At 67.2% G+C, this 97,442-nt stretch carries 75 protein-coding genes; 23 read left to right on the forward strand and 52 right to left on the reverse strand.

Annotated elements, in window-relative coordinates; genetic code table 11:
• Positions 1 to 26: 26 nt before the first annotated feature.
• Complete coding sequence (locus ACWGE0_RS35065) at positions 27 to 803, reverse strand: hypothetical protein (protein WP_452265181.1); 777 nt, start codon at positions 801 to 803, stop codon at positions 27 to 29.
• Between the two features lie 424 nt (positions 804 to 1,227).
• On the opposite strand from ACWGE0_RS35065, the gene ACWGE0_RS35070 reads away from it, so the two are divergent.
• The 7 genes from ACWGE0_RS35070 (at position 1,228) to ACWGE0_RS35100 (ending at position 14,857) form a co-directional block, all read left to right on the forward strand.
• Complete coding sequence (locus ACWGE0_RS35070) at positions 1,228 to 2,529, forward strand: helix-turn-helix domain-containing protein (protein WP_452265182.1); 1,302 nt, start codon at positions 1,228 to 1,230, stop codon at positions 2,527 to 2,529.
• Between the two features lie 54 nt (positions 2,530 to 2,583).
• A complete protein-coding gene (locus tag ACWGE0_RS35075) occupies positions 2,584 to 3,540 on the forward strand; it encodes an AAA family ATPase (RefSeq protein ID WP_452265183.1) in 957 nt (318 codons plus the stop codon).
• Between the two features lie 110 nt (positions 3,541 to 3,650).
• A complete protein-coding gene (locus tag ACWGE0_RS35080; protein ID WP_452265184.1) occupies positions 3,651 to 4,814 on the forward strand; it encodes a DUF58 domain-containing protein in 1,164 nt (387 codons plus the stop codon).
• Positions 4,811 to 7,036 (forward strand): transglutaminase TgpA family protein, encoded by a 2,226-nt coding sequence (locus tag ACWGE0_RS35085; protein WP_452265185.1) that lies wholly within the window; start codon positions 4,811 to 4,813, stop codon positions 7,034 to 7,036. The genes ACWGE0_RS35080 and ACWGE0_RS35085 overlap by 4 nt, the downstream gene beginning before the upstream one ends.
• Complete coding sequence (locus ACWGE0_RS35090) at positions 7,033 to 9,627, forward strand: PKD domain-containing protein (protein ID WP_452265186.1); 2,595 nt, start codon at positions 7,033 to 7,035, stop codon at positions 9,625 to 9,627. Before ACWGE0_RS35085 ends, ACWGE0_RS35090 begins: the two co-directional genes overlap by 4 nt.
• Positions 9,628 to 9,635: 8 nt before the next feature.
• Positions 9,636 to 12,257 (forward strand): PKD domain-containing protein, encoded by a 2,622-nt coding sequence (locus ACWGE0_RS35095; protein ID WP_452265187.1) that lies wholly within the window; start codon positions 9,636 to 9,638, stop codon positions 12,255 to 12,257.
• Positions 12,254 to 14,857, forward strand: a complete 2,604-nt coding sequence (locus ACWGE0_RS35100) for a PKD domain-containing protein (protein ID WP_452265188.1) — start codon at positions 12,254 to 12,256, stop codon at positions 14,855 to 14,857. The genes ACWGE0_RS35095 and ACWGE0_RS35100 overlap by 4 nt, the downstream gene beginning before the upstream one ends.
• A gap of 210 nt (positions 14,858 to 15,067) precedes the next feature.
• Here the strand turns inward: ACWGE0_RS35100 and ACWGE0_RS35105 are convergent, their stop codons facing one another.
• From ACWGE0_RS35105 to ACWGE0_RS35135, 7 genes are all read right to left on the reverse strand, one after another.
• Positions 15,068 to 16,459: a toll/interleukin-1 receptor domain-containing protein gene (locus ACWGE0_RS35105; protein ID WP_452265189.1), complete on the reverse strand. Its 1,392-nt coding sequence runs from the start codon at positions 16,457 to 16,459 to the stop codon at positions 15,068 to 15,070.
• A 38-nt stretch (positions 16,460 to 16,497) separates the two neighbouring features.
• Positions 16,498 to 17,484 (reverse strand): hypothetical protein, encoded by a 987-nt coding sequence (locus tag ACWGE0_RS35110; protein ID WP_452265190.1) that lies wholly within the window; start codon positions 17,482 to 17,484, stop codon positions 16,498 to 16,500.
• Complete coding sequence (locus ACWGE0_RS35115; RefSeq protein ID WP_452265191.1) at positions 17,481 to 17,966, reverse strand: hypothetical protein; 486 nt, start codon at positions 17,964 to 17,966, stop codon at positions 17,481 to 17,483. The genes ACWGE0_RS35110 and ACWGE0_RS35115 overlap by 4 nt, the downstream gene beginning before the upstream one ends.
• Before the next feature lie 51 nt (positions 17,967 to 18,017).
• Positions 18,018 to 19,112: a serine hydrolase domain-containing protein gene (locus tag ACWGE0_RS35120; protein WP_452265192.1), complete on the reverse strand. Its 1,095-nt coding sequence runs from the start codon at positions 19,110 to 19,112 to the stop codon at positions 18,018 to 18,020.
• 88 nt (positions 19,113 to 19,200) lie between these two features.
• Complete coding sequence (locus tag ACWGE0_RS35125; protein WP_452265193.1) at positions 19,201 to 19,869, reverse strand: phosphoribosylformylglycinamidine synthase subunit PurQ; 669 nt, start codon at positions 19,867 to 19,869, stop codon at positions 19,201 to 19,203.
• The gene (locus ACWGE0_RS35130; protein ID WP_452265194.1) at positions 19,866 to 22,640 is read right to left on the reverse strand and encodes an AIR synthase-related protein; all 2,775 of its coding nucleotides are present in this window, start codon (positions 22,638 to 22,640) and stop codon (positions 19,866 to 19,868) included. Before ACWGE0_RS35130 ends, ACWGE0_RS35125 begins: the two co-directional genes overlap by 4 nt.
• Before the next feature lie 93 nt (positions 22,641 to 22,733).
• Positions 22,734 to 23,966, reverse strand: coding sequence for an extracellular catalytic domain type 2 short-chain-length polyhydroxyalkanoate depolymerase (locus tag ACWGE0_RS35135; protein ID WP_452265195.1), 1,233 nt, complete (start codon positions 23,964 to 23,966; stop codon positions 22,734 to 22,736).
• Between the two features lie 283 nt (positions 23,967 to 24,249).
• Between ACWGE0_RS35135 and ACWGE0_RS35140 the strand changes: the two genes are divergently transcribed.
• A complete protein-coding gene (locus ACWGE0_RS35140) occupies positions 24,250 to 25,614 on the forward strand; it encodes an alpha-amylase (RefSeq protein WP_452265196.1) in 1,365 nt (454 codons plus the stop codon).
• 31 nt (positions 25,615 to 25,645) lie between these two features.
• Here the strand turns inward: ACWGE0_RS35140 and ACWGE0_RS35145 are convergent, their stop codons facing one another.
• Together ACWGE0_RS35145 and ACWGE0_RS35150 are read right to left on the reverse strand one after the other, a co-directional pair.
• Positions 25,646 to 27,235, reverse strand: coding sequence for a pentapeptide repeat-containing protein (locus tag ACWGE0_RS35145; RefSeq protein ID WP_452265197.1), 1,590 nt, complete (start codon positions 27,233 to 27,235; stop codon positions 25,646 to 25,648).
• Between the two features lie 120 nt (positions 27,236 to 27,355).
• Positions 27,356 to 28,387, reverse strand: coding sequence for a LacI family DNA-binding transcriptional regulator (locus tag ACWGE0_RS35150; protein ID WP_452265198.1), 1,032 nt, complete (start codon positions 28,385 to 28,387; stop codon positions 27,356 to 27,358).
• Positions 28,388 to 28,620: 233 nt separating this feature from the next.
• Between ACWGE0_RS35150 and ACWGE0_RS35155 the strand changes: the two genes are divergently transcribed.
• From ACWGE0_RS35155 to ACWGE0_RS35170, 4 genes are read left to right on the forward strand one after another with little or no spacing between them, the layout of a single operon-like run.
• Positions 28,621 to 29,877 carry an ABC transporter substrate-binding protein gene (locus ACWGE0_RS35155; protein WP_452265199.1) on the forward strand — a complete coding sequence of 419 codons (1,257 nt, stop codon included), beginning with the start codon at positions 28,621 to 28,623 and terminating at the stop codon, positions 29,875 to 29,877.
• 11 nt (positions 29,878 to 29,888) lie between these two features.
• Positions 29,889 to 30,812 carry a carbohydrate ABC transporter permease gene (locus ACWGE0_RS35160; protein WP_452265200.1) on the forward strand — a complete coding sequence of 308 codons (924 nt, stop codon included), beginning with the start codon at positions 29,889 to 29,891 and terminating at the stop codon, positions 30,810 to 30,812.
• Positions 30,813 to 30,819: 7 nt separating this feature from the next.
• Positions 30,820 to 31,707 carry a carbohydrate ABC transporter permease gene (locus ACWGE0_RS35165; protein WP_452265201.1) on the forward strand — a complete coding sequence of 296 codons (888 nt, stop codon included), beginning with the start codon at positions 30,820 to 30,822 and terminating at the stop codon, positions 31,705 to 31,707.
• Positions 31,708 to 31,722: 15 nt separating this feature from the next.
• Positions 31,723 to 33,087 (forward strand): GH1 family beta-glucosidase, encoded by a 1,365-nt coding sequence (locus ACWGE0_RS35170; protein WP_452265253.1) that lies wholly within the window; start codon positions 31,723 to 31,725, stop codon positions 33,085 to 33,087.
• On the opposite strand, the gene ACWGE0_RS35175 is transcribed toward ACWGE0_RS35170, so the two are convergent.
• The 5 genes from ACWGE0_RS35175 to ACWGE0_RS35195 are packed head-to-tail and all read right to left on the reverse strand — an operon-like array spanning position 33,059 to position 36,834.
• Entirely contained in the window at positions 33,059 to 34,435 is a 1,377-nt protein-coding gene (locus ACWGE0_RS35175; RefSeq protein WP_452265202.1) for an alpha/beta hydrolase, read from the reverse strand. The two genes, ACWGE0_RS35170 and ACWGE0_RS35175, sit on opposite strands and share 29 nt — an antisense overlap.
• A 26-nt stretch (positions 34,436 to 34,461) precedes the next feature.
• Positions 34,462 to 34,947 (reverse strand): DUF6346 domain-containing protein, encoded by a 486-nt coding sequence (locus ACWGE0_RS35180; protein WP_452265203.1) that lies wholly within the window; start codon positions 34,945 to 34,947, stop codon positions 34,462 to 34,464.
• Entirely contained in the window at positions 34,944 to 35,993 is a 1,050-nt protein-coding gene (locus ACWGE0_RS35185) for a WXG100 family type VII secretion target (RefSeq protein ID WP_452265204.1), read from the reverse strand. The genes ACWGE0_RS35180 and ACWGE0_RS35185 overlap by 4 nt, the downstream gene beginning before the upstream one ends.
• Entirely contained in the window at positions 35,993 to 36,289 is a 297-nt protein-coding gene (locus tag ACWGE0_RS35190; protein WP_452265205.1) for a hypothetical protein, read from the reverse strand. The genes ACWGE0_RS35185 and ACWGE0_RS35190 overlap by 1 nt, the downstream gene beginning before the upstream one ends.
• Positions 36,286 to 36,834, reverse strand: coding sequence for a YbaB/EbfC family nucleoid-associated protein (locus tag ACWGE0_RS35195; RefSeq protein ID WP_452265206.1), 549 nt, complete (start codon positions 36,832 to 36,834; stop codon positions 36,286 to 36,288). Before ACWGE0_RS35195 ends, ACWGE0_RS35190 begins: the two co-directional genes overlap by 4 nt.
• A gap of 135 nt (positions 36,835 to 36,969) precedes the next feature.
• Here ACWGE0_RS35195 and ACWGE0_RS35200 point away from each other — a divergent pair, with 135 nt between their 5' ends.
• Together ACWGE0_RS35200 and ACWGE0_RS35205 are read left to right on the forward strand one after the other, a co-directional pair.
• Positions 36,970 to 37,848: an ABC transporter ATP-binding protein gene (locus ACWGE0_RS35200; protein WP_452265207.1), complete on the forward strand. Its 879-nt coding sequence runs from the start codon at positions 36,970 to 36,972 to the stop codon at positions 37,846 to 37,848.
• Complete coding sequence (locus ACWGE0_RS35205; protein ID WP_452265208.1) at positions 37,845 to 38,681, forward strand: hypothetical protein; 837 nt, start codon at positions 37,845 to 37,847, stop codon at positions 38,679 to 38,681. The genes ACWGE0_RS35200 and ACWGE0_RS35205 overlap by 4 nt, the downstream gene beginning before the upstream one ends.
• 3 nt (positions 38,682 to 38,684) lie before the next feature.
• Here the strand turns inward: ACWGE0_RS35205 and ACWGE0_RS35210 are convergent, their stop codons facing one another.
• The 19 genes from ACWGE0_RS35210 to ACWGE0_RS35300 all read right to left on the reverse strand — a co-directional run bounded on the left by ACWGE0_RS35210 (position 38,685) and on the right by ACWGE0_RS35300 (position 55,135).
• On the reverse strand, positions 38,685 to 39,332 hold the full coding sequence (locus ACWGE0_RS35210; protein WP_452265209.1) for a hypothetical protein: 648 nt from the start codon (positions 39,330 to 39,332) through the stop codon (positions 38,685 to 38,687).
• Positions 39,333 to 39,415: 83 nt separating this feature from the next.
• Positions 39,416 to 39,880 carry a MarR family winged helix-turn-helix transcriptional regulator gene (locus ACWGE0_RS35215; RefSeq protein WP_452265210.1) on the reverse strand — a complete coding sequence of 155 codons (465 nt, stop codon included), beginning with the start codon at positions 39,878 to 39,880 and terminating at the stop codon, positions 39,416 to 39,418.
• Positions 39,877 to 40,410 (reverse strand): hypothetical protein, encoded by a 534-nt coding sequence (locus tag ACWGE0_RS35220; protein WP_452265211.1) that lies wholly within the window; start codon positions 40,408 to 40,410, stop codon positions 39,877 to 39,879. The genes ACWGE0_RS35215 and ACWGE0_RS35220 overlap by 4 nt, the downstream gene beginning before the upstream one ends.
• Entirely contained in the window at positions 40,407 to 41,372 is a 966-nt protein-coding gene (locus ACWGE0_RS35225) for an LLM class flavin-dependent oxidoreductase (RefSeq protein ID WP_452265212.1), read from the reverse strand. The genes ACWGE0_RS35220 and ACWGE0_RS35225 overlap by 4 nt, the downstream gene beginning before the upstream one ends.
• Positions 41,369 to 42,358 (reverse strand): methyltransferase, encoded by a 990-nt coding sequence (locus ACWGE0_RS35230; protein WP_452265213.1) that lies wholly within the window; start codon positions 42,356 to 42,358, stop codon positions 41,369 to 41,371. The genes ACWGE0_RS35225 and ACWGE0_RS35230 overlap by 4 nt, the downstream gene beginning before the upstream one ends.
• The gene (locus ACWGE0_RS35235) at positions 42,358 to 42,915 is read right to left on the reverse strand and encodes a hypothetical protein (RefSeq protein ID WP_452265214.1); all 558 of its coding nucleotides are present in this window, start codon (positions 42,913 to 42,915) and stop codon (positions 42,358 to 42,360) included. The genes ACWGE0_RS35230 and ACWGE0_RS35235 overlap by 1 nt, the downstream gene beginning before the upstream one ends.
• 9 nt (positions 42,916 to 42,924) lie before the next feature.
• Positions 42,925 to 43,449 carry an NADPH-dependent FMN reductase gene (locus tag ACWGE0_RS35240; RefSeq protein WP_452265215.1) on the reverse strand — a complete coding sequence of 175 codons (525 nt, stop codon included), beginning with the start codon at positions 43,447 to 43,449 and terminating at the stop codon, positions 42,925 to 42,927.
• A 10-nt stretch (positions 43,450 to 43,459) separates the two neighbouring features.
• The gene (locus ACWGE0_RS35245; RefSeq protein ID WP_452265216.1) at positions 43,460 to 44,110 is read right to left on the reverse strand and encodes an SDR family NAD(P)-dependent oxidoreductase; all 651 of its coding nucleotides are present in this window, start codon (positions 44,108 to 44,110) and stop codon (positions 43,460 to 43,462) included.
• The gene (locus ACWGE0_RS35250; RefSeq protein WP_452265217.1) at positions 44,107 to 45,174 is read right to left on the reverse strand and encodes an acyltransferase family protein; all 1,068 of its coding nucleotides are present in this window, start codon (positions 45,172 to 45,174) and stop codon (positions 44,107 to 44,109) included. Before ACWGE0_RS35250 ends, ACWGE0_RS35245 begins: the two co-directional genes overlap by 4 nt.
• Entirely contained in the window at positions 45,171 to 46,289 is a 1,119-nt protein-coding gene (locus ACWGE0_RS35255; RefSeq protein WP_452265218.1) for an MFS transporter, read from the reverse strand. Before ACWGE0_RS35255 ends, ACWGE0_RS35250 begins: the two co-directional genes overlap by 4 nt.
• Positions 46,286 to 48,151 (reverse strand): SDR family oxidoreductase, encoded by a 1,866-nt coding sequence (locus ACWGE0_RS35260; RefSeq protein ID WP_452265219.1) that lies wholly within the window; start codon positions 48,149 to 48,151, stop codon positions 46,286 to 46,288. The genes ACWGE0_RS35255 and ACWGE0_RS35260 overlap by 4 nt, the downstream gene beginning before the upstream one ends.
• Positions 48,151 to 49,050, reverse strand: a complete 900-nt coding sequence (locus ACWGE0_RS35265; RefSeq protein WP_452265220.1) for an aromatase/cyclase — start codon at positions 49,048 to 49,050, stop codon at positions 48,151 to 48,153. The genes ACWGE0_RS35260 and ACWGE0_RS35265 overlap by 1 nt, the downstream gene beginning before the upstream one ends.
• Positions 49,051 to 49,068: 18 nt before the next feature.
• A complete protein-coding gene (locus ACWGE0_RS35270) occupies positions 49,069 to 49,836 on the reverse strand; it encodes an SDR family NAD(P)-dependent oxidoreductase (protein WP_452265221.1) in 768 nt (255 codons plus the stop codon).
• A complete protein-coding gene (locus ACWGE0_RS35275) occupies positions 49,833 to 50,075 on the reverse strand; it encodes an acyl carrier protein (RefSeq protein ID WP_452265222.1) in 243 nt (80 codons plus the stop codon). Before ACWGE0_RS35275 ends, ACWGE0_RS35270 begins: the two co-directional genes overlap by 4 nt.
• A gap of 10 nt (positions 50,076 to 50,085) precedes the next feature.
• Positions 50,086 to 51,279 carry a ketosynthase chain-length factor gene (locus ACWGE0_RS35280; RefSeq protein WP_452265223.1) on the reverse strand — a complete coding sequence of 398 codons (1,194 nt, stop codon included), beginning with the start codon at positions 51,277 to 51,279 and terminating at the stop codon, positions 50,086 to 50,088.
• Positions 51,276 to 52,535 carry a beta-ketoacyl-[acyl-carrier-protein] synthase family protein gene (locus ACWGE0_RS35285; protein ID WP_452265224.1) on the reverse strand — a complete coding sequence of 420 codons (1,260 nt, stop codon included), beginning with the start codon at positions 52,533 to 52,535 and terminating at the stop codon, positions 51,276 to 51,278. Before ACWGE0_RS35285 ends, ACWGE0_RS35280 begins: the two co-directional genes overlap by 4 nt.
• On the reverse strand, positions 52,532 to 52,858 hold the full coding sequence (locus ACWGE0_RS35290) for a TcmI family type II polyketide cyclase (RefSeq protein WP_452265225.1): 327 nt from the start codon (positions 52,856 to 52,858) through the stop codon (positions 52,532 to 52,534). Before ACWGE0_RS35290 ends, ACWGE0_RS35285 begins: the two co-directional genes overlap by 4 nt.
• Positions 52,843 to 54,348, reverse strand: a complete 1,506-nt coding sequence (locus tag ACWGE0_RS35295) for an FAD-dependent monooxygenase (RefSeq protein WP_452265226.1) — start codon at positions 54,346 to 54,348, stop codon at positions 52,843 to 52,845. Before ACWGE0_RS35295 ends, ACWGE0_RS35290 begins: the two co-directional genes overlap by 16 nt.
• Positions 54,349 to 54,415: 67 nt before the next feature.
• Complete coding sequence (locus tag ACWGE0_RS35300) at positions 54,416 to 55,135, reverse strand: response regulator transcription factor (protein ID WP_452265254.1); 720 nt, start codon at positions 55,133 to 55,135, stop codon at positions 54,416 to 54,418.
• Between the two features lie 44 nt (positions 55,136 to 55,179).
• On the opposite strand from ACWGE0_RS35300, the gene ACWGE0_RS35305 reads away from it, so the two are divergent.
• Positions 55,180 to 56,385: a cytochrome P450 gene (locus ACWGE0_RS35305; RefSeq protein ID WP_452265227.1), complete on the forward strand. Its 1,206-nt coding sequence runs from the start codon at positions 55,180 to 55,182 to the stop codon at positions 56,383 to 56,385.
• On the opposite strand, the gene ACWGE0_RS35310 is transcribed toward ACWGE0_RS35305, so the two are convergent.
• Both ACWGE0_RS35310 and ACWGE0_RS35315 read right to left on the reverse strand, forming a co-directional pair.
• Entirely contained in the window at positions 56,368 to 56,595 is a 228-nt protein-coding gene (locus tag ACWGE0_RS35310; protein WP_452265228.1) for a hypothetical protein, read from the reverse strand. The two genes, ACWGE0_RS35305 and ACWGE0_RS35310, sit on opposite strands and share 18 nt — an antisense overlap.
• A 41-nt stretch (positions 56,596 to 56,636) precedes the next feature.
• Positions 56,637 to 56,759, reverse strand: a complete 123-nt coding sequence (locus tag ACWGE0_RS35315) for a hypothetical protein (RefSeq protein ID WP_452265229.1) — start codon at positions 56,757 to 56,759, stop codon at positions 56,637 to 56,639.
• Between the two features lie 184 nt (positions 56,760 to 56,943).
• Between ACWGE0_RS35315 and clpX the strand changes: the two genes are divergently transcribed.
• The 6 genes from clpX to ACWGE0_RS35345 all read left to right on the forward strand — a co-directional run bounded on the left by clpX (position 56,944) and on the right by ACWGE0_RS35345 (position 62,412).
• The gene (gene clpX / locus ACWGE0_RS35320; protein ID WP_452265230.1) at positions 56,944 to 58,629 is read left to right on the forward strand and encodes an ATP-dependent Clp protease ATP-binding subunit ClpX; all 1,686 of its coding nucleotides are present in this window, start codon (positions 56,944 to 56,946) and stop codon (positions 58,627 to 58,629) included.
• Between the two features lie 84 nt (positions 58,630 to 58,713).
• Positions 58,714 to 59,049: a hypothetical protein gene (locus tag ACWGE0_RS35325; protein ID WP_452265231.1), complete on the forward strand. Its 336-nt coding sequence runs from the start codon at positions 58,714 to 58,716 to the stop codon at positions 59,047 to 59,049.
• Positions 59,046 to 59,933, forward strand: a complete 888-nt coding sequence (locus ACWGE0_RS35330; protein WP_452265232.1) for a WXG100 family type VII secretion target — start codon at positions 59,046 to 59,048, stop codon at positions 59,931 to 59,933. Before ACWGE0_RS35325 ends, ACWGE0_RS35330 begins: the two co-directional genes overlap by 4 nt.
• Complete coding sequence (locus ACWGE0_RS35335) at positions 59,930 to 60,373, forward strand: hypothetical protein (protein WP_452265233.1); 444 nt, start codon at positions 59,930 to 59,932, stop codon at positions 60,371 to 60,373. The genes ACWGE0_RS35330 and ACWGE0_RS35335 overlap by 4 nt, the downstream gene beginning before the upstream one ends.
• A gap of 279 nt (positions 60,374 to 60,652) precedes the next feature.
• Positions 60,653 to 61,537: a peptidoglycan-binding domain-containing protein gene (locus ACWGE0_RS35340; protein WP_452265234.1), complete on the forward strand. Its 885-nt coding sequence runs from the start codon at positions 60,653 to 60,655 to the stop codon at positions 61,535 to 61,537.
• A 53-nt stretch (positions 61,538 to 61,590) separates the two neighbouring features.
• Entirely contained in the window at positions 61,591 to 62,412 is an 822-nt protein-coding gene (locus ACWGE0_RS35345; protein WP_452265235.1) for a CHAP domain-containing protein, read from the forward strand.
• Between the two features lie 704 nt (positions 62,413 to 63,116).
• Here the strand turns inward: ACWGE0_RS35345 and ACWGE0_RS35350 are convergent.
• The 3 genes from ACWGE0_RS35350 to ACWGE0_RS35360 all read right to left on the reverse strand — a co-directional run bounded on the left by ACWGE0_RS35350 (position 63,117) and on the right by ACWGE0_RS35360 (position 65,866).
• Positions 63,117 to 63,674, reverse strand: a complete 558-nt coding sequence (locus ACWGE0_RS35350; protein ID WP_452265236.1) for a hypothetical protein — start codon at positions 63,672 to 63,674, stop codon at positions 63,117 to 63,119.
• Positions 63,675 to 64,603: 929 nt separating this feature from the next.
• On the reverse strand, positions 64,604 to 65,062 hold the full coding sequence (locus ACWGE0_RS35355) for a hypothetical protein (RefSeq protein WP_452265237.1): 459 nt from the start codon (positions 65,060 to 65,062) through the stop codon (positions 64,604 to 64,606).
• Between the two features lie 138 nt (positions 65,063 to 65,200).
• Positions 65,201 to 65,866 (reverse strand): hypothetical protein, encoded by a 666-nt coding sequence (locus ACWGE0_RS35360; protein WP_452265238.1) that lies wholly within the window; start codon positions 65,864 to 65,866, stop codon positions 65,201 to 65,203.
• 18 nt (positions 65,867 to 65,884) lie between these two features.
• Here ACWGE0_RS35360 and ACWGE0_RS35365 point away from each other — a divergent pair, with 18 nt between their 5' ends.
• The gene (locus ACWGE0_RS35365; protein WP_452265255.1) at positions 65,885 to 66,142 is read left to right on the forward strand and encodes a tyrosine-type recombinase/integrase; all 258 of its coding nucleotides are present in this window, start codon (positions 65,885 to 65,887) and stop codon (positions 66,140 to 66,142) included.
• Positions 66,143 to 66,769: 627 nt separating this feature from the next.
• Here the strand turns inward: ACWGE0_RS35365 and ACWGE0_RS35370 are convergent.
• The 13 genes from ACWGE0_RS35370 to ACWGE0_RS35430 all read right to left on the reverse strand — a co-directional run bounded on the left by ACWGE0_RS35370 (position 66,770) and on the right by ACWGE0_RS35430 (position 96,278).
• A complete protein-coding gene (locus tag ACWGE0_RS35370; RefSeq protein WP_452265239.1) occupies positions 66,770 to 67,201 on the reverse strand; it encodes a hypothetical protein in 432 nt (143 codons plus the stop codon).
• Complete coding sequence (locus ACWGE0_RS35375; protein ID WP_452265240.1) at positions 67,198 to 70,437, reverse strand: polymorphic toxin-type HINT domain-containing protein; 3,240 nt, start codon at positions 70,435 to 70,437, stop codon at positions 67,198 to 67,200. Before ACWGE0_RS35375 ends, ACWGE0_RS35370 begins: the two co-directional genes overlap by 4 nt.
• Before the next feature lie 193 nt (positions 70,438 to 70,630).
• Positions 70,631 to 71,065, reverse strand: a complete 435-nt coding sequence (locus tag ACWGE0_RS35380; protein WP_452265241.1) for a hypothetical protein — start codon at positions 71,063 to 71,065, stop codon at positions 70,631 to 70,633.
• Positions 71,058 to 71,216: a hypothetical protein gene (locus ACWGE0_RS35385; RefSeq protein ID WP_452265242.1), complete on the reverse strand. Its 159-nt coding sequence runs from the start codon at positions 71,214 to 71,216 to the stop codon at positions 71,058 to 71,060. The genes ACWGE0_RS35380 and ACWGE0_RS35385 overlap by 8 nt, the downstream gene beginning before the upstream one ends.
• Before the next feature lie 189 nt (positions 71,217 to 71,405).
• Positions 71,406 to 71,894, reverse strand: coding sequence for a hypothetical protein (locus tag ACWGE0_RS35390; RefSeq protein ID WP_452265243.1), 489 nt, complete (start codon positions 71,892 to 71,894; stop codon positions 71,406 to 71,408).
• A 1,280-nt stretch (positions 71,895 to 73,174) separates the two neighbouring features.
• Positions 73,175 to 79,654 carry an RHS repeat-associated core domain-containing protein gene (locus ACWGE0_RS35395; RefSeq protein ID WP_452265244.1) on the reverse strand — a complete coding sequence of 2,160 codons (6,480 nt, stop codon included), beginning with the start codon at positions 79,652 to 79,654 and terminating at the stop codon, positions 73,175 to 73,177.
• Positions 79,655 to 79,813: 159 nt separating this feature from the next.
• The gene (locus ACWGE0_RS35400; RefSeq protein WP_452265245.1) at positions 79,814 to 84,685 is read right to left on the reverse strand and encodes a LamG-like jellyroll fold domain-containing protein; all 4,872 of its coding nucleotides are present in this window, start codon (positions 84,683 to 84,685) and stop codon (positions 79,814 to 79,816) included.
• Between the two features lie 453 nt (positions 84,686 to 85,138).
• Positions 85,139 to 85,810, reverse strand: a complete 672-nt coding sequence (locus ACWGE0_RS35405) for a hypothetical protein (protein WP_452265246.1) — start codon at positions 85,808 to 85,810, stop codon at positions 85,139 to 85,141.
• 596 nt (positions 85,811 to 86,406) lie between these two features.
• A complete protein-coding gene (locus tag ACWGE0_RS35410; protein WP_452265247.1) occupies positions 86,407 to 87,690 on the reverse strand; it encodes a Wadjet anti-phage system protein JetD domain-containing protein in 1,284 nt (427 codons plus the stop codon).
• Positions 87,687 to 91,814, reverse strand: a complete 4,128-nt coding sequence (locus ACWGE0_RS35415; RefSeq protein ID WP_452265248.1) for a TIGR02680 family protein — start codon at positions 91,812 to 91,814, stop codon at positions 87,687 to 87,689. Before ACWGE0_RS35415 ends, ACWGE0_RS35410 begins: the two co-directional genes overlap by 4 nt.
• Complete coding sequence (locus tag ACWGE0_RS35420) at positions 91,807 to 93,021, reverse strand: TIGR02678 family protein (protein ID WP_452265249.1); 1,215 nt, start codon at positions 93,019 to 93,021, stop codon at positions 91,807 to 91,809. Before ACWGE0_RS35420 ends, ACWGE0_RS35415 begins: the two co-directional genes overlap by 8 nt.
• The gene (locus ACWGE0_RS35425) at positions 93,018 to 94,634 is read right to left on the reverse strand and encodes a TIGR02677 family protein (protein WP_452265250.1); all 1,617 of its coding nucleotides are present in this window, start codon (positions 94,632 to 94,634) and stop codon (positions 93,018 to 93,020) included. Before ACWGE0_RS35425 ends, ACWGE0_RS35420 begins: the two co-directional genes overlap by 4 nt.
• Positions 94,635 to 95,000: 366 nt before the next feature.
• On the reverse strand, positions 95,001 to 96,278 hold the full coding sequence (locus ACWGE0_RS35430; RefSeq protein ID WP_452265251.1) for a S1 RNA-binding domain-containing protein: 1,278 nt from the start codon (positions 96,276 to 96,278) through the stop codon (positions 95,001 to 95,003).
• A gap of 164 nt (positions 96,279 to 96,442) precedes the next feature.
• Here ACWGE0_RS35430 and ACWGE0_RS35435 point away from each other — a divergent pair.
• Positions 96,443 to 97,442, forward strand: a 1,000-nt coding sequence (locus tag ACWGE0_RS35435) for a hypothetical protein (protein ID WP_452265252.1), incomplete at its 3' end; no start/stop codon positions are given.

Genomic DNA, 97,442 nt, shown 5'->3' on the forward strand with positions numbered 1-97,442 from the left:
CCCCCAGTCAGCCCGCCGGATCGCTCCTAGCGCACGATCGGCCCTGGCAGGGGCTGGACCGGCAGCTTCTCGGCGGGACCGCTGAGGTCGGCCTGGAGCTGGAGATCCGGTGCCCCGGTCTTGGCGGCCGAGCTGAACACCGGCAGCCACACCTTCCAGTGGGCGAGCAGGTCGTCGATGGTCACGAAGCAGGTGAAGGACGTGCCGGCGGATCCGACGCTGACCCCCGCGGCATAGACGCCGTTGGCGTTGTGCACGAACACCGGCGCTCCGGCGGAACCCGGCGCGTTCGGGAAGTTGGCGCAGGCGAGTCGGGAGTCGTCCGGCCCTGCTGACCACCAGCCGCCGGCGATGACGCCGTACACCCGGCCACCACGCGGCGACTGCATCGCGATGGCGTTGTTCCTCGTCGTCGACCACTCGTTGCTCATCTTGCCCACGGTGCGCCCCAGATCGGGGATCTCCTGCAGGCCGTCGACGTCGGGCAGCGGAGCGACCAGCGCGGAGTCGAATCCCGCGGAGTAGTCGCTCTTCGCGACCACACCGAACCGGCCGGACGTGCCGTAGACGTCCTGGCCGGCCGAGAAACAACTACCCGCGGCGAGGAAGTATCCGACGTTGTTGAGGTTGGAACGGACGCCCCAGCCACCGGTGCAGTAGGTCTGGCCCAGTGGCAGCGCGGTGTAGTTCATCGGGTGCGACGGCCGGTACCAGTACGAAACGGCCGCGTTGGCTCCCGGCGCCATGACGACCACGGCGGCGACGGCGCACGCCATCGCCGCCGCCCTCTTGAGCAGCTTCATCGACAGATCCCCCATTGAGCAGCCACGGCCTCAGCCGCATTCCCGCCCTCACTCAGGAGGGCGCGCCCGTCCAGTCCCTGTTCATGCTTCCTCCCCCTTCACCCCTTTTGTTCGGTGGCGGCAGGACCAGGCCCCCAGCCCTGCCTGCCGCCACCGCCCCCCAGAACCTGACGGCGACCGACCAAGTCCCCGTCTGGAACCAGCATCGCCCGGCGCGCCCCCGCAGGGCAGGGGTCTCCCGTCTCCCAGCACAGGAGGCGACGGGAGACGCCTGGGCACCGGCCGCCGACCCGATCAGACTCGAATGCAGCCAGGCGTCCGCACTAGCCCGGCGTTCCCAGGGGCTGGGCCTGCGATCAGGCACTAAGTAGTCTGCAACGGTCGAATCACCGGTGCCTGGGGCGGCGGTCGAGGGTGGGGGCTCATGGCTGAACAGTCGGATGTCTTTGGTGTGGAACTGCGGCGACTCAGGACCGCGGCGGGCTTGTCGCTGGCGACGCTGGCGCAGCAGGTCCACTACAGCAAGGGCTATCTGGGCAAGATCGAGACTGGACTGAAGCAACCAGGTGTTGATCTGGCCCGGCGCTGTGACGCGGTTCTCGGAGCCGGTGGACGTCTGGCCTCCCTGGTGGACCAGCCCGCACCCGTGAGCGCGCCGGCAGCCGTCGCGGCCGATGGCGACGGCGAAGTGTGGGTGATGAGCATGGCACCGGATGGATCGAGCTGGATGGTTCCGATGCCTCGGCGCGAGGCGATCGCGACGGGCGCGGCCTCGTTGCTCGGGCTGACCCTGGGCGCTCCTCGCAGCGCCACGGCATCGGCGGCGCACGACGGGACGCTCGCGGCGTTCCGGTCGCTGTTCGCCCAGGTCAGGCAACTAGGGCAAACGACAAGCCCCAGCGTGGTGCTGCCGATGGTCACGGTGCACACCCACACGCTGCGCGGCATGGCGAACGGCGCGCCCACCCCGGTCCGAGAGGAGCTGCTCGGCCTGGCCGCCCGCTACAGCGAGTACGCGGGGTGGATGGCGCAGGAGGCCGGCGACGACCGGGCCGCGATGTGGTGGACCCGCAACGCCGTCGAGATGGGTGCCGCGGCCGGTGACACCGAGCTGGCCACGTACTCGCTGATCAGGCAGGCGTTGATCACGCTCTACCGCGACGACGCCGCGGGCACCGTCGACCTGGCCCAGCAGGCGCAGGCCGCACCGGGGACGTCCCCTCGGGTGCAGGGGCTCGCCGCGTTGCGTGAGGCACAGGGACACGCGCTGGCCTGCGACTACGACAACTGCCAGCGCGCCCTCGACCGCGCCGCCGCGTTGCTCGACCAGGCCGACGCGTCCAGCGGCATGACGATCGGCTCGGCCTCGGTCAGCGGCGCCGACCTGAACAGCCTGGTCGCGGCCTGGTGCATGCACGACCTGGGCCGGTCGCGCGAGGCGGCGGACGTCTTCGACAAGCAGCTGGCCCTGGTGCCCGGCACCGCCCACCGGACCCACGCGCGCTTCGGTGCGCGCCGCGCCCTCGCCTACGCCGCCGCGGGCGACATCGACCACGCGAGCGCACTGGCCGCGAAGGTCCTCGACGCCGCTGACCTGGTCGACTCGGCCACCGTCCGGCAGGACCTGAAGCGTCTGGCCCGCCTGCTCGGCCGCGAACGCGACCAGGCTGCGGTGCGCGAGGTCTACCCCCGGCTCAACGCCGCCCTGCGCGGCCCTATTCACTGACAGCCGAGTTGGGGCGGGAAAGAACTTTCATGCACGCACGATGGGGGCGATGAAGTGTCCGATGCGGCCATTTTCCAGCGTCGGTTCGAGGCGCTGGCCGCGAACGTCGAGGACTTCATCCGCGGCAAGCCGGAAGTGGTCCGGCTGGCACTGGTGTGCCTGCTCGCCGAGGGACACCTGCTGATCGAGGACGTCCCGGGCGTGGCGAAGACCTCGCTGGCCAAGGCCATCGCCCGGTCGATCGCGGGCGCCGAGGTCAAGCGCATCCAGTTCACCCCCGACCTGCTGCCCTCCGACGTGACCGGCGTGCAGGTGTACGACCAGGGCCGCTCGCGGTTCGAGTTCCGGCAGGGCCCGGTCTTCACCCACATCCTGCTGGGCGACGAGATCAACCGCGCCTCCCCCAAAACCCAGTCCGCACTCCTCGAGGTGATGGCGGAGGGCCAGGTGACCGTGGACGGCCGCCCGGTGCCCGTCCCGTACCCGTTCCTGTGCATCGCCACCCAGAACCCGGTGGAACACCAGGGCACCTACGCCCTGCCCGAAGCGCAGCTGGACCGCTTCATGATGCGCATCAGCATCGGCTACCCGGAAAACCTGGCCGACGAGGTCAGCATCCTGTCCTACGGCGTCACCCGCCGCCGCCCCGACGAGCTCAAGTCCGTGATGGAGCTCGACGACCTGCGCCTGATGATCCGCGCCGTCCGCGAACAACGCGTGGCCGACAACCTCCGCGAATACGTGGCCCGCCTGATCCGCGCGACCAGGGTGCACCCCGACGTGGAACTGGGCGTCAGCCCACGTGGCGGCATCGCCCTGGTCACCGCCTCCCAGGCCTACGCCCTCGCCGCCGGCCGCCCGTACGTGACGGCTGACGACGTCAAGGCCGTCGCGGTGCCGGTGCTGAACCACCGCATGCTGCTCACGCCGGAGGCCCGAATCCAGCGACGCACCACGGAGTCGGTGCTGACGGACATCCTGGCCGCCGCGCCGGTGCCGGCCGGCGGGTGAGCGCCGTGCCGACCGGATCCGAGCCGACCGCTGACGGGCCAACCACAACCAGGCCAACCACAGCCGGGCCGACCGGATCCGAGCCGACCACGACCCAACCGACCAGAACCGTGCTGGCCAGAGCCGGGCTGGCCAGAGCCGGGCTGACAGCGACCGGCGCCGCGATGGCCTGCACCGCTGCGGCCCTGGTGGCCCTCGGTGTGTGGGCCGACTACCCGGAACTGGTGACCCTGGGTCTGGCCGCTGCGGCAACCCTGCTGCTGGCGGCCGCCTGGCTGGTGGCCGCACCCCGCCTCACCGTCGTCCGCGAGGTCCGTCCGCACCGCGTCTTCGAGGGCAGCGCCGCCCAAGGCACCCTGACCGTCACGAACGTCGGCCACCGCGGCAGCCCGCCCTTGATGATCACCGAAACGGTCGGCGGCCTCCGCACCACCGTCCCGGTACCTGCCCTGGCCACCGGCGACAGCTGCACGGTGGGTTATGCCCTGCCCGTCACCAAACGCGGCCGCTACCTGATCCCCCCGGTGGAACTCGGCCACTCCGACCCGCTGCGCCTCCTGCACCGCGGCCGGGCCCGCGGCAGCGAGCTGATCGTGCACGTCTACCCCCGTGTGCACCCGTTGGCCATGATCACGACGGGCGGCCCGCAGGACGCCGAGGGCCCGACCAACGGCACCGCCCCTCTGGGCGGAGCCGCGTTCCACAGCCTGCGCGAGTACGTGCCGGGCGACGACTGGCGCCGCATCCACTGGGGCGCGACGGCCCGTACCGGCACGGTGATGGCCCGCCAGGTGGTGGTGCCCGACGAGCCGCGCCAGTTGGTCGTCCTCGACACGAGCACCGCGCCGTACTCCGCGTCGTCCTTCGAGGACGCCCTGCGCGTCGCCGCGTCGTTCTGCGTGGCAGCGGAAACCACCGACCTGCCGTTCCGCCTGCGCACAACCGACGCGGTGGAACGGGAATCGACCAGGGCCGCACTGGAACTGCTGTCCACGGTGGACAAAGGCGCGGCCGACAGCGGTCTCGCCGGTCTCCCCGACCAGCTGCGGAACGTGGTCTCCGACACCCAGGGCGTCGCGCTGACCGTGGTCACCGGCCGGATCGACGCCGCGACCGCGCAACTGCTTATGTTGCTGCGCCCCAGATTCCTCTCGATCAGCCTCGCCCAGCTGACCACCGCGGACCCGGTGGCGAGGCCGCGCGGGGTGCTCGCGGTGTCGGCGCCGACCAGCGAGCAGTTCGCCGTCGCCTGGAACCGGCTGGTGCTGCGATGAGCCGGCGGTGGAGGGCCCTGGCACCGAGTCCCGCGCTGGTCGAAGTCACGCTGGCGCTGGTGGCGTCGGCGGCCGGAGCGTTGGTGTACCACGACTTCTTCGCCACTCCGGGCTACCTGCCGACGTTGGGGCTCGCGTGCCTCGTCGGTGGTGTGTCAGCGGTACCAGGTCACCGACGCGCGTGGGCGACCCCGGTGCTGGCCGTCGCAGGACTGGCGCTGGTCATGGTCTTCGGCGTCTTTCGCGGCGCGAGCTCCGAGGTTCTCGACGGCATGCGCGGCAGCTGGAACCGCCTGCTCGCGGTGGTGGTGCCCGCCGACCCGTGGGGAGAGCTGCTGGTGGTGCCCACCCTGGTGATGTGGGCGGCGGCGTTCACGTCGGTCGTGCTCGTCCTGCGCACGCGCAACGTGCCGACACCGGTGGTTCCGCCTCTGGCCGGCTTCCTGTTCGCCCTGTTCGTGGTCGGCAACCAGGCCGGCGGGCACGCGATCGCCACCGTCGTCTTCCTGGCAGCGGCCCTGGCCCTGATCGCGCTCCGGGCCTACCGCGCCATCGGCACCGGCACGGTCCAGGTCGAGTGGCAGTCGTCCCGCAGCGCCGGCGCCCTCGCCGCGGTCGGCCTCATGGTCGCTGCCAGCGCCCTGATCGGCGTCGTGGGCGGTCACGTGCAACCCGTCGTGTCCGGCGAGCACCGCTTCGACGTCCGCGACGTTCTCGCACCACCGGTCACGAACACCGACACCCTGACCCCGCTCGCCCTGCTGAAGAGTCAGCTGGGTGACGAGCCTGCCCGCGAACTGTTCACGGTGCGGCTCGACCTCGACGCCTTCACCCAGGTCGACCGGATTCGCACCGCCGCGCTGGACGTGTTCGACGGCACCACCTGGACCTCCGAGGACACCTACCGCATCGCGGGCAGCCATCTCACCGGTGACCCCGCGCTGACCCTGGGCAAGCAGGTGAAGGCGCACATCGAACTGAAGGACCTCGCCGGCCCGCACCTGCCCGTCATCGGCTGGCCGTCCCGGCTGGAGGCGACCGGCGGCAACCGGGGCATGCTCGGGTTCGACCCGAACTCTGGCGTGCTGGTCAGCACCGCGCCGAAACTGCAGGGGCTCAGCTACGACGTGACGGGTGAGGTGTCGGTCAGGGACGAAGGCCTGGCACTGGCCGCCACGACGCCAGGTCCCTCGAAACCCCTTCCCGACGGCATGCCACAAGCCGTGCGCGACATCGTCACGAGTCCTTCCACCTTCACCGGTTACAACAGGCTGGTGGACCTGGAGAACTTCTTCCGGACCTTGTCCCTGAGACTGGACGGGCCGCCAGGGCACTCCTACGCCGCCATCGCCCGCCTGCTCACCGACGGGGACGACGGCCGCGGCTACGCGGAACAACACGCCGCGGCGTTCACCTTGGTCGCCAGGGCGATGGGGTTCCCGGCCAGGGTGGCCGTCGGCTACCGCCTGCGCGACTTCCGAGGTGGAGCCTTCCAGGTCAGCACCGCCGACGCCCACGCGTGGTCAGAGGTGCACTTCGTCGGCTACGGCTGGGTGACGTTCGAGCCCAGCGGATCCGAATACGCCGGAACCCCGACCCAACCGGCGGAGGCACCCCGCGTGGTCCCGCCGCAACCCGCCCCACCGGCCACAGCGCCGACCGAGGTACCACCGGCCGCGTCCCGCCTCTCCGAGACCACCGACGGCCAGGGGTTCGGCTGGGACAGCGTCCGCGACGGCACCGTGCTCATCGCGGCCGCCGCGGTGCTGCTGGTCCTGGTGCTGTGCGGGTTCGTCGTGATCGCAAAGGCACACCGCCGCAGGCGCAGGCGGCAGGACCCCTTTCTCGCCGCACGGGTCCTCGGCGCCTGGCAAGAGCAGGTCGACCGGCTGACCGAACGCGGCGTCACCCCACCGGTGTCACTCACGTTCCACGAGGTCGCCCAGCACGTCCGCGGCGCGCTCGGCGACGCCGCGGCACTGATCGAGGCATCCGCGGACCTGGCGACGACAGCGGTCTACGCGCCTGAATGTCTCGACGAGTCCGACGCCGCCGAGGCCTGGCGCCTGGTGGCGGCGCTGCGAGACCGGCTCCACCCTCGGCGGGTGTCCGCGGCTCGGCTGCGCGCGGCGATGGACCCACGTCCACTGTGGACGGTCTGGGTCACGGCACGGCAACGGCGGCAGGCAGGGGAAAGCCTGGAAGTGGGGCGGTACCGGTGATCACGGACGTCCGGCGGACCCGGATCCTCGTCGCGGTCGCGGCCGTCGCGTCGGTCACCGCGGCCGCGCTCGTCGCTGGGCAGGGCTACGACGCAGCGCGGGTGCGAATGTTCTCCGGCGCGGCTTGGCTCGCGTCCAACCAGACCGGGGCGGCGTCGCTGGTCGACGGCGCCACCGGCGAGGTGCGGACGCACGTGCCGGTCGCCCGGCCTGGCGCGGTACTCAACATCTCCCAGCAGGACGGTGCCGCCTTCGTCGCGAACCGGATGACCGGACAGCTCAGCCGCGTCGACAGCGCCACCGAGAAGGTCGTCCCGTCGGGAGCCGACCTTCCCGCGAGCACAGGGCTGGTCGTGCGGTCCTCACCGGACGCGGTCTACGGCGTGGACGTCCAAAGTGGACAGATTGCTGCCGTGAACAGGGACACGATGCGCTCCTCCGGCGACCGGACCCGGCTGGCCGAGCGGCTCGAACCGGACAGCGCGGTCGTGGACGGCGACGGCCGGTTGTGGGCCGTCGCCGCCGAGACCGGTGACCTGGTGTGGCTGGAGGAAGGCCAGCGGCGGTCCCGCCCCGCAGGAGCCCGCAACGGCCGCCTGACAGTCACCGGAGGACGGCCGGCCCTCGTCGATCCCGCGCGGGGTACGGCCGAACTCCTCCACCCGGGAACCGGCGTCGTCGCAGGGACCGTGCGGCCGAACCTGGGCAGCGGCGACGTGGTGACCGTCGGCGGTTCCGCCGACCGGCCCAGAGTGCTCATCGCCAACAGCACCCGCGGCCAGCTGGTCGTCTGCGCGTTCGACACCCGCTCCTGTGCCGAGCCCGTCCAGATCAGCGCTCCAGGGGCGGACCTCGGCACGCCGATCGAGATCGACGACCACGCCGTCGTCCCCGACCGCTCAGCCGGTCAGGCGACGATCGTCGACCTCAGCGGCACACGGGTGATCTCCCAGCGGCAGCTCTTCGACGGACCGGCGCGGTTCGAACTGCTCGTGCGCGACGGCTTCGTCTTCTTCAACGACCCCGAAAGCAACAGGGCCGGGACGCTCAGCCTCACCGGCGAGGTCCGGACGATCACCAAGTACACCGCGGACGGCACCCCGCCGGGCAAGCCCGATCCTCAGGGGCAGGCGGACCAGCCGACGAAAGCCGTCCAGCAGGAGCAAAAGCCGGGGCTGAGCCTGCCTGGGCAGAACTCACGTCCCACGCAGCCGTTCCCCACGCCGCCGGTCTCCGCAATGTCCATTGTGGTCAAACCGGGCAGCCGCGGTGAGGCGGGGACCGGGTTCGAGCTGACCGCCGTGTTCCAGCCGGCCACCGCCGCCACCGTTCGCTGGTCGTTCGGCGACGGTGCGGAGGCGGAGGGCACCACGGTCGGGCACACCTGGACCCGGCCGGGCGCCTTCACCGTCCAGGCCACCGCCACCACCAGCGTGGGGAAACAGCTTTCGGCGCGGACCACGGTGACCGTCGACCCGGCAGGAGCACCTCCCCGCATCACCCGGCTCAGCGTCCAGCGACCCAAGCCGGTCATCGGCGAGCTCGTGCACATCGGCGCGGACACCTCCGGCCAACCTGACTCGTGGGCGTGGACCATCACCAAACCGGGTCAGCACACACCCGAGGCCACCGGGAAGACGGCCGAGTTCGGTCACCGGTTCACCACGCCCGGCCGGTACACCGTCTCGCTCACCATCACGAAGGGGATCAGGACGGCCACCTCCTCCCGGGAACTGACCGTCGCCCTCGGCGCAGTCAAGGGCTGGGGCGCCAGCTGGGGCGGAGTGCAGCACCCACCCCCGGCAGCGGCGAGCGGCGTGATAGCGATCGACGCGGGGAGCAACCACGGCCTTGCGTTGAAGGCCGACGGTTCCGTGATCGCCTGGGGTGACAACGAGTTCGGGCAGCTGAACGTCCCTCCGGCGGCGACCAGCGGCGTGATCGGCATCTCGGCGGGAGGGGACTTCAGCCTCGCGCTGAAAGCCGACGGCTCCGTCGTCGCCTGGGGAAGCAACGACTTCGGTCAGGCGACCGTGCCGCCTGCCGCCGCAGGCGATGTGATCGCGATCGCCGCTGGTTACCTCCACAGTCTGGCGTTGAAGAAGGACGGCTCGGTGATCGCCTGGGGCCCTACCTCTGGGGCGACGACGGTGCCGCCAGCCGCCCAGTCCGGGGTGATCGCGATCAGTGGCGGAGGGGGGCACAGCATGGCGCTGAAAGCGGACGGTTCTGTCGTCGTCTGGGCCGACGAGGTGTCCTGGGGAAACCCCAACCTGCGGATACCGCCTGAGGCAGGCGCGGGCGTGATCGCCATCTCCGCCGAGTACGAGAGTTCGCTGGCGTTGAGGTCCGACGGCTCGGTCGTCTTCTGGGGCAACGACGACGGAGGTCTGCTCGCGCTGCCCCCTGAGGCCAGGAGCAGCGTGATCGCGGTCGACACCTTCGTCCAGCTCAGCATGGCGTTGAAGTCGGACGGCACCGTCGTCGTATGGGGAGAAACCGGTCTGGGCTCGGTCACGGTGCCGCCGGAGTACAACAGCGGCGTGCTGGGCATCGCGACCGGCTGGCTGGTCTGCCTGGTCGTGGTGTGAGCGGCCGGATGACATCCACGAGAACGCCGGCACGGGTCGCCGCCGTGGTGACCGCTGTCGCCGCGACCGTCGCCGCCGTTCTCGTAGCGGGGCCGGGATACGACGCCGCGCGGGTGCACATGCGTTCCGGGGCGGTCTGGCTCGCGTCCAACCAGACCGGAGAGGTGTCGTTCGTGGACGGCACTACCGGCGAGGTGCGGGCGCGCACGCCGGTCGCCGAACCGGGTACCGCGATGAGCGTCTCCCAGCAGGGAGGCGCCGTCTTCGTCGCGAACCGGAAGACCGGACAGCTCAGCCGGGTCGACAGCGCCAGCGAACAAGTCACCCGGTCAGGAGCCGACCTGCCCACGGGCGCGGGACTGGTCGTGAAACCTGGGCGAGACGTCGTCTACGGGGTAGATGTCCACAGTGGAACGGTCATGCCGTTCGACCCGGACACGATGAGGACTTCCGGCGAACAGACACGGCTGGCCGGTCAGCTCGAACCGGACAGCGTGGTCCTGGACGGCAACGACAAGCTGTGGGCGATCGACGCCGAGACCGGTGACCTGGTCTGGCTCGCCGACGGCCAACGCCGTTCGCGACCCGCCGCCGCCCGCAACGGCCGGCTGGCGATCACCGAGGGCCGGCCCGCCCTGGTCGATCCCGCGCGAGGCACGGCCGAACTCCTCCACGTGGGCACCGGTGTCGTCTCCGGCACCGTGCGGCCGGACTTGGCCGCGGGCGACGTGGTGGCCGTCAGCGGTTCCCCCGACCGCCCGAGGCTCTTGATCGCGAACGGCACTCGCGGCGAACTCGTCGTGTGCGCGTTCGACACCCGCTCCTGCGCCGATCCGGTACGGATCAGCGCTCCTGGTGCCGAACTCGGGCACCCTGCCGAGATCGACGACCACGCCGTCGTTCCCGACCACTCGACCGGTCAGGCCACGATCGTCAACCTCGCCACCGGCCGGATCATCGCCCAGCGCCAGCTCTTCGACCAGCCGGCCCGGTTCGAACTGATCGTGCGCGACGGCATCGTCTTCTTCAACGACCCCGACAGCGCCAGGGCAGGAGTCCTGGACCTCACCGGCGAGGTCCGGACGATCACCAAGCACCTCCCAGAGCCCTCCGCCGACGACAACCGCCCTGACCGGCCCGATGCTGACGGACAGGCGGACCTGGCGACGAAGGTCGGCCGGCACGAGCACAAGCAGGGCCTGAGCCTTCCAGGGCAGGCCGTTCGTCCCGTCGTACCCAACCCCGGGGTGCCGAGCCTCACAGCGCCCATCGCGGTCAAACCCGATGACCGCGGTGAGGTGGGGGACGAGTTCGAGCTGACCGCGGTGCTCCAGCCGGCCACCGCCGCCACCGTTCGCTGGTCGTTCGGTGACGGAGCCGAGGCGGAGGGCACCACGGTCCGGCACACCTGGACGCGGCCTGGCACGTTCACCGTCCGGGCCACCGCCGCCGGCGCGGGCGAACAGGTCTCGGCGCAGACAACGGTCACCGTGGACCCGCCCGGAGCGCCGCCCCACGTCGCCGCGCTCGCCGTCCGGCGTCCCAAGCCGGTGATCGGAGAGTCGGTGCACTTCAGCGCCGTCGTCTCCGGGAACCCGGACAGGTGGACGTGGACCGTCACCAGACCCGGTCAGCCGGCGCCGGAGGTCAGCGCTCAGACAGCCGAGTTCGACCACCGGTTCTCCACACCGGGCAGGTACACGGTCTCACTCACCATCGCGAGAGGAACCACGACGGCCACGTCGTCCCAGCAGTTCACCGTCGCACGCGGCGCCGTCGGGGGCTGGGGCCAGAACAGGCTCGGGGCGCTGGTCATTCCGCCAGCGGCGGCGAGCGGCGTGATCGCGATCGACGCGGGAACCAACCACGCTCTGGCGTTGAAGGCCGACGGCTCCGTGATCACCTGGGGTGACAACTTCTCCGGACAGCAGGAGTTGCCTCCGGAGGTGTCGAGCGGCGTGATCGCCATCTCTGCCGGGCAGAAGCACAGCCTGGCGCTGAAAGCGGACGGTACGGTCGTCGGATGGGGTGGCAGAGGCGAGAGCGGTCACCCCGGCGTACCGCCCGCCGCCCAGCACGAAGTGATTGCGATCGCCGCCGGTCAGTGGCACAGCCTGGCGCTGAAGAAGGACGGCTCCGTGGTCACGTGGGGTCGTGAGTCGGCGAGGATGACAGTGCCGATCGCCGCCAAGTCCGATGTGGTCGCGATCAGCGCTGGGGCGAGGCACAGCATGGCGCTGAGAGCGGACGGTTCTGTCGTCGCCTGGGGTAGTGATCCCTCTTGGCCGGACACCGCGGCTCAGGTGCCGCCCGAGGCCATGAGCGGCGTGATCGCCATCTCCGCGGAGTACTCGAGCTGCCTGGCGTTGAAGTCCGACGGCTCGGTCGTCCGGTGGGGTTCCGACGATGACGGACGGCTCTCGTTGCCTCCGGAGGCCCAGAGCGGTGTGATCGCGATCGACACCTTCGACCAGCACGCTCTGGCGTTGAAGGCGGACGGCTCCGTCATCGCCTGGGGATGGGACCAGTTCGGGCCGGTGACGGTGCCGTCGCAGTACAGCAGCGGGGTTCTGAGCGTGGCCGCGGGCAGAGGATACAGCCTGGTCCTGCTGGAAGCGGTCGACTCGTGAAACGACTGACACGACAGGCCGTGATCGCGATGACCGCTGTCGCCGCGGCCGTTGCCGCCGTTCTCGTCGCCGGACCGGGATATGACGCCGCGCGCGTGCGCATGCACTCCGGCGCGATCTGGCTGTCGTCCGTCCACACTGGACAGGTCACGCTGGTGGACGGTGCCACCGCCGAGGTGAAGGCCAGGGTTACGGTCGCCGAACCAGGCACGGCATTCAGCGTCGTTCAACAGGACGGCAACGCCTACGCGTTGAACCAGACGACCGGGCAGCTGAGCCGTGTCGACAGCGCTACCGAGCAGGTGTCCCGGCCGTCGTCCGTCATTCCGCCGAGCGACAGGCTCACCGTGAAACCCGCGCGGGACGGGCTGCACGTGGTCGACCTCCACAGTGGAACGACCGTATCCGTCGACCTGAAAACCCTGACGCCACAGGGTGAACCCCGGCGACTGGGCGACGCGCTCCGTCCGGACAGCGTCGCCATGGACGGCAACGGCAGGCTGTGGGCGGCCGACGAGAAGGGTGACCTGGTCTGGCTGGCCGGGGGTGACTGGCGGACGAGCCCGGCCGCTGTCAGGAACGGCCGCCTGGCGATCACCGAGAACCAGCCCGCGGTGGTGGATCCCGAGCGCGGCACCGTCGATCTGCTCTCCCCCGACTCCGGCGCTGTCGTCAAGTCCCTGCGAACGGACCTGCGTGCGGACGACGATGTGGCCGTCACCGGCTCCGCCGATCAGCCGCGCGTGCTCATCACGAACAGCACCCGCGGCGAGTTGATCACCTGCACGTTCGGCACCGGTACCTGCGTCAGCCCCGTGCGCGTCGGCGCACCCGGCGCCGATCTCGGCGCCGCGCTCGAGATCGGCAACCACGCGATCATCCCCGACCGCTCCACCGGGCAGGCCACCGTCGTCGACCTCGCCACCGCACGTGTAGTCGCGCAGCACGAACTCTTCCCGCAGCCGACGAGGTTCGAGCTCCTCGCCCACGACGGCTTCGTCTTCTTCAACGACCCCAACGGAAACGTCGCCGGAGTGCTGGACCTCTCCGGCGACGTCCGGACGGTCATCAAGTACGCGGAGGGGCCGACCCTGGCCGACACCCCGCCCGCACCCGACCCCCGCGCGCTGACGAACCAGACGCCACAGACCGGCCACCCCGGGCAGAAGCCGGCGCTGGGGATTCCCAGGAACACCGTTCAACCCGTCACCAACATCCCCGCTCCCCCACCGCCCGCTTCCGGGGCGTCCATCGCGGTCAGCCCGGACCACCACGGTGTGGTCGGCGAAGAGTTCGAGCTGACCATCGTCGTCCAGTCACCGACGAGCGATTGGGACACGCAGTGGACCCTCGGCGACGGTTCCGCCAGGTCCGGCCCGACGATCCGGCACAGCTGGCAGCAGCCGGGCGTCTTCACCATCAGGGCGACCGCTACTTTCCCCACGGGAGCGCGGGTGCTGGCGGAGACCGTGGTGACGGTGGACCCGCCGGAGGCACCGCCCCGCATCACCGCGCTCAACGTCCACCGGCCCAAACCCGTTGTCGGTGAGACTGTGCACTTCAGCGCCGACAGCACCGCTCCACCGGACAGCTGGGCCTGGACCGTCAGCAGACCGGGCAGCGCCGCGCCCGAGGCCATCTCACGCACACCCGAGTTCGACCACTCCTTCAGCGCTCAGGGCACCTACGTCGTCACGCTCACCATCACCAGGGGCACGCTGGCCGCGAGTTCCACCCGGCAGTTCACCGTCGCCCAGGGAGCGGTCAAGGGCTGGGGCAGGGAGTTCGAAGGTCTGACGACACCTCCGCCTTCAGCGGGAAGCGGCGTGGTGGCGATCTCCGGTGGTGCCGACCACGCCTTGGCGCTGAAGGCGAACGGCTCCGTGATCGCCTGGGGTAACGGCGACCTGGGACAGACCACGCTGCCTCCGCGAGCCGAGGAGGGCGTGATCGCGATCAGCGCCGGCAGGAGTCACAGCCTGGCGCTGAAGAAGGACGGCTCGGTGATCGCCTGGGGCGACAACTCGACTGGTCAGCTGCTCGTACCGTCCTCGGCCGAGCACGACGTGGTCGCGATCGCCGCCGGCTACTTCCACAACGTCGCATTGAAGAAGGACGGCTCGGTGATCGCCTGGGGTGACGGCGACGACGGTCAAACCACGGTGCCGCCCGCTGCCATGAGCGGCGTCATCGCGATCTCCGCCGGAGCAAGTCACAGCTTGGCCCTGAAGTCGGACGGGTCCGTCGTACACTGGGGCTACGTCGAGCCCGGTGTGCCGCGAGTGCCACCAGAGGCCATGAGCGGCGTGGTCATGATCTCCGTCGGGAGCTCGTACAGCCTGGCGGTGAAGTCGGATGGCTCGGTGATCGGCTGGAGTTCCGTCGTCCGCAACCGCACCGAGGTCGTCCCGCCACCGGAGGAGGTCCTGAGCGGTGTCGCCACGCTCAGCACGAGGGCACACGCGCTGGCTTTGAAAACGGACGGCTCGGTGGTCGGATGGGGCCTGAGCAGACCCGGCGCCTCACACGTGCCGCCCGAGTACCGGAACCACGTGCTGGCGATCGCCGCCGGTGGGGATTTCAGCCTGGTGGTGATGTGATGGCGGAAGCGGGGCTGTGCCGGACAAACAGCTCGCAGACGCGAGCGAAGGATGGTGTCGTCGCGGCCGATTCGAAGTATGTGGGGCCACGACAGCGGCGGAGAGGCGTCGGTACCGCCTCAGTTCGGGTCTTGGGCGTTGGCCGTCACTGCTGGCGACGGCTTCAGCATGGTCCTGCTGGACTCGGCCGTCGACTGACGGCGGCGACGCCTACGAATACCGGGCGCGGGTGGCCTGGCGCAGCTCACGCCAGGCCGCCGCGACCTGGGCCGGATCGCCGCCGAACGCCCCGGCACGCAGCAGCGCCGAGTCCGCGTCCAACCGCGACGCGTTGCGCTGGTAGATGACGGAGTCGTCGTGTTCGAGGCGCACGGCGAACTCGCCGAGCGACGAGAACGGCGCGTCGTGCAGTTCGAGCAGGCTGCGCAGGAACTCGTAGTCCGCGAAGGCCCAGTCGAACGCCGCACCGTCCACGACGTTGAAGAACACGCGGCTCAGCACCTGCCGCAGTTGCACGCTCAAGGCCTGATGAGGAGGCGCACCGCCCCATGCGGGAAGCGCCGCGGCGTGCCGCGGGTCGACCACGTTGCGCAGCACCAGGGCTCGCAGCACCGGCGTCGTGCGTCCGTCGGTTCCGGTGGCCGACGCCCGGCACAGCAGGCGGTGCACCAGGTCCTCCCGGCCCGCTGCGACCGCTGCCACGCCGATCACGTAGGTCAGCAGCAGCGCGGGGTACGCCGTGGCGTTGATCCACACGTCCTGCGCGCCGCGGTGCCGTGACTCGGGCCGCAGGAAGCGTTCGACCAGGGCGGTCCACAGCTCGTCGTGCCGCCGGTCGCCGGACCGGACCCCGATCGCGACGAGGCGCAGCAGTGGCGCCATGTCGTGCTCGTAGGCGGTGAGCCGCTTCTCCAGCGCGGCGGGAATCTCGCTCTCGTCCAGGTGGCCTGAGGTGGGGTACCGCGACTCGGTCAGCAGTTCGAGCACGGCGGAGGCCGCCGCCTGCACGCGTTCGTGCACGGTCTGGCCCACCGGCTCGGCCAGTGCCTGCCGGAACTCGGTGATGGTGCTGCGCAGCTCGCCCTCGGCCGGCCGGTCCGAGCGGACCGAGGAGGGTGCGGCGGGGCGGGCCGTGACGAGTTCCGGGACCAGTTCGACCAGTTCGTCGACCAGGCGGGGCAGGTCGAGGTCGTCGCTGCGGTGGTGGATGCGCAGGTACTGGCAGCGGGCCACGCGCTTCAACGCGTCGGGCAGGTCGGCCTCGCGCAGCGGGTCGATGCCGTCCATCAGGACCGGGATGACGCGCAGGCCGCAGTCGAAGGCCTCGAGGATCTCGCGGCGCACCCAGTCGTCGGGCTTGTCGAGGCGGCGGACGCCCTCGCGGTCCACGGCGCCGACCCAGCGGGGGCCGATCAGGGCCAGCAGCACCTCGCACCGGCGCAGGCCGCTGAGGATCTCGCGGGAGAAGTCCTCGCCGAGGCGGATCGACTGGCTGGCGTAGAAGACCTGGTCAGCGCCGAAGCGCGCGCTCAACTCCCGCTTCACCAGGGCAGCAGCCCATTCACCGTCTCCGGTGCGGTAGTTGACGAACACGCCAGGCATCGCCCAAACCCTCTCATGGTGAGGTTGTGGCGAGGAGATTACTGACCGCCTCCAAAGCGGTTTCCCACCCGGCGTTCTTCACGGGCCTGCTCGATGCGCTCCTCCAGCGCCTCGAACCATTCTTGTCCCTGGCGGCCGCAGTTGTCGCGGATCTCGTGCTTCAGATCGGACGTGTTCGCGTTCAGCGAGCGGACCATGTCGAGGCCCTGGTCCACCTGGGACCGCAGCTCGCCGTGTGAGCTGGCCAGATGGTCCGCGGCGGCCCGCATCTCGGCGCGGGCCCGCCTGCTGACGGTCAGCTGGAGCGGTGCTCTGCGGGCTCGGCGGACCAGGCTCGACATCGTGCGCATCGAGGTCTGCGCCGAGTGGTAGGCGATGTGGGCGGTGTCGGCGCACTGGTACGACTCGCGGTGGAAGACGCGCAGCGAGTGGAACTCGACGTCCGCACCACGGGCCGGGCTGCTGGCCTGGAGCTTCACCAGGCGTGCCTGCACCTGCTCGGCCTGGCGGCGCACCCGTGCGTTCTCGGAACGGACGCGCTGCAGCGCGCGGTCGGCTTCCGCTGCCGCCGCACGGACTTCCTGGACCGTCACCCGGCGCTCGCGGCGGTCCCACAACCGCATCACGACGAGCACGGCGAGGCCGGCCAGCGCCGCGCCGCCGAACAGGGTCAGGCCGTCGTTGATCACGTGGTCGCCGGGCTTCATCGCCACGAACGTGAAGACGTTCACCGCGGCCAACAGCACGAGGGCGCGCTCCAGCAGGCCCAGCCACCGCTTCGGCAACGACGACCTGCGCAGCCGCCCGCCGCGTTTGTGCGCGGACCGGACCACGAGCATGCCCAACGGCACCGCGGCGGCCGATCCCCACAGCCATTCCCGCAGGTAGGACGCCTGCTGCGGCAGATCGTCAACGTAGATGCGCGCCGCGACCGCGGGGGCCACCAGCACCATCGTCAGCGGCAGCCCGAAGAACACGGCGAACAGCAGGAGTGCGCACCCGCCACCACCACCACGACGGCTCACCGGCGCTTACCCCGGCGTGGGGCGAGGGCGGCCGCACCCGACCCGTTGAGCACCTTGTCGATGACGTTCGCGACGCCACCGGTGAGCTCGGAGTGGTGCTGGACGAGCATAGTGGTGAAGTGCCGGGTCAGGTCGATGTACGCGCGGCGTTCAGCCAGCTCCAGCCCCGGTTCGACGGTCGCGCGCTGCATGTTGACCATGCACTCCCGCAACGCCACCGCGCTCTTGTCCGCGCGGCCCAGCTCCTTCTGCATGCTGCGCAACGTCGCGCTGGACTCCCGGCGGCGCTGGTCCAGCACCGCCAGCTTGATCTCCTTGTCGTGCGAGGCCTGGGACTCGCCGATCCGGTCGATCTCGGCGCCCAGCGCGTACGACTCGGCAACACATCTGGCCGCGGGACCGAGCGGCCCCAGCGAGTCGGTGACCCGCGCCACCGCCTCGCTGAACCTGACGCCGTTGCCCTCGACAGTGACCAAACCCATGGCAGGTTCATCCACCGCGCCACGCGGAGCGTTACAGCCCGAACGACCCCGTCAGGGCGTGAGCGTCGCACGGCTGGTGACGGCGTTCACGATCCGCAGCGTCATCTGCTGCTGTGTGCTGTCACGAACCGTCGGCGTGAACGAGTACGCGATGCGCTGCTGCCGGTCCCGCGTCGAGAACACACCGGCGTTGTAGCCGTACCACTCCCCCGTCTTGCCCCACACCGTGATGCCGTTGACGGTGAACGTCTGCAGGCCAATGGCGTACGAGGCGGGCTTACCGTCCATCATGGACACGTTCGGCACGGTGAACATCTTCTCCAGCAGGTCTTCCCGCACCAGGAGCCCGCCGAACAACCCCGCGGCGAACCGCGTGAGGTCACCGGTCGTGGAGATCATGTCGCCCTCGCCGTGAGCCCTCGACGTGTTGAAGTCGCTGACGTCCACCACGCCCTGGCCGGGCACGTTCAGGTAGCCGTGCACGTGCGCGCCGCGGATCCGGGTCTCGTCGCGGCCCGGTACGTAGGTCCTGGTCAGGCCGAGCGGACGGGTGATGCGCTCCCGCACCTCGACGGCGAGATCCCGGCCGGTGACCTTCTCGATGATCATCGTGGCGAGCAGGTAGTTGATTCCCCGGTACTCCTGCCTGGTACCGGGCGTGAACTTCGGCTCTGTCGCCGGGATCAACGCCCTGAGCTGCTCGGGCGTCCACCGGTCGTAGCGGTGCGCGACGACCTTGTCCGGCGTGCCCAGGTCGGGGTAGCCGACCTCGAACGGGATTCCGCTGGTGTGGTTGAGCAACTGCCCGACTGTGACCTCGTTCAGCGTCGCCGGCAGATCGGGGAAGTAGTGCCTGATCTTCGTGTCCAGGCCGAGCTTGCGCTCCGCCACGAGCTGCAGGGCCACCGTCGCCACGAACACCTTGGTGACACTGCCGATCCGGAACCGGTCGTCCGGCCGGACCGCACGCCGCCCGTCCGCGAAGCCCTCGGCGCCGTACCAGCGGCCTGCCTGACCCGACACCCGCAGCTGCGCGGAGGTCACGACCGGGCTGTCCAGATCGGCGATGGCCGCGCGCAGCAGTTCCGGTTGCAGCGACGGCAAAGGCGAGGCGGCGACCAAGGCCGCTACGAGGAGTGACTTCATGATCACTACCGTGCCGTGCCGGCTGGATCACGGCCATGGCGCTGGCCCCCGCGCTCGCGGTAGGGCCAGCACCAAGCCGCACCACTCGCTAACGAACCGCGCGCACGCCGTTCTCGAAGAACGCCAGCCGCACCTCGCGGTCCACCGCGCGTTCCGGGTGGTCCATGAGCCCGAACGCCAGCCCGTCCAGGCTCGTGATGCCCGCGACGTCCTCGAACGACCCGTCCGGGTTGGAGTCCTTCTCGTACCGCAGTGCGACGCGGTATCCGGAGGTCTCGCTACCGGAGTCGAACCGGCCTTCGCCGTGCGCACAAGGGAAGGAGAGGGTCTGACCGCCGAGGCCGGTGAGCCACGGGCTGTCGTTGTCGCTGTCGACGACGTGCCGCTGGTTCTCCTCGTTGCGGAACGTGCCGGCGCTGTTGACCTTCAGACCCACCTTGCCGAAACAGCCTCCGCGCACGGCGATCTGGAAGCCGTTGCAGATGCCGATCAGCGGACGCGTGCGGCACGCCTCGAACTGGTCCGCGAGGTGGCTGCGCAGCAACGCACCCGCCACCGCACCGGCGCCGAGGTGGTCGCCGAACGAGAACCCGCCGGGGATGCACAGGATGTCGGCGTCGTCGAGCCGCTCGTCGCCCGCCAGCAGGTCGGCCGCGAACCTCATCCGCGGGGTCGCACCCACCTCCGCGAACGCTCGGACGGTCTCCTCCTGGCAGTTCGTGCCGGGCAGGTACAGGACGTTGACGGTCGGCTTCATGCGATCCTCGCCGTGAACGAGTGGAACCAGCCGTCGCGCGCGGCCGGGGTGAACAGGTCGGTGCCGTCGAGCGTGATGCCGGAGCCCGCCGCGAGCGTGCCGAGCACGACCGCGTTGAGCTCGGCGGGCAGGCGGTCCACGTCGTCCGGGGACACCTCGACGACCGCGCCGACGCGGTGCTCGGCGAAGAGCGACTCGGTGGTCGCGGACTCCAGCAGCACACCGGTACCGCTGGCCAGCACGCCCTGGGCGAGCGTGGCCGCGACGCCACCGGCGCCGATGCGGGCACCGCTGCGCAGCAGGTTCCTGCTCGCGGCGAGCGCGGCCAGGTAGCTGTCCACATCGGACAGTGCCAGGTCGTCCAGCCCGCCGGACGGCAGGCCGAGCTTGCGAGCGGCCACCGTGCCGACCGGAGACGAGGTCTCCAGGCCGACGCGCACGAGCAGGTTGCCCGGCGTGGTCCACTGCTCCGGCAGCAAGTCGTCGTGGTGCGGCACCTTGCCCAACGCGCTGAGGAACACCGCGGGCGGCACGCTGACCAGGCCCTCGTCGGTCTGCACCGAGCCGGCCGAGGAGTCCTTGCCCGAGATCAGCGGCACGCCGAAGTGGCGCACCAGCACGGCCAGCTCGTCGACCATGCCGACCAGCCACTCACGCCAGTTCTCGGACAGGTGCGGGGTGTAGAAGTTGTCGCACATGCAGATGTCCTGAACCGCGACACCCGCGAGCACCTGGCCCGCGATCGCGGAGCAGAACATCTGGCGGGTCGCGGCGACCGGGTCGGCCTCGAACATCCACGGGTTGAACGCGGTGTTCAGCACGGCGGCGGCCGGCGAACCCGCGACCGGCGTGCCCGCCCAGTACCCCGTGCGGACGGCCTGTTCGGTGCCGTAGTGCGGGCCGTACCAGGTGTTTCCCTGGACCGTGGAGTCGTACTGGGAGTCCGCGTGGTGCTGGGACGCCACCTCCGCGTCGGAGACGACCTGCTCCAGCAGCCCGGCGAGCTCCGCTGCCTCCAGCGCGGGCCACGAGGGCGCGCCGGACGGACGGGGCGGCGGGCCGACCTCCTGCCGTTCGACCTCGATGTCCAGCAGGTCGTACGACACGTCGAAGCCGGTCTCGCCCTGGTGCGCGGGCACCGCGTCGGGCGCGCCGGCGATCAGGGCGTCCTCGGTCAGGTCAGGGGCGTGGAACACGTGGTAGCGACCCGTGTCCGCGAACCGGCCGATGACCGTCGAGCGCACCATGTGCCGGTCGAGGATCTTCTTCGCCCGCTCCTGGTGCTCCGGCGGCACGGCGAGCAGCATGCGTTCCTGCGACTCGGACAGCAGGATCCGCCACATCGGCAGCGCCGCGGTCTTCAGCGGGACCAGCGCCGTGTTGATCCACACGCCGCACGCCTCGCCGATCTCACCGACAGCGCTGTTCAGGCCCGCGCCACCGACGTCGGTCAGGGCGCTCATGCAGCCCTCTTCGCGCAGCTCGATCAGCGCCTTGCGGAACTTGACCTGCTCCAGCGGCGCGCCGATCTGCACCGCGGCCGTGTCCATCGTGGCGCCGGCCGAGCTGGCGGACGCGCCGTGGATGCCCTCGTTGCCGGTCAGGCCACCGATCAGCACGACGAAGTCGCCGGGCCGCGGGGTGCCGCGCTGCGCCGCCGACACCGGCAGCAGGCCGATGCTGCCGCCGAGCGCGAACGGCTTGGCCCGGTACGCGGGGTGGAACGTCATGCGCGACGACATCATCGGCACGCCGAACGTGTTGCCGTACTCCTTGATCGCCCGGATCGTCTCCCCGGCGAGCCTGCGCGCGTCCGGCCTGCCCTTGATCGGCGCGGGCGCCTCCGGCTCGCCGATCGCGGTGTACTCGAAGCTGCCGATCGGGTCGGCGCTCAGGCCCGTGCCGAGGATGTCGCGCAGCACGCCGCCGAGCTTGGTGAGCTGGCCGAAGTAGCCGGAGATCGCCGACGGGCCGTTGTGCGTCTCGGCCTTGATCGCGATCGCGTGGCCGTCGTAGAAGTCCCAGACGCCCGCGTTGTCGTGGAACATGCTCAGCACGTTCGGGTTGTCGACGTCCTTGGCGGCCTGGACGAGCCTGCCGAGCAGGCTGCCCAGCGACTTCCACGTGGTGTGCGCGCAGTGGTCGCTCCAGCGCGCGTCCAGGGCCTCCAGCAGGACGTCGGTGACGAACTCGTCGCCGAGCGTCTCCTGGATGTGCTGCACGTGGCGCATCTGGGCGAGCGAGAGGTTGCGGCCGCCGGCCAGGCCCAGCTCGGTCAGCGCGGCGTCGTCGAGTCCGCGCAGGTCGTGCTGGACGGCCGACTCGTAATGCCCCTGCGGAACGAGGGTGTCGTAGCGCGGTTCCTCGTCGTGCAGCTCCTCGATCGTCGCGTTGAACCGCGTCGAGGCGATCAGGTCGCGCAGCCGGGGCGAGGCGGACCGGTAGGTGGTGGCGACCTTGCCCGCGCGCGCCTTGACGCCGAGCAGTGCGCACACGGTGATGATCGAGTCGCTCTCGTTGTCGACCACGCCGCGCTTGTAGGCGACCTGCACGGCGCCCGGCTCCAGCGGCTCGTCCAGGGTGACCTGGACGTCGAGCTGGTCGCCGAGCACCGCGGCCACGTCGCTCAGCGCGGACGGCTCCGGCGCGCCCTCGAACTCGACGTAGTAGTCGCGCCACACCTCGAGGTCGTCGAGCTCCCACGATCGGCCGAGCTCACGGATGTCGGGCTCCGCGATCCCCGCGGAGCGAACCGAGAACTTGTGGATCAACAATCCTCCTGGGCAGAACGGGGCGTCAGGAGAGATTGTCCTAAACGACGTCCGAGCACGTGGAAGTACCCCGCCAATCGGGCGAACCGTCGTTCAGCACTTCACCCAGTAGTTCGGTGAGGTCTGCCGGATGCTGCTGGTGGTGAACGTGTTCCACAGGCCGAGCGCCTGGCCGGAGCCGAGCGCGTACGTCTGTCCCAACGTGACGTAGGCGCGACCAGCGGTTGTGTGCGCGTAGTTGCTGGCGGTGACGCACTCCGCGACCGGCGGCGTCGTGGTCGTCGTGGTCGTGGTGGTCGGCGGTGGTCCGTCGGTGCTCAGCGCCTTGACCATGTTCACCACGGCCGTCATCTGCGGGCCGGTCTTGAGCGGGTACTGCGCCGACTGGTAGCCCCACCAGTCCCAGCAGCCACGCGGGTTGCCGGTCATCGTGGTGGCCTGCGGGTAGAGCACGATCATGTTGTTCGTGTCGGCGTACTCGTTGAGGTAACCCTTGTCCATCAACGCGTTGCCGACCAGGCCGTAGTACTGGTAGCAGCCGTGCAGCGTGACCATCAGCTTGCAGGGCCCGGTCTCGCACGCCCGTGGCACGTAGGCGAAGCCCTCCCGGCCCATGCTGACCGACGCCGGGTTGCCGCCGGGCACGTACCGGCCCTGGTCGAACTGGACGAGCTTGCCGGACAACGTCGACGCCGCCGCGTTGACCTGCCCGAACAGGTGCCCCAGCAGCTCCTTCACCGGATCGGTCGTGCCGCACCTGTTGACGTACGGCGACGACGTGGACCCGCAGCTGTTCGGCCCGATCGGACTGACCCAGGCGTGCCCGGCGGCGCTCGCGTTGTTGTAGGCGACCCGCGCGCCGAAGTCTCGGTAGTAGGTGGCGAGGTCGTCGTTCACCACCTGGGCGACGGTCTGGTCGGCGGTGCCGTGGAAGAGCCACACCGGGTCGCCGGACAGGTTCTGCACCGGGTCGACGGTGCCCGCCGCCGCCCGGCTCCTGGTCAGCTGCTCCAGCTCGGCCGGCGTCTTGCGCGCTTGGAGGGTGTCCATGCACGCGTAGAGGGCGGTGTTCAGGTTGTTCTGGGCGCAGTCGTAGGCACCGGCGGAGAAGATGCCCGCGCCCTGGAACACGCTGGAGTACGCCACGTGGAGCTGGTTGGCCATGAACCCACCGGACGACAACCCGCTGACGTACGTGCCGGTGATGTTGTACTTCGTGAGGGTGCCGGACTGCGGTGGCGGGACCGCCGCCGTCGACATCGCCAGTGAGGTCGCGGCCAGGCCGGTGGCCGCCGCGAGTGCCAGGAACACGTTCCTCAATCGCATGTTCGCCTCCGTCGTTGCAGGCAGGACAGCGTCGAGGCTAGGAACCGGAAGTGAGCCGCACCACGTGTGCAGCCTCCATCTTGTCGCGCCACATGACGTCGAACAGCACCATAGGATTGAGCGGCGACAGCTGATCGCACTCATCGCAGCCGCCACCACGACCACACAGGACTAGTCCGTACGGCCCCACGGCCCAATTGCGCGCGAAACTTCTTGCAACGCTTCCCGGTCCGCCCACCACCTGGTACGACCTGAAGAAGAACCCCTGCAGCAAGGAGACAACGTGGTTTCCTCGGCTCTTCGCGTCCTGCTCACAGCCGTGCTGGCCGTCGCCCTGTGCACACCCGTGCAAGGTTTTGCGACCCCGCCCGGCAGCAAGGACGTCACCGTCACCCTGTTCCAATGGCCGTTCGCCCGCGTGGCGTCGGAGTGTACGAACGTCCTGGGCCCCAAGGGCTACGGGTACGTGGAGGTCTCCCCCGCCACCGAGCACGTCCAGGGTCCCCAGTGGTGGACCTCCTACCAGCCCGTCAGCTACCGGATCGCCGGCCGCCTCGGCGACGAGACCGCGTTCCGGAACATGGTCACCGCCTGCCACAACGCGGGCGTCAAGGTGATCGCGGACGCGGTGATCAACCACATGAGCGCGGGCTCCGGCACCGGCACGGGCGGATCCGGCTACTCGAAGTACAACTACCCCGGCCTCTTCAGCGACTGGGACTTCCACTCCTGCCGCTCTGCCATCAACAACTACCAGGACCGCTACAACGTCCAGAACTGCGAGCTCGTCAACCTGTCCGATCTGGACACCGGCAGCGACTACGTCCGCGGCGCGATCGCCGGCTACCTCAACCGCCTCCTCGCCATGGGCGTGGACGGGTTCCGCATCGACGCGGCCAAGCACATCGCGTCCGCCGACATGTCCGCCATCAAGTCGAAACTGACCAACCCGAACGTGTTCTGGGTGCACGAGGTCATCTACGGCGCGGGCGAGGCGGTGCAGCCCGGCGAGTACACCGGTTCCGGTGACGTGGACGAGTTCCGCTACGCCTACGACCTCAAGCGGATCTTCAACAACGAGAATCTGGCCTACCTGCGCACGTTCGGCCAGTCGTGGGGCTTCCTGCCCAGCGGCCAGGCCAGGCCGTTCGTCGACAACTGGGACACCGAACGCAACGGCTCCACACTGTCCTACAAGGACAACTCCACCTACACGCTCGCCAACGTGTTCATGCTGGCGTGGAACTACGGCGCTCCCCAGGTGTACTCGGGCTACGAGTTCAGCGACAAGGACGCGGGCCCGCCCGGCAACTCCGTCTGCTTCAGCGGCTGGAAGTGCCAGCACCTGTGGACGCAGATCGCGAACATGGTCGCCTTCCGCAACACCGTCGCCGGCACCGACGTGAACAACTGGCAGGACAACGGCGGCGACGCCATCGCGTTCGGCCGCGGCAACAAGGGATTCGTCGCGATCAACCGGGAGACCTCCGAGATCACCCGCCAGTACCAGACCGCCCTGCCCGCCGGAACCTACTGCAACGTCCAGGAAAACGGCTGCGTCCGCGTCACCGTGGACTCGTCCGGCAGGTTCACCGCGACCCTGGGAGCGGGAACCGCGCTCGCGCTGCACGTCAACGCACGAGGCTGAGCGTCGGGCCCGCCCGCGCGGCGGGCCCGACTCACCGTTTGACCCTGCCACGCACCGACAGCGCAGCCAAGCCGAGTAGAACCGGCCCCAGGATTCGCAGCACCAACTCGGTGTAGTTGCCGATGCCGGTGAGCGGAATGGTGCCGGTCGGCCTGATCAGCGACGTGATGCTGTGCAGCGAATAGGAGATTGCGTCGAGCCAGCCGGGCTTGGGACCGGGTATGGCGGTCTGCACGTAGGTACCGCCAGCGTCCGGCACGTAGGTCGTGGTCGCGGTCCCGGCGAACCCGGCCGTCGCGAAGACCACGGTGGCGACGGCGATCGTCACGGCGAGTGCGACGAACGCCCGCCATGCGCGCAAGCCGTAGCCGGCGAGCAGCCAGTAGCAGTACAGCAGGAACCTCTCGCCGCGGGATTCGGTGCCGCGCCTGCGCATCTCCATCTCGCCGTAGTAGAAGTCGGCGCTGCCCGGTTCGTTCTTGAGGTCTTCGAAGGCTTTGCGGAGTGCGCGGTAGGTCTGCTCCACCTGGCGGGCCTCGGCACGACGGTCGCCAGACGACGAGCGCCAGAGATCCTCCTCGGCGACGACTCGTCGGCGAGTCCGGCCGAACTTCTTGTCTGGGAGCAAAAACTGGTCGCTGCTCCCCACTTTGATCTGGTCGAGGTTGTGAACCTGGGTGAACTGGCATCGACCCAAGTCCACCTGGTCGACGACCAGGTTGCACACATCCGCCTCGTTCAGCGAAACGACACGAGGCGTGGGCAAGGGCGTCTCGAAGCCCGCCGGGTCGGGGTACTTGACGAGGACCACACCAGAAGAACTCTTCTTCGTGCCTTCCACCGGATGCCGCCGGGTCAACAAGAAAGGCGCACCGAACTTCGCCCTGGAAAGGTTGATGTCGGTCCCCCAGGCACGAATCCTGCCGCCCGCGGTGAAGTCCGTCGCAAGAAGGTCCAGGTCTTCGCCCGCGAAGTCGATCTCGGCGTGGCTGCCGAACCGAGCGTTGGCGTAGGTCAGGATCTCGTGGCTGAAGGCGTTGAACCGGGCGCGGGCGCCGAAGGTGGCGTTCGTGAACATCCCTGGACCGATGAACAGGACCTTCCCGAAACTGAGGTCGTCCCCGAAGACCGCAGAGTCGAAGAAGGCGGCACCCTCGAACCTGACGAGCCCGACGAAGGACGCCGATCTGCCGAACGTCGCCTCGTCGAACGTCGCTCGTCCTCCGAACCTGGCGTTGCGGAAGTAGGCGTGGTCACCGAACTTCGCGCCTTTGAAATGTGATCGCCCGCTGAAGAACGCCCCTCGGAAGTTGGGACTCATACCGAACGTGGCTCCGACGAACGTGATGTCGTCACCGAAGACAGCACCCCGGAAGAAGGCGTGTCTGCCGAAGGCCGCTCCAGCGAAACTGCTTCCATCTCCGAACCGGGCACCGCCGAAGCCCGCCTTGTCCGGGAAGACAGCCTTGGTGAAGTCCACCCTGCGCGCCGGCCGCCCCTTCCGCGGGAGGTGCCGGTACACCTCGTGGATCAACTCTCCGGTGAAGCGCACGCCACGGCCGTCCACGAAACGAGCCCATCGCAGGTAATCCGTGCGATCAGCGGGATCGACGTGCAGCAAGCACCCTTCTCCCAAGGCCAATGCCGCGCCCGCACAGCCGTCGACCGGACACTCAGGCCATGCGTCGTCAGATGCCACGTGAGGAGAGTCGTCCGGAAGCGCTCGGACGTTTCAGCCCAATCAAGATCCGCAGGAACCCCTGACCACCAACCGGGTCGGCAGCACCACGGGCTCCGCGCGACCCGCGCCGGTGATCATCGCCATGATCGCCTTCGCCGCCGCCACCCCGAACCCTGGCTTGTCCTGCGCCACCGTGGTCAACGCCGGATCAACCACCGAGGCGATCTCGATGTCGTCGAACCCGACCAGCGCCAGATCCCCGGGCACGCTCAGCCCCGCGGCACGTGCGGCGAGCAACGCGCCGACCGCCATCTCGTCACTGGCCGCGAACACCGCGGTCGGCGGCTCGTCCAACGCCAGAAGTCGTTGCATGGCAGCGTTTCCGCTCGCCCGGTAGAAGTCCCCTGCGACCACGTAGTCATCACGCAACGGCAGCCCGGCGTCCAGCATCCCCTTGCGATATCCCGAAACGCGAGCATCCGACGGCTGGTTGCCCAGCGGCCCGGTGATCGTGGCGATCCGCGAGTGACCGAGCCCGACCAGGTGACGGACAGCGGACAACGCGCCACCCACGTTGTCCGAGGTCACGTAGGTGGCCTTGGGCCCGTCGACCGCGACGTCCACCGCGACGCACGGAACCCCTGACTGCGCAAAGGCTTCGAACGCCGCGGCATCAGACCCGCTGTCGATCAGGACCACCCCGCCCAGGTGGTGGCGGCGAGTCATGTTCACGTACCCGACCGGATCCGCGAGCGACGCACCGACCTCGCGGGCGTCGCCACCCGTCGCCAGCATCAGCAGGTGGTAGCCGTGCGCGCTGAGCGCCGACTTCAACCCGATCAACAGGTCCTGCAGGTACGGGTGCCGCCAGTCGGACCGGCGGTGGTCGGTGTCCCAGACCAGTCCGATCATCGTGGACTGCTTCATGGACAACGCGCGCGCGGCCTCGTTGGGCCGGTAGTCCAGCTCTTTCGCGATTCGCAGAACGCGTTCCCGTGTTTCCTCGTTGACCGTTTCCGGCTGGTTGAAGACACGTGACACGGTCGCCACGGACACGCCGCAGAGCTGGGCGATCTCACGCCCGGTCGCCATCTGGCCTCCGTTCACCGTAAGCGGTTACATCAACCTACGATCCGCACCTTACCTAGTCAAATCAGGTGAAGTGCTTCACCTGTTTATCATCTCGTTACTTGACGGACGCCCGGTAACCCCGTTGTCATAGGCCCCACACATCTTCGTCCGGCGATGCACAGCGACGCCGGTTCACCGTTCGAAGAACCACCTTTTGTGCTTCAACGCGCCCAAAAATCGACGGAGGCCTGGAAATGCGCCCCAAAGCACTCGCCATCGGCTGCGCCGTGCTGGCGACCGCCGTGGTGCTCAGCGGTTGCAGCGGCAACGCCGCGTCCGGCGGCAAGACCAAGCTGACCATCGGGTTGTTCGGCAACTTCGGGTACGCCGAGCTGCTCAAGGAGTACGCGAGCACGCACCCGGACATCGAGATCACCGACCGCACCGCCTCCTACCCCGACCACCACAAGAACCTCGCCGCGCACCTCGCCACCAACAGCGGAGCCGCGGACATCGAGGCGGTCGACACCGGGTACGTCAACCAGTTCAAGGCCACGCCGGACAAGTTCGTCGACCTCAACACCAAGGGCGGCAAGGAGCTCGAGGACCGCTGGCTGGCGTGGAAGTGGGAGGCCTCGCTCAGCAAGGACGGCCAGCAGATCGGCTACGGCACCGACATCGGCGGCCTGGCCATCTGCTACCGCCGCGACCTGCTGCAGAACGCCGGGCTGCCCGCCGACCGCGACCAGGTCGCGGCGCTGTGGCCGACCTGGCAGGACTTCATGGCCGCGGGCAAGACGTTCCAGGCCAAGGCGCCGGAGGGCGTGAAGTGGTTCGACGGCGGCCCGACCGTGCTCAACGCGATCGTCGGACAGGCCTCGGTCGGTTACTACGACAAGACCGACAAGATCGTCGTGGGTGAGAACAAGGAGATCAAGGCGGGCTGGGACCTCGTGGTCGACGGCGTGCAGGCAGGCCTGTCGTCGAAGCTGCTGTACTCCACGCCGGTCTGGAACACCGGGTTCAAGCAGGGCCAGTTCGCGACCGTGACGTGCCCGGCCTGGCAGATGGCCAAGATCAAGGACCAGGCCGGACCGGAGGCCGCCGGCAAGTGGGACGTCACCTCCGTGCCCGGTGGTGGCGGCAACTGGGGTGGCTCGTACCTCACGGTTCCCAAGGCGGGCAAGAACGTCGACAAGGCCGTGGAGCTGGCGGCGTGGCTGACCGCGCCCGAGCAGCAGGCCAAGGTGTTCAAGAGCTCCGGGCTGCTGCCGTCGATCCCGAAGCTGTACGACGACCCGTCGATCATCGACTACAAGAACCCGTACTTCAACGACGCCCCGATCGGCAAGCTGTTCACCGACGCGGCGAAGAAGCTCAACCCGCAGTACCAGGGGCCGAAGGCCGGCGACATCCAGACCGCGATCGGCAACGCCATGCAGCGCGTCGAGCAGGGCAAGCAGAACGGCGAGGACTCGTGGCGCCAGTTCGTCGGCGACGTCCAGAAGTGACGGACTGACACATGACCCTGGTCGACAAGACAGCCCGAAGGCACCGGTGGGACACCAAGTTCGCGCCGTACGGGTACGTCGCGCCGTACTTCCTGATCTTCGGCGTCTTCGGGCTGTTCCCCTTGCTGTACACCGTCTGGGTCTCGATGCAGCACCGCAACCTGCTCGACTCCGGCGGCGCGTACCTCGTCTGGTTCCGCAACTACCAACACCTGCTGTTCGCGGATCCGTACTTCTGGAACGCCATGGGCAACACGCTGAGCCTGTGGCTGCTGACGACGGTCCCGCAGATCCTGTTCGCGCTCTTCATCGCACAGCTGCTCAACCGCAAGGTCCGGACGCGCACGCTGTTCCGGATGGGCGTGATCCTGCCGAACATCAGCTCGGTAGCGGCGGTCACGATCATCTTCGCCCAGCTGTTCGGCCGGGACTTCGGCCTGATCAACTGGGTGCTGGACCTGTTCGGTGTGGGACACATCGACTGGCAGGCCGGCACGGCCAGCTCGCACATCGCGATCGCCGTGATGGTGGTGTGGCGCTGGACCGGCTACCACGCGCTGATCTTCCTGGCGTCCATGCAGGCGATCCCCGGCAACCTGTACGAAGCGGCCACTTTGGACGGCGCGAAGGGCTGGCAGCAGTTCTGGCGGATCACGGTTCCGCTGCTGCGGCCGCAGATCATCTTCTCCACGATCATCGCGACCACCGGCAACATGCGCCTGCTCGCCGAACCGCTGCTGTTCAACCCCGGTGCGGCGGCCGCGACCGGCGGTTCGGACCGGCAGTTCCAGACCGCCGCGCTGTACCTGTACGAGCAGGGCTTCTCCAACTACGACTTCGGCTACAGCTCGGCGATCGCGGTCGTGCTGGCGATCGCCACGATCATCGTCGCCGGTCTCGGTTACCTGGTGACCAAACGGATCCAGACGGAGTGAGGCAACCATGACCGCTGTGCTGGACCGTCCCGCGCCGGTGCACCCCACCGGCCCCGCGGTGAGAGCGCGCAGGCTGGCCAGGCGGGTGGCCGGACCATGGACGTACGCGGCGTTGATCGCCGTGCTGGCCGGATCGGCGTTCCCGGTGTACTGGTCGTTCGTGGTGTCCTCGCAGACACCGGACGCGATCGACAGCGTGCCACCGGTGCTGGTGCCGGGAGGCCACCTCTTCGCGAACATCGCACGCGTCTTCGACACCACCGACTTCGCGCTGGCGCTGATGAACTCGATCATCGTGTCCGGCACCGTCACCGTGTCGGTGGTACTCTTCTCCACCCTCGCCGGGTTCGCGTTCGCCAAGATGAAGTTCCGCGGCCGCAACGTGTTGCTGCTGCTCATCATCGGCACACAGGCGATCCCGACCGAGCTCGGCATCATCCCGCTGTACATGATGATGAGCGACTTCGGCTGGGCCGGGCAGATCCACGCGGTGATCGTGCCGGGGCTGGTGACCGCGTTCGGCGTGTTCTTCATGCGGCAGTACTTCGAGCGGGCGATCCCGGACGAGCTGCTCGAGGCGGGCCGGATGGACGGATGCCACTCGCTGCGGTTGTTCTGGCACGTCGCACTGCCCGCGGCCCGGCCGGCCGCCGCGGTGCTCGGGCTGTTCACGTTCATGCAAGCGTGGAACGACTTCTTCTGGCCGCTCGTGGTGCTGGTGCCGGAGAACCCAACCGTGCAGACAGCTCTGTCCACTTTGGCCAGTGGCTACACCACCGACTACACGCTGGTGCTGACCGCCGCGACCATCGGCACCGTCCCGGTGCTGGCCGTGTTCCTGTTGTTCGGCCGCCAGATCGTCGGCGGCATCATGTCGGGCGCCGTCAAGGGCTGACCTCTCGCTGAGGAGATCGTTGTGAGTTTTCCGGCCGGCTTCCGCTGGGGTGTGGCGACCTCGGCCTACCAGATCGAAGGGGCGGCGAGCCTCGACGGTCGCGGTCCGTCCATCTGGGACACGTTCGCGGCCGTTCCCGGCGCGGTCGCGTCCGGCGACACCGGTGACGTCGCGGCGGACCACTACCACCGCTGGGCCGACGACATGCGCCTGCTCATCGACCTGGGCGTGGACGCGTACCGGTTCTCCGTCTCGTGGTCGAGGATCCTGCCGGACGGCTACGGCCGGATCGAGCAGCGCGGCCTCGACTTCTACCGGCGGCTCGTCGAGTCGTTGCTGGACAACGAGATAGAGCCTTTCCTGACGTTGTACCACTGGGATCTGCCACAGGCGTTGGAGGACAACGGCGGGTGGCGCAACCGCGACACCTCCTACCGGTTCGCCGACTACGCCGCGACGGTGCACGAGGCACTCGGTGACGTCGTCACCAAGTGGACCACGTTGAACGAGCCGTACTGTTCGGCGATCGTGGGCTACGGCGAAGGCCGCCACGCGCCTGGCGCACGCGAAGGCCACGGCGCGCTGGCGGCGGCGCACCACCTGCTGCTGGGCCACGGCCTGGCCGTGCAGGCCATGCGCGCCAACAACCTGCCGGGCCAGGAGTTCGGCATCGTGCTCAACCAGTCCCCCACCGTGCCGGTGACGAACTCCCCCGCCGACGTCGCCGCCGCCAGCCGTCAGGACTGCCTGTTGCGCAGGCAGTTCACCGACCCGCTGTTCGGCTCGGCGTATCCGGACGAGCTGACCTCGATGTTCAGCGAGATCAGCGACTTCTCGTTCCGGCACGACGAGGACCTGTCGATCATCGGCGAACCGCTGGACTACGTCGGCCTCAACTACTACTACCGGCTGCACGTGGCCGACGCGCCGCACCGCGAACCGAACCCGGCCAAGCGCACCGCGCACGACATCGGCGTCGACACGACCCAGCTCCCGGACGTGCCGCGGACCGGCATGGGCTGGCCGGTGGAACCCGTCGGGCTCACCACCGCGCTGACGGACCTCAAGGCCCGCCACCCCGGCCTGCCGCCCGTCTACGTCACGGAGAACGGCTGCGTCTACCCCGATACCGAGGGGTTCGAGGACACCGACCGCATCGCCTATCTCCGCGACCACATCGCCGCGGCCGAAGCAGCCGCCGGAGTGGACCTCAAGGGCTACTTCTGCTGGTCATTGCTCGACAACTTCGAATGGGCGCACGGCTACAAACACCGGTTCGGCCTGATCCACGTCGACTACCAGACCCAGCAACGCACACCGCGCGCCAGCTACCACTGGTACCGCTCGTTCATCACTCAGGCACGACAGCAGGACAACTGAGCGCAGGAACCTTCAGATCGAGCAGATAGGTGTCGACACCACCGCGTGTGCAGGCGCTGCGGGGATAGGCGATGTGGCCCCATCCCTCGTACGTCAGCAACGCGGTGTTGCGCGGCGCCTGCCGTTTGATGTTGACCGCCCAGGCGTACGGCGTCGTCGGGTCGTGTCGCGCGCTGAGGACCAGGATTGTCGGCGCGTCCCGGATGTCCAGGCGGTGGGGCGGGTTGGAGGGCTGCCCGGGAACGCCGGCGCACGCGGTGGCCTCGTCGTGACCGATGAGGCTGCCGCGCATGATCGGTGACCGGCGGAGCTCCTCGGCCCGCAACCGCGAGTACTCCTGGAAGTTCTTGATGCGCAAGGAGAAGTCCTGGCAGACCATGGCCAGCCGCACCGACTCGTAGTTCGGTTCGAAGGCCAGCGTCCTGGCTCTCGGGCGGCCGGCGATCAGGTCCGCAGCCCACGCCCAGTCCGGACCGCGCAGCGCGGAGTACATCGAGTCGATCAGGCGCTGCCTGCCGAAGGGTTCACCGTCAGCGCGGACGAGCGCCGCTTCCCAAGCCGCGCGAACGTCCTGTCCGTGCAGAACACACGAGACCGTGCGATCACACCAGCGAGCGAACTCGACGAACGCACCGTCCGCGGCCGCCGCCCGATCCCCCATGAACCGCCGGGCATCCACGCTGTGGTCGACCACGCTGTCGAGAACCATCGCGCGCAGCCGATCACCGAACTTCTCGGCGTACGCCTGGCCGATCACCGTGCCGTACGACAGACCGAAGTAGCTGATCTTCCGCTCGCCCAGCGCCCGCCGCGCCGCGTCCATGTCCTGCGCGACAGCGGCGCTGTCCGCGTGGTCGAAGATCGGCCCGCTGCGCTCACGGCACTTCTCGAGCACACCCCGGTTGTAGCGCAACAACGCGCTGAAGCCGGCCTCGTCGGCGGGATAGCTCGACGGCGGATCGGTCATGAGATCGGCACACCGGATCGCCAGGCTGTTCCCGGTGCCCCGCGAGTCGATGCCGACGATGTCGAACCGGGCCCGGACCTCCGGACTGAACAACCCGGACAGCGCGAACTCCGCCGCCGATCCACCAGGACCGCCGGGATCGACCACGAGCACGCCCAGCCGCCGAGCCGGATCGCTTGCCTTGTGCCGCGCCACCGCGAGGTCGATGCGCCGCCCGGACGGCTTGCCCCAGTCCAGCGGCACGCTCAACGTCCCGCACTCGCCCTCCGGGTTGTCCGGGCAGGGCGCCCACGCGATGGCCTGCGCGGGTTCGGCGTTCGACACGCCAGCGCAGACCACCAGAACCGTTGCGGCAATAGATGTTGCCAGTGCCCGCCTCACCGACCGCACAGTGCCTCCAGCTCAACTCACGTCGTGGGTGGCTCGTACCTCGTCGGCATACGGCGCTTGCGAGGCCCGCGGTCGGGCAACAGGAATCGCAGGATGTTGGCGTACACCAAGAGGAAGACTATCCCGTAGACCAAGGTGAACAGCGCTCCCAGGGCGATCTGGGGTCGCTCGTCCGGATCCAGCGACCTGCCCCGTCGCCCGGAGGTGTGGATGGCGTATTCCTTGCCGATGTGTTCAGGGGAAAGCCATGCCGTGATCGTCGACGTGTGGCTCGATCCGTCCGACCTCACCCGGACGTCGGCTTCACACTTGTAGTAGTAACCGAAGCCCCTCAACGCCACCGGCCCGTGGCGCTCGCAGGACTTCGCCACCGCCACGAGCGTGGCCTTGTTCAGGTCGCCCGGCTCGATCTTGTCGAAGAAGTGGTTGAAGATCGTGGCGCCGATCAGGTAGCCGAGTAACGGGAGGATCAGGAAAGCGACGACCCGCCGGAGAACCTTCACTTGTTTTCGTCTTCCTCTTTCTTCAGTTCGCGCCAGTCCTTCCAGCCCCGGTCGTCCACGATCTTCGAGCCTTCCTTGCGGAACTCCTCTGCCATCGCGGGACCGATGTCCTTGGGGAGGCCCGTGACGCCGTCGACGATGACCTTCTTAGCCCCGGCACCGGCGTCCTTGAGCATGCCGCCGACGTTGAAGTCCTTCATCGCACGGGCGATGTCGGCGTTCGCACCCTGCTTCAGCACGGTCACGAAGTCATCGCCGCGCTTGGCGAGGTTCACGCTGGCACTCGCGAGGGTGTCGTCGAGCTTCTTGAACAGCCCGCCCGCCTTGCTGAACGCCTTGGTCAGCTTGCGGCACCACTCGATGCACTTCTGCGCGTACCGCACCGCGGTGGGCACAGCCTCGGCGACGGCACCCGCGATGCCCGCGCCCAGAGCCGCGACGGCCGGGGCCCAGCGCAGGCAGATGCTGATCAGCTTGCCGATCGCCTCGGAGATCAGGTCGCGCACGATGTCGCGGACCACTTTGAGGATCGTCTTGCAAATCGTGATCAGGATCGACATGCCACGCGCGGCCGTGCCGACCGCGCCATAGGTGTCCGCGCGATCGGCACCGAACTCGCGGTACTTCTCCGAGTCCTTGCCCACCCACTGCCCGGCGTCCTTGTTGACGGCGTCCTTGAGGTCGGTGGAGATCTCGTCCAGGTAGCTCGACACCGACGACCACGTCTGCGCCATGCCGTCCAGCGTCTGCTGGTCGCCGGTCAGCCAGTCGAGCGGTTCCTTGAGGAAGCTGACGTGCTCCATCAACCACCCGAAGCCCGCGCTGAACAGGTAGGCGAGCGGGTCGGTCAGCATCTTGCCGATGTCACCAGCGGCGCTGGCGAGGTTGAGCAGTCCTTCGGCCCAGTTGCCGTCGGCGAACCCGGTCACCGCCTCGGTGACGTCGTGGAACAGGCCGGCGCCCTCGGTGGCCGGCGTGTCCTCGCCCTTGCGCACCAGCGGGTTCTCGGTGGGGGTCGGAGCAGGCCCCATGGTCGGTGTGCTCATCACTCCCCCGTCTTGAAGCGGTCGGTCTGCATCTCTTCGTTGTCCTTGACGGACTCACGCCACGCCTTGACCCGCTTGTGGTGGTCGAGCGCGGCCTCGGCGGCGTCGTTGAGGGTGTTCATCGCCATGTGCTGCGCGGCGGAACACAGTGCCGCGAGTGGAATGCCGAGCAGCCCGAACGCCTCGGAGTTCGACGCCGCGTTGCCCGCTCCGATGGCGGTGCCGATGCGCCCGCCGATCTCGTCCACCTTCTTGGCGTGGTTGTCCATCTCGGTGAGGTCGATGCGGTAGTTCATCGGAGGAAGCCCCCGTTGCTGAAGTCGTCGTCATCGTCGACCGGCGGGCGCCGAGGCGGCGGCTGCTGCGGTCGCACAGGAGGAGGCGGCTGCTGCGGCCGCATGGGAGGAGGCGGCGGCGCGCCATCGTCCTCAATGGCCCCCATCCGGGTCTCGGTCGGACCCCAGGCTCCCCGCTGCTCCACGGGTGGTGGCGGCGGCTGAGCACTGCGCAGCTTGTCCATCATCATGTGCATGGCCTCGGAATCAGGGCCCATCAGCGGCGCCATCGACTCCTGGACCGCGTTCGCGACACGACTCTGCGCGGCCTGCAGGGTGCGCATGATGTCCTGCGCGACGACCGCGCCGTCCTTGCGCTGCAACGCCTGCCCGAGTTGCAGGCCGACCAGGTTGCCCGCGTCGTTCACGGTCACCGTGATCTGCCCGTCCGGACTGCGCTCGGTGACCTGCAGGTGCGCGAGGTTCTCGCGGATGGCGTCACTCTTCGCCTGCGCCTCTGCGAGCTTGCCTTCGTACTGGCTGAGCAGCTGCTCGGGATCTATCACGCGTCCCCCAGGATCGCTTCGTGCTGAACGCGACAGAGGCTAGCGGACCGCGGCGCCGCTGTCGGCCGACACGGCGAATCAGTCGACACAGCGAATCAGCCCGCGACGGACAGTGACTGCCGCTACGGTGGGTCAGTGCTCACAGCGTGGGGGCTGACCAAGGCCTATGAAGGTCGCACGGTCGTTGATCAGGTGGGCTTCGAGCTCCAGCCCGGCACCGTCACGGCCTTTCTCGGTCCGAACGGCGCCGGCAAGTCGACGACCCTGCGCATGATCACCGGACTGACCAGGCCGGACCGCGGCCAGGCGATGATCGCGGGCCGTCCGTTCACCGCGTGGCCCAGTCCGTCCCATGTGGCCGGTGTGCTGCTGGACGCGGCCGCCGTCCACCCGGGACGCAGCGGCCGTGGCCACCTGCGCATGGCGGCGACCCTGTCCGGCGTGCCCAGCCGCCGGGCGGACGAGGTGCTGGAGATGCTGGGCCTGGCCGACGCGGCCACCCGCAAGATCGGCAAGTACAGCCTCGGCATGCGGCAACGTCTGGGCATCGCCCACGCCCTGCTCACCAACCCGCCGCTGCTGGTGCTCGACGAACCCATCAACGGGCTCGACCCGGAGGGCATCCGCGCGGTGCGCAACCTGCTGCGCGGACACGCGGCGAGAGGCGGCACGGTGCTGCTGTCCAGCCACGTCCTGTCCGAAGTGGACCAGACCGCCGACCGGGTGCTGGTGATCGGCAACGGCCGCATCGTCGCCGACGGCCCGCTGGCCAGCCTGACCACCTCGTCGCGCTCGCTGGTGCGCGCCAAGGACATGAACCGCCTGGCGGAGGCCCTGCAACGAGGCGGGGTCGCCATTCAACCCGCACCGGACGGCTTCATCGCCGCGCACGCACCGGTCGAGCAGGTCTCGGCCGTCACGTTCGCCGCGGGCATCCCGCTGCTGGGTCTGCGCGAGGAGCAGATGAGCCTGGAAGACCTGTTCTTCCGCCTCACCGGAGGAGGTAGGGCATGACCCACGGCTACCCGCCCCAGGGCGTGGCCGTCCATCATGGACCGCCCGCACCCCATGGCATGCCCGGCCCTGTCGCGGCCCAGGGCCAGTGGGCTGCCCGCGCGGCCGGGCGGTCTCCGTTCTGGCGGCTGGTCGCGGTGGAACTGCGCAAGCTCGTCGGCACCCGGTCGGACAAGCTCGTGCTGGCCTTCTCGCCGATCTTCCTGGTCGGCCTGATGATGCTGTTCACGCTCACGCAGTCGAACCTGTCCAGCGCGGGCAAGCAGATCGGGCCACTGCTGATCGTCGTCCAACTGGGACTGCTGCTGGTCTTCTCGACCGTGATCAAGCTGGTCGCGGGCGAGTGGCAGTACAAGAGCGTGCAACCCACGTTGCTGGTGCAGCCCTCCCGAATGCGCTACTTCCTGGCACAGGGCACGGTTCTCGCCGGCGTGTGGCTGGTGTGCACGCTGTTCACGTACGTCGTGTTCCCGATCCTGATCAAGACCGCCGCGGCCGGCAACAACCACAACTACCTGCTCGGCATGCGACCTGGCTGGGTGCTCGGCGTGACCATGCTGGCCACAGCGCTGGTGCTGCTCACCGCGCTGATCATCTCGCTGCTCGTGCCGAACACGGGCGGCTCGCTGACGGTGTTCTTCATCGTGGTGCCGATCCTGGCCGTGGCCAGGCTCAGCCTGCCGGAGGTCTTCGGCCTGATCTACCCGCTCGAACCCGCCTGGCACCTCGCAGGACTCGGCGTCGGCTGGCCGCAGACCATCTCCGCGTCAGTGCTCTGGCTGGCCCTGCTCGGTTTCTCGCTGTTCCGGCTCCAGCGGCGCGACGCGGGCTGACCCTCAGCGGGCCCGGCTGCCGCCGTTCTCGTCGATCAGCGGCAGCACCTTCTCCGCCGCCTCCTTGGCCCTGGGGCAGAAGTCCCGCATGGCCCGGTCGATCGGCTGGTCGACGTCCTGGTTGCGCAACGCGACGCCCTCGTCGAGGCTCATCGAGGCCCGGACCTCGAACGGTCGCTCGGATCCGGTGTCCACGGTGACCGTGCAGTACTCGTTGACCTCACCCGTGATCACGGTGGTCGCGTAGTAGCGGTCCAGCATGATCCACCGCTGGAAGTAGTGCCCGGTGGAAAGATCGCCGTTCCACGCGTCCACGAAGTGCTGGGCCTTCGACTTCCGCGCCGCGCCCGGACTGAACAGCTCGATGGAGAGAGTGCCCCACTCCTCCTGCGAGTGACAGCCACCACCGGCGCCGGTGTGCGGCTTCTTCCCCAGGCCCAGCAACGACTGCAGGTTGGACGGCAGGGTCTCGCACGTGTTGTCGAAGACCTCTGGCCGAGCCAGGTTGAAGTCGAGGTTGTCGTAAGCGATCGCCTGCGAGTCCAGCTTCGGCCCCGGCGAGCCCATCGGCGGCTCCGGCGGCGAGGTGCAGGCCGTGAGCGCCGAGACGGCAACCAGGAGTGTGGTGAAGCAGATCGCACGCGTCCCCATGCAGGCTAGTTCAGCACATCCGGGATCTCCGGGTGCCGAATTGGGGCAGTTCACCCGGTGCACGACCGGGTGACTTGGCCTGCCTACTCGAACGCGAAGCCGGGGTCGCCGCCCGCGTTGGCGATCATCCGGCGCAGAACCTTCACCACCAGCACGTAGTCGTCGGTGCTCACGCCTTCGTGCACGCGCGCAAGGGTTTCTCCCAACTGTGCCCGCAGTTGATCCCGCAGTGCGTCGCCGGCCGGCGTGAGGTGGAGGGTGCCGCCGGCGCGGTCCAGATGGCCGGACGCCAGCAGGTCCTCGACGGCGGGGACGAGCGAGGCCGCGTCCACGTACGGGCGGGTGCGGCGCATCACCGCGAGCAGGTCGTCGAGGGTCTTCGGGTGCTCGCCCACGCGGTGCAGCGTCCACCAGTGGGGCTGGCTCATGCCCAGGGTGGCCATGCGGCCGTTGATGAACGCGGCGATCGCGGTCTTGGCGGCACCGGTCCAGTAGCCGATCGGTTGCTGCGCCAGTTCGGCGTCGGTGAAGTCGGTCAGCTCCTTCATGGCGTCCTGCTCCAGTCGTGGCGGTAGTGGTGGCCGGTGTCCGCGCGCACGATGGGGTCGACGACGGCGTCGAGGTGGGCGGTGAAGTCCTTTTCGGACACCCATTCGGAGAAGATCATCACCGTCGTGTCGTCCAGGCTGATGTGGAAGTTCGCGGCAATGCCACCCTCGTAGGCGCGATCGGTGCCCGCGTGGGACTCCTCGGCGGCCAGCAGCGCGTCGATCCACGCTTCCGGGTCCTGGCCGGTCACGGGGAAGAACGCGGCGGGGAAGCACGTCGGCACCGGCGCTGGGGCCGGGACGCCGCTGCCTCGTACTACGCGGTGCAGGCGGTAACGGGTCCACGGCGTGTCACCGAAAGGCGAGGCGCCGGCGGCGAGCTGGACGTAGAACAGGCAGTCGGTGGCGTTGCGGTAGCAGTTCACGGAGAGCACTCCGTCCGGTAGCGGGCAGGACTTCAGTTGCGGGTGGTCACCGCGTGCCACGAGGACCGAGTCGACGTCGTCGCGGTCGATCACGGGCAGGGTCATGTCAGCGTCTCCCGGAGCAACGGCGGCAGTTTGACGCTCAGCAGTTCGACGTTGCGGGCCACCAGGTCGTCCGGCATGCCCGCGATGCTCGCCCAGAAGATCAGGTGCCGCACAGGCAGGCCGCGCAGGCGTGCCGCGATCCGGGCGGCGGCGGCCTCGGGGGTGAGGATCTCCAGCGTGCCCCACGGACCGTCGGCGGCGCCGCGACGCAGTTCGTCGGCCGTCAGCGGTGGCGGTTGCGGAGCTCCGGTGCCCTCGATCGCGGCGCTGCGGTAGCTGTTCATCTGGTGGGCGAGGTGTGGTGCGACGCGGGGCCACGCCGCGTCGGGGTCGTCGGCGAGGATGATCGGCAGCAGCCCGGCCACGCGGGCGGACGCCGGGTCGTGACCGCCTTCGACGAGGCCGGCCCGGTAGTCCTCGACGCCCTCGGTGTGCAGGAGGCCCATGCCGAGCCTGCCTGCCATCCGCGCGCCGCGAGGACCGTAGAAGCCTCCCCACAACGGCACAGGATCCTGCACCGGCCGCGGGGTCACGACGTCCCACAGTTCCCGCATCGCGACGATCGACCGCTCGGTGAGCGCGAACCGCCGACGCAGGTCGGTGTCGAACAGGCGGTACTCGGGTTCGCGGTATCCCGCGCCGAGTCCCAGTTCCAGCCGTCCGCTGCTGATCAGGTCGACGACGGCCGCTTCTTCGGCGAGCTGGGCGGGTTTGCGCAGCGCGGGCACGACGACCGACGTGCCGATGCGGGCGGTGCGGGTGCGGGCGGCGGCCGCGGCGGCGAACGTGAGCGGCTGGGGCAGGTAGCCGTCGGAGAACAGGTGGTGCTCGGTGAACCACAGCCCGCCGACACCCAGATGATCGGCTTCCTCGCAGAGTTCCAGCGCCTGCCCGTAATGGCGCGCCCACGGCCGCTGCCACGGCGCGGGGTTGCGCAGGTCGAACAGGATGCCGACCTTCACCGCACACCTCCCAGCTCGAGCACAGTGAGCACGCCGGACTGGTGCACGTTCAGCACTTCCAGGCCGGCGTGCGCGGCAAGTGCGGTCAACGCGGGCACATCGCGTTCGCGGCTGCCGTAGTAGGCGAGCATCCGCAGGTCCATTTCGGTGTGCAACGTCGAGGAGTCGTCGCCCATCCACTCGATGACGAAGACCTTGCCCTTCTCCCCCGCCGCGTCGGCACACCGGCGCAGGATCGTGCGGCACGCCACGTCGTCCCAGTCGTGCAGGATCGCCGAGAGGAGGTAGCCGCCGGCGCCCGACGGGACGACGCCGTCGAAGAAACTGCCGGACACCACGTCCGCGCGGTTGGCCAGACCGGCGGCGACCAACGTCTTCGCCGCGGCCGCCGTCGTGCTCGGCAGGTCGAACACCGTGCCGCGCAGATCGGGAAACGCTTTGAGGATCGCACCGAGCGTGATTCCGTTGCCACCACCGACATCGACGATCTCAGTGAGCGATCCCCAGTCGTAGGCGTTGACGACGTCCGACGCGGCGAGCTGCGCGTAGTTCGCCATCTGCGCGTTGAACGACGCGGCACGAACCTCGTCCTCGTCGAGGTCCTCCCAGAAGGACCGCCCGTAGTGCAGCGGGAACGCGGGCCCGCCGGTGCGGACGCTGTGCGCCAGGCTCACGAAGCACAGGTCCGCGCGCCCGAGCGCACTCCCGACGTCCAGCACGTCCCGCACACCGGACGGGTGGTCGGACCGCAACGCCTCGCCCAGTTCCGTCAGGACGTACCCGGTGTCGGTGCGGTGCACGACATCGGCGCTTTCCAGGTGCCGCAACAGGCGATCGAGCGCGGCCGGGTTCGCGCCGACCTTCTCCGCGAGGTCGGGGGCACCGATGTCGTCGGCGATGCGCAACGTCGCGGCGACCCGGATCGCCATCGGGGTGAGCAGATCGGCGGCGGCCCACAGGCCGTTGCTACCGAGCAGATCTTCCATCACGCGCTCCGATCCAGCCCGCGGTGCAGGCGGTAGTTGTTGGTTCCGGGAAGCGGTGGGCCCGGCATGCCCGCCTGCGCGAACACACCGGCGAGCACGCCGGAGTCGAGGAAGTCCTCCAGCTCGCTCAGCGAGGACCACTCGGAGAGGTTGAGCAGGGTCGTGCCGTCGCAGCCGGTGTGCACGTGACCGGCGAGGCAGCCGGCGGGCAGGCCGGCCTCGGTCTCCAGCTCGAGCACCCGGTCGATCCACGTCGTGGTGGCGGTGAGCAGCGTGATCGCGACGACCGCCGGCGAGCCGTCGGCGAACCTGGTGCTGCGGTAGCGCCGATAGCGGTCGCCGGAGAAGTCCGCGGTGGACTTCCACTGCTCGTAGGTGAGCACGCTGGTGCCGTCGACGCTGATGTAGCAGTTGCGCGAGAGCAGGCCGTCCGGCCAGGGACTGCGGACCCAGTGCAGCACTACCGCGTCAGCCACGAGGAGCTGCCGGTCGGGTGGAGCGGTGTGCACGCGCACGACGACCGAGTCCACATCGGACCGATCTATGGCGGGATTCATGGTGACCCCTCACATCGCGTAGGGGCGGGCGGTGCGGGCGGCACGCAACGCGAGTGCCCACCACACCAGCTCGTCCAGCATGGTCTTGGCCGCGGCACCGCACCCGGCCGGCTCGACCGGTTCGCCGTCGGCATCGAAGCAGGCCAGCCCGTTGTGAAAACTGACCGTGTCGCGAACGGTCACGGCGTGCAGCTCCGCGAAGACGAGCCGGAGCTGCTCGACAGCGCGCAGACCGCCGCCGACGCCGCCGTGCGAGACGAACCCGACCGGTTTGGCCTGCCACTCGGTCAGGTGCCGGTCGATCTCCGTCTTCAGCACGCCGGGGAAGCTGTGGTTGTACTCCGGTGTGACGACGACGAACGCGTCGGCGGCGGCGATCCGCGCACTCGTGACCTCGCCGTCGGCCAGGTCGATCACGTCCACGTCGAGGTCCGCGCGCGGCACGGCCTGGCGGGCGAACCAGCCGGCGACGGTCGGGCTGAGCCGTCCGGTGCGGGTGCTGCCGATCAGCACCGCGAGACGGATGGGGGTCATGACGTCCTCCTCACCAGGGAACGGAACCGAAGCGGTCGAAGAACCCTCCGGTCGGGCCGTCCGGCCCGATCTGCGCCATCCGCACGACCACCTCGGCGCCCTCCTCGACGGTCTGCGTGCCGCGGTGGTCGTTGATGTCGGTGGCGGTGAAGCCGGGATCGACGACGTTGATCCGGATGTCCGGATACGCCGCCGCGTACTGGGTGGTGAGCATGTTCAGCGCTGCTTTCGAGGCCGCGTAAGGCGGCAGGAACACCCCGTACTCGATTCGGGCGGGGTTCGTGGTGTGCGAGAGGGAACCCACGCCACTGCTGACGTTCACAATGGACGGAGCCTCGCTCAGGCCAAGCAGTGGCAGGAACGCGTCCATCACATGCGCGACGGCGAAGACGTTGGTCTCGAACGTCGAACGCATGTCCCCGCAGATACCCGCGTTGTTGACCAGCACGTCCAAATGGGACAGTCCGGCCGCTGCCGCCTTGACCTGGCAGGCGTCGGTGACGTCGAGCTGGATCCAGCGACAGCCCACTGCCTGTGCGGCGGCCTGTCCACGTTCGGGGTCGCGCACTCCGATGAGGACGTCGTGACCCGCGGCGACGAGCTGCCGGGCCGTCTCGCGGCCGATGCCGCGGTTTCCCCCGGTGATCAGGATTGTGCTCATGACACGAGCTCCTCAGGTTGCGAACGGCGACGTTTCGTTGCGAACAGGCGCATGCACGGTCGTTCGACGAACCTGTGCAGCAGCCAGGAAGCCACGATCGTGATGGCGAAGACAGCCGCGATGCGCACAGCGGTGGCACCGCCGAAGAAGTGGAAGACGGCCATGAACGCGGTGAAGTGCAACAGGTAGAAGGCGTACGAGATGTCGCCCAGCAGCACCATCACCGGTGTGCGCAACCACGACGGCCGGGCGTGCTGGTCGGCGGCCGCGGTGGCCCTGATCAGCAGTGCCAGTGGCAACGCGGTGACGGCGACGAGCCGGAACGGCGCTGGCAACAGCGGCGCCACTGCCAGGGCGGCCACCATCAGACCGCCCGCGGCCACCATCCCGAGGCGTGGTGCCCGCATCCGGGAGATGATCATGCCGAGCACGAACTCCGGCAGCCTGCTCAGCGGCCACAGGTAGGCGAACGACACCTGTCCCGCCGAGAGTTCGGCACCGATCGGGCCGCCCATCGGCGGACCGCTCAGGGCGAGCGTGGCGGCGGGCACCAGCCACACCGCGAGCACGGCCAGTCCGGCGGCGAGCATCAGCCGGTTGCCCGGGATTCTTCTCGCCAACGGCAAAAGCAGCGGGAACAGCAGGTAGAACACCAGCTCGCAGACCAACGACCACGCGACACCGTTACCGCCGGTGATCGACGGGTGCAACGGGTCAAGCGTCTGCACGAGCAGGAGGTTCTGGAGGTCGTCGGCCAGGGTCGCTGGCGCGCTGCGAGGCACGCCGGCCTGCCACACCAGCAGCATGATCACCGCCCACGCGACGACGTGGCTCGGGTAGATCTTGGCGACCCGCCTGCGCCAGAACGCGGTGACGGTGTCCTCGTCCCGCGCGGACACGGTGAGCACGAACCCGCTGAGGATGAAGAACAACGACACGCCCGCGGAACCCAGCGGGTAGAGGAAGCTCAGTTGCGGGCGGCCGGTGAAGTAGGCGGCGTGTGACACGAACACCATGCAGGCGGCGATCATCCGCAGTCCGGTGAGAGAGGGCAACCTGGTCATGCCGCCACCGCCCGCAGTCCGGCCAGCGCGACGAGCACACCGGCGGCACCGACGCACACGACCACGACGAGCGCGGTCCTCATCTCCAGCGCGCCCACCACCGGCAGCACCACGACGGCACCGAGCTGCACGGCGGTCTGGAAGAGCGGCGCTCCTCCGGTCACCGAACCGGCCTGGATGTTCAACGGTGCGAACGAAAGGACGAACGCGAGCCCGATCAGCGCGGCGGTCACGAGCATCGCCGACGGCTCGAACCGCACCAGGTACCAGATGTAGCCGGTGAGCGCGAGTACCGCGCCGGCCGCGATCAGCCGGGTGGTGCCGAACCGCCGCACCACGGGCTGGGCGAACGGCAACCCGAGCACGAGCGGCACCGTGGTCGGCAGGCACACCAGGGCCGCCTGCCACGGTGTCCAGCCGTACTCCTGCTGCAGCTGGAAGTTCACCAGAAGCAACAGCCCGAGGAACGACCCGTTGAGCGTGGCCGCCCCCAACGCCGAGCGGAGCAGAACCGGGTCCCCCAGCACGGCGAACCGCGGCGGCACCGGTGGTGGTGACTCGGCGGGCAGGGTCCGCGCGGCGAGGGCGAGCAGCAGGAGTGCGGCGAAAGCGGGTACCAGCAACGTGATCCGCCAGCTGACCGTGCTCGCGAGTCCGGACAGCACCAGACCCGCGGTCGATCCGGCGGCACCGACCAGCGAGTACGTCAGCACCGCGCGCTGCCGGCGCTGGCCGTCGAACGCGGCCGCGATCAGGGAGAGTCCCGCGGGCGCCGTCAGCGCGGCGCAACAGCCCTTCACGATCTCGGCCCCCACCAGCACGGTGGCGGAGTCGGTGACGCTGCCGGTGACCGCCGCGACGACGTACACCGCGAGCGCCGCGAGGAACACGGGCCGCCGTTCCCACCTGGCCGTGGCCGACGGCCCGGCGAGCAGGCCGATCACGAACCCCAGCGCGAACCCGGCCAGCACCCACCGCACGTCGAAGAGGGTGAGCCCGAGTCCGTGCGCGATGGCCGGTGCCGCCACCAGCAACGCCGCCATCTCCAGGCAGTCGACCAGCATGCTGCCGGCGAGGACGACCACCAGTCCGGAACGCCGTGTCGCGGTGGTCATCCGAGCAACGTCCCGCCTGTGGCGTCCACGAAGGACCCGGTGATCCAACGGGCCTCGTCGGTCGCGAGGAACGTGACCACGTCGGCGACGTCACCGGCGTCGCCGACCCGCTTGAACGCGGACAGCTGTGCCATCTGCTCCACGGCCTCCGGGATGTCGAACACCGGGCCGCCGTTGTTCGTGATGCCCGGTGCGACGCTGTTCACCGTGATGCCGCGCGGTGCGAGGTGGCGGGCGAAGTGCAGCGAGATCTGCTCGATCGCGCCCTTGGTCATGGCGTAGGCGATCTGGTCGGGATTGGCGAAGCGGGTGAGCCCCGACGAGATGTTGATGATCCGGCCGCCGTCGGGCATCAGTCCGACGGCCCGCTGCACGATGAAGTACGGCGCCTTGGCGTTGACGGCGAAGAGGTGGTCGAACTCCTCGGGCCGCAGCTCGTCCGGTGGCGTGCCCTGCGCCGACGTCGCGCCCGCGTTGTTCACCAGCACGTCGAGCCTGGCCTCGCCGATGCGTTCCTTCAGCCCGGTCTCCAGCGCGACGAACAGCTCGTGCACGTCGCCGGGGACGCCGAGTTCGGCCTTCACCGCGAACGCGGCGCCGCCCTCCTTCTCGATCAGGGTCACGGTCTCCTTCGCCGCGGTCTCGTCGTGTCCGTAGTGGACGGCGACGAGGGCGCCTTCGCGGGCGAGCCGGATCGCGGTGGCGCGGCCGATGCCGCGACTGGATCCGGTGACGAGCGCGGTCTTGCCGGTGAGCCTGCCCATGGTGGTGGTCCTTTCTCCGTTGCCGCTGCTTGAGGTACCGCTGATCGAACGGGCTAGATGGCGGCGGACGACGCCGTGCTGGAGCAGTTCCTCGAGCACGGCCCGCAACGCCTCGGTGTCCTGGCCGCCCAGCAGCAACGCGCTCTGCGCGCGGATGGTGGTGAGGACGCGGGCGCCTTCGGGATGGCGGATGTCGTGGTAGGTGTCGAAGTTCTCCGCCATAGCGGCGGCGTCCTGCAGCCCCAGGTTCAGGGCGAGCCCACCGACGGGCATCTGCACGTGGGCGGCGTCGCCCGCCAGCAGCACCCGGCCGCGGCGGTACTCGGTCGCCTGGCGGCACGCGTCGTCGAAGACGTCGGACCAGACCGGGTCACCGTGGCCGATGTCCTCGCCGGTGACGTGCCGCCACGCCGCGGCGACGTCGTCGAGCCCGTTGCGGCTCACCATGATCCGCGTGGTCCCGTCCGGCCAGCGATGAGCCGTGGCGAGGCCGTTGGGCAGGCGTTCGAACCGGCGGTTCGCCACGTCGATCCCCGCGACGTCCGCGCGCAGCAGCTCGGTGGTGGCGTCCGTGCCGGTCAGTTCGAACCCGGCGAGCTGGCGCACCGTGCTGCGTTCGCCGTCGCAGCCGGCGAGCCACCTGGCGCGCAGGCGATGAGGCTTGCCGCCCAACGCGACCACGTCGACCTCCACGTGGTCGGCGTGCTGGACCAGCCCCGTGACGACGTGGCCGCGGCGCACCTGCGCGCCCTGCTCGGCGGCGCGTGCGCCGAGCACCTGTTCCAGCGTGGTCTGCGGGCACTTCCACTGGCCGGCGAACCGGTGGGAGGGATCGGCCTCCGCGAGGTCGAGCCGCAGCCCGCCGAAGTGGCCGGGGCCGCCGGGCGGGAGCGGGCCGAGTACGTCGAGAACACCGCGCTCCTCCAGGATCTCCATCGTGCGGGTGTGCAGGGTGGAGGCGCGTGACTCGGTCATCGGCTCGGCGAGCTGGTCCAGCACGACGACGGATTTCCCCGACGCGCACAGGTCGCCGGCGAGCAGCAGCCCGGTCGGCCCCGCACCCACCACCACGACGTCGAACATCACTGCTTCGATCATCACGTGGAGCCTTCGACGTGGGCTTTGGCGTGCGCGAGGGTCGCGAGGCTGTTGGTGCTCAACGCACTGCGGGCGAAGTCGAGCTTGTCGTCGTGCCCCTCGGCCATCGCGATCGTGTGGTGCGAGCTGACGGCGACGACACCGTTGACCTCCTCGACGATCTCCCACCTGCCGGTGTGCAGGGAAAGCGCCTCCGGCAACGTCGTCTGCTTGTAGACGATCCGCTGGTGCGGGAAGCACACCCGGACCGACTCGGTGGTGTGCGTGGAACCGTCCTTGGCACGGGTGTCCATGCGCAGCACCTGCACACCCGGCGCGTCCTCGGTCACCGCGACGTTCGCGACGTGCGGGAGCCGTTCGGCCCAGAGGTCCGCGTCGTTGAGGAAGTCGTACACGTCCCGGGCGGAACCGATGATCCGCACGGTGTCCACAAAGGACGTGGTCGGCCGGACCAGTGCGTTTTGCAGCGAGGCGAGTTCGGCGGTGCTGTTGCGTTCGACGGCCTCCTCGATCCACGCGAGGTTCTTCGGGTCGTCGTCCACGGCGCGGAAGTCGTGTTGCAGCCGGACGCGGGACTCGTGCTCACCGCGCGGTTCGACGATCCACGTGCCGCCCATCGCCGCCACCGGCGCGGCCGAGACCTCCTGCCGGAACGAGATGCGCAATGACTCCGCGAGCAGGTCACGGCGGGAGGTCCACGACTTGACCGCGCCGTTCGCGGTGGCCCAGATGCGGATGCGCTCGTGGCGTTCGTCTCGTTGAAGCACCTCGACGTGCACCGACGGCGGGAACATCGTGGGCCACGACTCCACGTCGGCGAGGAGCGCGTAGACCTCCTTGGCCGCGGCGGGAACGACGATCTCGTGCTCGACCATGCTGTACTCCTGGAAGCTGCCCATCAGAAATGTCCTCCCCGCTCAGAAGTTGCCGAGCCCGCCGCAGACGTTGAGCGCCTGGGCCGTGATCGAGGCCGCCGTGCCGCTGACGAGGTAACCGACGAGACCCGCGACCTCCTCCGGTGTGGAGTAGCGGCCGAGCGGGATCTTGGCGTTGAACTGGGCGAGGATGTCGTCCTCGGTGGTGTCGTACGCGGCCGCGTATCCGGCCCGGACCCGTTGCGCCATCGGCGTTTCGACGTAACCCGGGCAGACGGCGTTGACCGTGATGCCGGTGGGGGCCAGCTCCTTGCCGAGCGCCTTGGTGAAGCCGACCACGCCGTGTTTGGACGCCGAGTAGGGCGCGCCGAGCACGACACCCTGCTTGCCGGCGGTCGACGCGATGGTGACGATCCGCCCGCTCTGGCCGGCGAGCATGCCGCCGGTGGTGAGCACCGCGCGGGTCATCCGGAAGACGCTGTTGAGGTTCGTCTCGATGACGTCGGACCACAGCTCGTCGGTGATCTGCGCGGTCGGCCCACCGCCACTGCGGCCGGCGTTGTTGACCAGCACGTCGATCGGGCCGTAGGTGTCGGCGGCGGCACGGACGAACCGGTCGACGTCGTCGGACGACCGCACGTCGCATGCCGCGCCACTGACGTCCAACCCGTTGGTGCGCAGGTCTTTCACCGTTTGGCGGACGTCTTCCTCCGAGCGGGAGCAGAGGAAGACCCGGTGGTCGGCGGCGAGCAGGCGGGCGCAGGCGAGCCCGATGCCGCTCGTGGCGCCGGTGACGACGGCGACCGTCATGACGCCTCCCTCAGGCTGAGGGTGACGAGCGCGACCAGCTCACGGGGAGTGCGGACGGAGGCGACGGCGTTGTCGTCGAGGGCGACGTGGTACTCGCGTTCGATGCGACCGCCGGTCTCCAGCAGCGCGAGCGACTCGTAGCCGAGCTCGGTGAACTCGACGTCGGCGAACTCGCCCGCCGGTGCATGCCCGGCGCTCTCGCGCAGGATCCGCCTGAGGTCTTCAACGGTGAACGTCATGACATGCCTTTCAGGAGTTGGCGTGCACGACCATCGCGGAGTTGAACCCGCCGTTGCCCCTGGCGAGCACCAGCGCGGCGCGGACGCGAGCGTCACGGGGCGCGGTGACCAGTTCGAGGTCGTGTCGTTCGGACTGTTCTGTGTGGACGGTCGGCGGGATCACGCCGTCACGCATGGCGAGACACGCGGTGGCGAGGTCGAGCGGGCCGGCTCCCGCGCACAACCGGCCGACCATGGTCTTCGGTGCGGTGACCGGGACGCCGCGCGGCCCGAACACCTTCGTGATCGCCTCGGCCTCGATGAGGTCCAGCTCGCTGGTCCCGGCGGCGTCGGCGAACACCACGTCGATCTCCTCGGGCGCCGAGTGCGCGTCGGACAGCGCCAGCTCGATCGCACGGCGCAGCCCGGACTCACCCTGGCCGTCCATTGTGGATGCCCACCCGGCGATCTCGCCGTAGCTGCGCGCACCGCGTTCACACGCGTGCTTTCCTTCTTCCAGCAACAGAATCGCGCCGCCTTCACCGCAGACGTGCCCGTTGGCGCGGTCGTCGAACGGCAGGTAGGCCCGCCGCGGGTCGTCGCTCGTGCTGAGGCGTTCGCTCGCGAGCTGCGCGACCCAGCCCCACGGGCAGATCGCGGCGTCCACGGCACCGGTGACGACGACCGGGGTGCCCTTCCGCACCTGCCGGCGGGCGTGGGCGACAGCGTCGAGACCACCGGCCTCGTCCGTCACGACGACGCTCGACGGACCCCGAGTGCCGTTGCGGATGGAGATCTGGCCGCTGTTGACCGCGTAGAACCAGGCGAAGGACTGGTAGGCGCTCACGTACCGGCCACCCTTGCTCCACAACGCCTGCAGCTCGCGCTGGCCGAACTCGAACCCGCCGGACGAGCTCGCGGTGACCACGCCGATGTCGTAGTCGCGCAACTGACCGGGCACGATGCCCGAGTCCGCGATCGCCCAGTCCGCGGTCACCAGAGAGAGCCTGGTGACCCGGTCGGTCTGCGGCAGCAACGCGTCCGCCAGATGCTCCTCGACGGCGAACCCGGTGATCTCCCCGGCGAGCCGGGCGGGATAGCCGCTCGCGTCGAACCGGGTGACGGGCGCGATCGCGCTCTGCCCGGCGAGCGTGGCCTGCCAGTACTCCTCGACTCCCACACCGTTCGGCGCGACGACGCCCAGCCCGGTGACAACGGTCCTCACAGGACACTCCTCGTCAGCACGACGGCGCTCTGGAACCCGCCGAAGCCGCTGCCCACGGACAACACGGTCTGGGTGCGGTGGTCACGTGCCGTGAGGGGCACGTAGTCGAGGTCGCAGTCGGGGTCCGGCGTGTGCAGGTTCGCGGTGGGCGGCACGACGTCGTGCTGGATCGCGAGCGCACAGGCGGCCAGTTCGACGGAACCGATCGCGCCGAGCGAGTGGCCGACCATCGACTTGATCGAGCTGATCGGCACGCGGTGCGCGTGCTCGCCGAGCGCGCGTTTGACGGCGGCGGTCTCGTGCCGGTCGTTCTGCTTGGTGCCGGAGCCGTGCGCGTTGACGTAGTCGATGGCGGCGGGATCGAGTCGTGCCTCGGCGAGGGCGACCCTGATGGCCTCCGCCATCTCCTGACCGTCGGGACGCAGCCCGGTCATGTGGAACGCGTTGGACCGCGTGGCGTGGCCGGCGACCTCCGCGTAGATGTGCGCGCCGCGCCGTTGGGCCGTCTCCAGCTCCTCCAGGACGAACCAGGCCGCGCCCTCTCCGAGCACGAAACCGTTGCGGGACAGGTCGAACGGGCGGGAGGCGCGTTCGGGCTCGTCGTTGTGCGGGGTGGTGGCCTTGATCGCGTCGAAGCACGCGACGGTGATCGGCGAGATCGGCGCGTCGGTGGCGCCCGCGATCATCACGTCCGCCGCGCCCTCACGGATGAGGTCGGTGGCGTAACCGATGACGTCCAGTCCCGACGTGCAGCCGGTGGAGACGACGGTGCCGGGACCTTCGGCGCCCACGGCCTGCGCGACCTCGCGGGCGAACGAGCTGGGCACGTAGTAGTCGTAGAGATGGCGCACCGCGTAGTCGTGGTCGACCAGGTGCAGACGTCCGCCGTCGCTGACCGTGCGGTACTCGCGGTCGAGGCTGGTGGTGGCGCCGACCGCGCTGCCGGCCGCGACGCCGATCCGGTGCGGGTCGACGGCGTCGAACTCCAGGCCGCTGTCGGTGACGGCGCCCCGCGCGGTGACGACCGCGAACTGGGCGGCCCGGTCCATCCGGCGCACCTCCTGCGGCGTGAGCCCCAGCAGGTCGGGTTCGAAGTCCACCTCGGCGGCGATCTGGGACCGGAACGGCGACGGGTCGAACGAGGAGATCCGCCGCACCGCCGAACGCCCACTGGTGAGCAGCTCCCAGAAGTCCTTCGCACCGACGCCGCCGGGAGCGATGACGTCCAGGCCGGTGATGACGACGCGCCTGCTCATGTCGCCGTCCAGTGGTAGAAGCGGCTGGCCATCGCGTCGGCGGGCGAGCGCCACGTCGCCGGGTCGTAGGCCTCGATGAACGCCTTCAGGTCCGTGCTGATGCCGACGAACCCGGGGTGCGTCTTGGCTTCCTCGATGCGGTCGCCGCCGTCGTCGGACTCGAAGTCCTGGAGGTGGAAGTACAAGCCGCGGTAGGAGAAGAGCTGCCTGCGGCGGGTGCCCATGAGGTGCGGCAGATCGGTGCGGTCGAAGTCGCGGAAGAGACCCGCCACCTCGTCCGCCGATCCCGGCCGCATTCGCGCGACGATCAACGTGCTGTGCATGCGGGCGTCCTTTCCGGTCGAGCCGGCCCGAACCAGCGGTCCAGGGCCGAGCAGAGGGAGTGGTGGCTGCCCGGAGCGGCCCACGCGACGTGACCGTCGGGCCGGATGAGCACCGCGGCGGTGGCCGGTTCGACGGGCATCGGTTCGGCAGGCGCCGCGGTGACGACGTCGACCCGGTCGGTCCAGGGCGTGGCCGCCGAACGCAGCCGCGCGTTGTCGTCGAGGTCGAGCAGGATCGGGCGACCCGCGCGCAGCAGGACGGTGGTGCTCGTGGCCCGGCCGCGCCGCAGGAGTTCGGTGTGCGGCATTCGCCTGCCCAGCAACGGATGCGTGCCGCCGCCGACGTCGTAGCGGATGTCGAGTCCGCTGACCATGGCGGCCAGGTGGCGGCTCACCTCGTCGTACCGCGTGAGTTCGGCCAGCACCTGCCGCAGCGGGTCGGCCGCGGCGCCACCGAGGATCAGCGAGGCCTGCGCCCTGGTGTTGAGCAGCAGCCTGCGGCCCACCTCGTGACGTTCGTCGTGGTAGCTGTCGAGCAACGACTCGGGCGCGGTGCCGCGGGCGACGGCGGCGAGCTTCCAGCCGAGGTTCACCGCGTCCTGGATGCTCACGTTCATGCCCTGCCCGCCCGCCGGCAGGTGCACGTGGGCCGCGTCGCCCGCAAGCAGCACCCGCCCGCGGCGGTACTCGGTCACCTGGCGGGTGCCGTCGCCGAAAGCGCTGACCCACAACGGTTCGGCGTGCGCGATGTCGATGCCGGTGATCCGCTTCCACGCGTCGGCGATCTCCGTGAACGGTGGCGGTCCGACGCGCTTGCGGGGCACGGCGCCGCGCTCGCACACGATGATCCGGTGCACGCCGTCGCCCAGCGGCGCGGCCATCACCATGCCTTCCGCGTGGTGCTGCCCGGTCATCCGCGGGTCGAGGTCGACACCCCTGATGTCGGCCAGGAACAGCTCGGTCGTCGCCGGTGTGCCGGGGAAGTCGAACCCGCCGAGCCGGCGGACCGTGCTGCGGCCGCCGTCGCAGCCGACGAGGTAGTGGCACCGCAGGATGCCGCCGCCCGCCGTCGTCACCTCCACGTGGTCGCCGTGGTCGACGAACGCCTCGACCTCCTGGCCGCGCCGCAGATCGACGCCGAGTTCCCGCGCCCGATCCGCCAGCACCGCCTCGGTGACCGACTGCGGCACGGTCTTCGCCGCGGAATGCGCGGCACCGAGCACGCCGAGGTCGAGCGGCACCCCGCCGAAATGGCCCTGATTTCCGGTGCCGATCTCACCGAAGCCGGCGAGCAACCCGCGTTGGTCGAATATCTCGGCGGTACGAATCGTGAAGCCCAGCCCGCGCGACTGCCCGGTCGGCTCACCGAGTCGTTCCAGCACGATTACTCCGACACCGGCCAGCCTCAGTTCGCCGGCCAACGAAAGGCCAGCGGGTCCCGATCCGACAATAATCACCGATGCGTCCACCAACACAGATTGCCCAGTCATGACAGCCCCAGTCAACGAATATGACAATAAGAAACTCACAAAAGAACGTCAGAGCAACGTCAAATGATCAGCAATACTCGAACCGAAAGCCCACGCCACGAACGGTGCGAATCCACCTGCCGTCGCCGAGCTTTCCCCGCAACGAACTGACATGTGTGTCGATGGTCCGGCAGGCCCTCGGATGCGCCACCTGGGCGGTGCCCCAGATCTCGGCCATCAGCCGCACCCTGCTCACCACCACACCGGGATTGCTCGCCAGGCGGTAGAGGAGGTCGAACTCCTTGCGGGTGAGCGACACTGGTTCGTCGTCGACGAAAACACGCCTGGTGGCGACGTCGATGTGCAGCGCGTCGTGAGACAGCGCCAGCCGCCGCGGCCGTCGCACACGACGTACAACAGCGTCGATGCGGGCCATCAACTCCCGCGCCGACCACGACCGCGGCACGCAGTCGTCCGAGCCGGCCTGCAGTCCGAGCACGCGGTCGATCTCACCGTCCGCGAAAGCGATCACCGGCACATCACTGATCTCACGAATCCGACGGCACACCTCCACGCCGTCGATGTCCGGTAGTTCGAGGTCAAGCAGCACGACGTCGACGTGGCGGTGAAGATCGAGCACTTCGATGCCCGCACACGTTCGCACGACTTCGTACCCACAGCGTTCAAGATCTACGGCAACCGACCTTTCCGAGTATTCCTCGGCTATGAGAATTCGCAACTGAACCTCCTTGCCGGGTTGAATTTCCAATCGGCACCACGTACAAACCGCTAATCGCCGCCGTCTCATTTGGGCCCCAAGTTGCACCCCACCGGAGCCCAAATAGACTAAAAATGACAAGCCTGACTCCAAATGTGAGGAACACTTTAATGAAAGAATTCCCCTTCGCCGCGCATACCGCCCTGGAAGAGGACGCCGACCTGCGTGAGCTGCGGGAGTCCGATCCGGTGTGCCGGGTGCGGCTGATCTCCGGTGGACAGGCTTGGCTCGTGACGCGCTACGACGACGTACGCGCCGTCGAGGCCGACCCGCGCTTCAGCCGCGAACTGGCGAACCGTCCTGGCACGCCAACGGTGTGGGAGGACATGCAGGCACCGCACGCGATCATCAACATGGACCCGCCACGGCACGACCAGGTACGCCGCCTGATGTCGTCGGCGTTCAGCGCGCGTCGCGTCGCGGCACTGGAGCCTCGGGTGCGTCAGATCGTCGCCGGCCTGCTCGACGACATGCAGGCGCAGGGACCTCCGGCGGACCTGGTGCGCTCCCTCGCCACTCCCCTGCCCCTGCTGGTGATCGGGGAAGTGCTCGGGATGCCCCGCGCCGACCAGGACCTGTTGCACCGCTGGATGAACGTGCTCCTCGACGCCACCAGCGATCCGTCGGACGTGACAAAGGCGTTCTCCGACCTGAACACCTACATCGCCGACCTGATCACCGCCAAGCGCGCGCACCCCGGTGACGACGTGCTCACCGCGATGATCACCGCGGCGGAAGACGGCCGACACCTCTCCGAACCCGAGCTGCAGCAGAACGCCCAGAACCTGATCTTCGCGGGCCAGGACACCACCGCGGGCACGTTGGCCAACTCGGTGATCACGCTCTTCCGCAACCCCGGCCAGTTGGCTCTACTGCGCGACGACCTCTCGTTGGCCGACCGCGCTGTCGAAGAACTGCTGAGGTTCGTTCCCGTGGTCGTCGCAAGCCCGACCCGGATCGCGTTGGAAGACGTGCACATCGGCGGCGTCACCATTCCCGCGGGCGACGCCGTGCTGACCGTCGAACGCTCGGCGAACAAAGACGCAACCGCCTTCGACACCCCGGAAGTCTTCGACATCACGCGAAAAGGCAAGCCACACCTGGGTTTCGGGCACGGCACGCATTACTGCCTCGGTTCCGCGTTGGCGCGACTGGAACTCACGACGGCATTGACCGGGCTGCTGGAACGCTTTCCGCGTCTGCGCCCAGCGGCGGATGAAGTGACCTGGCTGCCGAACCGCGTTCTCTACACGGTGCCGGAGCTACCGGTCACGTGGTGAGGGCAGCAGGAGTTCGAAGAGCTGCCGCAGGGTGACCGCGAGCGTCTCCTCGTCCGTGCCGTTCAACGCGGTGTTGCCGATCACCTTGCGCAACAACCAGAATCCCGCGATCAAGGACGGCGAGAGGTCGTCCGCGGCCGGTGCGGTGCGGCGGACCAGTGCGGCGGCGATGTCGACGTGCTGGCGAACAACGCCAGCAGCTACGGCCACGTCGGCTGGACGGACGCGACCCCCGACGTCTGGCGCGAAATCTACGAGACCAACGTGATCTCCGCCGTGCGCATGATCCAGCGCTTCGTCCCGGCATGCGAGCCCGCGGCCGGGGCTGGGTGATCCAGATCGGCGGCGGCCTGGGCTCCCAGCCGATCGCCCACCAGCCCCACTACAGCTCCACTCTGGCCGCCCGGCACAGCCTCGCCGTCTCCCTGGCCCGCGAGCTCGAGGAAACCGGCGTGACTCCCGGATCGCCTGCAGCCGTAACAGGCGTGCGGAGCGACACGACCATATGTGCGGGGAATCCGCCGGCCACTCAACCGCGGACCGACCGGAGGGCTGGGCGTGAGCGATTCGGCTGTGGTGGTCTACTGCACGTTCTGCAAGAAGTCGCAGCATGAGGTCGTCAAGGTCATCACGGGCCCGGACGTGGCGATCTGCAACGAATGCGTCGAACTGTGCAACGAGATCATCGAAGAGGAGCGGGGCAAGGACTCCCCCGACTCGACCACCGAGGTCACCGCGGCCGATCTGGCCAGCAAACCGCCCACGCCCACGACGCTGTTCGACCAGCTGTCCAAAATCGTGATCGGGCAGGAAGAAGCCAAGCGGGACCTGGCGGTCGCCGTCTACCGGCACCACCTCAACATCCGGTCACGCGGCCGCGGGCAGCCGGGGTTCGACAAGGGCAACGTGTTGCTGATCGGACCGACGGGCACCGGCAAGACGTTGCTGGCGAAGGCGTTGGCGGACATCCTCCGCCTTCCCCTGGCCATCGTGGACGCGACGACTTACACCGAGGCCGGTTACGTCGGCGACGACGTCGAGAACATGTTCAAGGTCCTGCTCAAAGCCGCGGGCGGGAACAAGGACCTGGCCGCGAACGGCATCATCTACATCGACGAGATCGACAAGATCGGTCGCAAGTCGGCCAACCCCAGCATCACGCGGGACGTGTCCGGCGAAGGCGTGCAGCAGGCGCTGCTGAACATCCTCGACGGCGGCGACGTGACCTACGACCCGACCGGCAACCGCAAGAACCCCGGCAGGTCCCACGTCGAGTTCGCGACCGACCGGATCCTCTTCATCTGCGGCGGTTCGTTCGAGGGACTGCCCCAGGTGATCGCGCGACGGCTGAGCCGCACCGGCACCGTGCGCCGCCAGCTCTCATCGCACGACCTCGTCACGGAGGTCACCCAGGCGGACCTGGTCGACCTCGGTTTCATGCCCGAGTTCGCCTCCAGGTTCACCACGCTCAGCGTGCTCTCCCCGCTGAACCACAGCCAGCTGATCTCCTTGCTGCGCGAGACCCCGCAGTCACCGATCCGCCAGTACACCTCGTTGCTGGCGGAGCAGGGCTGCGACCTGATCGTGACGGACGAGGCCCTGGAAGCGTTGGCACACATCGCGTTGGAAGAACAAGCCGGGGCACGCGGTGTGTCGCGTGTGGTCGACCGGATGATGCGCGACGTGCTGTTCGCGTTGCCGGACAACCAGAAAATCCGAACCTGCACCGTGGACGAGAAGGTGGTCAGGGGCACGAAGCCACCTCAACTGACCGACGCGAAGAACCGGCCGATCGTCCTGCAGCGCGATCGGGTGTTCATCAGCTACAGCCGGCTCGACACCCAATGGCTCGACGAGCTCACCACGACGCTCAACCCGTTGATGCGCAAGAACGTCGTGAACGTCTGGTTCGACAAGGAGATCAAACCCAGCCAGGTGTGGCGGGACGAGATCGCGCACGCGATGGCGTCCACCAGCGTCGCCGTCCTGCTCGTCAGCGCGAACTTCCTCAAGTCGGACTTCATCAACTCCGAGGAGCTGCCCTACTTCCTGGAGGCCGCGGCATCCCGCGAGGTCACCATCCTGTGGGTGCTGCTCAGCGACTGCCTCTACACCGAAACACCACTGGTCAACTACCAGGCCGTGCACGACATCGCACAACCCATGGCCACACTGCCCAAGGCCAAGCGGCAGACCACGTGGACCCGGATCTGCCAGGAGATCAAGCGCGCCACCACCGGCTGATTCGAGTTTCCTATTGGGCCGAATGCGACTGAACCGCACATTGCGCCCAGACGTCTGACCGTCATGGGAGAGATGTTCCACGTCGTGCCAGATGAACTGCGCGGCTACAGCGGCCTGCTCGAACGTCAAGCCGAGCACTTCATGACGATCCGGGAGCACGCGATCGTCAAGGGTGGGGACACGTCCGGGTTCACCGGGCTGCTGTCGCTGCTCGACTCCGTCGTGATCGGGGTCGCGCAGCTCTACGGCGAGACGCTGGACGCCGCCAACAAGAAGATGAGCCAGGACGCCGAGTCGTTGGTCAAGTCGGCCCACGCCTACGAAAAGGCGGACGAGGTCGCGGTCTGCCTGATCGACACCGCGGGCGGCAAGTCCGAGCCCCCGTCCTGGCTGGAGCGTTTCCTGGGGGTCGGCGAATGACCGGCGGAGTCTGCAACGGCTACCAGGACATCGAAGATCCGAATGTCGCCCTGCGCGCCACCCCCGACGACCGCCCGGGCCGGCAGACCGTCAAGGAGCTGATCGAGGCCGCCGGCTGGAAGATCCAAGGCGTCAACTGGATCTACCAACAGGTCACCGGCGATGACCTGGTGCGCGACCTGATCATGCCGCTGGCAGGCGACTTCGAGAAGATCGACGCCAACGCCGCCGCCTGGGACCGAGTCGCCAAAGCGCTCGACAACGTGCGCCACAACGTCAACAACGGCATCGAGGAACTCGCGCCCAGCTGGAACGGCGGCGCCGCGCAAAGCTTCGAGAACCGCATGCGCCGCACCTGGACCACGGCCATCGAGTGGGACTCGCAGGTCGCGAAGTTCATCGGCGACCGCTTCAAGAACATGGCGAGCTCCTGCCGATCAGCCGCAAAGCTGGCGCTCACCCTGCTCGACAAGATCTGCGACAAGCTCATGAAGGCCGCGATGACCGCGTGGATCCCGCTGGTCGGCTGGGGCCGCGCCGTGTGGATGGTCTACGACGTGGTCAACATCGTCGACCAGGTGCGCAAACTCATCCAGTCCATGCAAACGCTCATCGAGGGCGTCAAAAGCATGATCAACGGCATCAAGCTGATGGGCACCGCACTGGCCAGAATCCCCGACGTCCGAGACGTCAACGACTTCTTCGACGTGGTCGACACCTGGCAGGACGGCACCGAAAAGCTGGGCGACGGCACAGCAGCCGTGGGCAGCGGCGCGTGGGGCATGGCCAAGAGCGGCTACAAGGCGCGCAGCAAGTACAAGGACGCACAGCAGGAAGAGCGCTGGGCGGAAAGCACTTCTTCGAGTTCAGGCGGTGCGGAATGACGTTCCCCTACGACAGCGCCCGCCAGCAGCTGCAAGCGTGGCAACAAGATCTCGACGCCAAGGGCTCACAGCTCGAGAAGGTCGCCCTTGAAGCCTCCAGAGTTCAGACCCGCGGCGCCGACCTGTCCCCCGCCGACATCGCCGAGATCGAGAAGTTCGCACGGTCGAAAGACGCCCCGAACGCACTGAAAGACCTGCAGCGCAAGGTCGACTCAGGCGCGATGTCCTGGCAGGACATCACCTCCGGCAGGGCCGTCAACGACCCCGATGTGCAACGCGCGATGCAAACCAGCATGCCGTCGCTGAAGCGCGCGTACACGGCGATCAAGGAGGGCCAGAACCTCGACGAGATCGTCGCGGCAGGCCAGCAACGCACCAGGCGGTCACGCGGCGACTTCGACGACGACATGCCGAGCGACTTCACCGAGGACGCCTTCTAACCCACGACGGCGATCGCCGGCTGGGTCATTCCGTACCTGCGGCCCGCAACGGGCCGCAGGTAATGAAATACCTCCGCCGCAACCACAGCGGCCGGTATCCCTCGACGATCAGCAGCCGCGTCCCCGCCGGCAGCAAGGTCTGCGCCACGAGCAGCCGGTCGAGGAGTCCGCTCACCGCGGTGTCAGAGCTTTGTCAGCGCCGTGTCCGAGCCTTGTCCAAAGGCACTGCGCTCGCGCTGGACCGAGGCCGGGCTTTGACCGAACGGAACAAAACACCGAATGAAGACAAAGATGAAGACCCAGGGCGCCTTCACGGCGCTGGCGACCTTCGCTGTCCTGGGCTGCCTGACGTTGAGCGCGACGCAAGCTTCAGCCGAAGCCCCACGAGCGCTGCCGTCCCCGGCCGAAACCGCCGCCGCGCTGCCCGTCGTCAACATGGAAGCCACCGTCCTGGCCGCCCAGATCGATCCCCGGCGCGCCGACAACACGCTGACCCCGGGCGCCAAGGATTCCGTGCTGGCCGTCGAGCGGGCACTCCAGGCACGCAATCTGCTGGACGCCCAGTGGGTCGACGGCTACTTCGGAACCACGACCATCAAGGCGTACGCGGCCTACCAGCGTTCGCTCGGATACACCGGACTGGCCGCGAACGGGCTGCCCGGCGCGAGTTCGCTGGCCACGCTAGGGCAGAGCCGGTTCACCGTCTCCCACGTGATCAAACCAGGCTCGAAGGTTCAGCGCGACGGGTACGTCGTCAACACCCGTACCCAGGCAATGCTCGCTGAGACCGAACGTCTGCTGGGGCGTCGTCTCGTGCTGTCGCAGGGCTCCTACAACCCCGGCGGCGACCCGACCTCCGCCGGCACCCACGACGGCGGCGGCGTAGTGGACATCAAGGTCGACGGCATGTCCGCCGACACCCGCACCGCCGTCGCCCGCGCGCTGCGCCAGGTCGGCTTCGCCGCCTGGGTCCGCAGCCCGGCCCAGGGCGACTGGCCGTGGCACATCCACGCCGTGGCGATCAACGACACCGACCAGGCCACCCAGGCCCAGAACCAGGTCGGTGACTACTACCTCGGCTTCAACGGCCTCGCCAACCACCGCCCCGACGACGGCCCCCGGATCCCGATCCGGACGTGGGAGGACTACCAGCGCACGCAGTGACCAGAAACCCAGACGCCACAACGATCATCGACACTTCACGAAAAGGGGAACCCGTGAAAATCGCACGCACGATGCTCGCCGCCGCCGGGGCAGCACTGGCACTGGTCGCGCCCCTCATGGCAGCCACCGCCTCACCCGCGTTCGCCGCGAGCCGGGACGGGGACTGCGACAGCGGCGAGTTCTGCTACTACTACAACAGCAACCAGGCCGGCTCGATCTCCGACTTCACCGGCTCGATCAGCGATCTCGGCGCCACTCAGCCCTCCTGCTACGAATTCAAGGGCGCCGGCGCCGGCCAAGGCGTGTGCGTGAAGAACAACGCGGCATCAGTGCGCAACCGCACCAGCCACACGGTGCGGGTCTACTTCAACAGCGGCTACGGCGGAGCGAGTCAGGACTTCGCACCCGGCGCGGCCGGCAATCTCAACGCCACGCTGAAAAACAACAACGCCAGCCACAAGTTCCTCACCGGGGGCGGCGGCGGTTCACAAAGCCCCACCAACGACTACGACGGCCGCCCCCGCGGGTTCGCCCAGAACAACTGCACCGCCTTCGCGGCCTACCGGATCGCCAGCAGGCTCGGCGTCCCCAGCTTCAGCAACTCCTACGGCGGAACCACCTGGGGCAACGCCGGCACCTGGGACGACGCCGCCCGCCGCGAAGGCGTCACCGTCAACAAAACCCCGAAGGTCGGCGCCATCGCCGTCAACGACGTTCACCGGGTCGGCCACGTCGCCTACGTCAACGCGGTCCACTCCGACGGCTCGTTCGACGTCGAGGAATACAACTGGAACAACCCGCTCGCCTACGGCACCCGCAAACACGTCCACGTGAGCAACGCCCAGGCCGACTTCCAGTGGATGCTCCACTTCTGACCGGCCAGTGATCACGTCGAGGTGCCGGTAATCCCTACCGGCACCTCGTTCGCCGGTTACCGCGCCGCTCGCCGCCAATCCGACCACTGCCACGGCCAAATGGCTTCGCAGCAACGGTTACGTGCCGCGCGGGGGTCAGCCAACAGGCAACGTCCCAACAGGACGATGAGGACTCACTGGTAGTCCCGCGTCTGAAGTCCGCAGGCAGCGCACGGGCGACGCAAGATGACGGATGCTCGGTGATCAACGACCCAACTACTCGGAGCACAGGACCAGTAAAGGCGTCCAAAGACACCCACCAGCGAGACACAGCATCTGAGCTGCGAAGACCCTCTTCGCCGTCGGGACGACAGCCTTTGAACCTGCGCCCCTTGACCCCCAGATACAGTTCACAACCGTCCGACCTGCACAACACGACATTTCGTACGGTTTGGCGCAGTTGGCGACTGATCAAGTAGGTTAACCGCGCTTGTTCACAGACCCGAAGATCCACTCCTTCTCGGAGCCGCAGAGAACTTGAGCCTCTGATCCTCAGACTGCCAGTTTTGGTCCACGAGGGACCTCTACCTGCACAGACAGTCGGACCCGACAGTCCGATGCCGTTCCGCCGTTGGTGCTGCTCCAGGTTCACTCCAGCGCGTTCAGTGTGAGAACCAAGGAAGACAGCGCGCTGCGCCGGATGCAGTCGGACAGCAACGCCCATCTCAGAGTCGCGATCGCACAACGAGAAGACGCTCGCGGGCAACCAATCGATCAATCGCTCGCATCTCCGACAGCGATGTGAAGTCGCCGAGTACAACACGCTGCTGATACTCGTGCTCTGATTCGAAGTGCCCTGGCTGGGAGATGTTGCGATCCAGCTGCCAGAGCGCAGACAGACTCACGTGAGCACACCGCACCACCTCCCCAGGGTCTTGAGTGGCGCGATACAGAGCTGCATAGCGCGTGCAGAGCACCGAGTTGAAGGAGTAGATGTCATCGATCTCGGACAGTGGCTCCTCGTCTGCCGTCCTGTCTAACTCGTCGAACCCCTCGAGTTCCCTCACACGCGACAGGAACCCGGTAGCTGGCAGATCCGCGTCCCAGAGCTCATCCAAGATCGTCAGGAACGTAGCGATGTCGGCCGCACGCTCTGTGTCGTCTCCGCGCAACCCGGTGAAGAGCTGAGCCATGCGCTCGGCACAGCTCGCCGTGAACACAGCAAGCTCGGCGAAGGTGCCGCTCCTCAGTCGCTCAGCCACTTCCATGCTCACGACGGCCATTCGAAGCTCCTTTGCCGCGCCGTCGTCTTGCCATTTCCGGCATGTACGAGGCCCCATCACCCTGCCACCTTCTCGCCGCGGCCTAGCTGGAGGCCCAGCACGCCGCCGTCAGAGCCGGACCGAAACTAACCTTGGCCGATCAACTTCGAAGACCCACTAATGATTGCACACATACCGTCGCAGGTAAGCCGCATTCCCGCTAAGCAGTGTATATCATTCCCTCCGCCGGAGGGTACGCCTTTCGGTATTCGGAATCCTCAGAGACAAGTGGACTCTGAGCACCGCCAGGCAATTCAAACTCCGCCCGATTAAGGCCGTAGGAGACAACATACTCCTCAACCGAGTCCGACTTGAGCAGGAACATCCTCTGACCAACACGAAACCCGCCGGTTCTGGCCTCCAGCTCAGCCCGCTGCGCAACAGTCGCTTCTCGGAGGTGGATCTCACCTACGTCCTTCCAGCATGACAATCTGACGATACCGGCAAAAAGCAGGTCCAACACACACAATGGGGCTCCGCCAGGAAGATCGTCATCGATTTCAGGGAAACCCCGAAAAATTGCATATCCATGACCATGTCGATAGTCAATCAAAGAAAATGATCGTCGATCACGAAGGTCGAAACCCTCAGGCATGCGCCTTACACCGCCCCCAAGTACCAAGACGTTTATCGTGCATGATCTGGCCGCAGAACCACGACCCGAACCCAACAACACACCGGCACCAAACTTGAGAACCGACCGGCGCGTCGCGCGACGCTCCTGGTTTCGAACCTAGGCCTGCGGCTCGCCACCATCGGGGATGAGTCTGCTCACCCCGCCGAGTGCTCTGTCAAACTCTTGGTCCAGGCCAGCTGATCACTCATGTTGCAACGCCGCCCCATGCCGCCGCCTTCGTCGGTTGTCCGGTTGAGTCACCAAGCTATGACCGTCAATCGTAGTAGCCAGGCGCAGCGACAAGGACGGCTCCGAAGTAGCGCCCATCCTCGTCGTCCTCATCTTCGGGCAACATGTCCCGAGACAGCGAGAGGAGCAGGTCGGGAGCCACGACCAACAGCCCGTCGTCCTCGACTCTTACGTCGGCGATCTCCGCCAGCAAGCGAATCACCTCATCAGCAGGCCGAGAAAAGACGTCGATGTCGCGGTACGTGACATCGACGTCCCGATCGGGCCGGTACACCTCCACTGCCTTCACAGCACCGTTTCGATCCGGTCCGAGTGAGATCGACATCCCGGAGTCGAAATGCGCGAAGCCTGGCGAGGTGTAGCCACCGGCGGGGGCCTGCAGCTGGAAGCCTTCGATGGCCTGTACCACCTGGATCGCCTCGTCGAAGGGCATACCGATCCGAACAGAGCCTCCGCTGTGCGGCGGATCGAGAATCAGGTCCACTGCACTCCTCAGGTCGGACAGCAATCGACTTGCTCACCATAGCGTCAACTGGACGTGCACTTGGCTGGGCACCTTGCGCAGCTTCTGGTAATGAGGATTCTGTGCGAGTAATCCGATCATTTCACCTATAGCATTGTTTTACTTGTACGGGGACCGCGCCAAGCCGACGTTCATGAGCGCCCGGCCTGAATTGACGAGTTCACGTTGCATGGCGGTCCATGCGCGCGACTCCGCCGCGCTGCCAGTCGAGTACAGCTGGCGATGATCCGGCTTGTCCATCCTGATCGCAGGGCCGCTGTACTTCGTGATCATCGTTATAGGGCCGGATCGAGACAACAGTTGCCGTGCCACCAGCGACGGTTTGCAGTTGGTCACCGACCCGAAGGTCGATCGCCTCGACGAACGCGTTTTTGGTGATGTTATGGAATGGGTGGGTATTGGTGGTGGTGATCGTGGCCGTGATGGAGCTCCGTCGTCGGCACGCACTGTGACGTCGACGAACTCGCGGTCCGCGGTGGTGACGATCGTTCGTACCACTCGGTCGGTACTCACCTCACTCTCACCAGGCATCGCATTGGCGACGAGATCACCCACCTGTACCTGGTCGATGTGTTTCGCCACACCGTCCGCCATCAGCACCGGGGTGGTCGCCGTGAAGCTGTGACAGTCGGCCGAGGAGGAACTCCGCTCCCTTGGCGATGGCTTGCCTACCGACGGCGTCTCGCCGACAGGGCTGGCGGCTGACGATGATCGACTGCGAATCGCCTGCAACGCTCCACCGCCCGCGCCCACAACGCCGCCCATCGCGGCACCTACCAACGCATCGGTTCCCACTGCGGTCGCCGCGCCAGCCAAGGAGTCAAGGCTGCTGGACTGAACGCCAAGGAGTGGACGCCGCGGAAGATGCGACACAGCTTCGTGTCGGTGCTCTCCACGTCCGGCGTGAAGATCGAGGACATCGCGCGCCTGGTCGGACACAGCAGCACGGCGGTCACGGAGACGGTGTACCGGCACCAGATCGTGCCCGTGATGCAGCATGCGGCCATCACGCTGAACGACATTTTCCCGCCGGCCAGTTAGACCGCTGTCACTCATTTAGTCACTCAGGTGCCCAAATGGTTCCCGGCAAGATCACTAATATGATCGAATCGGTGAAATGAAAAAGACCCTCTGATCAGGCATTATGCCACGATCAGAGCGCCTTTCACGGCCGTCGGGACGACAGGATTTGAACCTGCGACCCCTTGACCCCCAGACACGGGTTCACAGTCGCCTGACCTGCAAAACACGACGTTCTGCACAGTTTGGCGCAGTTGGCGATTGATCACGTACGTTAACCGCCGTTGGTTGCAGGCCCGAAGATCCACTCCTTCTCGGAGCCGCCGAGCACTCGAGCCCCTGATCTTCACACTGCCAGTTTGGTCCAGAAAGGACTCTGACCTGCGGAAATCCAATTGCCCCAGGAAATCCAGAGCCGTTGACTTCCGTTCAGCGCCATTGAGTGCCGTTGGGCGCCGTTCCGCCCCTGATACCCCTCCAGTGTCGCTCCACATGAAACAGTGTGAGACACGGCAACGTCGGCACGGCCTCCATGGTGCTCCGCGCGCCACTCCTCAATCTCGTCCACCTCGGCCTCGAACTAGTACAGGTCCGGCACACCATGCTTATCGATCATTGTGATGCGGACTGCGCAGTCGCCCCAGCGGTTCAACCTGCCTTGAAAGCCTTTCCAACAATGGACCCAGGAGCTGGAAACTCTTCCATCAAAGGACTTGGCGCGCCGGCATGAACAGCCACCTCCGCCCAGAATAGGTATCCCGCAACAATATAGTCGCAACCGTGCTCGCCGTTTAGGAGAAACATTTTTGAGCCTGACCACTCCCCTTTGACCCGACGCTCCTCAAGTCTCATCTCATCATTCTCCGCGAGACTTACACGAAGGCCCTCGTAACGATCAGCGATCGCGATTCGCGATACGTCCTGAAAAAGGACATCAAAGATTCGCGGCGGATCTTCACTCTCAAAATCCGCAAGAAGACCACGCAGAAGAATCTTACTGTGACCTGCGTCGACACTCCACGGCTTGAACCTCCCCTTCAGGACAAGGGGGAGAGATCCTCGTTTGACCTCGATAGTCATTTCACCAACACCCAGTCCCCGATCCGCCCGTTCCAACGGTAGAAGTCAACCTTATCCATCATCCCAGCAGCATTCACTTGAAGCAGTTCCCACTGCGTGTGAGAAGGCGCTTTGGGGTGCGCCTTTAGTGCGGACGCGAGCGCCCCGGCCGGCCCACCGCCGGCGCCGGGAAGACCGTCAAGCAGGAAGGAGATGCCGCCCTCCCCTCGACCCAGTCGATCAATCGCAGCCGTCACCTCTGAACGCCACGTTTCCTCTCGCGATCCAAGCAAATGCCTAGACTCAACCTTGTTCGAGAATCCCTTGAGGTTACTGTCACGCATACCGAGGGCCAAGCGGTCCAGTGGCCCTTCGCCACCACAATTGTGGACCAGAACCGGCGTGGTGCCTGCGAGCGCATAGTACGTGTGCAGACCGTCAACCGTCAGGTTGTAGACCGTCAAGTACTCGGTCCGGGTGGTAGTGCCGACCACCTCGAGCGACGAGCCTTCCTCCGTGCGGACGTCATCACCTGACGCCAGGTCCTTCGCGTCGCGCCAGACGCCCTTGTCGCTGACCCAGAATGGGTGACCACCTGTGGCCGTCACCGCGTCGGTCTCGTCGCCCGACGTGCCATCAGTGTCGAGGGTGACCTGGACCAGTTCCTTTTCGCCGGTGCCGACGATCAGATCGGTAACCGCACGTGGTCCTGTCTCACCTGTTGTCGGATCGGTGGCTTGAACCTCGTCGCCGAGTTGGACGTCCTCGATCGGTTTTGTGGAGCCGTCTGCCATCAACACCGGTGTGCCGGCGGCGAAGCTGTTGGTGCGTATGCAGTTGCTGACCAGGCCTGCGGCATCGTCGCCGTACTTCTGCAATCCCTTGCCGATGAGCTTCGCACCCGTCGCCGCCGCGCCCGCGAACGGCACGAGTGCCGCCGCCGACAGTGCCGCGTTCAGGTAGTCACCCTCGGCGAGGTACCAGACTGCGTTGATGCCGTCTGCGATCTCGCCGACCACTGGGATCATGCCGACCACGTCGAGGATCGTGTGTCCGACCTCGGCCCAGTCGATGCTGTTGACCTTGTACTCGACCCACTCCCAGAAGCCCGCCTCCTTGGGCTCGCCGACCGACTTGATCACGGGCTCGCCGCCGGTGACCTTGTCGACGTCCCTCTTGATGGACTCCTGCTGGTCCGCGACCTGGTTGTCCGACACCTGGTGAGCGGGTGCGTCCGGCGACGACGACACGGGCGGACTCATCGAGTCACCAGCAGGGCCGCTGAAGATCGGTATCGTCGCCTCAGCCACCTGAGGCAGCGGGTTGTTGCGCGCAGCGTTCGCGGCAGCGTCTCTCGCCGCCTGCGTGATCTGCTCCGGGCTCGGGCCGGGACGGCTGCTCTTCTGGCCACGGCCAGAATTCGTACCGGGCTGCCCCGAAGGTGGGTTACCGCCACCGTAGGAGTCGTTTGACACGCCACCGCTGCCAAAACCCGTGTCAGGTTGATCGCACCCGTTGTCGCACAACGGAAGGTCCGGTCCCGCGCTGAAGTCAGCGGGCGGGCAATAGGTCACACGTGGGCCGAACCCTGGATCTTTGATGACAGTGCAACGGCGAGGAAGGTGACCGTCGGGGTCGTCGTAGTTCGTCGGCGCACCGAGCCCATACACGTACCGATTAGCCGTGCCGGACGGTGCCGTGGGCAGCGAGATGGTGTCGCGCGCGGTGAACCCGCCGGTACCCGGCGAATACCAGCGAGCACCCATGTCAACATCACCGCTGACAGGATCCGTGTAGTCGCCCTGGAACCCGAGCGGCCGCTTGGAACCGGCCGACGCCATCGCCTGCCCGAACGGATCGAACGCGGCACTGTCCGTCAACAACTGCTGCGAGCCGGCCGGATCGAATCCACCGACGAGATCGCCGTGTCCGTCGCTCACCGTCAGACGCTTCTGGTCGCCCTGGCCCAACGCCAGCAGCGAGCCGTCCGCTCCGCGGCTGAAGCGCGACTCTCCGTCGGACACGAGGTCCAGTGAGTTGCCCGCGTAGGTGAAGTTCTTGCCGTTGCGCGCGCTCAGCCGGTCGAGGCCGTCGTAGGCGAACCGCGTATCGCCGTTGCGAACCGCGCGGTCGAACGAGTCGAAGCCGTACTTCTCTTCCAGCCCGGACGAAACACGAGCGGTCAAGGTGCCACGAGCCGACCACTTGTAGGTGTAGTCGCCGTCTCCCTGAAGCCGGTTGCGCTCGTCGTAGGTGGCGGTCTTCGTGCCGGCACGCACGCGGTTGCCCGCGTCGTCCCAGCCGTAGTCGGTGCGGGCGCCGTTGAACGTCCACCCGGTCAGGCGGTTCGAGTAGTCGTACTCATAGTTGTTCGTGCCGGAGCCCGCCAGTCCGGCGGTCGTTTTCGACGTCAGCCGGTCTGCGAGGTCGTAGCTGTAGTCGATGGACGCGGCCGTGGTGCCGCCTGCGCCGGACAGCTTGTCGGTCTTCAAACGGCCGTACTCGTCGTAGGTGAACGAGCGGGTGCGATCAGCGCCGTAGCCGATAGTTTTGACCTGGCCGGCCTCGTTGTATCCGAACGTCTGCGTGGCGCCGGAAACGGAGTCTTGCACGGTCGCGGCACGGCCCTGCAGGTACGAGTACCGCGAGGTGCCGGACTCGTCGTTACGGGTGGCCATCCGGCCGTTGAGGTCGTAGGTGAACGACGACTTGCCCGACGGGCCGTCCGTCGTGAGCAACGCACCGCGGTCGTTGTAAGTCAGGACGTTGGTACCGCCAGGAGCGCTCGACTCGATCATGAGGCCGGCCAGGTCGTAGCGCAGGGTACGCGCGTCTGTCGATTCCTCGGCGCCTGTGCCGGTCTCGCCGGTCAAACGGTTGAGCTGGTCGTACGCCCGCGTTCGGATGACGCCGCCAGGTGCCGTAACGCGGTCGGGGTTTCCGACCAGGTCATAGCCGACAGTCCACGTGCGATCCGCGGCCTGCGGGTGCGCCGCCGTCGAGGGCTCGATGGTCGACTCGCCGAGCCCTAGGCTGTTGACGGTGTAGATCGTCTTGTTGCCGCGGCCGTCGGTGAAGCGGGTTCGGTTGCCCGCCGCGTCATAGCCGAACGAGGTGCTGATCGTCTTGTTGTCGGCCACCGGCTCGACCTGACTCGTGACGCGCCTCATCGCGTCGTAGGCGAACGTGGTCGCCCGCTGGAACGGGTCGGTGGCCTGCACGAGATTGCCGGCGCGGTCGTAGTAGTTGCGCGACATGCGCAACAGCGATTCGTTGGCGTCAAGAGAGTACTGAGTGGACGGTCGACCGGCGGTGTCGTAGTGCTGACCACTGACGTGACACTCGTTGGGATCATCTCAGTGAGACGGACCGAAACTGCCCTTTGCCCGCCCGACTCTGAAGACCCACTCATGATTGCAGACATACCGTCGTAGGTAAGCCACATTCCCACTAAGCCGTGTAGATCACCCCTTTCGCGGGGGGATACGCCTTTCGGTATTCAGAATCCTCAGAGACAAGCGGACTCCGGGCACCGCCAGGCAATTCAAACTCTGCCCATTCAAGGTCGTAGGAGACAACATACTCCTCGACCGAGCCTGGCCTGAGCAGGAACACCCTCTGACCAACACGAAAGCCGCCGATTCTGGCCTCCAGTTCAGTCCGCTGCGAAACAGTCGCTTCTCGGAGGTGGATATCACCGACGTCCTTCCAACAGGACAGTCTGCCGATACCGGCAAAGAGCAGATCCAACACTTGCAAAGGTGCCCCACCCGGAAGATCGGCATCAATTTCAGGGAAGCCCCGAAAAAGTGCGTAGCCATGGCCATGCCGGTAGTCAATCAAAGAAAATGATCGTCGATCACGAAGATCGAAGCCCTCAGGCATGCGCCTCACACCGGCCCCAAGTACCAAGACGTTTATCAAGCATAAAGAACTGAACGGCGTCCATCAATCCAGCATCCTTGGCGTCGGCTTTGGCGGTCAGCACCGCGTCGAGCACGGCGTCACGGGTAACGGCGCCGCTCAGGTCGGTCACGCCCGCCGAACCCACCGCAGGTGTGTCCTGTACTCAGCGCCCACAGCTCGCGCTCCCCCGCCGTACCCGCCCGCACCAGCCACGTCCGCACCCAGAACCTCCCCACGATGACACCCGGACGCGTGAGCCTGGTGTCCGAGCCGCGCGATGCGGCTTGCGTCCATGTCGGAGGCTCACTTACAGGCTGGTCTAGCCGCGGGTCTTGTCGGAGCTCCTGAGGTCCTCGACGATCTGCTGCACGGCGTCCTTCACCTCGTCGGTCACCGGAACCTCGAACACCGACACCCGCACGTTCCACCGCCCGGCAACCGCATGCAGCGAGTACGTCTCGCCGTCGCCCGTGCCGGCGGCGCACGCCTTGGTCTCGGCTTCAAGCTTGCCGCCGGTGCAGAGCATCGGTGTCAGCCGTTCCGACTCCTCCGCGCTCGCGTAGGCGACAATCCCCACGCTGAGCACCTTGCGTCCGGTCGAGACGAAAACATGGCAGCCGTTGGTCTCCACGGAATTCACCTCCGAGACCACGAAACCCTTGGTGATGACCGCGAGCGGTTCGGGCTTCAGCAGGTCAGGACAACCCGACTTGACCTTGTCTGCGAGGCCGGCGGGCACGTCGGTGCCACACGCAGCCACGGTCATGAGCATGAACGCCGTCAAGGCGGCCGCGAACCCGGCTCTCACTTGCTCCCCCATGTGTTCCTAGCGCCTGGTTTGTCCGGCGCAGGTGAAATGGTCGCACGGCGTTCCGGCATGCGTGCGCTAGCCACGTCCGACCAGGACCTGGCCGTGACGTACGGCCTCGCGGCTTTCGACGATGGTGACCACGACCGGTAACTACCTATTCGCGACGAGGGGTGCCGACCGGCCGCAGAACATGCTGTTCAGCGCAGTTGAACGCACTTGACCCCCAGTACGGGGTTCACGAGCCGCTGAACTGCATAAACAGGTGCGTTGGCCGCAGTTCGGAGCACTTGACGATTGCTCAAGTACGTCAACCGCCGTTGGTTGCAGAGCCGAAGATCCACTCCTTCTCAGAGCCCCGAGCACTCGAGCCCTGACCCTCACACTGCCGGCCTGGTCCACAAAGGACTTCTGCCAGCACAAACGCCAGAACACCAAGAGCTTCAACGCAACTAGCCGCCGTTCAGCGCCGTTGAGTGCCGTTCGATGACGTTCCGCTCCTCACCCCGCTCCAGTTCCGCTCCAGCACGTTCAGTCCGAAACGGACTCGCCAGCGGCAGATCGAGTTCCCCTGAAGTCGTCATCCTCAGCCAAGCGCCAACTCTCTCCCTTAACGCGGACACCTCATTGGACGTCGCGCTCAGCGCGGCGACAGCGCGATCACCGTGCCAGGTCGAACCCAGCGCAGGATCGACACAATGGGGCCAGTCGGCTTCGACATGTGGATCTGACTGAGGCGCCAGTGCAGACCATCGCCGACCCGAACTTCATCCGCGCTGGCGACTGACTCAGCCGCCCCATGACCCCGACGCCCAACCCACACACAGGAGGAAGCCCCTTGATCGCCCCACCCCCGCCCACTGCGCACCGCCGTCTCGTGGGTCGGTCTCATAACCGCACCGATCGCCAGCCTTGCCGACTCGGGTCTGCTCACCACGGGCCACTCACACAGTCAGCGGGAGGGACGCGATGATCAGCCAGTCCAGCGGTCAGCACACCGATCAAGCTGGAGAATTCGCTCGAGCACATAAGCTACTGCGACAATTCAGCCTGCCTGCGAGCTACATACCCATCTAGGTCCCTTCGAATTTCCAAAACATCTTGCGGTGCAAGTTTGATAACACCACAGTGCCGAAGAGAGCAATTCCGCGGACCTGACCCGTCAATCAGGGAAACTCCACCAATAGACTCGTCATCGTAAACTTCAAGACACAGAACAGGATGAAACTGGCAATCCTCGTAGATGTCGCCGGGCCTTATGTCCGGGATTTCCAATTTGGTCACCGCGGCTTTCCATTCGACTTAAATAACTTTTGCTTGATTAGTATACTCTGCGCATCTTTCGGCAGGTCCCCCCAGGTGGACACATATCCGTGGTATGTACCTGGCCTATGAGGTGCAAAAATGACAATTTCTCCCGCGTCGGAATCATAAGCGACACGCCTTCCGCTATTCGAATTGAAGATAATGGACCGATCTAACATCTCTCCCGGATTTGTCGGCTCGGGGGCAATATGGCTACCAAGTTTTCCCTGGGAATGCTTTGGGTTCGCCTCATAGTTCATCCTCGGACCGAATGGCACCTCGCCACATGAGTTATGAACCAATACCGGCGTGTCGCCTGCCACCACATGGTATGTGTGGATGCCGTCAATAGTGAGGTTGTGAACCCGTTTGACCGCGATCCACTTTTTGATCGCGGTTACATGCACCCAAGTGGCTGGCAAGGTCTGCACCACCGAACCGATACCGAGCTCTTTGGCATACGCCCAGCGCTTCTCCAAGGGCAGCCAGAAGGGATGCTGACCCGTCGCGATAATCTTGCCACCGCCAACCTCGATCTCGACGAGGTTTTTGATGCCCTCCCCAACTTTCGTCGCGATAACCTCCCTCGCACCCGACTCAGCCGATTCCGGGTCTGTCGCGAGAACGTGGTCACCAACCTCAATCTCGTCGATGCGTTTGGTTGTACCGTCTGCCATCAAAACCGGGGTGTCACCGGTGAAGCTATGCGGACCACAGGCAGATCGAATTCGAGAAGCAGCTGCCGCAGCCCCGGTCACACCGCCTGCAGCCATCCCCAAGAAGTCGTTAGCAGTTTCCTCCCAGAATTGAGATTTCGCGCAGGCCGACCAGTTGTCCCGGCAATAATTCGCGGCAATGTCCTTCGCACCACTGATATCGTCAGGGTTCTTCGACAGATGGATCCACGCCATCTGGCAAGCCATGCGCCCGAAGCACGCGTACTCGCCATCACCCATCCCGTTGTCCCAGAACTGCCAGCCATAGAGGGCGCTCATGTACCGCGAGGACCAAATCGAGATAAGTTGGTTTGAATCGTTTGTTCTGGGCGAGTTTTCCCTCGTGAACTTTTGCCGGGGCGATTCGCCGCCGGGAGCGTCGGAAGCTTCTATCGGCGCCGCCGAGTTATCTGTCTTCGGTGTTCCCAGGGTACTGCTGCAGCCGCCGCCGTCCATGCAGCCCATCGCGAGCAGACCGGTCGGGTCACTGAAGGTGACGGGACTGTTGTTGGCGTAGGCATACCCGTTCCATTGCTGTGGATCGGCGGTGTCCATGATCGGGTCGATCGAGATGAACCGGCCGATCGCAGTGTCATACTCTCGGGCGCCGATGTGGGTGAGGCCGGTGTTGTCGAGTGTGCCGCCGACGAGTCCCTTGTCCATGAAGGCAGGCCATGTGCCTGCGCCGCCGCGGACCTCGCCGAACGGCAGGGTGCGCCGGGTGCTGACCTTCTGGCTGAGAGCGTTGATGGTGATCTGCGTCGTGCCCTGTTGGTCCGCTGACATCCACGTGATGCCGGTCGACGTGCGCGTGCCGATGGGCTGACTCGCGTGCGTGTAGTAGCGAGTACACGTCTTCGCGCCGGACGATGCCGTGTAGCGCAGCTCCTGGCCTGGCAGGTACAGCGTTCTTCCAGTCGGGTCTCGCTTGATCAAGCGATGACCGTCGGCGTCGTAAACGTACGACGACGCACCGGACTCGTCGACCGTGGTCGCCACGCGTCCTTCGAGATCCCATGTCATCGTCTGTGTGGCGCCACCTGGGGACGGACGGGTGAGCGTGTTGCCCACCTCGTCGTAGGTGTACGAAGCTTTCCTCGTTCCCCCTGTGTCCGCGGTTACGGTGCTGGCCAGGCTGTGCTTACCGGCCGTCGGAAAGTACTGGGTCATGCGATCGCCGGCGCTCGTGCCGTGTTCGATCAGCTTGGTCCGGTCGCCTGCGACGTTGTAGCTGTAGGTGTGCCAGTACTTCGACGGGCCACCGAGCGCCTCGACAGAACGCGGTTCTCCGCAGTTGCCGGAGGTCGGGGTCCACGCCTCGATCAAGCGCCGCAGGTGGTCGGTCTCGAAACACTGTGTGTCCGAGCTGACCGAATCTGCTACACGGGTGATGTTGCCGGCGGAGTCGTAGCCGTACAGCACGTTGGCGACATCCGAAGGCCCAGTCTGCTTCGATGTGTGAATCTGGCTGAGCCGACGGGTGTGCTCGTCGTAATCGCGCAGAACATCAACCGTGCCGCTTGTGCTGTTGCGCATTTGGTAGGTCTGCAGCTCACCGAACGGTGTGTAGCTGGTGCTGGTGATGAGGTCGGTCTTCAGCTGGGTGCTGTAGCCGGTCTTCTGCGTCGTCGGTTGCCCCAACGTGTCGTAGCCGTAGAACAGGGTCTCCTTCTTGAGATCGCCGGTCGCTGCGATTTCAGTTGAGGAGGGCAGGTCGTCGGGGTTGTAGGTGTAGCCGTAGTTGTAGGTGCCGGCGAGGCCGGTCTCGTTCGCCGGGATCGTGATGGTGGTTGCTGTGGGCTGCTGGTCCAGCCTCATGCCGGTGTGTTCCTTGATGTAGGCACCGAGTTCGCCATGCCTCACCGACTTCACCAGCGCACCATTGATCCTGGTGCCGTCGGCGAGCACGTCGTAGAACCACTCCGCGCGCACCGGGCGCGTGGACGAGTCGTCTCGCGTGCTCGTCTTTCGTCCCAACGCGTCGTATGTGTAGGCGAGACTCTTGCCTCGTCCATCCTTTGTGGACACGAGCTGGTCCGCGTCGTCGTACGTCGACTCGGTCACGCCCTTGTCCGGGTCGACAGCGCGAACCTGTCTGCCACGTACGTCGTAGGCGTACTGCCATTTCTTGCCTGACGGGTGAGTGACCTCGGTCAGCTGACCCTTGAGGTCGTAGGAGTACTTGGTCGCGTCGAACCCTGTCGCGCTGCCGGCGACGACACCCGAGTGGTACTGGCGAAGCTCGGACTTGCGACCGAGTACGTCGACCAGCGTCGATGTCACGACGCCGCCAGCCGGTGGGGTCACGTCTGTACGGTCACCCGCGTGGTAGGTAGTCGTGCGGAACAACTCCTCACCACCAGGGCTGCCCACCGGCACCAGCTTCTTGAACACCTGGGCGATCTCGCGGCCGGCACCGTCAAAGGTCGTCAACGTCGCCGATGGAACCGCATCCGTCGGCACGAACAGCTCAGGACCGGACATCGCGTTCGCCACGTAGGCGTTGTTTGACCGTACTGCGCGGCCTGCCGAGTCGTAGTAGGTGTCCGCGACTACCGTCTTTGACGTGTCTCCGGTCGCGTCGGGCCGCTGTGTCTGACGTGGCCGGAGCAATCCGTCGAACAGCTCGCGCGACGTGACATATTGGCCACCGATCCAGACGCTCGTCGCGACAACAGCAGGCCCGTTCGTTCGCTCCAGGTAGGAAAACTTCTTGTCAGCAGGCCGTCCGTCGTTGCTGAGGCGAGGTTTCCACACCGCCGTGGTACGGCCGAGGCCGTCGTACTCGATCAACGTCTTTCGCTGATTCTCATCGACGGTGGACGAAGGCGTGCCCCACGCCGGCTGCTGGACCGTCTTCGTGACCCAGCCCAACGCGTTGGTCGTGGCTGTCTCCGTGACCGGCCCACCAGCGGCGGGGGTGTACGCCGTGGTCGTCGTTTCCCTGGGGTCAGTCAACTTGGTGACCCGGCCGTAGACGTCGTACTCGGTCACTGTCTCGGCAAGGTGAGCCGCTGCGCCGTTGACGTACGACTTGAGGCTCTCGGTCCTGGTGACGTCGCTCTTGGTCGGAGCGACGCCGTGGCCCTGGCCGTCGTAGTAAGTCCTGGTGTCTCCTGCGATGTGCGCGTCCTGCAGGCCCACTCCGGCCTTCGCTTTCGCGCAGTTGACGAGAAACTCGCGTTTGCGCGAGACCGTGCCGATCAGCCAGGCCGACGTGTTGCGCGCGTAGTCGGTCAACCTGCACTTCTCGTCGCCAGCTACTGCATCGTCGCCACGATCCTCTGTTTGCGTCTCAGTTCCGTAGGTCTGGTCGAATTCGGTTACCACACTGGTTGTGCGGAATCCGCGTCCACTGTCGAGCGCGATGCGTGAATGCTTGCTCGCGGTCGAGGTGTAGCGAGCGTAGGTGGTGACGTCACCGATCGTGCGACTTGCCGTCGGTTCCGACTGCCAGGGCACGGTGACGGTTGCGGAGACCTCAGCACCGGTTGGTCCGTTGTAGACGATCTCTTCGCGCACCGTTCCCGCGAAGGCATCCTCGTCGTTCGTCTCGGGGATGTTGCCCACGGCGATGGCCGGCATTGGCACAGTGCGGGTGCCGGACGGAAGCTTGTCGCCGTGCATGCCGCGGAAGTAGCGCTTCTCGGTCAGCGTTTGCTCGCCGGACTCACCCTTGCGCGTCTTGACGGTCCCATATCCGCGCCACACCGACCACGTCTTGTCCTCGGCCTTGATCAGGCCGTCGTCGTCGGTGTAGTGCCACGCCGCGTTGCCGACGTACTCGTAGCTGGTGACCACGCGCGTCGAGCCTCCGGTGAGGTCGGACTCGGTCACGCTGTTCACGACGTACTTGTGGAAGTAGTCCCAGATCGAGTCCTTGTTGCCTTCTGGCTTCCAGCGGACCGGATAGCAGCGCAGAGTGTTGTTCTGCAACGCTTTCTCATCAGGCATCCGCGCACCTGGCAGGCAGTCCGCGCCGGAGTAGGTGATGTCGATCTGGCCGCCGGTCTCGGTGTAGATGGTCTTGAGACGCCACCACTTCATCGCCGCGTGCTGATCAGAATGGGTGTCGACGCGGTTGCTGCGCTGTTCGCCCTGGAACCGGATGTCCGGCACGGCGGTCTGCTGGCCGACCAGACCGACGCGCGAGATCTTGTCCAGCCACAGACCTGCCCGTGTGCCATCGCCGGGGTCGGGGAACGAGTGACCTAGTGTCCACTTCTCAACCGGGTTGCCACCGACCTTCGTGGTCACTGAGGCGAGTCGTTTGGTCGACCAGAACGTCGGGGAGCCGGTGAGGCAAGGACTTGCATCGCACGCACGGTCCCACGGCACGTCCGGCCAGTGCACGGCGTCCTTCGTGCCACAGTCAGCCAGGCAGCGGTCTGCCGGCTCGAACACGACCTGCATCGGCGCGGTTTCGGACCGGTCGCTGCGGGTACCGTAGTCGATCTGCCGCAGCACTGACGCCCTGTCGTACTCGACGGGATCGGTCGTGGTGTTGTTGCGGGCGTACTTGTTGGTCTCCTTGTCGTAGCTGTAGCTCATGGTGTTGCCGTGCAGGTCAACGACATACTCGAGGTTCCAGCGGTATGGCTGCGAACAGAACGAGTCCTTGAACGCGGCCGCCTCGCACGGTTCACCGGCGTGATTGCCCGCGACCTGAACATTGAGCACGGACTGGCGGCTGCGCCCGAACCAGCGTTGAGCGCCGTCAGGAGTTGTGACGATCCAGTGCGCGCCGTTACGCGCGCCATTGTCGATGCCCTCGGCCCCGTCGCGGAACTCGACGCGGGTGCCGTCGTCATTGCGTAGGCGCCATCGCTTCGACGGCGCAGGTTCCTTGATCAGCTCCCCCGCGTGGCCCTCCATTGACAGGGTGGCGTTCTCGTTGCGCCAGCACAGGTCGCCGGTCTCGGTGGTGTTGCGTGCGCCGTTGGCCATGTCGTCGGCACAGCTGACGTACTTGCGTTCGATGAAGTTCGCGCCAAGCTCGAAGCCCTCACCAATCCACGACGGCTGATTGTTCGAGGCCGCCATCCGACCGTCGACACTCGCCGACGAGTACTCCAGCGCCAGCGACGGCGTCGGGCCTCCCAGCGACGGCGGCATCCGCAGCGGGTAGTTCCAGGTGAACGCACCGGTGTTCGAGCCGGCCGACCACGTGGCCGACGAGGAGAGGCTGGTCGCCTTGAAGCTGCCCGATCCGCTGGAGGTACCTGCGGCCAGAGCCATGAGCGAACCGTTTAACGAGCTCGCCTCGGTAGCGGTAACTGTGCCCTTGGCCAGGTCATTACGCGACGGAACAGCCTTCGCGGCGCACTCCGGCTTGTCCGGTGTGCGAAGGGCGCATTCAGGTAACTCGACCAGTCTCAGCCGGGAAGCCCAGTCGCCACCGTAGGCCCAGCGGAAGGACGAGTAGTTCACTTCGACCTTCGCGGACCCACCCGAGACCTTGAACAGAAGGCCGTCGACACCCGACGCGCGGGCCTTCTCCCGGTCGAACGTCTCGATCCTGATCTTCGGCTTGCCCCTGGCCGCACTTGCCTGTGCGCCGTCGGCGGCAGCCACCGACACCGGGGTGTCTCCGACCCTCGCGGTCTTGTTCGCTGCCACCGCCCCGAGATCGATCTCGGCCGCGGATGCCTTCGGCCAGACCGGCGCACTGCCGGTGAAAGCTGTGCCAGTTCGAACGTCCTCGTTCTTGCGCAGGCCGGCTTTCTCACCGGCGATCACGCGTTCCTTCTGCGGTGCAGGCGGCCGGTACGGGGCCGCGGGTGTGGGCGAAGCGGTGAGCACAGTCGACGCGAGCGATGCGGCGAGTGCGACGACCAGTCCACGCTTGGATCGGGCTGTGGGCATGACACAACTCCAGTTCTGGGCAGGGTGGACTGGTCAGCTGAAGAAGACACGGGCAGGCTCGAACCAGCCGGAGCCCACCTGCTTGGACTCCGTGTACGGGAATCCGGTGAGTCCGTTGGTGTTGGTCCACGACCACACAGTTCCGTCCAGGCGAACGGTGATGATCTCGGCTTTGCCGTCGCCGTTGATGTCGGCGAACCAGGTGCGATCCGGCGTCCAGTCCGACCCGATCTCCTGCGAGATGTCGTAGGAGCCGTAGCCGAGGCCGCTGAGGTTGCGGAACGCCGACACGGTCTTATCGGCATTCACCGTGATGAACTCGGCTTTGCCATCACCGTCGATGTCCGCGAACCGAATGCGGTCCGGGGTGTCGGTGGTGACCTTGACGATGACCGGGGTGGTCGCGAACGCAGTCGACTGGCCACGCTCGTTCATGCCGAACAGGTTGCGGTACACCCGAACCCTGCCGTCCTCGTCGATCGCTACGCGGTCCGAGCGGCCGTCACCGTCGATGTCGGCGAAGCGAATGCGGGTGGTCCCGCCGGGCGCCGAGCCGATGACGGTGGCAGCACCGAACGGGAACCCGTTCATGCCGTTGACGTTCTTGAATGCTCTGATTGTGCCGTCCGGGTCGATCCCGATGATCTCGGACCTGCCGTCACCGTCGATGTCGGCGAACCAGGTGCGCTCGGGCGCCCAGCCCGAACCGATCACCTGCGGGTCATGCGGGTAGGGAACGGTGTCGTTGACGTTGAGGAACGCGCGAACAGCCCCATTCGCGTCCACTGAGATGAGCTCGTCACGAGCATCGCCGGAAACCGACGATCCGGCCCGGGGTGTCCGGTCGAGTGCCTTGGGGGCCAGCGCTCCCTGGAACGCCTTCAGTTCGTCGATGTTGCCGTTGAAGTACTCGCCGGCGCTGCTGCGGCCTACCGACAGCACACCGGTGGAGTTCCAGCCGACGACGCCGGTGACTGTGCTCTTCAGCATGTCGGGACTGTCTTGGTAACCGACTGTCAGTTTGAGGATGCGGGCGCTGGCGTCGTAAGTGGCCACGAGGTGCGTCCACTTGTTCGCCACAGCATCGCTCTTGGCTCGCCACCACGTCGACGGGTTCACCGCCGCGTTCGGCATCTCGGCGCTCCACTGGGAGCCGTCGTACCTCAAGGTGAAGGAGTCCACTCCGGACGGTCCACGTTGAACGACGACGGCCCGGGCAGTGCCGGTGCCGTTGAGCTTGGCCCACACGTCCACCGAGAATGACTGGTCGGTGTTCAGCACAGGCTCGCTCGTGCTCGCGGAACCGTTGGTGCCGTTGAGCTCTAGACCACTAGCGCCCTCCACGGCCGATCCCCATTTGGCGCCACCGGCGAGGTTGAGCGCGAGATGGCGGCCGTACTGCGAAGTGTCACGAGCGGTCGAACCGGTCTCCTCGTTGAACTGCCACTCCCCTACACCGCTCGCCTCGATGGCGTCAGCCATGGACATGACCTCTTGCGGTGTGATCGTCCGGTTCCACACGCGCATCTCTGCCAGGTCACCGTGCCACGCCTCGGCCGCAGCGGAGTTGCGCAGCGCTTTGCCGATCCACACCTGGCCGTCGGCGTTGAACCCGTTCGTCACTGCTGAGGTCGTGCGTTGCAACGCGCCATCGACGTACAACCGAACCTCTCCGCTGAGGTTGTCTCGTGTTCCAGTCAGATGAGTCCACACACCCGCGACAGCCGGAGCATCAGACGTGGCCACGTTCTGCGCGGCATTTACGGCGTCGTTCGCCGCCAGCGCGAATGCCCACTTGTGCGTTGTGGCGTCGTACCCGAGCCGGAACGCGGACGTCGTCGCGCCCTGCTGACTCATCGCCGTGCGGTTCACTGCGTCATCGGTGAGCCGAACCCACGCGGAGACCGAGAAGTCCTTACCGGTATCGAGCACCTTCGCCGTTGCCGCACCGTTGGCGACGCTTCCATCGAAACCCACCGAGCCCTGACCACCAGCGGCTCGACCAACACGAGCCGTGTCAAGACCAGACAGTGCGAGGTCATGGCCGTTACCGGTGGCGTCGAACGCTGGATCATCACCACCGAACCAATACGCCTCCGCCGGCTTCGCCCCCGCCACAGTGAACTCAAACGTGCTGCGCTTCGACAATCCGGCGTGATCAACCGCCTCGACGAAGAGCTTCTTCAAACCGGACGACGGAGGCGTCCACCGCACAGACTCACCGGCGCGCACCATCGTCGACGGCGGGTTCGTGAAACCCCAGCGATACTTCACGACATCGGTCGAGGTGCTGGAGAAGGTGAACGTGTCCGCGATGCCGAGAGATCCGCAGCCGTCCGGGGCGCAGCCCGAGGTCCTGTACACCGACGAGGTGAGTGTTGGGGCATCGGGCTCGGTGGTGTCGACGGTGAATCCGCACCAGCCTGACGGCGAGCCCCACACCTGCCAGTCGCCTGCGGTGACGCGGAAGACGTACTTGCCGCCGTCGGTGAGGCCGACGCCTGCCATCGGCCACTGCTGTCCGCCGTAGCCGGTGCCGACCACGCCGGGGTAGAGCTGCCAGCTCGTCCAGCCGGGCAGGTGCGCGACGATGTCGGGAGCGCCGTCCCCGTTGAAGTCCGGGGTCATCAGGGCGCGGGCACCGGACCAGCCGACACCGATCTCGTACTGGCCTGGGCTGCCGGTGTAGGGCGAGCGCTTGCCGCTGCCTGGGTACAGCCACATGCGGTTGTCGTACTCGGCGATGATGTCCGGAGCGCCGTCACCGGTGCGGTCGATGATGCCGTAGAAGGTGTACGGGCCGAAGCCAACGCCGATGCGGGCACGCTCCTGGGCGGACTGCGCCCGCTTGCCCTCACCGGGGTACAGCCACAGCTCGCCGTTGCCGTCCCTCGCGATCAGGTCCTGCTTGCCGTCCTTGTCGAAGTCGGCCAGGCCCGCCAGCAGGTAGCCGCCGAAACCGAAGCCGATCCTGACAGGCGGCTGGGTCGACACGGCACGGGTACCTTCACCGGGATAGACGTACAGCTCACCGGACGAGTCGTTGCGGGCGAGGATGTCCTTCTTGCCGTCGTTGTCCCAGTCCGCGACTCCGGCGATGGTGAAGCCGTTCCAGCCCTCACCGATCAGCGCCCGAGCGCGCAGAATCCTTCCGTTGCCGGGAAACAGGTAGAGGAACCCTGCGGTGTCGCGGGCCAGCACGTCCGGATGGCCGTCGTTGTCCCAATCCCCCGTCGCGACAAGGGTTTCCGAACGATCGAGAACGCCGTCGTCCAGCTTCGGCGGTGTCGGGATCGTGGTCTGGGCTGTGGTGTTGCTGCCCCACGGATAGGTGTCCCGCACCTCGGCGACCGGCGTGTAGCTGCCGTTCTCGCGGACCCGTGCCCATTCAAAGCGGGCCTGCAGTGACGGATCGCCGTCCTTGTCGTTGACGCGAGCGCGCAGCGTCGGCGTCACAGTGGGAACGAACGAGGTGAGGGTGCAGGGCTTGAGGTCGGACGTCAGACTGTCCGGCGCGTCCGGCGGCGAGTTGTAGTCGATCGACAGAACCGGCGTGACGGCGTTGAAGCGCTTCCACTGGGCCGTGTCGTTCTCGTCGCCGACGTGCAGCACGAGAGTGATGGCATCGCGGTTGTCGTTCGCTGCGGCCTGGACGACTCCCCGGATGTCGAACTCGACATCTCCGGTGCCCGCGCAGTTGTGCTCGTTGGTGTACTTGTGGTTCGCGGGCACCGAAGCCGCCCACTCGTCACCCATCCAGCCCGGCTGGTTGTTCCACGTCGTGGAGCCGTCGATGTCGTTGGTCCACCGTGCGATCGCGTTGGAACCACCGCTGTTGCAGTGCGAGGCCCACATCTGCTGGATCCGGAACGATGCCCCGTTGATCTGCTTTCCCTTGACAACACTGGTGTCCATCTTGAAGTACGACCGGACGTTGTAGGTCGTACCGGCCGCACACCTGCCCATCGAATCAGGGAAGTCACAGATCAGACCGGTGCCGACCGCGCCCTTCTTGTCGGCCTCCTGCAGGAAACCGCCCTGCCAGAAACCCTGATTGGCCATGTTCGTCTTGTTCGTGACCAGCACCCACTGGCCGTTGTAGATGCGGCCCGTCCACGACGGGTCGATGTACAGCGGGAACTGGGTCGACGTGTCAGCCATCATCGCCGCGTCCGGCGTGACGGTCAGCTCGCCGTTGGCAACCGAGACAGGCATCGTGACCTGACGCGGCGGCCTCGGATCGGCCGCCGCCTTCATCGGCACCGTCGCGGCGGACTCCCACATCAACGGCGTCGGAGAGGCGAAGATGACGTTGCCCTGCGCATCCTTGGCGTCCAGACCACCCGCACCATTGGACGCCGCCATCACGTTCTTCGTGGCGAACCCGAAGTTCACCTTGGCCAGCTTGGAGTTCTGAGCCGCCGTCCGGTTCTTCACGATCAGCAACTCGGAGAAACCACGAGCCGACGCCGTCAGCCGCAGATCGACGCCCGGCAGCACCTCGGCGTACGTCGCGCTCGGACCAGCCAGCGTCGGCTTCGGCAGCGCACCGAACGGCCAGGTGATCGACAACTCACGATCCCCATCGCGCAGCACCGCCGCCGGGCCCTCGCCACCACCGGAGAACACCAGCGGCAGCGCAGCGGCCTTCGGAGTCACTGTGGTGCCGGTGGGCCGCAGCTCCACGTCGATGGTGGTCCAGGAACCGTCAGGCTGGCGTGACCAGCGTGGTTCCACCGAACTCTCGGTCGTGTAGCCGCCGTCGGGCTTGGCGAACGTCTGCGAGTTCTCCGAACGCCGATCGCCGATCTCCACCCGGCGGTTGCAGCGCGCCGCCATCTCGGTTGCCGCCACCACGGTTGGCTGCGCGTCAACGCACACCGGCTCGGCCGCACTGGCCGGCACAACCATGAACGTGGATACCACTGTCAACGACAAAAACGCGCGCAGGAACAAGCCCTGCGTCACCCCGACGCGTGTCAAGAAAAGCCCCCCGCTATCCGCGCATGTCCCCCGACAACACGCGAACCCCACCCTCGGGCAGGGAGTCTGCCTGCTCAGATAGCAAATGACAATGAGGCCGAACGGGTGAGACCGAGCGCACGGCGATACATAAGGCAGAGGAGTGTGACGGTGAAGGTCCCCGACGGCGCGCAGAAGTCCTTGTGCCGCACGCGTGCGGCACAAGGTGGACCTGCGTCACGTGACGCAGGAGCTGCGAAAGGAGCCGGCGCGGCTGTGGTGACCGCATCCTGGCGACGCGTTCCCATCGCCGGGCTCTCGCCTGTCAAGGAAGCTCGATCCCGCAGGATCCAGTCCCGGTAGGTCAGGTCCGGACAGTCACGCCTGGGCGTGAAGTCAAGCGCCGATCGGCTTGCGGACTTCGGCGGCCTTCGCTGGACCGTATTTCGTGAGCAGCACTTCATCGATCATCTGGGCATGCGTCAGGCTCTTCTGCTTAGCGATCGCACCCAGCGTGGCGTCGGTGAAGTCAAACAGCGACGGCAGATGGAACTTCCATGCGCCGTCCTCACGCAGGAAGCTGAGAAACACCGTTGTCTGTGCACGGGCAGCGCGCACCTTGCCTAATGCCTTGCCATCGTTGATCGTCAGGTCGCCCAATGTGATTGCGCTGATGCTGTCCTCGCTGACCAAGCCCTGGTCGATGACAGCCTTCACCAGGTCGCCCGGAGACGCGGTGCGCAGTATCACGGGGTCCATGTCGCCGCGCATCGAGTACACGAGGATCCGGCCGCCCGGAACCAGAGCGGCGACCTGCTGCTCGGTGCCGGTGAGCGCGACTTTCCTGACTTCGTCGTAGGCGCTGAAGGTGCTGCTCGACAGCACCGATACAGCGGTGGCACCGTCTTTGGCTCCTGCGGCCTTCGTGAAGGTCTCGAAGGCGGCGCCGATGGCCTGGGAGTCGTCGACGACCTGCGACGTCGAGGACGGAGTGGAGGTGGTGGCCGGTACCGAGGTGCCACACGCGGCTCCGAACACGCACACGGCTACCACGAGAAGTCGCTTCACCAGCGGAGCGTAGCCAGTCAGCAGGCATCGAGAACGCAGAACCTGACATTCGGCGCGGTTGCCATCAGCTGATGCAGCGGGACGAACCCACGGACTTCCACCACTGGTAGCGCTCGTCCTCGGCCGATCAGGTTCGGCCAGAGGATCCGTTTCAGCGTTGAGCCGCAGAGTCGAGCACAGAAGCCGCTTGTCGCTACCCATTGAGTACTTTCATAACCTGATGGCCGCAGATACAAGATGTTCAGCGCAGTTGAGCGCACTTGACCCCCAGATACGGGTTCACAGGCCGCTGACCTGCAAAGACAGGCACATTGGACGCAGCTGGGCGCACTTGACTGCGAATCAAGTGCGTTGCTGGCTGTTGCACAGCCTCCCAAGATCCACTCCTTCGTCCCCGCGGTCCACACGACTTCGCTCCACCTGCGAAGTTGCATGAAGAAGTCCCTCAGGCCGTGCCGAAGACGCGATCGGATGAACGGGAACGTCGCTGCGCCATCTGGACATCGATCCGAACACTGCACGCCAGCGCCTCGAGCCACTGGACCGGGAGATCCTCACCATCAGCATCCGCAGCCCTTACCCAGCTGATCGACCTTCTAACCGAGATCGTGGAGGACTTCCGCGAGTCCCTTGAGCTGATCCACGATCACCGGCGCGGTGTCGTACTGGATGCTCTCCTGCTCACACCGCTCTCCGGTAGTGGCGATCGCGGCGGCGAGCGGCCGGAGCAACCGCGGCCCGTGGTTCACGAGCTCGGCGGCGGCGCGCCGCCAGGTGACGTAAGCCTGCTCGTCCTTCTCCTCCAGCTTCGTGCCCCCGGACCAGATCTCCGGCGTCATGCCGACCGGCAGGACCTCGCGGTCGAGGCCGTTCTCCACCGACTGCACGATCTCGATGCCGTCCGGGTCTAGGTCGCACCAGGCTGCGATGCGGCGCGGGCGGATGCGTTCGAGGAACGGGATCAGGCCCTTGCTGACGTTGCCTTCGAGCCAAACACAAAGCCAGGTCTCGGTGAGGTCGGTGTCGCGGCGGAGGTGTTCGAACGTGGTCAGATTTTCCACCAGCAGCACACCGTCCGCCGGGCAATCGAGCTCGCCCGCTTCCAGAACTCCCTGCGCGGGAATGTCGATCCACGGCCTACCCAGACTCGCGTCAGCGACCGGGGTCTTGTTCGTCCACATCAGCGGGCCGGCGACGCGGATCAGTGCGTCGGTCCACTGCAACGCCTCCTTGAGCCCCTTGTCTACAAGCCGGGAGAACGCCACCAACTGGGCCATGGTCCACTTCTTGGATCCCTTGAGCGCATTGGAGGCGACTTCACGCTCCCACGGCACACGCTTGGCCGACCACCTCGGGTACCACCAGGCGGCCGCCCTGATCGCCGCCTCGTAGGCGGACCAGGACTTCGTCGCGGTTGCCGACTCCGGCGGCACTTGCGACGTCGTCCCCAAGGGGAGAGTTTCGAGCAGTTCGCGTTCCCCATCAAGCTGCGGCACGCGGCGCATGACTTCCCAGAGCGCCAGCCGCTCGCGCACCACCCGAAAGCTGTTCACGCGGTCCCGGTACCGCTTGCGGCCGCGCAGGCTGATGATCGGCCCGTCCACTGCGATCACGAGCTGGTGGATGCCGACACCGAACACCGTCTGGCGCAACGCATTGTCTGCCCTGCGCAGGTGCACCCCATCCGCGCGTACGACGCGGCGGCCGTGACCGAACAGGGCGTGCAGGTCGTCCAGCTTCTCCGCGTCCAACTTGAGATCGAGCCACTTGTCCAGCTTTCCGCCGCGGACGAACCGGCTCCGCGCCGCCTTGCAGAACGCGGCACCGCCGGGGGTGCTCGCCCATTTCATAAGTTCGGGGTCGACCGGCACGACGCTCACTCCTGTTCACCGAGGATCGGTGGTGGGGGCGCGGTGTTCAGCGACCAGTCCTCCAGCCGGTAGCGCCGGGTGCCGTCCCAGACGATCGGTGTGGCGAGAACGCCGTGCACGTCCGGGTCTCGGAACAGCTGGTACGTCAGGACTCCGGGCACTGTCGGGTGGAAGCCCCATTCGTCGTGGCTGGCCATGACGAAGTCGAGGTCGAACTCCGTCAGCAACCCGATGCAGCTCCCCCGCATCTCCGAGTCGATTCCGGCGAACGCCTCGTCCAGGTAGATCGGTCTCGGTGAGGTCGGGGCCGCGCCTGCGTAGTGCGCCGCGGCCGCCGCGAACATCGGCAGCTGCAGCATCACCGCCTTCTCTCCGCCGGAGCCCCTGCGATGCAGCTCGTCTGTCAGCGGGACGGCCTTGGGTTTGTCGTGGTGCTTGACCTGGAGTTCGAACTCCGACCAGCGGCGGTAGTCCAAGGCCTCCGTCAGGTGCGCCTTCCAGTCCCCATGCTCGGCGCGCTCCCGCGCTTCGCGGACCTGCTCGGTCAGGAACTTGATGAGCGCGTCGCGCGCGTCCGAAGCGAGGAAGCTCGTCGAGCCGCGGTCCAGCAGCTCGATCGCGTCCCTCACCTCCGGGCCGGCCTCGTCCGAGGGCTTCCACTTGATGCTCATCAGCATCTTGGAGGCGGTGGGGTGACGGCCGAGCTGCGCGTCCATCTCGTCGACGAGCTTGCGCGCTTCGAGACGACGCTGGCGCAGGTGCTCGCCCATCGAGCCGAGCAGCAAGTCGGAGTACAGCCGCCGTTCCTTGTCCTGCACGTACGTGCCGCGGATCGCGATCTCGTCGACGATCAGGTCCCGCAGGTCGGACACCGGGTGATCCGCACCGTTGAACGTCACCTGGACGACGAAAAGATCTCCGTCGTTGTCGCCCCACGGCCGCCAGTCCGATCCGTCGATCTCCCGCTGCAGCCGGCGGAACTGGTCATCGACGTCGTTGCGGGCGTTGTTCCGCGCGGCGTCGTCAGACTCCTCGGCGGCGAGCAGCTCGTGGACACGCGCCGCCGCGGCGAGATCGTCCGATCCGGTGTCCACATCGGACTCACCGATGAGCCTGAGGAACCCCCTGGCCCTGACCCGCTGGAACTCCGTGAGCGCCGTCTGCTGTTCCGCGAGCCGCTGATCACAGTCCGCGCTCGTGGAGAGAACCTGCTGCTCGAGCGCTCCCAGCCGCTGGCGCTGCCCCTGCTGGAGGAGGTTGAGCTTCTTAGTCTCCTCGACGGCCAGCGCCAGGTCCTTCTTGGCGTTCTTCAACCGCTCCAGCACCTCGTTGATGCCCACACCAAGCAGCTGAGTCTGCTCCTCGAGCTCCTTGGTCAGCCGAGTCTCCTCTGCGGCGGCCTCCGCCGACTCCCCCGCGAGTCCGTCGCGATCGGCGGTCAGCTGTTCGACGCGCTGCTCCGTCGCGACGTGCTGTGCGGTCAGCAACGCAACGGCGCCGAGATGGGCGGCGAGCCGTTCAACAGCGACGTTCAACTCCATCAACGCAGAGCTCATCGCATCGAGCTGTTCCGGCGCCATCGGGGTGAGGTGCTCGACCGCGTAGACCCGGAGAGCTTCGGTCGCTCGGCGCAGGATCTCCTTTACGTCCCGCAGCCGTTCTGTGGACTTCTCCAGCTGCTTGGTGAGCTCGTGCTCGTGCTTGCGCGCGGCGACCAGCTCGCTGAGCCCGTCCCGGACTGCGGTGTCGACCGGTTGAGCGCGTTGCTCAGCGGTGAGGGCACGCAGGCGGCGGTCGAACACCAGCAAGTCCTCGTCCGCGAGTGCGATCAGCTCCTTGAGTTCGGCGATGCGGGCGTCCAGTTCGGCGAGCCTGCGCCGCCTGGCCGCCTCACGAGCGTGCGTCCCGATGTAGCAGGCCTGCTCTTGCCCGGAACTACCGCGCAACGGGCCAATCGCCCACCTGCCGTCTAGCGAGACCCACGAACCGGCCGTCTCGTCCCCTGTCTGTTCATCAACCACCGCGATTCCGGCGAGGATGCGATCGACGACCGTCTCCGGAACGCTGCCATCCGGTACCGCGCACAAGACGCTCATTAGCGACGAACCGTCGGTGTGCACCCGATCTGCCAGCAGCAAGGTGTCCCAGCTCTCCGGGTTCACCAGCGTGCCGTCCGGTGTGACCCAGGCGTCAAGCATCCCCGCGCCGAGCAGTGCCGCCTCGACCGCCGCTCGGGAGTCGTCAGCGATGGCGGGGTGGAAGTCGACCAGGCGCCACAGCGGCGCACCCGCGACCTCAGTCCGGTCGCGGCGGGCTACGAGCGGAACCGGCGGAGGCGGATCAGTTTCGAGCGCGACTTGCTCCCGCTGCGCCGTGGTGGATTGGAGGTCGGCCGCGAGCGTCTCCTTCTGGGTACGCCGCGTACCGCGCTGCTCGATCAGCTCGGCGCGGACATCTTCGAAATAACTTGCGATGCGCTCGGCCAGCCGTGGCGCCGCCGGGTCCTCGACCTGGTCGACTGTTGCCACGAGCTCAGCGACCTGATCATCGGTTAGCGCGCACTCCCGGCACTGCCCGGACCACGAGACGATCGCCTTGGACAGCAGCTCGGCCTGCTCCTCGAACCTGAGTTCGGTGTCCTGCACGTGTTCCACCGCACTGGTGCATCGCGCACCGAGCTCGTCATGCGTGCTCTGGAGACGATCGACCGTATTCTGCGCTTGCAGTCGCTCCCCGAGCAGCCGCTGGGTTTCTCTGACCACCGCCCGGCGCGTGGTGATGTAGCCGTGCAAGGTCAGCTGAGCACCCGCAGGGTCGGTGCGCAGTCGGTCCGACTCTTCCTCGAACTCCTGCCGCAGCCCGGCGGCCAACGCGTGAACCGCCGCCTCCACTTCAGCCCTCGCTACCTCCCGGTGCGCCTTGCCCAGCCGGCCGGTCACCCCTTCCAGCTCCTGCTCTGCGTCAAGTTGCTGGTTCGCGGCCTTGGTCGCGCGCAACTTCGCCGCGGACGCCTGTTTCCTGGCAGCCTCGACATCGCTCTGAAGCCGGCTGAGCGCCTGCTGGTTCCGCATCTCCGGACCGCTCTCCAGAGCACGGATCTTCCCGGCGAGCCCCTCCCGCTCTTCGCCCAGCAGACGCAGGTCCTCGTCCGCCTTGCTGACAGCTCCCCCGATCTCGGAAAGGCCCGTCTTCGCTCGTTTGCCCCTACCCAATGCCTGCCGGTGATTCTCCTTGGCCTCCAACACGTCCCCGGTGACGTGCCGGGTCATCCTGCGCGCATACCCGCGGTAGCTGCTCAAGAAGAGATCGATCTCCTCCTTCGCCTTGACGAACCGCTGAAGTTCGTCCTGGTCGCCTTTGAGGTCGTCGAAGTTCTTGGCGAGCCCGGCGACGAGTTCGGCGTCGATCGGGGGCAGGCCGTCCGACAGGATCTCCTTGAGGCTCGCGACGCTGAGGTTCTCGCTCAGCTTGGGACGACGGAGGATGATCAGCAGCTCCACCAAACTGTGCAGGCGTTCCGGCGCCAGGCCGAACAACTCACGCGCGAGCGTGGCGCGATAGTGCTCGGCGGTGGTGAACACGGAGTCGTCCGCTCCGCCCAGTCGCACCGCCAGGTCGCTGTCGTTGAGCGGCCGGTTCGCGTTGTCGTGCAGGTCGAAGTCGACGCCGACGCGCAGTGGCGTAATGAAGTACCAGGGGTCTGGACTGCCGGCCTTGGTCTCCTTCGCCCGCATGCCCGCGCCGATCGTGCGGTACTCGGTGCCACCGTCCTCGGTGATTCGCCCGTACTCGCACCACACGTACCCAATCTGGTGCGTGCGCCCGCCGAAGAGCAGGTTGTCCCGCATGGACCTGGCGTTGCTGCCGAACGGGTCGAGCCGCCGGGCGTTGAGGTTGGCGTCGAGGAGGAACGGGCTGGTCACCTCCAGCACCTTGGTCTTGCCGCTGCCGTTGCGGCCGTGCAGGATCAGCCGCCCGTCGTGGAAGTTGAACACCTCGTCGCCGTACTGCCAGATGCCCGCTAGTCCGGTGCGCAGCGGCTTGAACCGGGTGCTGGCGGGTACCGGCGGAGCACCCGACAGCAGTGCCGCGAGCTGAGCGCCCCGCAGCGCGGTGGAATCGGGATCAGACATCGGAATCCTCATCGGCCGGTGCGTTCTCTTCGCCGGGCAGGGTGAACAGCACGGGAGCGGGCCGCAGCCGTGGTGTGGAAGGTTGTTCCACGTTGCGATACCTGCCGAGTGCGGGCAATGGCCGCACGCCGCCGTCCACCTGTTCGACCAGCCTCAGCTTGGTCAGCACGGTGAGCGCGGCTTGCCTGGCCTCCTTGGCGCTACTGGACTTGATGCCGCGGGCGGAGAGATGACTCGCGGTCCGTTCCGCGATGCGCCCCAGTGCTATGTCGTCCACCACGGTCGAGGAATCGGTCACGCCCGGTTCGTCGGCGAGCGCGGCGGCGAACAGCAATGCCGCGAACGCATCCTTAGTGTCCTTGGGGAAGACCAGGTCGGTCAGCTCCTCGTCGATTACAGCGGCACCTTCCGCCCGCACCTCGAGCCGGGTGTCGAGCATCTCCCTCAGCTGCCGCACGAACAGCGCGCGCTGGTTGCGGAAGTAGTCCAGCTCGTCTGCGGGGAGCTCGTCGAAGTACATCACCGGCAGGTCGACGAGACGGCGCATGGCTGCGTGGCGTCGCCTCCGGTTTCCGCCCTCCACCGTGTCCGGATAGGACTGCTGGGTGAGGTGCCCGACCTCACCCGCTCTCGTTGGTGAGGTCGGACATGCCAGCAGCAATGCAGCCGTGCGGTGATCTACGTCGTAGAGCGCGTTCCCTTCGGACTCGACATACTTGTTCTCGTCGTCCTTGGTGGACGCGCTGTCCCGCACGGGAACCAGTGCGCCACAGGTGGTCAGCAGCCGGATCGCCTGGACGAACGCCTTGCGTTCGGCGTACTCACCGGGGTCGTAGACAGGAATTCCCTGCGCAGTAGCCGTGATCGTGGTGACTTTGGCGGCCAACTCCGAGATCACCGTCTGCGCTCCTGCGTCCTCCAGCGTGGCGAGCAACAGACAGAACAACGCACAGCACCGCGCGGTCGGGGCGTCGTCCGGGTGCGCCAGCACCTGCGGCTGCGGCACCTTCACCAGCCGGATGACGTCTCGTTCGATCACCAGGGGCCAGCCGAGGTACTCGTCGAACCACGCCTTGAGCACCTTGCCGTGCCGATGCACCAGGGCCGCAATCCGGGCGTCGCGGCCGCTGTTGTGCAACAACGGTTTCAGCACCAGGAAGCGGGCAGCCTGCCGGATCTCCTCCTTCGCGGTCTCTTCTAGGATCACGAGCTGGTCTCCATGTCTTCCAGGCTGATGTGGAAGTCGGCAATGCTGAGCGTTCCGCGTGGTGTGGCGATCGTGGCGAACTCACCGGGCCTCGCTGGTGCCAACGTCACCCGGATCAGCCCATCGCTGGTTTCCGCTCGGCGAACACCCTCGCGCGGGTTGCTCGCCAGCGCCACGTCGAAGCACCGGACCAGAAGGTCGAACTCCGCGGCGGGCAGGTGCGTCAGGCTCGACAGCCGACACGGAGTCCGCCCGACCAACGACCGCGCGGCGGCCTCCACCGCGGCGTCCTGCGCTCGTTGCCGCTCCCGCAACAGCCTCTTCGCCGCGCTCTGGTCCGGCAGCCGCCCACTGACCCCGCTGCTGGCCCTGGGTCCCTGCGTGCGCAACCGCGGCGAGATCGGCGGAGCGACGCCTTCCCACCACCCGAATCCAGGACGGATGTCCAGCTCGGCCTCCGCCGCGTGCGGCGCACCGAGATGCCGCGCCGGGTAGAGGCCGAAACCCGCGCGCCACAACCGAACCACGTCAGCGTCCTCGGCGGAGAACCACCGTGCCATCGTCACCAGGTCCGCCCGCCGGTTCACCCGGCGGAACCGCTCGTCATTCAGCTGGCGCACGGTCGTCATGATCCGGCTGATCGCGTCGACAGACCGTTCCGTCAGCGTGTTCACCACCGGCTGCTGGTCTCCGTCAGCGAAGAACCACCGGCGCAAGCCCGTCCACTGGGCCTGCATGACCTCCGCATCACGGGCGGCGGCCGCCTCCCCGGTCACCCCAAGCGCGGGAGCGGCGTCAACACCGGCGATCTCTTGGAGCGCGATCAGTACGCCTCTGCTCTCGGCGAGCTCGATCGCCTCGGCGATGCTGGACGCGAACTTTGAGAGGCCGACCGAGAACGTCTGTAGGTAGTCGACGACGACGCGCTTGTACGCGAGGAACGATTCCGCCTTCTCCTCGGAGTCGACGTGCAACGACCGGTTCAGACCCTGGACGAACAGCTTGGCGTTGTCCGAAAGCTGGGTGAACCCGTTCACCACACGAGAGAAAGCGGCGTACGCGTTCTTTGAGCGGTCCTCCGCTTCCTCTTCTGTCTCGATCTCCGGCTCGTCAAGCGCGGAGGCTAAGGCCACAAGAGCCTGAAGCACCTCGGGCAGCATCGACGCCTGCAGAGCGCCTGTCACACCGAGCTCCTGGTCGATCCTGCTGAGCTCGCGGTGGACGATCGTGCCAGCAGGTGTCATCTGATAGAGGAAGTCCTGTTTTAGGTACTCCTGATAGCTGCCTTTTCGATGCGTGTTGTGGATCCGGTCGACGTTGCCCCACTCATAGAGCTGGTCCAGCAGCCCAGCGACCGGCGGGCAGGACGCGGATCCACCGGCCAATCGGCCGACCTGCTCGGCCGTCCGCTCCGCGATGGTCGCGGTCGGCAGCTGGAGGCCGAGCTGCGACTCCTCCTCGACCAGCACGTCGAGCACGATCCGGTAGAACGGCGCCAGTTTCGTCGCCAGGTACCTGACCACCGGCATCCTGCCGGGCACGACACCCGCTGCGGCCAACTCCAGGAGCTTCGCACCCGCAGCCTCCCACGCCAGCTCCAGCTCGTCGTCCACAGTCTCGGCTCCTCTGGTCGACCGCCTCGTCTACCCAGACGTGTCTACCTGCCGCACGCATGCCGTCATACGGTGATCGACGACCGTCACCCGATTCGAGCAACTCGCCGACGATGTTCGTGAGGGATTCCCATCACTTACTCCTTACACGTGCGGGCAGGTACGCAAAACCGCCAGTATCAGAGCTTTTCGATCTTCACGAGAGCATCAATTCGGAGTTGGCAGCGAGACGATCCTGACCTCAGGACGACCAGTTGACGTATCCCTGGAAGGGAATACTCGATCAATGTCGATGTCAGTCCGGCAGAATCGCGAGACAGGGCGATGCCCCCGTGTGAGTCACGGGGGCATCGGCGAGTGCAGCGGTCAGGCCGCGCTCGGCACTTCGTCTGGCTCTGGCAGTTCGCGCAGCAGCGTCTTGCCCGTCTCCTTGTTCGTCCGGTAGACCTCGACGTAGATCTCCTCGCCGAGCTCCACCTCGTTGTTGTTGAGGTCCGCCCTCAGGTCCTCGGACATGTCCTTGACCAGCAGCAGGGCGTTGCGGCCGGTCGTCGGCAGGCGGAGGAGGAGGTAGCCGCCGCGGCCGTTGTCTTCCGGCACGACTCGCGTCACCTCCGCGTGCCCGCGCCAGTTCAGGGCCGCCTGCGGCGCCTCGTTCGAGGAGATGGCCCGTGGCCCTGTTCCGACGCTCATCAGGCGCAGGGCGATCCTGCGGCGGTGCTCGTCCACCGTCACGATCATCGTCTCGATCTCCGCGCCAACCGCCGGGAGCGTGCCGGCGAACTGCTGGCTGGGCACGAGGCCGTTGATGCCGTACTCGACGTGGACGAACGCACCGTGGCGCTCGTCCACGTTGACCACACGGCTCTTCAGCACGGTGCCGGGCTTGTACTTGTTGCTGAGCAGCGGCCACGGGCTGCGTTCACCGCTCACGAGCGTGTACCGCATCTCCTTGCGCATCGGGTCGATCACGAAGGCTCCGTCGAGGACGGTCCCGACCGGGAACATCTTCCTCATGTCGTTGACCACTCTGCTGACGTCGGCGTCCGCACTTCCCATGACGCCGTAGCGACCGGAGTCATCGCGCACCATCACGTAGTCCTTGTCGGCGTTGATGACCTTGGCCTTGACCGAGGTGGTGCTGCCACCCGGCATCGGCATGGGCGCCATCTCGTCGGCGGGCTCCTGGCTGAGCGCGTTGAGCTGCAGCGCGAGCTCCTTCCTCAGCGTCTGCATGTCCTGGTAGTTCTGGCTGTACGCGATGTAGCGGTACAGCCCGCGGATGTCGGACGGGATGTCGTTCGACTCCTGGGTGATGACCACCGTGCGCTTGTTGAGCATCAACGCCCAGGCCATCTCGAATGCGACGTTCGGCGAGCCGCCGGTGAAGTCGGCGACGACGACCCCCGCCTGCTGCATCGCACGCCACACCGCCTCCAGGACGCCCTGGGCGCCGTAGAGGCTGTCGACTCGCACTGGCGTCATGCCGCACTCTCGCACCACCGGCACGCACACGTCCGTGTAGAACGCGTCGAAGTCGAACGGCTGGCCGTTGGCCAGTTCCTTGATGCCGAAGGGCATCGCGAAGAACACGTGGTCCGGCTCCGGGTTGAGGGTCCGGGTCGGCTTGAAGATGGCGCTCATGGCCTGCTCCTCTGGTTGCTGTTGTTGGTATCAAAAGCATCCCGGGCACTCGCTCACAGACCATGAGCCTGATGCTGACAATCCACTCACACCTCGCGGCGTTACGGTGAGCGAGCCGTGAGCGATAACCAGTGCGGAATCTCCACCGGCCGCCGGGAGTCACCATGAACGTCAAGCGCATCGAACTTCTTGACGGCGAGATGCGGCTCATCTCTGGTGACGAGGAGCGCCCCCTCAAGGGGCCCACTTTGCAATGCCTTGTCGCCGAACTGCTCGCCCGCTCACAGACCGGCGCCACGCCCAAGGAACTCATGCGGGCCCTCGGCTGCGCCAAAGGCGCCCTCCAACAGAACCTCTACCGCTTACGCACCATCCACGATCTGCACGTCCTGAATGACAACGAGCGATACCAGATCCTCCACGGGACGCTCACTGCGGACGTAACGGAGTTCATCGACGCTGCGGATCTCGGCGAGGCCCACGCGACAGCCGACCAGGTGCGCAGGGCACTCGCGCTGTGGAAGTCAGGACCGCCGGACATCCTGCGTTCCACCCTGCTGTGGAATCGGCTCCACGCTGCCAGAACAAAGCTCGACCAGCGGCGCGCGCAGCTCGTACGGCGGCGCTTGCTGATCGTCGAGGACCAGGTCGGCGATCGTCTGTGCGAAGTTCTGGGCGACTATGACTGCACGGTGGTGCGTGACCTCCAGGGATTCTGGGCGGTGCGCCCGTACCTCGGCAGCATGTTCGACGGTGCTCTGGTCGATCTGCACCTGCGACCGGGCTACGAGGACCGCGACGGCGAGATCGTGGTCGACGCGATCAACAGCTCCAGTGCACTCCCCGCCGTCCTGATGACCTTTCGGATGCCCGGAGGCTTCGACGTGATTGGCTTCCAGCGCCGCTACAACCTCGTCTCCGTGGTGACGAAGAAGGACGACGGGCCCAACGCCGACTTCGGCGGCATCGCCTCCGTCGTACGAGAGATGTTCGCCGCAGACGCGGGCACGAGGCTCTTCGAGATGCTGGAGGACACACTGCCCTCGCTGCGCCGGCGTGCGGGCAAGCAACTGCGGCTGACCGGGCGTCTGGGCAGCCTCGACATGATGCATCTCAAGTACAACAAGGTTGTCGGCGTGGCGCAGCGGGGCGATCTCGCCTCGC

The organism is Lentzea sp. NPDC054927, from assembly GCF_053610285.1.

Bases quoted from the DNA above. Each gene is read 5' to 3' on its own strand.
- ACWGE0_RS35210 (WP_452265209.1), bottom strand. From the start codon at position 39,332: ATGGGGACGCGTGCGATCTGCTTCACCACACTCCTGGTTGCCGTCTCG.
- ACWGE0_RS35150 (WP_452265198.1), bottom strand. From the start codon at position 28,387: ATGGCGACCGGGCGTGAGATCGCCCAGCTCTGCGGCGTGTCCGTGGCG.
- ACWGE0_RS35330 (WP_452265232.1), top strand. From the start codon at position 59,046: ATGACCGGCGGAGTCTGCAACGGCTACCAGGACATCGAAGATCCGAAT.
- ACWGE0_RS35085 (WP_452265185.1), top strand. From the start codon at position 4,811: ATGAGCCGGCGGTGGAGGGCCCTGGCACCGAGTCCCGCGCTGGTCGAA.
- ACWGE0_RS35375 (WP_452265240.1), bottom strand. From the start codon at position 70,437: ATGTCGCGCAACTACTACGACCGCGCCGGCAATCTCGTGCAGGCCACC.
- ACWGE0_RS35305 (WP_452265227.1), top strand. From the start codon at position 55,180: ATGACAAGCCTGACTCCAAATGTGAGGAACACTTTAATGAAAGAATTC.
- ACWGE0_RS35290 (WP_452265225.1), bottom strand. From the start codon at position 52,858: ATGCACAGCACGTTGATCGTCGCGCGAATGCGGCCGGGATCGGCGGAC.
- ACWGE0_RS35295 (WP_452265226.1), bottom strand. From the start codon at position 54,348: ATGACTGGGCAATCTGTGTTGGTGGACGCATCGGTGATTATTGTCGGA.
- ACWGE0_RS35285 (WP_452265224.1), bottom strand. From the start codon at position 52,535: ATGAGCAGGCGCGTCGTCATCACCGGCCTGGACGTCATCGCTCCCGGC.
- ACWGE0_RS35185 (WP_452265204.1), bottom strand. From the start codon at position 35,993: ATGAGCACACCGACCATGGGGCCTGCTCCGACCCCCACCGAGAACCCG.
- ACWGE0_RS35360 (WP_452265238.1), bottom strand. From the start codon at position 65,866: ATGGGCGGCGTTGTGGGCGCGGGCGGTGGAGCGTTGCAGGCGATTCGC.
- ACWGE0_RS35095 (WP_452265187.1), top strand. From the start codon at position 9,636: ATGACATCCACGAGAACGCCGGCACGGGTCGCCGCCGTGGTGACCGCT.
- ACWGE0_RS35370 (WP_452265239.1), bottom strand. From the start codon at position 67,201: ATGACTATCGAGGTCAAACGAGGATCTCTCCCCCTTGTCCTGAAGGGG.
- ACWGE0_RS35430 (WP_452265251.1), bottom strand. From the start codon at position 96,278: ATGAGCGCCATCTTCAAGCCGACCCGGACCCTCAACCCGGAGCCGGAC.
- ACWGE0_RS35350 (WP_452265236.1), bottom strand. From the start codon at position 63,674: ATGGCCGTCGTGAGCATGGAAGTGGCTGAGCGACTGAGGAGCGGCACC.
- ACWGE0_RS35255 (WP_452265218.1), bottom strand. From the start codon at position 46,289: ATGACCACCGCGACACGGCGTTCCGGACTGGTGGTCGTCCTCGCCGGC.
- ACWGE0_RS35220 (WP_452265211.1), bottom strand. From the start codon at position 40,410: ATGACCCTGCCCGTGATCGACCGCGACGACGTCGACTCGGTCCTCGTG.
- ACWGE0_RS35165 (WP_452265201.1), top strand. From the start codon at position 30,820: ATGACCGCTGTGCTGGACCGTCCCGCGCCGGTGCACCCCACCGGCCCC.
- ACWGE0_RS35105 (WP_452265189.1), bottom strand. From the start codon at position 16,459: ATGCCTGGCGTGTTCGTCAACTACCGCACCGGAGACGGTGAATGGGCT.
- ACWGE0_RS35260 (WP_452265219.1), bottom strand. From the start codon at position 48,151: ATGATCGAAGCAGTGATGTTCGACGTCGTGGTGGTGGGTGCGGGGCCG.
- ACWGE0_RS35115 (WP_452265191.1), bottom strand. From the start codon at position 17,966: ATGGGTTTGGTCACTGTCGAGGGCAACGGCGTCAGGTTCAGCGAGGCG.
- ACWGE0_RS35270 (WP_452265221.1), bottom strand. From the start codon at position 49,836: ATGACGGTCGCCGTCGTCACCGGCGCCACGAGCGGCATCGGGCTCGCC.
- ACWGE0_RS35155 (WP_452265199.1), top strand. From the start codon at position 28,621: ATGCGCCCCAAAGCACTCGCCATCGGCTGCGCCGTGCTGGCGACCGCC.
- ACWGE0_RS35335 (WP_452265233.1), top strand. From the start codon at position 59,930: ATGACGTTCCCCTACGACAGCGCCCGCCAGCAGCTGCAAGCGTGGCAA.
- ACWGE0_RS35190 (WP_452265205.1), bottom strand. From the start codon at position 36,289: ATGAACTACCGCATCGACCTCACCGAGATGGACAACCACGCCAAGAAG.
- ACWGE0_RS35245 (WP_452265216.1), bottom strand. From the start codon at position 44,110: ATGAGCACAATCCTGATCACCGGGGGAAACCGCGGCATCGGCCGCGAG.
- ACWGE0_RS35250 (WP_452265217.1), bottom strand. From the start codon at position 45,174: ATGACCAGGTTGCCCTCTCTCACCGGACTGCGGATGATCGCCGCCTGC.
- ACWGE0_RS35160 (WP_452265200.1), top strand. From the start codon at position 29,889: ATGACCCTGGTCGACAAGACAGCCCGAAGGCACCGGTGGGACACCAAG.
- ACWGE0_RS35135 (WP_452265195.1), bottom strand. From the start codon at position 23,966: ATGCGATTGAGGAACGTGTTCCTGGCACTCGCGGCGGCCACCGGCCTG.
- ACWGE0_RS35215 (WP_452265210.1), bottom strand. From the start codon at position 39,880: ATGAAGGAGCTGACCGACTTCACCGACGCCGAACTGGCGCAGCAACCG.
- ACWGE0_RS35300 (WP_452265254.1), bottom strand. From the start codon at position 55,135: ATGAGACGGCGGCGATTAGCGGTTTGTACGTGGTGCCGATTGGAAATT.
- ACWGE0_RS35065 (WP_452265181.1), bottom strand. From the start codon at position 803: ATGAAGCTGCTCAAGAGGGCGGCGGCGATGGCGTGCGCCGTCGCCGCC.
- ACWGE0_RS35235 (WP_452265214.1), bottom strand. From the start codon at position 42,915: ATGAATCCCGCCATAGATCGGTCCGATGTGGACTCGGTCGTCGTGCGC.
- ACWGE0_RS35275 (WP_452265222.1), bottom strand. From the start codon at position 50,075: ATGACGTTCACCGTTGAAGACCTCAGGCGGATCCTGCGCGAGAGCGCC.
- ACWGE0_RS35240 (WP_452265215.1), bottom strand. From the start codon at position 43,449: ATGACCCCCATCCGTCTCGCGGTGCTGATCGGCAGCACCCGCACCGGA.
- ACWGE0_RS35230 (WP_452265213.1), bottom strand. From the start codon at position 42,358: ATGGAAGATCTGCTCGGTAGCAACGGCCTGTGGGCCGCCGCCGATCTG.
- ACWGE0_RS35070 (WP_452265182.1), top strand. From the start codon at position 1,228: ATGGCTGAACAGTCGGATGTCTTTGGTGTGGAACTGCGGCGACTCAGG.
- ACWGE0_RS35265 (WP_452265220.1), bottom strand. From the start codon at position 49,050: ATGGGCAGCTTCCAGGAGTACAGCATGGTCGAGCACGAGATCGTCGTT.
- ACWGE0_RS35125 (WP_452265193.1), bottom strand. From the start codon at position 19,869: ATGAAGCCGACCGTCAACGTCCTGTACCTGCCCGGCACGAACTGCCAG.
- ACWGE0_RS35120 (WP_452265192.1), bottom strand. From the start codon at position 19,112: ATGAAGTCACTCCTCGTAGCGGCCTTGGTCGCCGCCTCGCCTTTGCCG.
- ACWGE0_RS35340 (WP_452265234.1), top strand. From the start codon at position 60,653: ATGAAGACAAAGATGAAGACCCAGGGCGCCTTCACGGCGCTGGCGACC.
- ACWGE0_RS35380 (WP_452265241.1), bottom strand. From the start codon at position 71,065: ATGCCTGAGGGCTTCGATCTTCGTGATCGACGATCATTTTCTTTGATT.
- ACWGE0_RS35415 (WP_452265248.1), bottom strand. From the start codon at position 91,814: ATGTCTGATCCCGATTCCACCGCGCTGCGGGGCGCTCAGCTCGCGGCA.
- ACWGE0_RS35205 (WP_452265208.1), top strand. From the start codon at position 37,845: ATGACCCACGGCTACCCGCCCCAGGGCGTGGCCGTCCATCATGGACCG.